This window comes from Sporanaerobacter sp. PP17-6a (genome assembly GCF_900095615.1).
GTDB classification, from domain to species: domain Bacteria; phylum Bacillota; class Clostridia; order Tissierellales; family Acidilutibacteraceae; genus Acidilutibacter; species Acidilutibacter cellobiosedens.
Window position 1 is genome coordinate 1 of record NZ_FMIF01000010.1, and the last position, 97,123, is coordinate 97,123.

Consider the following 97,123-nt stretch of genomic DNA (forward strand, 5'->3'; position numbering starts at 1 on the left):
GGTGCCGGCAATATTATTTTCATCTGCAGATACATCACCGTTATTTTGAGAAACATCCGAATTTGTACCGTTCGTAGTTGTATCGTCGTCAGTAGTTGTATCATCAGCAGTTATATCAATTGTATCATCAGATTTACTATTTGTATTATCCTTATAATCGGAGCCATAATTTATTCCGTTCACTCCGTTTCCTTTAATGACCGAAGAACTTAAAACTGCCGTTTTAGGAGGTATAACAAATGACAGAAAAAGCGGAATTAAAAAAAGAATATATTTTTTTAGGTTCATACCGGGGCCCTTTGTTCTAAAAATTTCTCCTATTGTAAATAATGAAATGGCTATAAATCCGGCTACAGCAAATTTCATATAAGGTATAATTCTGGGATGAACGTATTTTTTCACATTACCGGTCTTGATTAAAATTATAAAAAATACAGAAAACCCCAAAAAAACTATTAATTTAAATATAATTTCTATATTAATCCTATGTTTTCTCATTGTCTTCATGGAAACTCCCTCCTTCTAAAAAAATACCACCTTAGTAAAACACAAAATGGAAAATATCAAATTAAACACAATAAAAAATAACTTTATTATAAATCTCTTCTTAAAACTTCCCGAAAGCATAAGCATATTTTTTATATCAGCCATAGGCCCTAATACCAAGAATCCCAATACAGAAACAATTGGAATCTGCCTTGCAAAACTTCTGGCAATAAAAGCATCCGAAGATGAACATAAAGACAGAACAAATCCTGCGGCCATCATAATTAATATGAATAATATTTCCTTATTTGTACTTTTAAAAAATATATCCTGGGGAATAAAAGTTTGGGAAATACTTGCAATCAATGCCCCTATAACCAAAAATCTTCCTGAATTTAAAAACTCTTCCCCTGCATGTCTGAATACTATAACAATTTTATCCCATATCCCGATTTTTGATACATCATAACCACTGCAGTATATACAGTTACAAGTGTAATTATCGAAACCGGTAAAAATTGTTTTTTCATCTTCTGGAAAAATCATAAATATAATTCCTGTAAGAATAGCAACTATTATACCTATTCCTATTCTTAAAGCAACTATTAATTTTTGACCTTGGAAAGCATAAATTGTGGAAGCTATAACTATTGGATTAACTATGGGAGCCGCCAATAAAAATGTTACTGCAGCATACATGGGAACTCCCTTTTTGATAAGACGGGTAGCTACCGGAACTATAGCACAATCACATACCGGAAACAATAACCCACCCAGCGAAGCTACAATAAAAGATAATATCTTACTTTTAGGAAAATATTTAATTATCATTTCTCTTGTGATAACAACCTGTATAATTGAAGATATGAACACTCCAATAAGCAAAAATGGAAAGGCCTCTATTAATATACTTGTAAATATTGTACTGATTATTTGAAGTTTGGAGATATCAAAAACTACTCCTTCAGATTTTATAAACCTCATAATAGTAAAACTTAAATATATCATTGCAAAAATCAGGAGTATAATTGATAATTTATCTCCCGGATTTTTCTTTTTATTTTTCTGTTTAAACCTACTATTTTTTATCCCTTCATATTCCGTAAAATCTTTAGGAGTACTGATATTTAATATCTTTCCATACTTATTTATTGCTCTGATCTCTTTCTTTAAATCCTTAAATTTGTGCAGCAATATTTTATCGGAATAATTCAATACTATTAAATCACTATATAAAATATTCGTTATCATATTCTGTCCTACAATACTCATAAGGGAATCAAAATTTCTGCAATCTATCACATTAACAATCGAATTAATGACACAATGCTTTCGTACTTGAAATTTGTCCAGTACATTTAATAAATCTCTTAAATCAGATATGCCGTTTTCTTCGATAATCATTCGATTAGGTAAAAATTCATTTAAAATTACCATTATATCTTTAATTCTTATCGATTCATCTTTTTTAAATTTTTTCAAAAGTACATTCTCATTATTTATGAACTCTTTATCTACTTCCTTTTCACCGGTCTCTCTCTGTATAACCGCCACCCGCTCATTAAGTTCCATAGAATTTTTCAAAACTTCATTAATTAAAGAAGTTTTACCCGAACCTAAAAATCCGGTAAAGATATCTATATAAGTAACCATAGGCCTCACCTGTTTATTTTAAACAGAAAATAATTCAAATAATTTATTTTCGTTAATATTTTTCCCGGTTATCGAAAGTTTGCCTATATAATTGGCAGAAGTAGTTCTTATCTGAATTTCCCCAGGAACATAATCAAATTGTAACCATTTGCCTCTTTCGCTTTGAAGTATTCCTTTACCTCTTACAATCATACCAAAACTATCAGCGTCATTTAACCGTTTCAACATATTTTTTAATTCTATTTTGCCAAAGATTTTAGCAGTTTCCATACTCCATGTTTTAAATATTTCATCGGCGTCATGGTCGTGATCATGATCGTGGTCATGGTCATGACCATGTTTTTCTTCATGATTACAATTTTCTCCATGTATATGTTCTATATGGCCTTCTCCCAATCCGATAATTTGCTTTCCAGTAAGCTGAGCCCAAGGAGTAGTCACAATATCGTATTTGAAATTTAAATTTCGTATGGATCTTATAACGGAGCTAATTTTCTCCTCATCAACCACATCTGTTCTGCTCAAAAGTATTGCCCTGGCATTTTTTATTTGATCTTCGAAAAATTCACCAAAATTATTTAAATACAAATCAAATTTTAAGACATCCACTATTGTTACAATCATATTAACTTCAACTAAATCCCTCAAGTTATTTTCCCTGCAAGCCCTAATCAATTCCGAAAGCTTTGCTACTCCCGAAGGTTCTACTATTATCCTTTGAGGACTAAACTTGTCTATTATTTCTCTTACGGATTCTCCAAAATCTCCGGCAAGGCTACAACAAATGCATCCGGAATTTATTTCTTTAATCTCTAATCCGGCTCTTTTAAGTAATGTTCCGTCTATACCAATTTCTCCAAATTCATTTTCTATAATCGCTATTTTTTCACTGTCTAATTTTTCCTTAAGAAGTTTTTTAATTAATGTAGTTTTTCCGGCTCCTAAAAAACCAGAAACAATATCAATTTTTACCTTCATTAACTCCATCCCCCTTTTTATCTCCCTTACATTCAGAACAGTATCCAAATATTTCAAGATGATGACCCATAATATCAAAATCAGTAGTATTCTCAATAAACTTTTCATAGTCACCCAAAGGGCAACCTTCAATAGGAATCATTTTTTTACATTTTAAGCATATAAGATAATGTTTATGCCCTACGGTTTTCAGTTCAAAAACCGCTTCATCACTATTCATAATATTTAATTTAACAACTATCCCCTTTGATTCAAAAACATTGAGTATTCTATATATAGTCGAAAAATTAATAGAATCGTCCATATTTTTGGCCCTAAAAAAAATTTCTTTTGAAGTAAGAGGATATTCCGTCTTTTTCAGTATATCCAATACGACATTTCTCTGTTTAGTATTTTTTATCTTAAAATAACTAAAAATTTCTTTATTTTCAAATTGCTTCAATCCGATCATCATCCTTTATAACTATAATATACAATATCATGATATCATAGAATAACTTCTTTGAAAAGTCAATTGATATGCAATCTCATATATTACTTTTTTAAAATAGCTAATTATTCGATTTTGTATGTTTTTTTAAAAAGATATATTTTAGAACGTCCTTATAAAAAATAACAATTATTAAAATTGCAATTCCAATTAACACTATTGTACCACCAGGTTTAAAATTTGCATAATAAGATATATATAATCCTGAAATAGTAGAAAAAACAGCAAAAATTATGGAAAGAATTACAGTCTGTTTATAGCTTTTAGTAATCTGCATAGCAGATGCCACCGGGAGTACTATAAGGGAAGATATAACTAATGTACCAACTGCTCTTGAGGATATAGAAATAGTAATGGCAGTAAGAAGAGTAAATACAAAATTTATTGACTTAACAGGAACTCCTGAAAATTTTGCAGATTCTTCATCAAAAGTCGTATAAAATAATTCCTTATATAATAATATAAAAACAAAAATAACCAAAAAACTTAACCCAATAACCATAAAAAGTTCAAAATCAGTAATAGCTACAATACTTCCAAAAAGAAAACTGTTAAGGCTGGCGGCATTCTTTACAAACCCCGATAAAATACCGGCAATTCCAACTCCCATAGATGTAATTACAGCTATTGATATTTCTGAATATCTGGGAAAAGACTTTCTTATTCTTTCCATTCCAAAAGCCGACATTATTGAAAAAATTACAGCCGATGCAATAGGATTAATTCCAAAAGCCAAGCCGGCAGTTACACCGGCCAAAGAAGAATGAGAAAGAGCATCGCCAATCATGGACATCCTTTTTAGAACCACTATTACTCCAATACAAGGTGTAATTACTGAAATCAAAATTCCGACAATAAAAGCTCTTTGCATAAAAGAATATTGAAAAATACTAATCAACTCAATCCCACCTTTTATCTTTAAAATCAATTAAACTCTGTCCGTATATTTCCTTTAAAATATCTTCCGTCATACCGTTTTTTAAATCCTGTTCGAGTAACCCATTTTTCCCTAAACAGATAATTCTATTTGCAATATGTGATATTTGAAAAATATCATGAGTGATCAGTATTATCGTCAACCCATGATTTTGATTTAAATCAGTAAGAAGAGAATACACCGTTTCTTCAGATTTAGCATCAATGCCTACAGTGGATTCATCCAAAAATAAAATTTCAGGATTGTTGATTAATGCTTTTGCAATAAATACCCTTTGAAGTTCTCCGCCGGATAAATTCCCTATAAGGGTTTTTCTATAACCCTCCATGCCTACTTTCTTCAATATCTGATATACCATTTCTTTATGGCATTTCTTGGGCCTTTTAAAAAGACCAATTTGAGAAAAAAGGTTAGCTTCAACAACTTCTTCAACAGTAGTCGGAAAACTACTGTTGAAGAAATTCAATTTCTGAGAAATATAGCTTATTTTGTTCCAGCTCTTTATATCCTCTATATTCTGTCCAAACATCCTTATGTTACCGCTCAAAGGAGCTAATATTTTTAGCATCAATTTCATAAGGGTACTTTTACCGGAACCATTAGCTCCGATTATTCCCAAAAAATCTCCTCTTTTTACCGAAAAACTTACGTCCTTTAATATAAACTTCTCCCCATACCCAAAGTTTAAGTTGTTTACTTCGATTATATTATCCATTACCATAATTTTCCTTTCACTGTAACGCCTTTTTAAGTACCTCCAAATTTTCTTTCATTACGGAAATATATTCTTTCCCCGCCTTTATATCATCATCTTCCAAACCTTCCAATGGGTTCAGGACTTCTGTCTGTGCCCCTACTTCCTGAGCTATGGTTTCAGCGACTTTAGGGCTTACCAGTTCTTCAAAAAATATATATTTTACATCATGTTCCTTTGCAAATTTTACTATCTCCGCCATTTTAGCCGGTGAAGGTTCGGCATCAGCAGTCAACCCCTCAATGGGAGTTTGCTTTAATCCGTAGGCATCGCACAAATATCCGAATGCCTGATGAGATACAATAATCTCTTTCTTCGTAAATGTAGCCACAGCGTCTTTATATTCTTGGTCCAACTCATCCAATTGTTTTACATATTCTTCATAATTTTTTTCATAATAATCCTTATTCGTTTCATCAGCTTTAACAAGTGCATCCTTTATAATTTCCATTTGTTTTTTGGCATTCATCGGATTGAGCCATACATGAGGATCATACTTTAAATTTTCATCCTCTTCATGTCCCTCTAATAGCTTTATATCTTTAGAAGTATCAACAATAACCAATTTATCATTATCCAAAGATCCGGATATTTTATCCAGCCATCCTTCCATTCCCGCACCGTTGCAAATAAGTAGATCCGCTTTTTCAAGGTTTGCAATATCTTTAGGAGTCGGTTCCCAGTCATGGGGTTCTACCCCTGAAGGGACTAAATTCACCAAATTTATTTTATCTCCTCCTACTTTCTTTGTTAAATCATACATTGCATAAAAGCTTGCATAGACCGAAAGTTTTTTGTTCCCATTATTATCATTTGTATTTTGTGTAACTTCACCTGTCTTTCCTTTGTCATCTTGTTTGCCGCAACCTGAAAACAACATCAAACCCATCACTATTGCCATTATTAAGCACAAAATTTTAATATTAAACTTTTTCATTGCACATCAGACCTCCTTAATTTTAAATACAAATGCGTCCCATTTGCATTTAGATTACTTATATAATATACATCAGAAGCCAAAAATATGCAATACAGTTTATAAATAAAATTTTAGAATACAAACTCCCCTTCTATTGTTTTCTTCAATTTATCTAATTCTTCTTTATTTTTTATTCTGTCTTCTAAAGAAAGACGATTTTTTATAATCCTTTGCACTTTAGTAGGTTTTTGGGTAAATATAGTAATATTATCTCCAAGGATTGCTGCTTCTTCAATATCATGAGTTACAATGATACATGTTTTATCTCTCGATTTTTTTAAATTCAAAAAAAATTTTGTAACAACTTCTTTAGTATTGATATCTAAAGATTTAAAAGGTTCATCCATTATAAGTATCTCCGAAGGATATATGAAAGCCCTTAATATACTGATTCTTTGTTTCATTCCTCCGCTTAAACTATTCGGATAATAGTCTTTATAATATTCCAATCCTACTAAATTTAAATATTTATTTATAATCTCCCTCCTGTTTTTTTTATCAATTTTTCCTCTTATAACAAAATCTATATTATCATAAACACTTTTCCATGGAATAAGCCTATCTTCCTGAAAAACAAATCCAATATTTTCATTTTCAAATCCAATCACTTCACCTTTATCAGCAGGAAGCATGCCGGATATGATATTAAGCAAAGTGGTTTTGCCACAACCGGACGGACCTAATATACATGTAGTCATATTCTTTTCAAACTTAATGCTTACATCATCTAATACTTTTAAATCTCCATAACTTTTATGTATATTGCTAACCTCATATCCCACATTATCACTTCCATTTATTATTTCCGATTAATTTTCCCAAAAAGCTTAATACATAATCAAAAACATTTATAATCACTAATATAATTATAATCCACGCAAACACTCCCGGCGTATTGAGGTACATTTTTTGAAGCTGCAAGCTACTGCCTATGCCGTATTTAGGTTGGCCTAATACTTCTCCTCCTATTACCATCTTTAAACTGAGCCCCAATGTAGAAGTTAATACAGAATTAATATTAAAAAAAATGCTTGGAACATATATCTCTCTGACCATTGTAATTGTATCCACCTTATACAGCTTTGACATCTCAACTATTTTAAAATCTATATTTGATATGCCCTTTAGAACACTTTCATACAATATTGGAAATACCATAATAAATCCTACAAATACAGGTGCCGCTTCATTGGTAAGCCATATAAGTGCCAATATAATAATAGCCATAGTTGGTACTGATTTTAAAAATTTTAATACAGGACTCATTATATAATATACAGCTTTAAATATATAAGATAAAATACCCAATATTATTGCCGATATTAAAGAAATTAAGAAGCTTGCAAGGCTTCTTAATAATGTAGATTTTACGGTATTGATGAAATATTCCTCTTTCACTATATCTGTTAAACTAATAAAAGTATTTTTAATAGAAGGAATTATCACTTCATTATTTACATATTTTGACGCGATTATCCAAACAAGCAGAATAGATAATCCCGAAATAATAAAATATTTCCTATCTTTCAAAATACAACCCTTCATCAGGTAATTTTCCTCCTATAGTTTTAGGTTCAAAATTCATTAATACTTCATAATATTTTTCATATGCATCTTTACAATCTTTTGTTTCAGTAAACCTAATATTAAGTTTTTCTTTTGCATTAACTATTGCATTTTTTTCAACACTTATTCCCAATTCTTTTGCATAATCTCCCAATTGTCCTAAGTTTCCCATTGCCCAATCCGAACTCTCTTTATATTTTTCTAAAAATTTACTCACAAATTCCGGATCGTCTTTTATTAAATCTTCTTTAATTATTAAACTTGATTGAGGATATCCTTCATCAATCCCTGTTAAGTTTGCCCATTCCTTGTTTAAATCAAAAATTACTTTTGCATTCTCTTTCTTTGTAAGTATTGTAGTAGCTAAAGGTTCCGGCAAAACCGCTAAATTTGTTTTCCCGCTAAGAAAGGCCGGTCCTAATTCCGTAGCCGCATTTAAGTAAGTGATAGTTACATCTTTATCCGGATCTATACCATTTTCAGATAAAACATATCTTAAAACTATATCCGGAGTTAAGCCTTTTCCAATAGAATATATCTCTTTTCCCTTTAAATCTTCAAAAGAATTTATTTCTTCAGTACTTATCATATACAAGGAACCCCATGTAGACGTTCCGGCTAATCTATAAGCCATACCCTTATTAAAAGCCTGAGCCGCTAAGTTGGAAGGAACTATGGCTATATCTGGTTCCCCTTTTAAAATACTTGATACAAGTACATCGGGAGCTTTCAAAAGCTCATAATTTATAGTTACATTTTTATCTACAGCTGGATTCTCTTTATCAAGCTTTGCAGCCGTTAAAGCCGGAAGACCATCAGGAAAACTGAATTTCAGGGTTTTAGGCTGCTCCTGCTCTTCTTTAGGGGCTGTTGAAACTTCATCCCCTGCATTTTTATTGCTGCATCCGGAAACTATTGATAATATTAAAACTAAACTTAAAATTAACAAAAAGAATTTCTTTTTCATTACCAAAATCACCTCTTAGAAATTTTTGATATAAAATACCCTATAACAAATTACTCATAAATATTATACCATCTATTTTTATATATAAATCATTTTTTATGTTATTATTGAAAATAATTCTCATTTTCATAACACAAGGGTAACACAAGGGGACGGTTCTTCTGTGCTATTTCCATCCCGCAGTTATGTGTATATATACAACAAGGGGATAAGTCAGAACCACTGAAGATGGTATTTTCTGCTTTTCCCCTTGTTCCTTATTTTCTTCTCGGATTTGCAACTTCTATATTTATTTTATTTCCTCTTATTTTCTTTTTTTGTAATCTGGTGAGTATTTCATCTTTTAATTCTTCAGGTACTTCGACAAAGGTGAATTTATCGTACACGTCAATTTTACCTATCAATCTTCCCGAAATACCCGTTTCTTCAGTTATTGCTCCGATAATATGTCTTGGGCTTACATTTTTCTTCTTCCCAACATTTATATATAACCTTACCATCTTTGAAGAGTCTACTTTAAATTTCTTTTCATTTATCTCATCATCTTTTTGTTGCTTATCTTCCCCTATATAAAGCTTCAGTATTGCAGAAGCAATATCTACGGAATCATATTCATCTTGTAACAGAGAGTCAACTATCTTTTTATAGTAGGATAATTCATCCTTCTCCATTATCTTCTTGATTTTTTCTATAAGGATATTTGTTCTTACTTCCTTAACATCAGTTAAAGTGGGAATTTCTTGACGAGTAATTTTAGTTTTAGTATACTTTTGAATATCTTTTAACCTGTATATATCCCTTCCCACTGCAAAACTAAATGCTTTTCCGGATTTTCCGGCCCTTGCTGTTCTTCCTATTCTATGAACATAATATTCTTCATCATGGGGAATATCATAATTAAATACAATATCTATATCATCTACATCTATACCCCTCGCCGCTACATCTGTTGCCACGAGGATATCAATATTTCCGCTCCTAAACTTACCCATAACCTTGTCTCTTTGAGTCTGCTTTAAATCCCCGTGAAGTCCGTCTACAAAATATCCTCTACCTTGAAGTTCCATAACTAAATCGTCTACACCTTTTTTTGTATTGCAAAAAACCAAAGAAAGCTTTGGATTATATATATCTATAAGCCTTGATAATACTTCTGTTTTCATATTCTGCTTTAATTCAAAATAATATTGTTCAACTTCAGGAACAGTGAGTTCCTTGTGCACTACCTTTATGAATTTAGGATCTTTCTGAAATTGCTTAGCAAATTTCATTATTTCATTGGACATAGTTGCGGAAAAAAATACGGTTTGCCTCTCTTTCGGCATCTTACCTAATATAAGTTCAATATCATCTCTAAACCCCATATCGAACATCTCGTCTGCTTCATCTAAAACCACCATTTTTATATTTTCAACTTTCAATGTATGTCTATTTAAGTGGTCTATAACTCTCCCGGGTGTACCAACTACTACTTGAACTCCTTTTTTCAAACTTTTAATTTGTCTTTCTATAGGTTGCCCACCATATACAGGGAGAACATAAAAATCTTTTTTATATTTAGCAAGTTTTTTAATCTCTTCTGCTACTTGTATGGAAAGCTCTCTTGTAGGACACAAGACAATTGCTTGAAGTATTTTATTCTTTCCGTTGTACATTTCAATAATAGGTATTCCAAAAGCTGATGTCTTCCCGGTTCCCGTTTGAGCCTGACCTATCACATCTTTCCCCTCTAAAATATATGGTATTGCTTGGGATTGAATAAGAGATGCCTCCTCAAATCCCATATCAGATACTGACTTTATTATTTCTTCTGACAAATTTAAATCTTCGAATTTCATTTTCCTCATGTATAATTACAACTTCCTTCCTTGTTTATTCACTTAGTATAGTATAACTTTATTATTTCAGTAACACAAGAAAAATATTATAAATTCGTCTTACCCCTAAAATAATTAACTTATAGTTAACATAATTTTAAACGGGACTTAACATAAACAGATTAATATTATAATTGATAAAAATAAAAAAACACTTTCTAACATAACACAGGTAAACAAATAACCTACCTCCACTAAAAATATTATTAAAATAGATAGGGACAAATCATCCCTATCTATTTTAATAAGTTTTCTACCTACGGTTTTCCCTGTAAAATCAATGGCTCTTTCTTGTATTAATCTGCATTAACTTTTTCACTGCCATCGGCAATTCTTTTGAGTTCCGATAAGTATACAAATTCTATCCCTCTATTTTTCATTTCCTTAGACATTTTATTTATGATATTTACCGTTACTTTTCCTCCCTGACCGCCTATATGTCCTATGCCAACAGCATAGCCTTTACTTTTAGCAATATCTTCTAATTTATCCATTGCCTTTGTTATCTCTTTTTCGGATTTTGAATTATCCAAAAATATATCCCTTTCAAAGTACATTACGTTTAATTTCTCCGATATATTTTTTGCAACGGTAATAGTTCCTGTTTTACTATCTAAAAAAAACAAATTATTTTCCTGGGCTACCTTCAATACTTCAGCCATGATTCTTTCGTCTTTAATAGATTTGGAACCCATATGGTTATTTATTCCTTTTGCCCATTTGATTTCATCAAGACCTTCATTAACCACATTTCTTATCTCTTCGTTTGTCATAGAAGAAGTAATAGGTTTAGGTCCAAGCCATTTTTTGTTTCCGGTTTCCGATTCCATTGGAAGATGAAGAATTACTTCGAATCCGGCATTGTGAAAAAGTTCCGCATCCTCCTTGGAACATTCCAAAAACGGCATTACTGCTACAGTAACAGGAATATCCAACTTTAAAAGTTCATCTGTTCCGTCTCCGTGTTCTCCCAAGTCATCTATTACTAAGGCTATGTACGACTTTTTATTTGCATAAGTCGAAACTGCCTTATATTTAAAAATAAATTTTGGAATAAGAACTGACATTATAATTGCTATCACCATTATATATAGGACCTTCTTTTTAATATATAACATTAAAATAACCTCCTTATTATTATCAATAGTAAATTATATTAATGATAATTGAGATTATATGAAAATTTTTACAAACTATAAGAAAACCAAATATATAATGTAAACAATTAATATTTATTTAATAGGCAAGAATAGTAATTATCAAATCCTGAAAAAGTTGACATTACAAGACTTTTCCCATTATAATAAATATATAATATTGTATAAATGAGAGGAATCAAAAAAATGAGTGAACAAATTACCATGATCGCAAAGAAGTCTAAAATGTTAATTTCTGTTTTACTTATCGCTATTTTTATCATTGCCATTACAGCAGGGTGTAAAAAACAGCCTCTTACCGCTAAAGAAGCTGTTGGCCAACTGATTCAGAGCATTACTTATAAAGATAATAAGATTACCTTTACTGTTCCGGCAAATTATCCCGACACTACACAGTGGAATATCCTTGTTGCCGGCAGATTGGAGGAAGACGGCTTCGGTATGAGCGTTCATCTGTTCAGTGAGGAAAATGAAAACAAGTCTTGGGTTGGCGGACAGACTTATTCCATTGAAATAAAAAGTGGCTATACCGAGCTTCTCATGTCTGTTTCTCTACCTGATGAGGACGGTAACACCATTGAACGCAGCATCGATCTCTTAAATGTTGACGACATAGCTTGTTCAAAATAAAAAAGGACACTTCATTTAAGGTTACTTTCCATAAGGATGTATTATGTTTTTAAGATTTGCCGTAGGGTACGTTTGTTGTATCCTGCGGCTTTTCTCTTGTCCTAAGCTCCGCCCATAAAGTTAAAAGTCTCTCCTGCCGGTTCGATTTTATCAAATCTTTATTTTTTTTCGCTTGAATATTTTTCTTACAAGAAATATAATAAATAAAAAGATTATCCATTTTAGATGAAACTATGATGGAGTATATAAGCATAAAAAGGTGACGGCCAAATGAGGCCTTACCGTACGGATAGCGATTTATCATTGTGCACCGCGTCAAGGAATCTGGAAGAAGGAGGAGGAGTATGGCACGAACCAAACGGATTAAACCGGAAACGCTGTTTTTCCCTAAAAAGCTCATGGAAAAGCTGGACTCCGTCAGGCATTACCCGCTGACGCTTGTGGAGGCTCCCTCCGGCTTTGGAAAAACCACGGCTCTACGTCATTTTTTTGATGCCCAGGTATCGGACGCTGCGCAAGTCCTCTGGTACACATTTCCTGCAGAACACCCTAACACTTCATGGAAAGCTTTCTGCGGGCTGGTAAACACGTTTGACCCGGGCACCGCAGAACGGCTGACAGCGACAGGACCGCCAGATGAAGATACTATACCAGAACTTCATGGAATTTTCCGAGAGCTAAACTGCCCGGAAGAAACCTATCTTGTACTGGACGACTTCGCTACATGGAAATTGCCAAACCACGGCGAATTCCTGGCAGCGCTCTCAGTCCATGGCGGCAAAGGTTTGCACGTGGTCGTCGCCTCACAGCCTCTACCGGAAGAAGCGCAAAATGTCCTTCTTCCAAACAACCGTTTCCTCCTGTTGCAGGAATCCGTCCTTACCTTTTCCCGCAGGGACATCGACGCCTACTACCGTGAAGCTGGCATTTCCCTCACCGGCATGCAGCTTGAGGAAGTGGAGAAAGTCACAGAGGGTTGGATCATGGCGCTGTACCTGCAACTGCTATCCTTTATCGAAAGCGGACGGTTTGAGGAAGGCGGTATGCGAAACCTAATCCATAAAGCACTATGGAACCAACTGCCGAAACAGGAGCGGAAGCTCCTGCTGGCCATATCCATTTTTCCATGCTTCTCTCTAGTACAGGCCACAGTCATGTCTGGCATGAGTGCAGTCCAAACAGAGCGGTTCTTGCGGGAAAAGCGAGTGTTCATCCACTTTGACAGAGAAGCTCGCCGGTTTTATCTGCATCCTTTGTTTCAGAGCTTCCTTTCGGAACAATTCACGCTGCTGCCGGAAGCAAAGCAAAAAGCAATCTATCTTGCTGGGGGATATCTGGCGGAGCAAGCCGGCGATCGGGTGAACACCATCCGCTTCTACTATCTCTCCGGCGCATGGGAACACCTGCTCTCCCTGCCACTGACCAGCTATGAGATTGCAGATGTGGCGGATGAAAACACAAAGCCCATGATTCTGGACATCATGGAACATACTCCTTTTGAAATGAAACGGAAATATCCGGCTGCCATGGTACCGCTGGCCTTTACTTTGTTCTTACTGCATGAAAACCAAAGGCTCCTTGCTTTCAAAGAGGAAATCCAGCAGGTTATCGTTCAAAGTGACCTTCCTCAAACTCAAAAGGACGCGTTGGCCGGTGAAATGGAGCTTCTGCTATCCTTCCTTGAATACAACCGTATCGACGCTATGAACAAGCGGCACCGCAAAGCGCTGGAGCTTCTGAACGGCTCCGCCACTTTGATTAACATCAAAAGCACATGGACTTTCGGTTCACCGTCGGTGTTGTATATGCTTTACCGGGAAAGCGGCAAACTTAGCGAAGAACTTACACAGATGGACGAGTGCATGCCGATTTACTACACCCTGACCGGTGGACACGGCAGCGGTGCTGAAATCATCATGCGGGCGGAAGCACATTTGATGCAGGGCAATCCGGATGAAGCGGAAATATTATGCCACAAGGCCATGTTCACCGCTGACAGCAAGCGCCAAAATAGCATTTACCAATGTGGCCTGTTCCTATTGGCTCGCATTGCCATCCTACGGGGGGGACGAAGTTATGTTGCAAAACGCCATGTTGTCGTTGGAGGAACGTTCCCGCCAAAACACAGAGGATTTATGCCACTATACGCTGGACCTGGCTCGAGGCTATCTGGCCTTGCTACTGGGACGGAAAGACAAGCTTCCCTTTTGGATTTCAGAAGGTGATATTAACGACAAGCGTCTGGTCATCATGACTCAGCCTTTTGCCCACATAATTTATGGTCGTATCCTGCTGGAACGCGGGGAGTATCAAAAACTGCTGGGCGTGAGTGAATTTGGGATGGAACTATCATCCATCTTCCCCAATTTGCTGCCGCAGATCTACATAAATCTGTATATGGCGCAAGCCCTCGATGCGCTTGAAAAACGTCATCAGGCTCTTGCTCGCTTAAGCGATGCATTGGCTACGGCTCTTCCCGACGGTGTCTATCTGCCCTTTGCAGAAAATTACGGAGGAATCAGAAAATTGTTACCCTATGCCGGCTGCAATGACGAGATGCGAAAAAAAATCACAGTTCTGGCCCGGACTTTGGAGGACGGATTGATCGAATTAGGTCGAAAATCATCCCCTCTATCTCCCCGCGAGCAGGAGGTTCTCTTGTTATTGCGGGAAGGACTGACAAATCCAATGATTGCCGAAAGGTTGAGGGTATCCCTTTCCACGGTAAAAGCGGCGGTCAGTAGTATTCTTTCCAAAAAAGGCGTATCTTCCCGCGAGATGCTCAAGGGCAGGAAAACAAAAAAATAAATGGCCACCGGCCAATATAAAAAATTTATTCCGCACCCTACAATAAAACTGTAGGGTGAATTTTTATGCCCAAACAAAGCAAGGCACAGAAAAACAATAGAAAGGAGGTTTTTATTGTAAAAAACTAACGGCAAGCAAAATTATATCCCTGTTGCTGGCAATACACTTGATATTAGCCTAAACCGCACAATTACTCTTTTTCATTGCCATGTTGCCTGTTAAAATGCTGTTATTTTCGGATTTGAATTTGTTCTCTTCTACCATTATCGCATTAGTAATAAATGGTATAGTACACAACAACCTGGGAGATGCTTACGGGAACAAAAAAATAGGTAAAGAAAGGGAAAAAGCAGATTCAGAATACAACTGTATAATGGCTGCATATGCCGCCGTTCAAAATGACATTTGCTTGATAAATTTTCACTCTAAGGTGGCGAGAAATAATAACTAATTCGGGAAAAAATATCCCAAAATAAAAGGAGGATTTGAATCATGAAAGAAAATAACGATGGAAGAATTGAGCTTATCAATGAGACAATTATTTAAAATATCGAGTCCAGCAACAGCGTTCTTTACTTGGCAGAAAACCAGAAGCCATTCAGGAGTTTATGCAAAAAGAGCAAGAAAATATGAATTTATCACTTAAAAAAATGCAGGAGAATCTTAGAGGAGATGTTACTTACTTTGGATCAGTCTCAGTCAACTTTATTGTATGTCGAGGACATGTTACTGCCACAGTCACATTTGGAGATAATAATGAATGGGAATTTTCATCTGATTTCTGGGGCGGAGGTGCAGGCAGCTCAACCGGGGCAGGAATTAGTGTTTGGGGAGATGGGTTCATCGCTCCACAACAAAATGAAAAAATGTCTTTTGAACTATCAACGGCAGGATTTACCGCTGGCGAAATACAAATGTTTTGGTGGCGTCCAAACGGACCTATTATAGGCAGTATTTTAGCCGTTGGTGCAAGTATTGGCATAGCAGGAGGTGGAGGCGAAGGTTATTGGAAAAAGAAATAGTATCTCTGTTAAGAAAGTCAAGCCACATATAAAGGGTTGGGATCTTGTGCCAAAAAACAGCAAAATTCTGTCGGTATGCCTTCTGCCTGTCGAAGTCAGTTCATACTGTACCGGTATATCAAGCTAATCATTGAGCCTGACACGACATGGGCCTATGTGCTGAACAACGCCGACTAGTATATATACTAAGAAAACAAAGTAATATAGACACACAGTGCAGAACGTCCACAGGTTTTGACCTGTGGACGCTCCTTTGCCAGACGCTACAACAAATCATCAATCTTACTCATAAAAAGCAAATCCTCCAGTAAAGATTATTTACAATTCTTTCATAATCATTTTACTGTAATGCAAAATAATTTTGATTCTCGTAAACATCTTTACTGGAGGACTGCCAAAATCAGTATCCTTTTTTGCTTAAAGTTCTACTCCTTGATATCAATAGGTTGCTAATAAGATGGTAACCTATCTTCCGAATCCTCTGCCATTATTTCTTTGTTGTTTTCTTTTTCTTCTACATTCGGGACATCTTTGGGGTTCATTCTCAAAACCTTTTTCCTTATAAAATGTTTGCTCTCCTTCTGTAAATATAAATTCTTTTCCACAATCTTTACATACTAAAGTTTTATCTGCCATTTCACCATTCCTCCTTTTACCTGGATTTAAGATTTAAAACCTAATCTACAAACAAATTCCTAATATGAGGAATGATGTGTAATGGTTTTAATCTTATATATAATAACACTTTAATCATATCATTTTTATTATTCATATACAATATATAGAATATAAATTTTTTATATCTTTTTCTCAATATACAATATACTGTTTTAATTTACTTTTGACTTATATAAATGTAAAATTAAGTTGAATTGGATAGTTTGGAGGAAAACGTTAAAATTATGTTTTCATTGAAATATAGATTAATATAATTGTATAAGGAGGAAAATATAAATGAAACCTGTAATTGACCACATTCATATAACCGTTTCTGATTTTGAACGGGCAGAAAAATTTTATGATCTTTTAATGCCTTTATTGGGATTTGATTTAAAAAATAAAGAAAAAGATGATATCCCTGATCATGAATACAAAATTATAGAATATCATCATAATAATTTTTCCTTTGGCATTGTAAATCCACGATCCCCATATGTTAATGAGAAAATAAGCAGAAGAAAACCTGGTTCTCTCCACCATGTCGCATTTTATGTGGACACTCCTTCTGATGTTAATATACTATATGAACAAATAAAGGAAATTGGAGCCACCATTGTACACAAACCTCAATTTTATCCCGAATATTGTAAGGATTATTATAGTTTCTTTTTTAAAGATTCGGAAGGAATAGAACTTGAGATTGTAAATTTTGGAAGAACAAATTATTTCGTTTAATTTTATATTTCTATACGTGACATCAATTCATAGGTATATCTATAATTTTGTTATACATTTTATTATATTTTATTGAGTTGATATTTAACGTTAATTCCTCCCCTGTTCCATTAAATCTTAATGTTCTTGTATATGTTATCATACTTTCCTTATCATTTAAAATCTTCTTCTCATGTTTCCCCGAAATAGTTCCCTGAAGTTTCAAATCCTTATCATCAGCAGTCAAGTTCACCTTTGAAAGAGCCACATTTTCTTCTGTAGTAATATTGATATATGTTTCTCCGTCCTTTTCATATACTTTATTAATTTCAACTTTCTGGCCATTTATTTCAACAGATTGTGACTTTTCATTTCTTTCAAGTTTTACTGATTCAGAAGCATCATAATCTGCTTCAAAGCTAACAAGTTTTATCTGTAATTCTTTCAAATTCTTAGGAAGAGCATCGTATTCAAAGCTGAATTTCATTCCTTTTATATCAGTAGTCATTTCTGATCCTTGAATAGATACTTCTTTCCCATTAGCATATATTTTAATATCCAAATTATATGGTCTGATTCTTTCCCCTGTTATTTGATCTGCAGCCAATTCTATAATATTTTGAATCTTACCTTTTACAACTGTAGTAGTAGGAGATGCCGTAATAGACTGAAATCTTATAGTGGCATTATCTACTTTGACCTTTTCATTTAAATGCTTTTTTAATGTATAACCCATAGCCTTATTTCTATCCAAGACAAATGAGATTTCTCCCTTTTCATTTTCTCCCGATTTTTCTATTTCAAATTCCCATTTTAATCTCTTTTCAAAAAAATGAGGGGTACTAAAGGATGCTATCCACTTAACTTCGTTATTCTCCTTATCTATTTCTCCTTGAGCCGATTCCGTCATATATTCTCCTGCAATTCCGCTTATGTTGCTATTATCAACATTCAGGAATTCTAAAACATTGCCGCCCCTTATAGTGTAAAAAATCAAAAGCTGGTTTTCATCTAACATTACACCATCTAATGTGACTGCCGTTCCGTCCTCAAATGTATAACTCTTGCCTATTATCTGTCCTTTTCCCAGCTCATTTAGTTGACTTAATGTTCCGTTCATAATTCCTTCATATCCCACCAATTTTTTCCCATAGAATGCTAAAGTGTCAATGTTACTTCCTAAAATAATTGCTGCAACAATTATCGCCGCCCATTTTATTTTAAATTTTTTAGAATACTTCAAATGAGGAGGAGTATTATTTAAGGCAGATCTAAGTTTTAATTCCAATTCTTCCGGCACATTTATCATTTCCATCTCTATTCTTTTTTTTTCAAAGAATCTATCTAAATCATTCATTCATCTCCACCTCCACCATTCTTTTTAAATTTTTAATCCCGGCATTTATTCTTGATTTCACAGTTCCTATAGGAATTTTCAATATCTTGGCTATGGCCTTATAGTCCATGTCTAAAAAATATCTCATTTTTATGACTTCTTGATGTTTTCGACTAAGATGAGACATGCATTTTTCAATAATCATTTCTTCTTCCACATCTTTATCTTCAAAAACACTTTCCTTCTCAAATTCACTTTCTCTATTTATTAATATTGTTTTTCCTTTTATTTTTAAATATCTTTTACAGCAATTTACCAAAATAGTTTTACTCCAACTATAAAAGGAATCTTCTTTTTTTAATCTATGTATATTTTGATATAAAATCAAAATCATATCCTGCATAATGTCTAAAGCATCTTCTTCATTTTTTACATATATATACGCAAGTCTATAATATTCTGCTTTTCTGTCCATAATCAATTGAACTAATGCGTCTTTATCTCCATGCTGTGCTTTTTTTACCAATTCTGCCAAGTCCATATTTTCACTTCCTCTCAATATATAAGAGTACAAAAATAATGAAAAAGTTCATTTAAATTTAATTTCTCCATTATATTTTTTAATATCTTTTAAAATTTTACTGCTCTTAAAATATATAAATGTAATGACAATATTTTCAGCTATTTAATCTTGCTCAAAACATATAAAACATGATATAAATAGAATAACTTATTATAAATGGAGGCAATTAGATGGATATTATAAGTAAATTCAACAATCAGGAATTAATATTTATATGGTATCTTTTAATAATAAACATAATCTCATTTTTTACATTCGGAATTGATAAATCAAAATCAGAAAAAGACAAATGGAGAATAAAAGAATCTACCATGATAATTTTATCCGTTTTTGGGGGTTCCTCCGGAGGCATTATAGGAATGATAATATTTAAGCATAAGACAAACAAAAAGAAATTTTATATAGGTATCCCTATTATATTTTTAATCAACAAAATCGTGGAATTATTTATATTCGGATGTATAAAATAAATGAAGGGGTTTTTCAACCTCTTCATTCAATTACATCATCCAATGCTGCTTTCGTAACTTTTTTCAAGTCTTCCACTTTCAGCTCGATTTGAACCCCTATTTTTCCTCCGCTGACTAAAATATTTTCTAAACTTTCTGCGGTGGAATTTATAAAGGTAGGATAAAGTTTTTTCATTCCAATAGGAGAACAACCGCCTCTAATATATCCTGTATACTTTTTAATGTCTTTAACGTGAATCATATCTATCTTTTTTTCACCACATACTTTCGCTGCTTTTTTTAGATCCAATTCTTTTTCTACGGGAATTACAAATATAAATATATTGTTATCCCTTCCCTTGGTGACTAAAGTTTTATAAACCAATGAAGGATCTTTATTTGACTTCTTGGCAACTGACAGTCCGTCAATCTTTCCATCTTTCGTTTCATAAGTAATAACATTATACAAAATATCGTTGGAATCAAGAATTCGCATGGCATTTGTTTTTATGTTGGACATATTTTCACCTACTCCTGAAATGTCTCTATTTTAGTTTTAACCCCTTTAGAGCATCTGCCAGTTCAGTATTAATAGGTTCTTTCTTACTATTTTTCTGTTCTCTTAAATAATTGGCTACTTCTTTTTTGGAAACTGTATTCTTCTCATTTTTTCTTCTATTATCAAAAGCAGAAAGTTTCTCTCTGTATCCACAGCCGCATACAAATATTTGATTGTCTCCTTCTTCCTGTAGTTCCATTTTCTTATGACAGTTAGGACATCTCGCATTTGTTATTCTTGAAACATTTTTTCTGTATCCGCAATCTCTGTCCTGGCAAATAAGCATCCTTCCCTTTTTCCCCTTTACTTCCAACATGAATTTTCCGCACTGGGGACATTTAATGCGAGTCATATTATCATGTTTAAATGTTTCGCTGCTGTTTTTTATATCACTAACGATTGATTTGGAATAATCTTTCATTTCTTTTACAAAACCATTGTCATCTATTTTCCCTTTAGAGATTGCCTCCAATTTTTGTTCCCACTGGGCTGTTAGCGCAGGGGATTTTAAATCATCCGGAACTAATCCTAAAAGTTGTTTTCCCTTTGAAGTAATGAAAATTTCTTTACCCTTTTTTTCTATAAGAAAGGTATTAAATAATTTTTCAATAATATCCGCTCTTGTAGCTACTGTCCCGATACCTCCCGTTTCTCCTATTATTTTAATTAAATCCTTACTTTCCCCTGCCATATATTTGGCCGGATTTTCCATAGCAGAAAGTAAAGTCCCTTCATTAAAAGGTGACGGAGGTTTAGTCTGCCCTTTAGTTTGTACGATAGAAGATATTTTTAATACATCTCCTTTATTAATCCGAGGAAGGATCTGCTGAGGAATATCTTCATTGGAATCATCTTCTTCATAATTATTAGAATAGACTTCTTTCCATCCTTGAGCTATAACCCTTTTACCCTTAGCTATAAAATTCTCTTCCCCTATTTTTGCTCTAATTGTAGTTTGCTCATATTCAAAGGGAGGATACAGTACCGATAAAAATCTTTTGACTACCAAATCATATATTTTCTTTTCTTTTTCATTTAACTCACTTAAGATTACCTTCTGTTCTGTGGGGATTATAGCATGATGATCTGAAACTTTACTGTTATCCACAAAGTTCTTATTGGGGTTAATGGGATTTTTTAAGGCTTTCGCTGCCGATTGTTTATATATTCCTACCCCGCAAGCCTCTATTCTCTCCTTTAAAGTATCAACTATGTCCGTAGTAATATACTTAGAATCCGTTCTGGGATAGGTAAGTATTTTATGATTTTCATAAAGCCTCTGCATTATCCCCAAGGTCTCTTTTGCAGAATATCCGAAAATCCTGTTTGCATCTCTTTGTAATTCCGTCAAATCATATAATTTAGGAGAAAAAGACTTTTTATTTGCCTTTTCTACATCTGCAACTATTCCATCTTTTCCTCTAATATTTGATATTATTTCATCACATCTCTTTTTATCAAATATCCTCATATCCTTCGTTTTACTATCCTGCCATATTAATTTTATATTCTTTGCTAAAGCTGCAATCCCATAAAAATCTTGTGATTTAAATTTTTTTATTTCTTCCTCTCTCTTTGCTACCATAGCCAAAGTAGGAGTCTGAACTCTCCCGCAAGAAAGTTGGGCGTTGTATTTACATGTTAAGGCACGAGTTGCGTTGATGCCTACAATCCAGTCAGATTCAGCTCTTGCAACAGCCGCTCTATAAAGATTTTCATATTCCCTTCCGTCTCTGAGTTTATCAAACCCTTCTTTTATTGCTTTGTCCGTAACGGAAGAAATCCAAAGTCTTTTTAGGGGTTTATGACTATGAACCTTTTCTATAATCCATCTTGCCACAAGTTCTCCTTCCCTTCCCGCATCTGTGGCAATTATAATTTGAGAAACATCTTTTCTGTTCATCTGTTCCTTTACAATATGAAATTGCTTACTGCTCTGTTTGATAACTACTAATTTCATCTGAGAAGGGAGTATCGGAAGGTCATCGATTCTCCACGTCTTATATCTTTCTTCATATTGTTCCGGATCGGCCAAAGTAACTAAATGTCCCAAAGCCCAAGTTACAATATATTTATTTCCTTCCAAATATCCGTTCCCTTTCCTGTTACATTTTAAGACTCTTCCAATATCTCTCCCCACCGACGGTTTTTCAGCTAAAACCAAAATTTTATCCATAAAAACATTCCTCTCATATTAAATAAAAACATCCTGATATCACTATAGGATGTTTTCTTATTATCTTTTATTTTAAATAAATTATATCTCTATAATAAAGAAAAATCAAATTACAGAGTTTTCTTTATTATTTCCGGTGTAAAAGTAATTTTATTCGAAATATATTCCTTGAAATTTATTGTCTTCTGCATTATAATTAATGTAAAGTAGTAAAAATGGGGAATTAGCTCAGCTGGTCAGAGTGCTACGCTCACATCGTAGAGGTCGTTGGTTCGAGCCCAATATTCCCCACTCTTTTATTTTGGGGGTATAGCGCAGTTGGGAGCGCGTCTGCTTCGCATGTAGAAGGCCAGGGGTTCGAATCCCCTTATCTCCACTAATCCATCAGACTGAAAGGGACAAACAGTTTGTCTTTGTCGGTCTGATTTTTTATGTTATACTAATTTAGAAACGAGTAATAATAACAAACAAATAAATAAACAAGAATTTGAAGTACATATTATCTATATAACAGGAGGCGAATAAATATTGCTTGTATTAGTAAAACTCAGCAACGAATATCGTACTCATTTAAATGAAATGATGGATGAATGGTTCTTGGCAAAGGAAAAGATTGTACCTTATTCAATTAGACGAATAGACTATAAAGATTTTGAAAAATATCTTCAAGGCTTTGAAGAGGAAGAACATGGTGTTCCCGGCTTTGTTCCCGCTACAACTTTTTTTGGGTTAGATACGGAGCGAAATATATTTATAGGTGCCGTGAATATTCGTCATCATCTTAATGAGTCGCTTCTTCTAAATGGAGGTCACATTGGAGATGGCGTCAGACCATCCGAAAGACGAAAAGGATATGCTACAAAGATGATTGCATTAGCATTGGATGAATGTAGAAAATTAGGAATTGATAGAGTACTAATGGTTTGTGATAAAAGCAATATTGGCTCTGCTAAAAGCATCATAAACAACGGCGGTGTTTTGGAGAATGAAATTGAAATTGATGGCAATGTTGAACAGCGATACTGGATATCTCTTATATAAATGCATGGGTTCTCAGTGTATGGATGTAGTAGAATAACACCACTTTTCAATCCTTGTATTATTTGTATATGTATAGATAAAAATATTTATTTATAGGGAAGGATGAATACTTATGGGCGATATGTTAAAGTTTGCAAATGAGCAAGAATATAATTTATACAATTATGCAACAGAATTCCTGTTTTTATCTGAATTTTTAATCTGGTTGTTTACATCAAGCAGATGGGCAAGAAAGAGTAAAAAGCATCCCCCTTTTGACTTAACAATGTGGATCTTGATTGCTGGCTGGTGCGGCAGTATTCTGATTTCTTATTATTTCCGAAGCAAGGATGTCAGTGAAGAAATTCGAAATAAGCTTATGCCTCACTGTTTCTATTATATTGGAATTGTATTTTTAATTGGAGGAACATTATTTAGAGATTTATCAGTGTGGACACTAAAAAGAGCATTTACTTTGAATGTACAGACAGACAAAGAACAGCAGCTTATTCAAATCGGTCCCTATCGTATTATCAGAAACCCTGCATATACCGGAAGTATCATAAGCTTGTTAGGTATATCTTTTTGTTTAAGGAGTGTTTATTCACCTTTGATAGTTTTAGCTTTATGTCTGTTGTGTTATGGGATACGAATAAGAAAAGAAGAAACTGAGTTAGCAAATCATTTTGGAAAAGAATTTCAGGAGTATGCAGAAAGAACGTGGAGGCTGTTTCCTCTTATTTATTAGTCGTAACTATTTCAATTTAATTTTTTATAATAAAAAGTTAAATTGAACAAACGATACATATGTTTCACCAAAATAAGTCAATTACAATTGTAATTGACTTATTTTGTATGCCCGACATTGGACGATAAAAGTCCGTTATAGGGCCTGGCAGTCGCAATCAAAAGAAGGTGTAAAAGTAATTTTCTTTTTACTTACATAAATTTTACACATTCTTTATAATAATGTGATATTAGATCTTAGATTTCATTGATATTATTTACTTGATTACCAGTAAGATTCAATATAAAAAAGGAAGGGATGAAAAATAAGAATGAAAAATCAAAAATCAAAAACTACATCCATTTTAGCGAAAGTACTAATTTGTGTTATGGTGCTCGGCATTGCACAAACTGTCTTGGCAGCTACCGTTCATTACAATGACGGCAGTACCGTAGGTAGCAGCGCCGAATGGCAGGCATGGACTGAGGAATGGAAGAGCGTAGCCGTGGACTTCACGAAAGTCTCCCTCACCCCAGGCACTAATGAAACCGAGCTCAACTTTGCTTGGTACAGCAAGGACGATGGCAAACCAGCCACTCCTGTGGTTCATTTTGGAACCAGTAAAACCGATCTGCAGTCTTTCACCGGGACTTCATCTACCGTAGATACCAGCCTTACCAACAAAGTGGCATATGTCTATAACCACGTGGTCATTACCGGACTTAAGGAAAACACCACTTACTATTACACTGTTGAAAAAAATGGCGTTCAGACTGATCCTGCGACCTATAAGACCGGCAGCTTCTCCACCGTACGTATGCTGTACGTAGGTGATCCCCAGATCGGCGCTTCTAAAGGCCAGCCTCAGGGCAGCGACAAACTGGTGGCCGACAGCGGCGTAGCCAACACCGCTGCTCGAAACGACAGCTTTGGCTGGAACAGAACACTAGAAATTGCCACCGTTCAGAACCCGGACCTTAACTTTATGATTTCCGCCGGTGATCAGGTCAACAAGACAGGAAACCCAAAGGAAGAGGAATACGCAGGCTATCTGTATCCTGAGGTACTTTCTGGTTTACCTGTGGCCACTACCATTGGCAACCACGATTCCTTGAATCCCGACTATACTTATCACTTCAATAACCCCAACGCCACGAACTACGGCGTCACCCAAGCCGGCGGCGATTACTATTATTCTTATGGCGACGGCCTGTTCATCGTTTTAAATACCAACAACTATAACGGTGCCGAACATGAAAAAGCCATTGCCGAGGCTGTGTCCTCAGATCCCGACGCTACTTGGAGAGTGGTAACTATCCATCAGGATATATATGGCTCCGGCTATGACCATTCTGACACCGACGGCATGATTCTCCGTACCCAACTTACTCCCATCTTCGACAAATATGACATCGATGTGGTGCTCCAAGGTCACGACCATACCTACAGCAGGTCCAAGCTACTCTACAGTGACGGCCTCACCCACGACAATTACTCTATGCCTTTGAATGCAGAAGGCACCGACTACGACTGGGATCATGCTCAGAACACGGCCACTGGCGAACTCTACACCTTATGGCCTGAAAAGGACAACGCTGAGCAGGCTGCTTCCAAGAAAAAATTTGTGGACGGCAGCAAGTGCTACACAATCGAGACCACCGCAGGCAACACGGTCATCGATCCCAAGGGAACCTTGTATATGACTGCCAACTCCGCCTCCGGTTCCAAGTTTTATGAACTGATTTCCTCCCAGCAAGACTTCATCGCTGCCAGGAGCCAAAACTGGCTGCCCAGTTACTCCGTTATCACCATGACCGGCGACAGTTTTTCTATCGACACATATCAGATTCTTGATACCGACAAGACGGAAAAGATTGACAGTACCTTCACCATTCAGAAAACCGGCACTACCACATCTTCTGACACCGCTCTTACCCGTGCTGAAGCCGTCACCCGCCTTTACAACACAGCCGGCGCTCCTGACGTATCTGCAGCGGCTTCCTTCACCGATGTATCATCAGACACTTCATATACCAAAGCTGTGACCTGGGCCAAATCCAATAACATCTTGAAAGGCGTGGCTTCTGGCGTCTTTGCACCCGACCAGAAACTCACCCGTGCGCAACTTGCTACTATATTATACCGCTATGCGCAGGCAAAGGGCATCTCTACATCTGTATCTGGCACGAAGTTTTCTTCCAGTTCCGATGCAGCCTCCGTTCCCGCTTGGGCTAAAACAGCTCTCCAGTTCTCTATGGATGCCAGGCTATTAAATGGCTCTACTATAAACGCAAATGGAGACGTTACCGCCACTGCCATGGACTTTGCCCTAACCAAGTTGGGCGAGCAATAATTTTCTTTTGTACCAATAAGGAAAAAAAGTTTCTCTAAAGGTGGACTCGTCTGCGGAGAAACATCTTATTTTCAGACGGCTGGGCAGCCTTTGCCACCCAGCCGTCTAGTATTCTTTCACAGAAAGCGAGGAGATGCACATGGAACGCAAAAATATCAAACGTTTTGGACTGCGATGGGGACTGCCTGTTCTGCTGGCACTGGTTCTGATTCTGCTGGTGGTCCGACTTAATCAGGTAGAAAAAACGGAGATAATTTCCCGGGCTGGCCAGACATTTGAAACCGGTGTGGTCACGGAAATTCTTGAGGACAATATGCAGGAGGATGGCACCCGGGTTGGTCAGCAGACGGTGGTAGTTCGGATGACCAGCGGCGTGAAAAAAGGTCAGCTGCTTAAAACTACCAGTTCCGCCGGCTATCTTTTCGGCACCGCCTGTAAAGTCGGTATGAAAGTGGTGGTAATGCAGAGTGTGGCGGGAAACGCTTCCGTTACCAGTATCTATTCCCAGGACCGTAGCGTCGTTCTCTATGCCTTCGCGGCATTGTATCTGCTGGCCCTGTGTTTGGTGGGCGGAAAGCAGGGAATTCGGGGGGCGCTGGCGCTTGTGTTTACCTTTGTCAGCATCGCTTTTATATATCTGCCGTTGGTTTACCAGGGAGTTTCTCCATTCTGGACCGCTGTGCTCATTTGCGCGTTGGCCGCGACAGTGACGCTGTACCTCATCAGCGGGCCTACTAGGAAAACTCTGGTCGCCACTCTGGGCACACTAGCGGGTATCATCGCGGCTGGAGTTTTCGCCACGCTGTTCTCAGCTGCCTCCGGCGTTACCGGCTGGAACGTATCGGATATTGAGAATCTGCTTACACTCTGGGAAACCAATGAGATTCAGGTTGGCGGGCTACTGTTCTCCGGTCTGCTCATTTCTTCCTTGGGTGCGGTGATAGACATCGCGGTGTCCATTGGCAGCGCTATGTACGAGCTGTGCGTCCAAAACCCGAATATCGGACGGCAAGAGCTGTTCCACGCTGGTATGCGGATCGGCCGGGACATGATGGGTACCGACAGCAACACTCTGATTCTGGCTTTCGCCGGCAGCAGCATCTCCATGTTGGTGCTGGATTACGCTTACGATCTACCCTGGTTGCAGATTATAAACTCCAATAATATCGGCATTGCCGTGATGCAGGGTTTATCCGGCAGTTTCGGCATCATTTTAAGCGTACCTGCCACCGTGCTGCTGGCGTCATACATCTATACGGGAAAAAGAAAGGCAGGAAATGCCAAGGGAGATTAGAGACACGGTATCTTTTTTACCCAGTTAGCCCAAAGACAGGGCGAAAGAACTTACCCCTGGTGATTCGAACTCAACAAAATATTTTGTTTAAAGAAGCCGATTCTGAAGAGTTGGCTTCTTTTGATTTATATAGTAAAATAGTAAACATAAGGTGATTGGTTTGTAAAGGGGTAAGCATACTGCTTTTATAATAAGTGGAGATGCTAATTACATTCATGTTTTAGATATTTTGAATACCATAGCAAATCAGTTGTTATAGCTGGTGTAATATAATCAAATTGTTTTAAATGATACTTTTTTAAGAAATGTTTGCGATAATGATACAATAACAATCCCACGTAAATTAAGAGTTTAGGCGGGTTTTCTTCTGCCTTTTTGTGATGCCCGTTTTTACTGATTTTCTTTTTTGCTGCCCTTTCTATCTTCCTGCACAGGAATTTTGTGGATAATACTTTGTGATATATTTCAAGGACAGCTTTCTTTCCTTCAATCCAAATGTCAACATACTTAACCCCTTTAAGATTTGCTGAGATACAAAGCGACATACATTAAGCCGTACAAAAGAAGCAAGGGGCTTACGTCTCTGGAAACAATAAAAGACCGTTTTTATTACAGCCTGAACCCGAAAAAATGCGTGGTGGTTTTCTACGACGTATTGCAAGCGGAATCGAAAAAACTGGCATCTGAAAAAAAGTTCTTTATACACTGTACCGAGCCATACAAAGGAAAAATATGGGGGCGTGAATGGGGTCATGCAAAAAAATTTTTTATATTTGTATTGATCATTATGACAAGATTAACCGTTAATCTATATGAAAGGAGTCAAAGCAGTGCGAGATGAAGAATTAATTAAGCAAATAAAGCGTGGACATACCGAATATGCAAATGAACTGATTAAACGCCATTATTCATCCATTCTGCGATATTGTGCATGGCATTGTTCTGACCCTCAACGAGCCGAAGATTTGACCCAAGAAACTTTTTTGCGCGTGTTCCGTGATTTCAGTCAATATGATGACAGAGGTAAATTCCGAGCCTACCTATATATGATTGCCTATCATCTTTGTATTGATGAATCGCGAAAGCCAAAATTTTACTCACTGGATGATGATATAGGCGATTCCAGAGATTATTTTTCTGAAATTGAGAATGTTGAGGAAATAAACAGTTTATTAAAGCGACTATCTCCTCCACAACGTGAGGCCATTATTCTTAGGTTTGCAGAACAACTGAGCTTTCGAGAAATATCTCAGATAACAGGAATACCTATACGGACAATTCAAAGCAGGGTGAGATTAGCTTTGGCAATTATGAGAAAGGAGAAACCATGAATAAAAAAGAAATTAGAAATGCTCTTGGGAAAGGGCCTGCTCCTAAACGATTATTGGAAACACAGCAATTGTGCATGGCAATTCTTAATGAGCAACAAATAGATGCCCCAGAGGAACGAACAGGCTTTTGGATTTTTTTAAGTGATATTTTTCGCCATGTCGGTTTACGGCTTTGTGGGATGCAGATATTGGTTCTAATCGCTGTATGCACCAGTGTTCTATCTGTTCCCAACGTACCCAGTGCTATTCCTCTTTTTACGCCTTTGTTTATTTTAGCCTGTATTCCATCATTATTTCAAAATCAGACTTATGGCATGTGTGAAATAGAAGCCGCAACAAGAGCCTCCGGTGCACAAATTGTTCTGGCAAAACTTGTTTTAGCCGGGGCTACGGATTTGGTATGTTTGTCCATTATCTTAGCACTGGCAGATGTGGAAATGAATTTTTCTGCAAATATATTGCAATTGGTACTGTATGCTGTCGTTCCACTTTTAGGATGTATGGTAACTACACTTTGGTCTATCCGAAAGTGTAAACGGAATGCACTGCAAATCAGTATTATAGTGTGTTTAGGTACAAGCATATTTGCCGGTTGCTTAGCTCATTGGACACCTAGATTGTACGAATTATCCGCGCTTGGACTGTGGATGGTCACTTTTATTGTATTTACTTGTTTTTTTGTCAGAGAAGTTTATCTTCTGATTAAAATTAGAAAGGATGGAAAAATGTATGGAACTATCGCTTGACCGATTGACAAAACAATTTGGCCCTAAAATTGCTGTTGACTGTATCACCGCCAGCTTATCTCCGGGAGTTTATGGGTTGTTGGGAGCGAATGGAGCGGGTAAAACCACTCTGATGCGTATGCTATGCGGGATACTGGAGCCTTCATCCGGTGAAACCCTATTTAATGGGCAGAACATTATAGATATGGGACCTCGGTATCGAAATATTCTCGGCTATTTGCCGCAGGATTTTGGTTATTATCCAGATTATACGGCACATGAATTTCTGATGTATATTGCAGCACTGAAAGGTATACAACGTCGAACAGCCAGTAAGCGCTCAGAAGAATTGTTAAACATTGCAGATTTGAACAACGTATCTGGAAAGAAAGTTAAAACATTTTCAGGTGGAATGCGCCAGCGTCTTGGGATTGCACAGGCTCTCTTAAATAATCCTAAAGTATTGGTTCTGGATGAACCAACTGCTGGACTTGACCCCAAAGAACGTGTTCGTTTTCGTAATTTGATTGCCGACTTTGCCAGCGATAGAATTGTTCTGCTGTCCACGCATATCGTATCGGACATTGAAGCAATTGCAGATAAGGTGTTTCTCATGAAAAAGGGAATTTTTTTGCTCCAAGGCACTATCTCGGAGTTGGTTCAAAAAGCTGATGGAAAGGTTTGGGAATTGACGGTTTCTGCACAGGAAGCAAGAAAATGGGAAAAAACTGTTACTGTTGCAAATCTGCGACATAACAAAGAACAGGTCGTTCTTCGAATTATATCCGCAACACAGCCAGCGCCGGATGCTGTGCCTTGTGAAGCTACTTTAGAGGACTTGTACCTGTACTATTTTCCAACCGAGGAAGGAGCGAAATAAAGATGGAATTATTTCTATTAGAGCATAAAAAGCTGTGGCGGAAAAAAAGCGTGAAAATTTGTGTTTTGCTCTGCTTTTTATACATTGTTGTTTTTGGAAGTGTGTTATCTTATCAGTGGTTTAATTTTGGAAGTTCTAATGATTATACAAGTTCATTTGGCAACAATTTTGACGGTTATTCAAATATCCGCAGCAAGCAGACATATGCAGATCAGTGGCGCCACCCTCTTACAGATGAAACATTGCAGCAGATGGTAAGAGATTATCAGAAAAGATCCAAGCCAGACCAGGAAAATAATGAAACGACTGACTGGAAGACACTGAATACCTGGATTGATACCTTGTGGCCTGAATTAGAAAAGACGGATAACCCTCATCTGATGATTGACTATGTTGACCCAGATAAACTCACTGACTTCTATAAACGCAGGCAACAGGCAGTCGATGGGTTTTTAGAGCTAAATGGACAGACGGGCGAAGAAAAAAATTATTTTTTGAATATGGATTCCAAAACGCCAGCACCTTTTAATTATGATTGGGTGGAAGGCTGGTCAACGGTAGTTGCCAATTCTGTGAGTGATATCGGTATGGTAATGGCTTTGTTTATAGCGATTGCCTTATCACCTATGTTTTCCGGCGAATGGCATAATAACACAAAATCACTTATTGCTACAACCAGAAACGGATGGCAACAAACAGCTTTGGCAAAAATCGGCACAGGCGTTTCATTTACATTGGAGTTGTTTACATTAATTGCCGTGGGAACAATCGGTGCGCAGCTTTTGTTTTTGGGTACTCGAGGTTGGAATATGCCAATACAGTTTATTAAATTATGGGCTACTGCTCCTATGAATATGTTACAGGCAGAAATCTATGAGTATGCATATGTTTTGCTGGCATCTCTTGGATTTACCGGAATCACACTACTTCTCTCGACGCTGTTGAAAAGCAATTTTTCCTCGTTACTGGCAAGTTTAGCAGTGGTATATGTTCCAATGGCAATCGCTCAGTTTATCCCGTTGTGGGCGCAAAAGTTGCTCGATTTACTTCCTTTTGTAGGAAGTTCTACCGATATATTCCGCACAAACGCATATCACCTGTTTGGAAAAATAGTATGGTCGCCCTACTTGCTGATAATCGTCCCTGTATGTATAGGTCTGCTGTGTATTCCCATTACTATCAATCGTTGGTCACAGAGAATGAAGGTATGACGAAAGACAAAGTCCTTGGCATAATAAAAAAGTAACATTTACTTAAATAACTAAGACGGAAATGGTATAATAAGAAAATGAAGAACAATATAGTTTTTAATATTTTGTAAAAACAAATCTCTATTTAATTTATGATGATTTCTGTCTTTCAAATTAATTGATGATATTGAACAGGCGGACAAAGAATGTGGTAGTTTCGGATGTAATTTAGATTAGGAGGTGTATCTTATGACACGAAAAATTACGGTATTTTTAGTGAGTTTAGTGCTGTTAGTGAGTTTTACCGTCCCCGCGTTTTCAAGTACGGATTTCGGTGATATTTTATATCATTGGGGGATACCTTTCATTGTAGAAATGAAAAATCTTGGCATTGTGAGAGGCTATGAGGGCGGCAATTTTTATCCGGATAATACTATAACTCGGGCAGAATTTTCGGTGTTGCTGTCAAGACTAATTAAAATTCCGGCGTCATATGAGCCTGCAAGCAAATTCTATGATGTTGGCGGTAGAGATTGGTTTAATCGTGAAGTGGTATTTTTAGCAGACAATGACATATTAAATGACGAACCAGAAGGTTTTGGAATGAAACCGATGTTTAGACCGAATGACAACATAACTCGTGAAGATATGGCGATTATTCTTAATAGATTTGGCAATAAGTATATTCTCCAATGGGGCAATGCCGTTGGAACCGATGTTAATGTATATAACGATGTTGGGGATATTTCTCCTTACGCATTGGAAAGTGTGCAAAAGGTTATTGATAATGAGTTGATGACAGGTTATGGTTGTGTTGCTGATGGCGATTTTATGTGGAAACCTAAAAAAGAAGTAACTCGTGCAGAAGCAACGAAAGTTATTGCAGAACTATACCATAAATTGAATGCTATTTCTAATTATACAATCGAAATTCCCGATGAAATAAGGGACATTGTAACTACAAAAACTTATGTTGACAGCTGGAATGGCAGTGGCGAAGCCATAATATCTGTTTATCATAAAGGGACCAATGAGAAAAACCACGAAATGGGATTTGTTTTCGATATTGTAAGACATAAGCATAACGAGCTTGATAAAATTACTGATATAGCAGAAAATATCGGTGGTATAACGCCTTTCTCTTACGATGATAATTATTACTATTCCTTGGAAATTCCAACTGACGTGCAATTTGATATAAATGTGCTCTTCGGCAAGTAAAATACCTACATCCATTTCGTCAGTATCAGACAGTGAAAAAGTCCTCCATGAAGAGGACTCTTTTTTATTGACCTGAATGGCCAAGTCCCCGGTACCGCTAAACATGTGTCGCGAGTCGAACCGACACTTATTTTTTCTTTTTCTATTCAGCTTTTTAGACTATAATATTTATTTTGGAAGGTACGAAACCATCTGATGTCACATGCAAACACAAAGACAACCTGTTTTGTATGCCCATTCTAAAGTCTGCATTTAAAACGAATTAAGTATAAATTACAGTATACTATCAATAATTCAAATAAAAATCAATAATATTGTCTACGAGACTTTCACGCTGCTGTTGGTTATGAAAATCAATTCCAATTTCTTTCTTAAGTAATGTACTGCGTAAAAACAATGACTGAAGCGTCAAAAGCATAAAATATGTCCTTTGTTTTACCTCCTGATCATCTATATCATCGGAGATGGCTTGCCGTACCAACGGCAGATAGGCCGCTAATGTTTGAGAAGTATTATCATTTTGATTAATAGTGGTTAAATCGGTAATGATGGAAATTCGCGATATGTTTTCATGAGTCTCAAGAAATGAGCAGGTATATTTCACCATTATACGCAACTTTTCTTCCGGAGTCATTTTCGGAAGATTCTTATAAACATCTCCAGTTTTCTTGATTATATCACTGATTATTTTCTGAACACACTGTGCAATAAGATTTTCTTTTGTTTGGAAGTGATAATTTACCAACCCAGCTCCTATCCCAACCCGATTGCATATATCACGAACAGTAATTTCATCAATATTACTTCCTTTTTCATTGATCAACTCTATAGTGGCTTTAATAATATCTTCCTTCACGTTTTTTCTCATAACTATCATCCTCTATCATCTTATTATTAAGTGGCCAAATCGAGCTATAACTGACTTTACAAGCATCGCTATGGCCAAAGTAATCAAAGCCGTTTGAGGATTATCCAATTTAGGAACATTCCACCTGAATAGCTGTACCATAAAGGCTAATATGGCAATTATTCCAAAGATATATCCCAAAACTGACAATGGATGAGCTGGAGCTGATGCAATGAACTTGCCTACACTCAACGTACATAATAGCATCCCGATAATTCCAAGTACAATTGTCGCCGACCTTGCTCCCTGTATAAATAGAATCCTTTTCCCGGATAGTCCAATAAAAACTAAAATTGTTATTATTGCTATTTCAAAAACAAGAATAGAAGAATTTTTCATAAATCAAAACCTCTCTTTCAATAATTGAATTTTGTTTTGAACGCTATTCAATTATATCTTGTTTACATTATATTGTCAATATCGTTCCGTAACAATCAGCTAACTTTTTACATCTAACTTAAATAAATGATATAAACATTTTATCAAAAGGAACAATTGATTTGTATTAATTAACTCCCTTTTATATTTATATGATATTATAAATATAAAAGGGAGTTAATTAAATGGAGGTAATAATATATGTCGGAGAGAGAAATATGGGATGCGTATGGTTCAAATGGAAACAAATTAGGTTATGATTTATACAGGGATGAAAGCTCCTTAATTCCAGAAGGAGTGTATCATATTGTTGCCGAAGTATATACGATTACGCGGGATAAGGAGGTTTTAGTAACGCAGAGACATCCTGACAAACCGTGGCCTTTAAAGTGGGAAATAACAGGCGGTTCAGTCTTGAAAGGCGAAACCCCTATAAAGGGAGCTTTGCGTGAATTAAAAGAGGAAACCGGCATTCTTACTCAGGAATCCGATTTGCGGTTCGTTTATTCTTACCTTATGAAAGGGATTCCGGCAATTTATTACTGTTACATGATTGTTATAAACAAAAATAATACGGAAATCAAACTACAACGTGGTGAAACGATTGATTACCGTTATATTGCATATGATAAGTTCAAAGAGTTTATTCAAACAGAAAAATTTGTGGATACGATAAGAGATCGCTTTAACATTCATGCGGGATTGTTTGACAATATCGTTTCTTCAATCTGAAAGAGACTGTTAGCTTATATATTTAAGCATAATTCAAAATTGATTAATTAATCTTTTTTGTCTAACTCTTCAAGCTCAAGATAATAAAAAAATTTAAACCCCTGTAATTTAAGTTTTTCCTCTAATTATGATATACTTAACACTGACTATTTATAAACTGTTTACAAGATCAAATTTCAAGGGAGGAATACTATGATTGTAATGGTAACAAAAGATAATTTAGTACAGGCAGCTACGATACACTCTGTGTCTTGGCAAGACTCCCATAAGGCATTTTGTTCCGAAGAATTTATTGCATTACATAATGTTGAGCATCAAATTAAATATATCCAAAATGAAATGAATCAGGGAAAAATTTTTTATATGTTTATTACTTCAAAACCTGTTGGAATTGTTTCCGTATGCGATAATTTGATTGAAAATCTATATATTTTGCCTGAAGAACAACATAAAGGGTATGGTACAAAACTTCTAATTTTTGTAATTGCAAAATGCGATGTCCCTACTTTATGGATTTTAAGTAATAATGAAAAAGCATATAATTTATATTCAAAACATGGGTTTATATTGACTGGAAATGAAAATAAACTCTCGGATACAGTCAAAGAAGTTGAAATGAAAAAAATAAGATGAATATGTGATATATCTATCTTAATCAAACATTGGAACTGAATATCACTAAGTAATTAGGAGAACATAAATAAATGGATGAAAAAATCAAAAATGTAATATATAATTTACAGCGAAACAACATGGCCGGATACTTTGTAAGGAATAAAAATGAATTGATTGACTTGCTTACCACATTGATCAATCCTGGCAATACAGTTGGCTGCGGCGACTCCGTTACATTAGAATCAACCGGCGCATTCGATTTCTTAAGAAATGGAAATTATGTCTTTTATGATAAGCATCGTCCTAACTTAACAGCAGAAGAAAAACGGAAAATCTATTTAAGTAACTTTTCTGCGGATATCTTTATAACTGGTACAAATGCTGTTACCGCTGACGGCAAATTATTTAACATTGATGGAAACGGAAGCCGAGTTGCACCTATATTATACGGGCCGAAACAGGTTATAGTTGTAGTAGGAATTAACAAACTGGTAAATACAGTGGAAGATGCAATTTTACGAACAAGACAGATTGCAGCCCCATTGGATGCTAAACGCCTTGGGAAAAAAACACCCTGTACTTCTCTTGGCAGATGTATAGATTGTAGACATAAGCAAAGAATTTGTAACGATTTTGTTTTGATTACCGGACAATTTGTCAAAAATAGAATTAAAGTAATTATAATAAATGAACCCTTTGGTTTTTAATTGCGGGAATATTTTTTAATTCTGACTTGGCAAAAAAATAAATCAAGTAATTAATCTATAATAGTAGATAGCCCTATTTTTTAGCATTGGTTAAAAAAATAGGGTTATCTTTTTGGATTACATCATATCTGCGGTATAAAACAGACTAAAAACTGAGCAAAATATTTATAGCAACCTTTTTCAGTCACTTACGTGTAATAATATGAAAGGCACAAAGGCGGTGAGGTTTTGGATGAGTATTCTTTAATTCTATCAGCACAGAATGGTGAAAAAGAGGCATTTCAAAGTCTCATCACCTTCTACTATCCATATGTTTCAAAATTTCTTTTAAAAATGTGTAATAACACAGTGCTGAGTGAGGACTTGACACAAGACACATTTTTAAAATTAGTACAGGGAATAGATAAATTCGATATTTACGGAAAGGCATCCTTCTCAACTTGGGTGATAACAATTGCCAAAAACTGTTATCTTGACCATTTGAGGCGAAACAAACAAGAGATGATAAGCATAGAAGAACAGGATATGGCATCTCAATTCAATCTACAAGACGTTGTGCTTAACCATTTACAGGCAGATGAAATACTAAAAGCTCTGGAAAGTTTACCCCCTGAACAGGCCACTGCCATCAGGTTGAAATATATAGAACAACAAACGCTTGAAGAAATTGCCCAGAGGTTTTCCTGTAAACCGAAAACAGTGAAAAGCCGCATCCACAATGGCATGGTTAAACTTAGAAAAATGCTGAAAGGAGATTTCTATCATGGATAAAAACATAAATAAGCTGCTTTGCGTGCTTGACAATGAAATCGACAGAAAATGCTTTGAAATCAAACAAAGGAAGAGGAACAAAATATTACAATCAGTATTTATTATCACTTGTGTTTTATTCATTATCGTACCTATGATGTTTGTTTTTTTCGGAATCAGCCTTTGGACGTTTTGCGTCCCGGCAATACTTTTCTTTACTATTTGTTTTTGCCTTCTATCACCTATTGTATTTAGCAATAAATCGGGAGGGTCAGAATTATGAATCGTTTTGATATTTTTGCTGAAAAATTCAATTTTAAAAGGGCAGTTATCATCTATCTGATTGCTGCGATTCTTACCGGAATCTTATCGGCCGGTTTTTTAGCCTATACATTTCGTGATAAGATCACTTTTGTATATAAGTATCACCGCATCAATGAGAAAGCAAATGATAATAAAATCGGGTTTGAAAACTTGGAACCTGAATTAATCAATCTGGCTAATTCGTCATCGGATATTGTAGATATTCTTATTTTAAATAGGCAAAATCAAATACTGTTCAGTGCAAAGAATTCGAATTTATCAAAAAATGGAATCTTAGACTTAGCAGAAATTTCAGGTAAAAAAAGTCATTTTCTTGCTGATCAGAAAAATTCCAATGTGTATTTCCGATTGATGAAAGGCGATAAACTTAAATTTTCGATGGCTATGCTTGGAATTGAAAACGAAGTAGAACAGGAATATGAGGACTACTATTTCTACGAAAAGAATTATAATGTCAAAAAAGTATATTTGCTTTCTTATATTACTGATAAATTGAGCGGAGACAAAGTTTATTTTATCAGCGATATTCGACCCATTGTAAATGGTGAATTCTATGTAAAAATCGTAGCTGTTCTTGCAATATTGTTTTTCATGCTCTATTGGGTCTTGTTAGCTTTTTGGGTTTACGCTCAGGCACTCAAATCGAAGCTTAACTCAGCTATGTGGGGAATCATTACTCTGTTTACTAATTTGGCCGGATTGTTCGTTTTTCTCATATACAGGCAAGGACACCAAACCTGTTATAAATGCGGTGCCCTGCAAAATAAATCAAACTTATATTGTACCTTCTGCGGTACAAGACTTGGTTTTGTTTGTAAGAAATGCAATACGATCGTAAGTGAAAAAGATAACTATTGCAAAAATTGCGGCAGTGTACTAAAGGGAGAGCGGAAACAGAATGAATAGACGAAAAATATGGTTCGTAATAGTACCAATCATTTTGTTTGTAATGCTGGCAATATGCCTTAAGGCAGAAATTGTTACTCGTTTTGAAGGGTGGGCTTATGAAGAAGCATCGGAAAATATGTCATCTGCTTTAACTCTGGTGATGAAAGGCATTACACACTTAGGCGATCCGGCCGTTATCATTATATTTTGCCTTACATTATTTATCAGATCGAAAACAAGAAAAAACATAGCCCTACCTGTTTCAATAGCAGTAATGTCTTCTGCTGTGCTCAATATTACACTAAAACATATTTTTGCAAGAAGCCGTCCAAATATTTTACAATTAATAAGCGAAACAGGTTACAGTTTTCCCAGCGGTCATGCAATGAACAATGCTTCCCTTTATGTCATGTTGATTTTGCTGATTTGGAAGTATGACGAAAGTACTTCCCTGAAGATAATCCTCTCCTCAATTTGTATTATTCTTACAGTCCTGATTGGATGGAGTCGAATTTATTTAGGTGTACATTATGCAAGTGATATTTTGGGTGGTTGGCTGTTTGGATTTGCATTATCAACGTTTGTTTATTTCCTATGGAATAATAAGTTATCCAGATAAGAGCATAAAATACAGCTTATCTAAGAAGGAAGGAAATTAGAATATGCAGAAATGGATTATTAACTTTATGAATCAGTTCGGATACTTTGGCGTTGCACTACTCATTGCAATTGAAAATATATTTCCTCCAATCCCTTCCGAACTGATTTTGATTTTCGGTGGTTTTATGACCACATACACCAGTATGAATATCTGGATGGTATCATTGTTTGCTACCTTTGGTTCTGTGGCCGGTGCAATTATTCTCTATGCTATTGGGCAGCTGCTGTCCATAGAAAAAATGGAGTATATCATTGGAAAATGGGGATATATTTTTGGACTTAAAAAGGAAGATGTGAAACGAGCAGAAAACTGGTTTGTTCGACGTGGTGCTTCTGCCATTTTTTTCTGTAGATTCATTCCTATTGTCCGAAGTCTTATCTCCGTTCCTGCAGGAATGTCACGTATGCATAAAGGTACATTTCTTCTATACACTGCTATCGGTACCGCTATTTGGAATGTGGTCTTAGTATGCCTCGGTGCTTTTGCCGGAGCTGAATGGGAACGCATTAATAAATACATGAATGTCTATTCCTATATAGCGTTTGCTGCTATGGTAATCATCGGAATTATTTTTACTGTTTGGCTTTTAAAGAAAAGAAATTTTAACAGTAAATCAAACAATCAAGGAAAGTAGAACAACTTAAGGTAAACAATAAAAATAAGAATTAAATTTTCTACCAAAATATCAAACAGATTTCTTAAGTGGTAAAAAATAACCCGCTATGCACAACATGAGCCTGGCTGGCAGACATTTATTCTTAATTCATTTTTCTTGATGCAGTTCCTCGACCATTCTATACCCCACTCCTACTTCCGTTAGAATATATTTAGGCTCCGCGGGGTTTTCCTCCAACTTTCTACGAATATTTGCCATGTTGACGCGAAGCGTATGACTATCATTGGTATATAAGCCCCATACCTCTCTCATGATATAATCATGAGTAAGCACTTTCCCTGCGTTTTTTGACAGCAATGACAGTATTTTATACTCAACGGGTGTCAAATGAACCCTTCTCCCGGAAAGAGAAACCCTTCGCTTGCTGTAATCAATTTCAAGCTCTCCAATAGTTATCTTTTCCATGCCATTAGATTCTCCTCCAGTACTTTTAGGGCTGTGCCGTATTGCTGTCCGTATTCGGGCAAGCAGTTCTGAAGTCCCGAAAGGTTTGACAATATAATCGTCTGCGCCCAAATCAAGAGCTTCCACTTTTTCACGTTCGTATCCGCGGGCCGAAACCACCACAATAGGTGTTTTGGACCATTGACGTATATTCCTCAACACCTCAATACCATCTATATCAGGCAGTCCCAGATCCAGCAGTATGACGTCTGGAGAGTAAGAAGCAGCCATAGATATTCCTTCTTTTCCCGTACTCACTTTTGTAACTTGATAACCATTAGCATTTAAAATTGCTGAGATAAAATTGCATATAGTGTCCTCGTCTTCAATGATAAGAATCAGAGGCTTTATATCCATGTTTATTCACTTCCTTTCAGCGGGAGGCTGAATCGAAATACTGAACCGCCTTCTTTTCTATTTTCAGCTTCCATTCTGCCGTTATGGGCTTTTATAATAGTCATGCATATAGACAGTCCGATCCCCATTCCCCTGGAAGAGTCGGGACTTTTATTTCCATTGGGAATATAATTCGTAAAGAGATAAGGAAAATCCTCCTCCGCTATCCCCTTTCCATGGTCCAGCACTTCAAACTGAGCCCATTCGCCGTCTTTTTTTAGATAAACTTCAACAGGAGAAGTGTTAGGGGAATATTTGATGGCATTCTCAAGCAAATTAATCAGCACCTGAACGATCAAAGTTCCATCCATGGGAACCTCCAGCAGTTCATCAGGTACGCTAACCGTAATGGTACGTTGAGGAAATCTTTTTTTGATACGACCAACTGCCTCTGCAACAACTTCTTCTGCCGCTTCCAGACTTTTCGTAACCTTTGACGCACTTTCATTGATTCGGGTTATGGAAAGAAGATTCTCTACCATACGTATGAGCCACTGAGCTTCTTCCTGAATGTTGGCATTCAGCTCATCACGTGTATTTTCATCAAGTTTTTTTCCATTTTCACGAATAGCCGAACTAGCTCCCAAAATGCCGGCAAGAGGCGTACGCAAGTCATGAGCAATGGACCTTAAAAGGTTGCTTCGCATTTTTTCCTTCTCAGCCTCTACTATAATATTTCGTTGTTTATCTGAAAGGTGTTGGCGTTCCAATGCCATTGCCACCTGCGATCCGATCATGCGTAAAAACAGACGGGTATCATGGTCTAATATACCTTTTTCACAGGAAATACCTAAAACAGCAAGCACTTTCCCCTGAGAAATAATAGGCATATAAAACGCTGCTGCGCCCATCAGTGTATCTGTTCCTGCCCCGGCACATTTTTGATTAAAAAATACCCAATGAGCAACCGCCTTTTCGTCTGCGGAATTCAAGACAGAAACACCGACATCCCCCGCTGCCTGCATAACACTACCATCCTCTCCTTGCTCAGGATCAGTGGTAAAAAAGATGACGGAACAGTTAAACAACTTTACAATACAATCGTTTGTAAGATTTATGATATTCTCAAGTCCCCTTGTGGCAAGCAGCTTTTTATTGATTTCATACAAAACTTCGGTTCGACGTTCCTTTTGCACTGCAAGCCTTGCCTGTGTTTTGATGCGTACCGTCAGCGTACTTGTGATCAAAGCAACCAATAACATGATAATAAACGTAATAGGATAACCAGCCTGTATGGCATTGAAAGTAAAATAAGGCTCCGTAAAAAAGAAATTGAAAGTCAATACACTAATTATGGAAGCAATAATGCCATATACATACCCTCTGGTGATTCGTGAAATAACCAGAACGGAGAGAATATAAGTCATGATGATATTCTGATCCCCAATTTTAAACCTACGCAGGCTTAAGGAAAGCAGTGTGGTAGCAACAAGCACACCAAATGTTTTGGTGATATCTTTCCAAGAAAAACTGAATTTTAGATTTTCACCTGGTTTGCGGTTTTTTTTATAGCTGCGCTGTGGCCTATTGCCAGGTATGATGTGTACTTCTACATTGGGTAAAAGGGATATCAGTTTATCTTCAAAGTCCATTTCAAACATATTTTTGAGTGTTTTTTTATTTCTGCTTTTACCCACCACTATATTCGTTATGCCGGATAATTTTGCATATTCGACGACTGATATAGCAACATCGTAACCGGTAAGGGTAACGACTTCCGCACCAAGTTTTTCTGCCAGATCCATGTTTGCACGGATTGTTTTCTGCTGGTCCTTGGTAAGATGTTCGCTTTCAATGCTTTCAATGTATAACGCAACCCAAGGGGCACGGAAAGCTTCCGCTGCACGAGCCGTCCATCGGATACATTTTGCAGATGAAGGAGAAAAGCCAATACAGACGAGCAGCTTAGTGTTTGCCATTTTTTTTAGCAGGCAGCGCTCGTTTTGATTTTCATTGCTAACCCTATTTGTCACTTTTCGAAGAGCAATTTCTCGGAGCAGCCTTAGATTCTCCCGTGTAAAAAAATTGCGCATAGCCATCTCGGCACGCTCAGGACGATATATCTTTCCTTCTTCAAAGCGTCGGAGTAGTTCATCCGGTTCAATATCGATCAATTTGATTTTATCTGCTCGATCAAAGATATAATCTGGAACTGTCTCCTGAACCTTTATTTTTGTAATTTTCTCAATCACGTCGTTCAATCTTTCCATATGTTGAACGTTAACAGTGGTATAAACATCAATCCCCGCATTCAACAATTCTTCAATATCCTGAAACCGTTTTTTGTTGCGTACACCTTCAGCATTTGTATGAGCCAACTCATCTACAAGGATTAACTGAGGCCTGCGCTTAAGCGCTTCGTCCAAGTCAAATTCTTTCAGCTCAATATTCCTGTATAGAATCGTTTTGGGCGGTAATACCGGCAGACCATGCAAAAGCTGCATGGTTTCAGGACGAGTATGGGGTTCGATATAACCTACTAAGACATCTACACCGCATTTATACTGCTCTTGCGCTTCATCCAACATAGCATAAGTCTTGCCGACACCTGCAGCGTATCCAAAAAATATTTTTAATCTCCCCACCTTGCTTTCCCGATGTGTTTGAATATCTTCTAAAATAGTATCCGGATCAGGTCGATGGTCAAAATTATCCATTTAAGTTTCACCACCTTTATAGTCTACATTGTAACATTATAATTAATTATAATAAACCATCCAAGGACAAATTAACTTTTAAAACGTTGACAGCGGGCTCTCCCCAGAATCCGAGGAAACGCCCTGTAGTATACTTTTTTATAATCGCTCTTATATCTTCCTGACTCACATTTCTTTCCCTTGCGATACGAGTTACCTGATACTCCGCTGCTTCGGGTGAAATATTACGGTCCACACCGCTGCCGGAGGCTGTAACCAGATCCATCGGGATATCTGCCTTGTTATCCGGATTGATGGAATGCCACCAATCAATCCTTTCCTTTATAAGTTTTTCTTGTTCTTTCCCAACGGGCGATAAATTTGTCGTACCAGCCGGTCTTCCAATCAGGTATTCAGGCTTCGTAAATTTTTGTGCAATCAATGAGGAACCGAAATCCTTTTTTGTTCCATCTTTTAATGTCACAGTGATTATGCTTCCGTTTGCTTTATTTGGAAACGCTGCCTGAGCGATACCGGTTACAATACCGGGATAAATAATACCGCAGAGTACTGTCATAACAACAAAGCATAAAAACGCAGGTCTTAACACTTTTATAATTCTATTCATATTTATCCTCCTCATACAATGCCGCATACGGTCAGCAGCATATCAATAAGCTTAATCGCAATGAAAGGTGCTGCAATTCCTCCCAAACCATAAATCAGCATGTTCCTTTTCAACAACTCTCCTGCAGGCACTTCACGGTATTTTACACCTCTCAGAGCCAGCGGAATTAGTGCTATAATAATCAGCGCATTGTAAATGATAGCAGACAAAATAGCACTGGTGGAACTTGTAAGTCCCATGAAGTTTAAATCCGTCAACTGGGGATAAGTTCCAAAGAACAATACCGGAATAATCGCAAAATACTTAGCCACATCATTTGCTACGCTGAAAGTGGTAAGGGAACCTCTCGTCATCAGTAGCTGCTTACCAATCCGTACGATATCAATTAGTTTGGTAGGGCTGGAATCTAAATCCACCATGTTTCCTGCCTCCTTGGCTGCCTGGGTTCCGGTATTCATAGCTACAGCTACATCTGCCTGAGCCAGTGCCGGAGCGTCATTGGTGCCGTCACCGGTCATTGCAACCAAATGTCCTTTAGTCTGATAGTCCCGGATTAGTGTCAGTTTAGTTTCCGGCGTTGCCTCTGCCAGAAAATCGTCTACACCAGCTTCTGCAGCAATGGCTGCTGCTGTCATAGGATTGTCTCCTGTGATCATGATAGTCTTTATACCCATCTTTCTCAGATCTTCAAAGCGCTCCTTTACACCATTTTTGACGATATCCTTCAGATAGACCACACCCAATACCCGATTGTTTTTTTCCACTACAAGGGGGGTTCCGCCAACTCCGGCAACACGCCTTACAATTTGCTCACATTCGTCGGGGTATTGGCCATCTTTCTCTGATACTGCAGCTTTTATAGCATCAGCAGCTCCTTTACGTATTTGAATACCCTGGTAATCAATGCCGCTCATTCTCGTTTTTGCCGTGAATGGAACAAAGGTTGCGTTAAGCTTTGACAGTTCTCTACCCCGTATTTCAAATTTCTCTTTTGCCAAAACCACTATGCTCCTTCCCTCAGCCGTTTCATCGGCAAGGGATGAAAGCTGTGCAGCATCCGCCAGTTCTTGTTCCGTCACACCGCTGACCGGCAAAAACTCACTTGCCTGTCGGTTTCCTAAAGTAATGGTACCGGTCTTATCCAGCAAGAGTACATCCACATCCCCCGCAGCTTCGATAGCACGCCCACTCATTGCCAATACATTAGCCTGATTCAAACGGCTCATGCCTGCAATACCTATAGATGAAAGAAGTGCGCCGATAGTGGTAGGAGCAAGGCAAACCAGAAGGGCAATAACATTAGTAATAGAAATAGAAGAACCCGTTCCTGCCTGAGTGCTTGCAAATCCCGAGAAGGGCAATAGCGTCGCTGTTACAACAAGGAATATGATGGTAAGAGTCACCAACAGAATTTGCAGGGCAATTTCATTGGGCGTCTTCTTTCTGGATGCGCCTTCCACCATAGAAATCATTTTATCGAGAAAGCTTTCCCCAGCCTCTGCCGTCACTTTGATAACCAGCCAGTCAGATACCAATGTCGTTCCTCCGGTAACTGCACTTCTATCGCCTCCGGATTCTCGTATTACAGGAGCAGACTCACCGGTAATTGCACTTTCATCCACCGAAGCGGCTCCATCAATTACCTCCCCATCCATGGGAATTTGCTCTCCAGTTTTTACGTAGACAATATCGCCTTTCTTTAAATCTGCGGATAAAACTTCCGTATATTCCTCCACATTATCCTCCGACTTTAATTTTTTTGCCTTTACATCCTTTCGTGCCTTACGCAAGGTGTCAGCTTGAGCACGCCCTCGCCCTTCCGCAATTGCTTCTGCAAAGTTGGCAAATAGCACCGTAAATAACAAAATAAGAGAAATAGCCAAAATATAACTACTATTTTCATCTTTGATTCCGGCAAAAGACAGAAAATAAAGGGCTGTCGTGAGTATTGCGCCTATATATACAACCAGCATGACAGGATTCTTCACCTGTACACGGGGGGAAAGTTTTACAAATGACTGTTTCAACGAATCCATAAATATATTTTTTTTATTGAAACTTTTCTTTTCCATTTCAATCACCTCTTTTTATCGCATCGTAAAGTAGTCTGCAATCGGGCCAAGAGCCACCGCCGGTAAAAAACTCAGTGCACCTATGATAAAAATAACTCCGATTAAGAGCCCAACAAACATGGTATTACTAGTAGACAATGTTCCTTCACTAACAGCTACCATTTTCTTTTTTGCCATATTGCCGGCAAGGAAAATGGTAGCCACCATCGGAATAAAACGAGCCAGTAGCATAATCAATCCACCAATAACATTGGTAAATACGGTGTTTGCATTAAAACCCGCAAACGCACTGCCGTTATTATTTGCCATTGAAGAAAAAGCATATAGAATTTCCGAAAATCCATGAGCACCTGAATTTGTTAACCATGACTCAATATTAGGCATAACAACAGCAATAGCTGTACCGACCAATGTTAACAACGGCGGAGTAAGAATAATCAAACATACCATTTTCATGTCATAAGATTCTACCTTTTTTTCTATATATTCTGGCGTCCTGCCTACCATCAGTCCCGCTATAAACACAGTCAACAATACGAAAGCAAGCATCCCATATAACCCGCTTCCAACTCCTCCAAATACTATTTCACTAAGCTGCATCAGAAACATGGCAACCATTCCGCCTAAGGGAGTAAAACTGTCGTGCATGGAATTTACCGCACCGTTGGATGCCGCTGTGGTAACTGTTGCCCACAAGGATGACGTTCCAACACCGTGAATGACTTCCTTGCCTTCCATATTTCCAGAAGCTACCACCCCGTTAAAATTCGGAGCTGCAAACTGTTCACTGGTTGTTGTGGCTATGAGAGCAACTATAAACAACATTATCATAGCGGTATAAACCGCTCTGCCTTGTCTGCTGTCTTTTACCGCCTTCCCAAAGGAGACGCAAAGCGCTGCCGGAATCAGCAGGATGGATAATACTTCTATCAGATTGGAAAACGGTGTAGGATTTTCAAAGGGGAAAGCCGAATTCGCTCCAAAAAAACCACCACCATTTGTGCCGATTTGTTTGATTGCAATTTGACTTGCCGCGGGACCTAACGGCAAGGTTTGAACAACTCCGCTTTCCAGCATGGTAATATCTTTATATGGACTAATGGTCTGAACTACACCTTGTGAAACAAGCAAAAGGGCAACCACAAAAGAAATGGGCAGTAATATATATAACGTGGCCTTAGTCAAATCAACCCAGAAACTTCCGATGGTCTTTTTCTGTTTCAGGACAAATCCTTTGGTCAAGGCAAACAGAACAGCAATCCCCGTTGCCGCCGACACAAAATTTTGGACTGTAAGCCCCAAAAGCTGAGTTAAGTAAGACAGAGTAGATTCGCCCGAATATGCCTGCCAGTTCGTATTGGAAACAAAACTTGCGGCCGTATTAAAAGCCAGATGCCAGCTTGTGCCTTTCATTCCTTCCGGATTAAAGGGCAGAAAACCCTGCAGCATTTGCAGAATACAAAGGAATACAAAGCCAATTGCACTGAATAAAAGAACCGAAAGGGCATATTCCCTTGCTCCCATCTCCTCATCGTTTTGAACCCCAATTAATTTATAGATTCCTTTTTCCACTGGAGCAAGCACCCGTGTTAAAAATACCTTTTGCCCAGTCATTGCTTTATAAATATATATGCCCAATGGAATGGACAATACAATCAATAGTACAATATAAAATATATCCTGCAATATAATATAACTCATAATTTTTCACCTCGAAATAATACATAAAATAAATAGATCAGTAAAGCAAGACCGATTAACCCCACAATTATTAATACAATCCTCATACTCTCATCCACCTCCTAACTTTTCTAACCGTACCATTTACTATAAGTCGATTCTACACAATAAAAATTTTGCCTATGACTTCTCCCCATAGCTTACCATTTTTCTACTTAATTATTATGTCCAAACTGCAATCCGCAATATATTTTGTTGCATTTAAAATGATATCAGAAAAGAAGTCAAGGGTGTGTCAATTTGACAGAATAAGATGTCAAGAAAACGGCAAGGTTTTATGTCTGATACTTTTCGAAACGTTTTTCTCATGAATCAGAATATTGCGAATAACCGGCATAACCATTCGTAACATTCTGAGAGCACACGCACAAATAAAAGAAAGAATATGGTATACTGAAGAAAAAGCATATAGGTATGCCAAATTTTTTGTGACACCGGCAAATACAGACGAATGGAAAAAAATATCTGAAAAGTGTACAAAGTATGTTATACTATTTAAAATTATTTTTTATTACGGAGGTGTATTAATTTTGATATATCAGGATTTAATTTCCGGCATGGAGAGATTGGGTTCAACAAAGCGAGATATTTGTATGCACGGGATAGGAATATCACCGGAAAAGGTACATGAAAATGTAATTATTGCACCTTGGTGGGAACCTTCGTATATTCCGGATATCGGAACAGCAGAATATTTAAGTGAATCGGATTTTCCAAGTGTAAAAGTTTGGAATATCACTTCCGATACAGCCGAAATGACTTACATCAAAGCCGGAATCGGAGCTCCTGTGTTGATGGAGGCAATTTTAACATTAGGAGTTACATCATGCCAACAAATCGTTTTCATTGGTTCCGTCGGAGCCTTGGACGATAATATCGGCATAGGAGATATCGTTATCCCCGAATACTCTGTTTGTGGTGACGGAGCCAGCCGTTATATATCTTCAGATTCACTTAACAATGGTGATATCTTCGGAGAAAAAGCGTATCCCAATACAGATTTGTTCAACAAATCAAAAAAAGTAACCGAGCGCATTTGCAAAGAAAAAAACGTGAAGTGGCACTTAGGAAGAACATTCAGTATAGATACAGTGTTTGCTCAATTTATACATCTTGATGAAATATTGAATATGGGATGCAATACCATAGAAATGGAAACAGCCGCATCTTTTAGAGCTGCCCGCCTCGCAGATATTCCAATCACGGCTCTCTTTAGTGTATCGGATAACACAGTGATTAATAAATCTCTGATAAACAGCCGAACTCAAGAAGAAATGGAATATAGAAGATATGTACGCCGTGAACTCTTTCCGAAAATTATATTGGATATTTTCGGAAATAAAAATGTGGTATCTCTTTCGATCTAAAAACCCACAGAGAGGAACGCACAAAATGAATTTATATAATGGGAGGGAAGTCAAAAATGAAAAAAGCAGCCGTTATGATATATCCGCAATTCTGTATGCAGGAAATCAGCTGTCTGACAGAAATATTCAAATGGTATGATAAAGAAACAACAGTATTTTCTTCATCATTAAAACCTGTTAACAGTGAAGATGGATTCACATTTCTACCGCATAAAACATTTGACGAATTTCAAAGAGAAAAATTTGATTGTGTTATTCTCCCTGGAATTTGGGATTTCAGAGAAGCGTTAAATGATGAAAGAAACATTGCGTTTCTTAAACAATTTAAAAATGATGGAAACATAATTATAGCAAGTATTTCCAGTTCTCCTATACTACTTGCAAAAGCAGGTATCTTAGATGACAAAAAGTTCTGTTGTGGGTTATTTGAAGAAGTTATAGACGAATATGCCTTTATTCCAAGAAACAATTTACAGCGTAAACCTCTCTGCACAGACGGTAATCTTGTTACGGCAATTGGATTCGCATTCAAGGAATTTGCTATTGAAACAGCTAAAAAAGTGGGAATTAAATGTAATGATAACATATTCGAAGGAATAACAAAAGAATATACTGAAGAGGAATTAACTTTTCATATCACGGAGGAATTTATCGATTAAATATGCGGAATAATCAGCTTACTATATAGAATTATACTAATCTAAAAAATAAAGTGCATGGAATGCTTCGGTTTCCCTGCACTTATTATTCATAATCTTATTTTCAATTATACAGTTTCATCTTTTAAAATATCTACGATGTCTCCCTTTCGAAGCATCCTTCCTCCCATTGCATAGGCAAGTATAACCGATAGCAAAATTACCCCACCGAAAATCAAAATCGGTAAAGCCGGTAAAAAAGGCAGAAATTCCTTCAGATATATCATATTGATTTTAAGAAACACACAAATCACAATTACGTTTAATGGGATACTCAGCACAATTGGTATAATCCCGAAAAGTATCCCTTCCAGCAGTAACATCCGTTTTATTCCTTTAGACGAAATTCCCACTGACCTCAGCATGGCAAATTCTTTTTTGCGTTGTCTTAGATTACCCGATACGGTAGCGAACACATTGGAAATACCGATTAATGCAAGAAAAACCGCTACGCACAACATTACAGTTTTCAGCAGATTTCTGGAGTTTGTATCTGTTTCACGTGTTTCAAGAATGTTCCATATAGAATAATCTCCCGAACCATACCACTTATCACAAATTTCTATTATTTCATCCGTTACCGGTTGAATCAAATTTTCCGATTGAACAACTATTGGAGCAAAAATTCTCTTTCCACGCAAAGCACGTACTTCCTGAAAATTTTCGATAATTTTCAGATACGTACTTCTGGGCATAACCTGTATAAGCTGATACCCACCGTATCGGTCACCAACAGCCGGCATTTTATCCGTCAAAAATCCTATTTCAGTCTGGAAAGAAAAGTCGCTGGTATCCTCCAGATATGTTTTTTCCTCTTCATTCAACTTATCGCCGACGTTAATTTTTAAAAACGGAATACGGACTTCATTACGAAGGTCACTGTGCATATCGTCCTGTACTTCATTGACAACGATGGTAAGAGGCCTTTTGGTATCATAAAACATAGATGAATCCGCACCGATTTGTTTACAGTATTCGGCAAAACTTTGATCATCCAAGGCGATCAGATTAGTTTGAATGCGGAACTTCCCATTTTCTTCATACACAGAAAATTTCCCGCTGTCGGCAATCCGTTTAAGCCCTCCTATCCCTCTAAGCTCATCTGACTCCATATCCGTTGACAACCATAAACCGGCAGGAACATTACTGGCAAATAAAGCCCTTTTTAATCCGTGAACAGAACGTATCTGATTTTCAAATTCAGATTCCGTCATATTACCGTCTTCTATATAAAGTGAAATGTCCAGCTGTTGTTCTTTTAATTTATCAAAATAAAATATTTTATTCTTTGCGTCGTTTACAGCCATAAAATTCAGGAATCCACTGAATAACAAGAATGATAAGGTAAGAGAAATAGATGCTGTGCGGTACGATTTTTTTCGGATATACAAAGCATTTTGAGCAAGTTCTCCTTCGATTCCAAAAATTTTTGAAGCAATATTATGTTTCTTCACCTTTTTTATCTTTATATTCTCACCTTGTCGAATAGCATCAATAGGCATAAGTCGGCTGATTTTTCGTGCCGGAATCAGTGCAGACAGCCAAACAGTGAGAAGAGCCAATGCAACAGATGGCAATGCAGCCGGAAGTCCAAAGGTAAAAACAATGTTATAGTCCCGCAGGTTTTTTACAGAATTGATATAGGAAAATAAACCATAATCCAGGGCCCAACCGATAAATAATCCTACCGGAATGGGTATAACCGATAAAATAAATCCTTCAAATATAACCGAGTGCTGTATCTGCTTAGGTGAAGCACCTATACTCTTCAACATTCCAAGCTGCCTAAGACGTACATTTGCGGACATTGCAAAAGCATTATTAATAATGAACACAAATACTCCCGCTACTAGCAAAGCAATAACCGAAATCGTAACAGGTTGGGATAACATCCAAAGTTTAAAATTTCCCCTCTCCTCCGGTGGGAAAATAAGATATTTGGCCAATAGGCTATCATTTGTTCTCACCGTGTATTTACCGTATTCATCAGACTTAAGGCCTACCGACTTAGCAATATTATTGATATCTTTATAAGTACTTCTCGGATTCTTAAAACGCATATAAACGGTAAGCTGATCATCCGGCAATATATTTGCCTCATTCAAGTATCCATAAGCCATATAATAAGGTGTCATGGAATTTGTGGTAATATCCAGCTTTGCAACAACGGTATAAGTACGTTTAACGGTAGGAAGAAAAAGTTCTTCATCTTTAAAAGGAGCATTAAAATCCATTTCCTTACCGTTCAACCTTCGGCTGCCTAAATCGAGTGTGAGACTGTCTCCTACTTTCAAGTCAGGGTGATTTTCAAAATATTGTTTTGAAAGAGCAATCTCATTTTCCGAGTTAGGGATTTTTCCTTCCAGAATAGCCGTATTCTCCGGCATATCCTCCCAGTAACTTTGGCTCAAACCCCGCATTGCAATATAAGGACGCCTTGAGTCATCAATTTCGGCGATTTTCCACGGGCCCTTTATCATCACTTTTTCCACATTAGGGTGAGCAGTAACATATTTCAATTTGTCACTGGGAGTATTGTCAAACAACTCGGCATGCCAATTACCCTTTTCCAAAATAATCAGACGAACTTCATCGGTATAAAAAGTGTATAAGGCACCGCTCAAGGCGGAAAGAAGGATAGTTGCAATCAAAATCGCAATCATGATAGCAATACTGCTTTTCTTGTTTCGCTTTATATAGTCAAGAGTATATTCTTTCAGAATATTCATTTCCTCACCGCCTCATCAGAAATAATTCTTCCGTCTTCAACGGTAATGATACGGTTAGCCTCCAGGGCAAGTTTTTCATCATGAGTAATGAGCAGTACGGTTTGTTGGAAATACTTATTGGAAAGCTTAAGTAGCTCCAAAGTTTCCTCGGAGTTCTTCCGATCAAGATTTCCGGTAGGTTCATCCGCCAATAAAATAGCAGGGCGGTATATAAGAGCCCGCCCTATAGCCACGCGCTGCTGTTGACCGCCGGAAAGCTGCCACGGGAAAATGATTTAATCTATCAGATAAACCAAGGGTGTCCACGATTTCCGTAAACCGTTTTTCATCCGGTTTTCTGCTGTCCAAAAGTATGGGAAGTAAAATATTTTTTCGTACATTTAACGTAGGAATAAGATTATAAAACTGATAGATCAGCCCCACCTTTCGGCGGCGAAAAACAGCAAGCTGCTCTTCATTTAACGTAGAAATATCAATATCCTCAATAAAGATATTCCCTTCCGTAGGACGGTCTACACCTCCTAACAGGTGCAGCAATGTAGATTTTCCGGAGCCGGACGGACCGACAATTGCTACGAATTCGCCTTTTTGTACTGAAAGGTTTACATGGTCAAGGGCCGTTACCATGAGTATGCCGGATCCATATTTTTTTGTTATATTTTCACATCTCAACAATTCCATAAAACTACCTCCTTTATGCCATCATGGTATCAGCCCTAAATGACATTCCGGTGACAGAAGACAAAAAACATCAAACATAAAACTTTATAATAAACCTCCCGCCGCCTTTTGGAGAATTTTCTGCTCGGAGAGTTCCTTTTTGTCTTTCAATGATGGATTTAGAAAGCGCCAATCCAATACCTATTCCGTCCTTTGAAGAATTTTTCCCTTTATAGAAACGCTCAAACAAATGGGGTAAATCATTTTTGTCAAAACCTTTGCCACTGTCCTCTATAATGATTTCCATATAGAGTGGATTCTGTGAATAATTAATAGAAATATTTCCCCCATCCGGCGTATATTCACTGCAATTCTTGATAAGATTCAAAAGGGCTTCTGCAGTCCAGCTCATATCCCCCATAAAATTTACATCAGATTCATGAGGAATAATAAGCTGCTGGCCTTTTTTCAAAATCATATCCTCTACCGGCTCAGCAGCAAGAGCCAGTACGGCAAAAATATTCACAGGTTCCTGTTTGAATTCCAATGTACCTGCATCCAACTTAGATAAAGTCAATAGTGAAGAAACCAATGTTTCCAGGCGATTAAGCTGGTGATTAAGCTTTTCAATATAAATTCTGTCTTCATCTGTAGGATTTTCCGACAAAAGTTGAGTCATTAATGACATAGATGTAATAGGCGTTTTCAGCTGATGGGAAATATCGGTTAGATTATCGGCAAGAGATCGACGTTCCCGCACAGCATTTTCCTTTGTTTGACGCAGTTCGGTCACCGTCTTATACAACTCATCTTCCAGGAGGGAAAAGTCATCTTCCTGACGTAATAGTAATGCTTCCTGTCCGAGATTGACGGCTTTCAGATAATCGGTCAATCCTTCAATACGTTCTTTTTTTTTCTTTAAGGAGAGGTAGCCTATCACTATCACCAATATGGCTGGGACGGTTGCCAGCAAGATACCATATACCGTCATTCTGAAAGTATTTTGGTTTCGAAATACATTCAATGAATAATTATATTCCTTAAGAATTGCATCACCGTCACTAAAATCCAAAAAATCCGCTTCTTTAAGTGCCCGAATCATCATGATTTCCATCTGGGGATCAATTCTTACAGCAAAACCAAGTATCTGAGCCATATTTTTATATTTCTGCCTTGCAACAATCTGTGAGGATATCAACCCCATCGCAATTCCCATGATTATAAAAGCAACGATAATTGCCACTGTCTTATTTAAAAATTGGCTCCGTTTCATAACGAATCCTCCATTCTATACCCAATGCCTCTTATTGTTTTAATACAAGTAGGATTATTCAATTTTTCACGCAGGCGTTTCATGGTGACAGTAAGAGTATTGTCATTAACAAAGTTTCCTTCTGTATCCCACAATTTATTTAATAGCTGTGAGCGGGTCAGAGTTTGGTTTTTATTTTCCAGCAAGACGGTGAGAAGACGGTATTCGCCGGCAGTGAGTCCGATTTCCTTTCCGTTGCAGAAAACTGCGGTTTTGTCCTTATACAGCGTAATGTCCCCACAGCTCAGCACAGATTGATCGATGACTTTTGTTCTTCGCAAGACCGCCTTGATTCGAGACAGAAGTATGGAAAGCTGAAAAGGCTTGACAATGTAATCGTCTGCACCCATATCAAGACCTTGTACAACGTCTTTCTCTTCGTCACGAACAGTCAGAAAAATAATCGGCACATCTCTCTGTGCTTTTGCATAGTGACAAAATTCACTGCCGGTTCCGTCTGGTAAATTCCAATCTAACAGAACTAATGAAATGGAATCCGATAATTTCTTCTTACCTTCATCAAGGTTCAAAGCGCATACAGGTTTGAATCCGTTTTTATACAGTGCCGTTTGTAATGCAAACTGAATGGTTTCATCATCTTCTATAATTAATATTTTTTTCAATCTTATAACACCCCCAGTCACCATAAATTTCTATTGGAAGTTCAGTTTTCAGACACTTGAATATCTTCTGTTGACTGAATGTTATACTCCCTGATTAAATCTGCAACGATATTCTTTTTCCCATAATACTTTTATTTTATCATAGAAATCTCTTATATATTTCAATTTACAGCCTTATTTCACAGGCTCAAAATAATTCACTCCGCTTATTCCCAATATCCTATTTCATCAACCTTATGAATACCCTATAATAATTTCTTTCTTAATAAAATTGCATTTGGTTCTTCCCAGCCTAATTTTTTATAGAAAGGAACAGCTGATTCTAAAGCATCTGCAATAATCAATTCACAATTATTACTCCGTAAAATATCTTCAACATGCTTAATGAGTTTCTTTCCAATTCCTTTAAAACGAGCTGATTCATAAACAGCAATTTTCGCTATATACCCCCTAAATCCAAAGTCATACGCAAATATGCAACCTAATATGCAGCCGTCTTCTTCATATACAAACGAAAGAGAACCTGAAGATTTCAAAGCCTTATTTAATGTACCATCATCCCAACATTCGTGCCAAAAATAAGGTATAGATTGTATAATATGTTTTACTACCGGCAAATCCTCTTCATTCATTACCCTAATCATATTCTCACCCTCCATACAATTTTTTAATATTGCTTAAATATCCGAAGGAATACTGTAAACTCCTCTTTTCAGATCCGATATCGCAAATAGTACTATTATTATATCAGTATACCAGATTCCTCCCATCAAAAACTTTTATTTCTTTTTCGACAACATTTTTAAGTATTATTTAAAAATTATGTTACTATAAAAATAATAAAGATTATTTATATTTAAGAAATATAATAAGGAGGGTGTCCCCTATGAATGAATTTGATGCTGCTTGTGAACTGATACAAAAACAACTTGGTCATGACGTACAGATATCTTTAGCAACATGTAATAAAAATAATGTAAGTGTACGTATCGTAGATGGATATTATAAAGATGGATGTATATATGTCGTAACTCACACATCATCCCATAAGATGAAGCAAATATCGCTCAATTCAAATGTAGCTGTCTGCAAAGATTTATTCCAAGGTATTGGAAAGGCTGAAAATTTAGGAAATCCAAAAGAAATAAAAAATCAGGAATTGGCAAAAGAACTTAGAGAAGTCTTTATCATTTTTTATGATCGTCATGTAGATGAAGACGATCCGGGGACTTGCATATTAAAAATTAATTTGACTGAAGCCGTTGTATTTGACGATAATAATAAATATTCCATTGATTATCTTAATAAGACCGCAAAAAGATATGACTTCCATAATGATATTATTACAATATAATACATAACACAATTATCATGCCAAAAAAACACGAGCACCTTAAAGGTACTCGTGTTTTTTGTATTAACTCCGTTTACGTTATATGTCAGATTAATTTTCCCATTTAAACTTCAGTAAAATTTACCATTCTATGACTTCTAAAAGAGGATTTCCTTCTTCTTTAGAAGAATCCGACTTTTTAAGTTCCTCGCTCTTTTCTTTCGTTTGCTCGAGAAGTTTTTCCTGCAATTCCAGACCATATTTATATTGCGAACTATAACCAATACCAAGCAGTGCTTTATCATATCGAGAGAAGGTCATCAAAGCAATCTCCCCATTTTCACCTATGATATCGATTGAAATAGTCGGGTCGTTGCCGCTGTAACCTTGCCCATTATATTCAGCCGACTCGACTGCACCGTGGACGACATTATATTTCTTTGCCAGATCTTTTGCCAATGTAACATATTCCTGGGGATTTTTATCGAGGACCGCATCAAATGATACTGAAACATTTTCTTTCAGTGTTCTGCCGTAACCTATATCAAACAGTTCTCCAGTCACGGAGTCCACGCAAAAATAATAACTGCGCTCACCGTTAATCAGTACATCAGCATACCAATTTGAACGAGGAAGATTCTCTGTAGGCAAGTGATAACCCATTTCAATTACCTGCCCTTTCAAATCCAAGCCAAATATTTCCCAAAGGGCTTGTGCTCCTACCTCTGCGGCATCTTCTTTTGTCATGTCCTTATCGGTTGGTTTTTGATTACGGTAATACTCAAGATCAATTGGTTTTATTGTATAATTTGCTTTTTTGTAACCTTCCGGCAGGTTATTTTGTACCGTATTAGGCAAACTATCGGCATGAACCGTATAACTTGTAGGGATTATATCGGTCTTCCCCATTTCATCCTTCACAGCCATCTGTGTAAATCCTTGAAACAAAAATGTACTGACTCCGATAGTTACTATAGCTGACAATATAATCTTTTTGGATTTTCTCCCCTCTGGCCTATCTTCTTTCATATTAATCGCTCCTTTATAGTTTTATTTGTGATCACAATAAGTAGTATAAATGAACATAATTATAGAATAATTATCAAGTTATTTCGAAGTTGTAAAAGTTATTTTTACTGTAGTTCCTTCTCCGGGGTGGCTGATGAATTTAAGCTCAGCATTGTGACATAAGGCAATCTGTTTGCAAATGGCGAGACCTAACCCTGCCCCGCTATCATTGTGATTTCGCGACTTCTCTGCCCGATAAAAAGGCTCTGTAATATGGTTGAGTACTTCGGCCGTCATGCCTTTTCCGTCATCCCGGATACAAATCATTTTCTTCCCATTTTCTACGGCAGCACGTATTATTATATGTCCTCCTTTACTGCACGCCTTTATCGCATTATCAACTAAATTTACAAGTAAACTTTCCAGTAAACAAGCATCCCCCCAAACAATATCCATTTCATAAATAAACTCTATTTTAATTTCTTTTTCTATAATCTTATTATGTAGGGTTGTCTTGATATATTGAAAAAGTCTTGATATTTCTTGTTCTTTCCACACTATCTGATCATTTTTGAGATTTGCCAGTTCAAGTAATTGATAAGCCATTGTTTGCATACGACGGCTTTCCGACATAATATAATTTATTGCGAACAACCTATCAGATTCGGTCATAACGGCCTTTTGCATATATTCTGCATATCCATAGATTGCGGTCAAAGGTGTACGGAGTTCATGAGCAAAATTATCAATAAACTGCTGCTTCTTTTCTGCCTCAGTGATAAGTTCCGTCATTTGATTTTGAATTTTCTCTGCCATGCTATTAAAATTTTGTGCCATTTCCGAAATTTCATCATGTCCGGATACCGGAAGTCTTGTTTCATATGCACCATCCGCTATGCTACGAGAAATTTGAGATATCTGCGCAAGAGGCTTAAATATTCGATTAAACAGGAAAAGAAGACTTAAAGAAAGAAAACAGGAAAGAATGAATCCTATAATAAACAACATATTTTTCATTTGTTCCCATGAAGTAATTTCATCTGTCATATCGTAAAGATAACTCATCGTATAAGAATCATAGGGATCGGGAAGTTTCCCCGAAACAATTACATATGTACCGTCCTCTGATTTTTGTATCGAAACAATACGGTTTCCGTTCTTCGGAGGTTCCAATAAATTGTCCTGTAATTCTATTCTCAACCGATTTGAATATACAAGACGGCTATCCTTATAAAGTGCTAATTTGACTTTTTTATCCTCAGACAGATAACTATAAGGCTGGAGCAGAGAATCCAAATATCCTTCAATATCATTTCCCCGACTTTCCACAGCGTGAAAATCCTTTATAAGGGCAGATGTTATAAAATAATGTTCTCCCAAGCTTCTTTCTTTGGCACTATTGGCAGTATCTTTAAACGTAATGGCAGAAATCACTAATATTCCGAAATTAAAAGAAAACAGAAAAAGCATAAGCGTTGCTAAAAATGTACGGTATTTCATTGATTTACCTCCAAACGATAACCCAATTTGTAGACGGTTTTTATTACATCATCCCACCCTAATTTTTTTCGCAGTTTCTGTATATGAACATCAACCGTTCTGGTATCGCCTTCATAGTCATAGCCCCATACAAGCTCCAATAATTTTTCTCTCGATAATGCAATATTACGGTTATTTACAAGTACCTCCAATAATTCATATTCTCTAGGGGTACATTCTACAGGTTGTCCCATATAAAATACTTGATGGCTGTCAAAATCAATCCTCACATTCCCTAGTTCAAAGCAACTTCTGTTTTTTTGAGTTCGACGTAATACCGCTTCTACACGAGCTAACAGTTCCAACATTTCAAAAGGTTTTACCAGATAATCGTCAGCTCCCATTGAAAAACCTTTTATGCGGTCCGATAAACTGCTCCGTGCCGTTAAGAAAATCGTGGGAATTTTATCTACTTTTTTAAAAACTTCGAATCCATCAAGTTCAGGTAACATAATATCCAAAATTATCAGGTCATAGGTATGATCCTGTATTTCAGAGACAGCAGCTTTCCCATCAAAAACAGAAGTACAGCGATGTCCTACGAGCTGCAAATTCCTTTTAATTAACTCATTGATTGATATTTCATCCTCAACAATTAAAATTGATGCCATAATGATTCACCCCTTTTTTAATATAACATCATTTTATTATAGAGTTGTAAAGTGAAAAGATAATTTCATCATACCGAATATATGATATAATACATACACAGATCGTTTATACAAATAGATACGATGTTGATACATATTAGAGACTCAAATAAAATTTTGAGAAAAGTTATTTTTTGGTTTATAATATTTATAATATAAGTTAATTCAATTTGATAAGAATGTAGGTGTATTGTTATGTTTATTGCTGATTTTCATATTCATTCAAAGTATTCAAGAGCAACAAGTAAAGAATGTATACCTGAAATTCTTGAAATGTGGTCACGACGTAAAGGTATCAATCTCCTTGGAACAGCGGATTTCACACATCCAGTTTGGCGTGAAGAATTAAAGGAAAAACTCACTCCTTCAGAAGAAGGTCTATATGTTCTTAAAGATGATTATCGCAAAGAAGATAATATTGGAGGAACAGATTTTAAGCCTCGATTCATTATATCTGGAGAAATCAGCTCAATATACAAAAAAAACGGAAAAGTGAGAAAAATCCACAATCTAATACTTCTCCCCGGATTGGAGGAAGCTGAATTAATATCTCATCGTCTCGAGGCCATAGGTAATCTACACTCTGATGGAAGACCCATATTAGGTCTTGATAGTAAGGATTTGCTTGAAATTGTACTTGATATATGCCCGGAAGCCATATTTATTCCTGCCCATATATGGACTCCTCATTTTTCTTTATACGGTGAGTATTCAGGGTTTGATGATATAAGAGAATGTTTCAAAGATCTAACGGACAATATCTATGCTGTAGAAACGGGCCTTTCTTCAGATCCCCCCATGAACTGGCGTCTCTCTGCACTTGATAAATTTACTTTAGTTTCTAATTCAGATGCTCATTCTCCTGCTAATTTGGCCAGAGAAGCTAATATCTTTGATACGGACCTTTCTTATTCAAATATATCACAGGCTTTAAAGAACCGAAATACAAAGGAATTTTATGGTACAATAGAATTTTTCCCAGAGGAAGGAAAATATCATTACGATGGACACAGAAATTGTAAAGTATGCTTAAAACCTGCAGAAACCGAAGCTTTATCGGGTATATGCCCAGTGTGTGGAGGTAGACTTACAGTAGGGGTACTTCATCGAGTTGAAGCCTTGGCAGACAGAGCTGAAGGGTTCGTCCCTCAGACAGCCAAACACTTTGAAAGCCTCGTTCCCCTTCGGGAAATAATTGCATCTTCATTAGGCTTTACTACTGCCAGCATTAAGGTAAAAAGAAGGTATGAAAATCTGATACAAACTTTAGGTACTGAATTATTCATCCTTCGGGAAGCATCCTTAAGCGATATAGAATTAGCTGCTGGACCTCATATTGCAGAAGGTATTCGCAGGTTGCGAGCTGGGCAAGTGGAAATACATCCCGGTTACGATGGAAAATATGGACAAATTAATGTAATGAACAAGAATGAAATAAATCTAATTTCCGGCCAAATAAGCCTTTTTAAAAATGAAGATAATAATGACAGGAATAATGATAAAAATAACGATATTCAAAAACAATCTTTAATTAAAAAAGAAAGGGTTTCGGAACCTTACTCAGCAAGCTCTATTGAACCTCTTCCTTCCAGCAACCCTTACAGATTAAATCAAGAACAATGGGAAGATGTTTCATCGCCGGAACCTGTAATCGTAGTAATGGCTGGCCCCGGAACGGGAAAGACAAGAACATTGGTATACCGTATAGTATATCTAATTGAAAACTGCGGTATTTCTCCTTCAGAAATAACCGCCGTTACTTTTACCAATAAAGCTGCTAATGAGATGCGCAGTCGTTTAGAAAAACATTTTAAGAACAAAAACACAGTAAAAGCCATGAATATAGGAACATTTCATTCCATATGTCTAAAAATTTTATCTGAAGAAAAAGGGAATGGAAAAACTACAATTATTGATGAATATAATTCAATTTCTATAGTTGAAGATATACTGAAAAATCTTCAACTGAAGATCTCCCCACGGGATGCTATGAAGGAAATTTCTCTGATGAAAAGCGGAACAATTTCAGGAGAAGAAAATAAGAAAGAGCTTAAAATTCCATTGGAAGTATATGATTTATACTGTTCGCAGCTTAAACAGTATGATGTTATGGATTATGATGATATCCTTCTTGAAGCACTCAAAAAGTTTAAAAATACAAATTTAAGCAATTCTTTCTCCTATCTTTTAGTAGATGAGTTTCAAGATATTAATGAAATTCAGTACCGTTTAATTAAAGAATGGGCAAGTAATAATATCTTCGTCATAGGGGACCCCGAGCAATCAATTTATGGCTTTAGAGGTTCAGATTTTCGATATTTTGATATATTTAAAGAGAATTTTCCTCATGCCAAAAATATCAGGCTTATCCAAAATTATCGTTCGACTCCTGAGATCATACATTGTGCCAAATCGGTAATTTCCAAAAAAATAAAGGGGGAACCTTTTAGTTTTCTGGAATCCAAAAGAGAAAAAGGTACAAAAGTACGACTTCTAAAAACCAATAATGAATTTTCCGAAGCATTGTTTGTCGCTAAGGAGATTAACCGCATAGTGGGCGGTATTGATATGATAGATACACAGAAGATATCGGAAACTGACAGGAAGAATTCCAAAGTAAAAAATCCAAGAAGCTTTGCTGACATTGCCATATTATATCGTACTAATCACCAGGCGAATATTATAGAGCAGTGCCTTATAAAAGAGGGCATACCCTACGTAGTTGCAGGAAAAGATGAGTTTCTTTCAGAAAAGGAAGTTCGTGCCGTAATTGCTTTCTTCCAGTTTTTACTCAATCCAAAGGATATTTTTTCCTTAAAGACATACCTAAAAATATCAGGCATATATTCAACGGAATTAATTCAAGAAATACTAAAAAATTATGTTTCAGCTAAAAAGAATATACCGTCTCTTATTAAAATAATAGAAAAAGTTCAGCCGTCTGATGATTTAGTAAAATCTTGGAATTTTATTGAATTACTAAAGAAATATGAACCTTTACTCCATAAAGAAAAACCCGTGAAGCTAATAGATTCTTGGATTAATGATAATAACCTATCCGGCATAGATTGTCTAAAACTGCTCTTAAATACATCCGTCTTTCACAATAATATGCCCTCCTTTATTCAAACCCTTATATTAGGGCATGAAAGTGATGTAGTCCGTAGCAGCAGCAAGATTTATTCTTCTGATGCGGTTTCATTAATGACGATACATGGATCAAAGGGCCTTGAGTTTCCAGTTATATTCATATGTGGAGTAAACGATGGTCTGATTCCTCTGAAAAATTCCGGCCGTGACTTCAATTTAGATGAAGAAAGGCGACTTTTCTATGTAGGTATGACAAGGGCGCAGGATGAACTTATCCTTATAACTTCCCATGATAGGCCGTCTCCCTTTATTTCCGATATACCTGAAGACTCCATTATAAAGGAAAATACTTCCACAAACAAACATAGACCTCAATCTAAACAGCTCAGTATTTTTGATATATAAATGGACTTACAATAAATAATTAAAAGCTATTACATTAAGATAATGTTAATAGCTTTTAATTATTATATTTTATGTTTCTCAGATAGCTTCATTATTTCGTTCATCATAAATTTACTAAAAGATACTTTAATATCATCCTTTACATTAACTTGACCCATTGCCCGATAATCGCTCAAAGCTTCTTTTATCAATAAATGATATTTATCATCAATATTTTTTAAGGCCCACTTCCCGCCCTGTTCCTTTGATAAAATTTTATTATCTTTTAAATAAGCCAGTACTCTGCATAAATTTAATGTAATGTAGGTGGTATTTTTTAATATTTCTTCATCAGCATTTAAAATATCGCCTTTGATGCTGTCAATATAAAAGTCTCTTGGGACTTCTCCAAAAACTTCTTGAATTGGTTCGCCCCACAGCACAATTCCGCAATTGCGTATTACCGTAAAATGGGCTGCTAAATCTTTATCCTTTTTCAGCTCATCCCCACACATCACCATCGGACTTAACAAATATGTTTTTAACCAATCCTTTGAAAAATGCAATTCATAAGGAGTAGGATATTCAAAATTCAAACAGTACTTCTTCAATACTATACTCATTTCTATTCCCTTTGGAGGACAAAAAGGCCAAATCTCCTTCAAACAATTAAGTATTTTTAATTTTGTCGGACTATCAATTTTAGATTGTATTACCGCTATAAAATCAATGTCGCTTTTTTCTTCATGAAAGCATCCAAATGCTATAGAGCCATGTACATAAATCCCAACCAAATTGTCACCCAAAATAGTTTGATATTCCTGCTTTATAATTTTAAGAATATTATTATAATGCAATGTTTTATTACCTTTCCATAGCATTTCTGGCCCAATTGGAATCTCTATATATCGCTCTACCTACTCCGATCAAATCTGCCTTTTTTTCTCGAAGAATGGCTTCTGCTTCATCTGCTGTCTTAATCCCACCGGTCAAGATTACGGGAATAGAAACAACCTCTTTGATTGCTTCGGATTGTGGTGAAAAATAGCCCGGTTCATTTACACCGGGTATAGTATATCTACACATTCCTCCTGAAATATCCAGCATATCAACTCCGGCTCTTTCAAATATCTCAGCAGCGGTTTTAATATCCTCTGTTGTAATTCCGCCTTCCATATGATCTGTCGCACCGAAACGCAAAAGAATAGGAAAGTCTTCTCCGACCGCTTTGCGAACTGCCCTTATGATCTCTGAATGAATTTTCACCCTGCCTTCAATGCCCCCTCCATATTCATCAGTCCTCTTATTTGTAATAGGAGATAAAAACTGGTTTAATAAATATCCATGAGCAGAATGAAGCTCTACACCATCAAATCCGGCATTTTTTACTCTAACCGCAGCGTGCTTAAAATCATCTATAATTCTTTCAATATCATTTTTTGATAACTCTTGAGGTATTGCCGTATCTTTTCTCGACGGATTTTTCACTGGTGAAGGCCCCACCGGCTCCATTCCTATAACTTCTCTTAAAGTTTCACTTCCGGCATGATTAATCTGCATAACTGTCTTGGAACCATTCCCATGAATAATGTCGGCCAACTTCTTTAAATCTTCCACTAAATAATCCTCGGCAACGGAAATCTGGTTATGGTTTGCCTTCCCCTGCTGAGAAACATAACTGTGTTCAATAATAACAAGAGATATATATCCTCCCCTCGACTTTTCGTCATAATAATCTAAAATATCTTGGCTGATCCTTCCGTCTTCATCAGATTTTGCTGTCGCCATAGGCGGCATAACTAGTCTGTTTTTTAATTGAAATTTACTATACGTAAGTGGTTCACCCAAATAAAACATCTTCATTTTCTCCTTTCCCATAAATGGTATTTTAAAGATTCATATAAAATAGTAATTTAGGCCAAATTTCAAAACGGCCTACTGTTTCAATACATTTTAATATTTATCCCTTAATTGTAGAACAATTTTTTCTAAAGCATGAGTCTATGTGATCATTGACAATACCTGTAGCTTGCAGGTGAGCGTAGACCGTAATAGAACCTAAAAATTTAAAACCCCTTTTCTTCAAATCTTTGCTTATTAAATCTGATAAATCCGAAGTCGCCGGTATTTCCAATATGTCTTGGTAGCTATTGATAACAGGTCTCCAGTTTACAAAATTCCAAATATACTTATCAAAACTGCCAAATTCTCTTTGTATCTCTATAAATCTCCTTGCATTAGTGATAGAAGATTGGATTTTCTTTTTATTTCTGATAATTCCCGGATTTGTAAGCAATTCTTCAATCTTTTCCTCATCATAACAAGCTACCTTCTCTGGGTCAAAATTATCATAGGCCTTTCTGTAATTTTCTCTTTTCCTTAAGATAGTTATCCAGCTTAAACCAGATTGAGCTGATTCCAGCAACAAAAATTCAAAATGTTTTTTATCATCATGAACAGGTACTCCCCATTCCTCGTCATGATATTTTATATAAAGTTCATCTGATTTGCACCAATCACATCTATTCATCTTATATTTCCCCCTCATCTTTTCAGAAATGAAAAGAATACAATTTAACTTTAAAATCCGAGAATAAAGAAGAGCTCTTTATGAAATGAAAATATTCTTAAATTAATTATAACGGTATTTTTTTCAAAAAACAATGGAATCATTATCATCATAATGTGGATATAAAAAAGCAGATAATCTTATCTCTAATAAGGCTATCTGCTTTTTTATCTATCAATTTCTAATCCTGCTTTGTGGAGATTTATATATCATTTGGTCTCTCTTTGGATTCTTTGGAAACCATCCTTTTTTTACCCTTCTCTCTTGTTCAAAAAGCTCTCGAATGCTCCACAGTAACGAAAATCCTAATATAGATAAAAGTGACGATAAAATCAACATATCAGAAAAAAACGATAAACAAACACATAATAAACCTGTTATCAAGAACAACGGCCATACTCTTGAGCCTATGTAATATTCTGCCTTTATAACAACCGGATGTAAGATTCCAATAATTAAAAACGTCCCGATTCCTATAATCACTCCATAGTAATTCATTTATTATCCCCTCTCCTTTTCACTACTCTCACTTATTATTCAGAGTTTTTCGTTTAAATTCTCTATCTGTTTTTGAAGCTAAATTTATTTTCACCATTTTTATTAGTATATATGCTTAAATTAGATATATTTCCTTTAAAATAAGTATATTTTCCATTTTTTATTTCTATCATAAAAGGTACAAATAACCAACATTTAAAACTATTTGTTATTATATCATATAATTCAATAAAAAATGGGATTTCCCGTTATCTAATCTTAGAACATCAGGAAACCCCATAAAAATATATTTAAGAAATCTTATTCTCAATTAACCAAGAATATTTTTTAAATCTTCTTCCGGCGTAGATACAGGTGTCAAACTATAATTATTTACTAAAACATCAAGAACTCCTGGAGATATAAATGCCGGAAGTGACGGCCCAATATAAATATTTTTGATGCCAAGAGATAAAAGTGATAATAGGATACAAACTGCTTTCTGTTCATACCAGGATAAAACTAAAGTCAACGGTAAGTCATTTACATTACATTTAAATACTCCCGCTAAAGCAACGGCTACACGAATAGCACTATAAGCGTCATTGCACTGCCCCATATCCATTAGTCGAGGTAATCCGTTGATGCTGCCCAAATCCAAATCATTAAAACGGTATTTACCACAAGCAAGAGTTAAAATAATGCTATCTTTAGGTGCCTTCTTAACAAATTCGGTATAATAATTACGTCCGGGTTTTGCACCATCACATCCTCCGACTAAAAAAATATGCTTAATATCACCGTTTTTTATTGAATCAACCACTTTATCGGCAACGGATAACACTGTACCATGCCCAAAACCTGTAGTCACTTGAGTACCGCCGTTAATGCCTAACATAATCTTATCTTCCTTGTATCCTCCTAACTCCAGCGCTTTCTCTATAACCGGAGTAAAATCTTTATCTTCTCCTATATGAACCATATTTGGATAAGCTACTACTTCAGTAGTAAAAATACGGTCTCGATAACTATCCTTTACAGGCATTAAACAGTTCGTAGTAAATAGTACAGGAGCAGGGATGTTTGCGAATTCCTTCTGCTGATTCTGCCATGCAGTACCAAAATTCCCTTTTAAATGAGAATATGCTTTTAATTTTGGATAAGCATGAGCCGGAAGCATCTCTCCATGAGTATAAATATTAATACCTTTCCCCTTAGTCTGTTCCAGTAATAAATACAGATCACGGAGATCATGTCCGGAAATTACAATAAAGGGCCCTTTTTCAATCTTCAATGGAACAGTAGTAGGAATCGGATTCCCGTATGTTTCAGTATTGGCTTTATCCAACAGTTCCATACATTTAAGATTTACCTTCCCGGTCTCCATCACAATAGGAAACAATTCATCCATTCCTAAATCATCTCCAACAGCCCGTAATCCTTTGTAAAAGAACTGATTAACCTCATTGTCCGTATATCCTAATACCAATGCATGAAAAGCATAGGCTGCCATTCCTCGAAGCCCAAAGAGAATAAGGGATTTAAGAGAGCGGATATCTTCACTTTCATTCCACAATTCTTTCATATCATACTCAACACTACTACACTGTGAAGTCAGCTTTTTCCTTTCTCGGCGGACCGCATCAATCTGACGCTGTACTGCATTATTATCAAAATTTACATTGGTAACAGTAGTAAAAAGTCCTTCAATCATAGCACGATGAGTGGATGAAGTAGGTTCACTAACATCTGCCACACGAGCAAGACCTATAAGAGCTCCGGTTAATTCATCCTGTAAAATAGCGGTATCCTCTTTTTTGCCGCATACACCTTGTGTTCCGGTACAACCTTTGCAACCTGCAGTTTGCTCACATTGAAAACAAAACATATTTGACATATTTACCCCTCCATTTTTATTTGATTTTTTTGATTACTTTTTTCAAACGGAAATATAACAGTCAACATCATCTTAAACATTTCCTTAGCAAAAACTCTGTGAGGTTTATTGGCAGGCATAACCAATGTCTCCCCTTTTTTTACCAGATGCTCTTTACCATCTACTACAAATAGGCCGTTACCTTCTAAAACAGTCACCATAGCATCACCATCTGAATCATGAGTACTAATTTCCTCGTTTTTATCAAAGGCAAATAATGTAATACTTACGTACTCATTCTGTGCCAATGTTTTACTGACAATTTGTCCTGGTTGAACCTGCACTTGATCTGCCAATGATAACACTGTTTCATGCAAAATATTTTTAATAAAAACTTCTTCCATAATAACCTTCCTCCTATTCTTCTAAAATTTGACCATCTATAGATATAATTACAACCTGCCACGGAATCATTTTTTTACTGTTAATAAGTGCTTTCTTTACCGCATTTTCGATACCGCCACAACATGGTACCTGCATACGAACTACCTTAACACTTTTTATATTGTTATTCTTAAATATTTCTGTTAACTTTTCAGCATAATCGCCTTCGTCTAACTTGGGACATCCAATTAAAGTAATGTGATTCTTAATAAACTTACGGTGAAAATCACCATAGGCAAATGCAGTACAGTCCGCAGCTATAAGCAAGTTCGCATTATTAAAATAAGGTGCATTTACCGGAACCAATTTAATTTGTACAGGCCACTGCATAAGTTTGCTTTGTACGGCTTCAAAATTATCGACAGATTCAGGCTTTGGCTGGATTGCCTTTGCCATACTGCCGGGACAGCCTCCAATGCGGTGATTAACCGCTTCTTCGTTATATGCCAAAGCTTCCCGCTCTTCAAAGGATATAGCCCCAGTCGGACAAACGGGTAGACAATTTCCCAATCCGTCGCAGTAATCATCACGGATAAGTTTCGCTTTACCATTTATAATTGCAATAGCTCCTTCATTACAAGCATCAGCACACATTCCACAGCCATTACATTTCGTTTCATCAATTTTTATAATTTTACGAATCATAACCGTTTCATCCTTTCTCTTTCCTTGATTTTTCGATTTCATTATATTATAATAAAATCATTAAATCTGTTGTTTTTACAACGTAAAAGGAGAAAATATGAAAGAATATTTAAAAGTTTTAAAAATCGTTCCTCTTTTTAAGGATATAAATGAAGTGGAAATAAACACAATGCTCAAATGCTTAAATGCCCATAAGAAAAGCTACAAAAAAAATGAAATCATACTGATGGCAGGTCAATCGGTTACCGAGGTCGGAATTGTACTGTCAGGATGTGTACAAATAATGCGGGAAGACATATCAGGAAATCGTACAATTTTAGCTCGATTTGAGAAGGGCAATCTTTTTGCGGAGGCCTTTGTCTGTTCCAATATAAAAACACTCCCGATTACTGTATCTTCCATATCAGAAAGTGTCATCCTGTTTGTCGATTACCATCGGATTATCACTACATGTTCTTCTGCTTGTGTTTTCCATGCTAAATTGATTAAAAATATGATGGCAATTTTAGCAGATAAGAATATTATGCTGAGCGGAAAAATCGAGCACCTGTCCAAGCGAACTACAAAAGAAAAGCTGTTGTCCTATCTCTCAGAACAAGCAGCTATAAAGGGCAATAATGAATTTACAATTCCATTTAACCGACAGGAACTTGCCGATTATCTTTGTGTTGACAGGAGTGCTATGTCAAATGAACTGTGTAAACTGCGCGATGAAGGTATTCTCAGTTTCCACCGCAATAACTTTATGCTCTATAAATTCAGGTAAATAATAGTTAAAAAAGACTTCTATCTAAGCATTAATCCATTAAAGAAACCATTTTTAAAACCTGCCTTATGAAAATTTTACATTAGGCAATCATAATTTCCCTATGGGTTATAAAAAACCTCTATATGCTTTACTGCATGCAAATAGAGGTAAATAGTCAAAATGTTTCATAACGTACTGTTTCTGTAAGGGGTTTGCGTTCTGTATTGTGTCTGTCAGGAGATTTTCTCTCTTCATCGGAATATCCAATGCCCAATATGTTTATAGGCTCAACTCCTTCAGGAAGTGCAAACTCTGCCTTAATTACATCCGGTTTGAAATAACCTACCCATATAGAATTAAGCCCAAGATCAGTGGCTTCCAGAATCATATGAGTTGCGACAATTGAAGCATCAATTTCTGCTGTATCCTTTCCATCAAAAGCTCTCTTCCAGCTAAAAGAATGATCGGCACAAACCACAAAAGCAAGCTGTGCTCCGTATACATTTCCGGCTTTTTTAAGCTTTTCTAATCCTGCTTCCGTTTTAATGACCAATATCCTTTGAGGCTGCAGATTGGCAGCAGTGGGAGCTACCCTGCCGGCTTCCAAAATCTTTTCAAGTTTTACCTGTTCCACTTTTTTGTTATTAAAATTTCGCGTGGAATAACGCTTTTTTGCAAGTTCAATGAAATCCATATAAATCATCCTCTCCACAAATGTTAAATTTTATAGATCAAATTCAATATAATCTTCATCTTTTTCACGAAATCTGGTTTTCTTCGGAACAAACCTGTTACTGTCAGGCGCATAGTATACAAACTTTATACAAAATCTGTATATTATATTTATTGAAAAAATTATCATCTAAGTAATATCACATATGCAGAACCGCTAAAATTAGGTATTAAGTTATCTTTAAAATTTTCTTCTTCAACAGGATCTTCAATATATTCTGTTTCAGAAGATGGTTCAGTATAAGGATTGATTGGCTCATAAACGGTTTTTGTTTTTGGTATAATTATCAATACATATAATCCGATTATTAAAGAAATCAATAAAATTACATTTTTAACTTTTTTCATAATTTATGATTTCTCCTTTTAGATTTATTTAAAAAGCATTTATAATTAATAACATTATATACATATCTCATTAATAAATGCAATAAAAGAAAAAGCTTTCCGGCTTAAAATAAACAATAATTTAATGAAAACACAATAAATTTATGGTATAATAACTAAATGGTTTTTAAATATCGAAAGGAAAGGTAAGTATTATGATAACTGTTAATAATGTAAGTTTAAGATATAAAGATCAAAAACTTTTTGAAGATGTAAATTTAAAGTTTACTCCCGGCAATTGCTATGGTGTAATCGGAGCCAACGGTGCCGGAAAGAGTACTTTCTTAAAAATATTATCCGGAGAAATAGAACCCAATACAGGAGAAGTAAGTATTTCTCCGAATACCCGTATGTCTGTCTTGAGGCAGGATCATTTTCAATACGAAAATTTCAATGTATTGGATACGGTAATAATGGGAAACGCAAGGCTTTATGAGATAATGAAGGAAAAAGACATAATATACGCAAAACCGAATTTTAACGATGAAGATGGCATAAAAGCGGCTGAATTGGAAGCGGAATTTACAGAACTGGACGGGTGGACGGCTGAATCGGAAGCTTCATCTCTCCTTCAAGGATTAGGAATAGATATAGAATTGCATAGTAAAAAGATATCCGAGCTATCAGGTAATGAAAAAATGAGAGTGCTTTTAGCCCAAGCTTTGTTTGGAAAACCCGGAATACTTATTTTGGATGAACCGACAAATTATCTCGACATTAAATCTATTACATGGCTGCAAAATTTTATTATCGATTTTAAAGGTACCGTAATCGTTGTATCTCATGATAGACATTTCTTAAACGAAGTCTGTACCTATATGGCGGATATTGATTATGGAAAAATTAAATTATATGCCGGTAATTATGATTTCTGGTACGAATCCAGCCAGTTGGCCCTTCAAATGATGAAGGATCAAAATAAGAAAAAAGAGGAAAAAGCTAAGGAACTTCAAGAATTTATCGCAAGATTCAGTGCTAATGCTTCTAAATCAAGGCAGGCTACTTCCCGTAAAAAATTGTTGGAAAAACTAACTATAGACGAAATACAACCTTCAAACAGAAGATATCCTTTTATTTCGTTTCAAATAGATAGGGAAGTAGGAAATGAAATACTCTCCGTAGAAGGATTATCTAAAAGTATAAATGGTGTTGAAATTTTAAAAAATATCAGCTTCAGAGTTGTCAAGGGAGATAAGATTGCCCTTGTAGGGGAAAATGATGTTGCAAATTCCACATTACTTAAAATATTGGCAGGTAAAATGGAGCCGGACAGTGGAAGCTATAAGTGGGGAATTACTATTAGCAGGTCCTATTTCCCAAATGATAATTCCAAATTTTTTAATGATGTGGATTTGAATCTTATAGATTGGATGAGACAGTTCTCGGAAGAAAAGTCCGAAAACTATTTGAGAGGTTTTCTGGGAAGGATGTTGTTTTCCGGCGATGAAGCTTTGAAAAAGGCAAAAGTTCTGTCAGGCGGAGAAAGAGTAAGATGTATGCTTTCGAGAATGATGCTTAAAAACGCCAATTTTCTCATACTGGATCAACCCACCAATCACCTCGATTTGGAATCAATTACCGCATTAAACAATGGATTAAAGGATTATAAAAGTAATATGATATTTACTTCTCATGATCATCAATTTATACAAACTATAGCAAACAGGATAATGGAAATTACTCCTGAAAGATTTGTCGATAAAAATATGACATATGACGAATATTTAGAAAAGATGAACATTTAATTTCCTGGGAAATATTTTGTTTATTATGGCAAATAAATTTTAATACTCTAAACTTCAAACCACCGGCACAATATTTTTGTTTCCCTGTGGCAGCAAGAATAATTGCAAACAGGTATAACAGCGTTGAGTAATTTAACACTTTTAACTCCGTTATTAACCAATTTTTTTATTATAACAGTAAAAAAATAACAGTACTAATTTATACTGTTATTTTTTAGTTATAATAAAAAATGAGCTTGAGTTTCTTTAAAATTTGTATTTGCAGTCTATTATTTAAATAAAAAGTAAATTTCATTTCGTCTCGATGATAAAGTCCACACGCCTGTTTAAAGCCCTCCCCATTGCAGTATTGTTATCGGCAATTGGGTGAAATTCACTATAACCAACTGCAGAAAATTTATCCGCTCCAAGCGAAGATACCTCTAAAAGTCGTTTAAGAATATTAACAGCCCGACTCGTAGATAACTCCCAGTTGCTGTTGAACTGTTCATTGTGTATGGGACGGTTATCCGTATGTCCTTCTATCCGGACCATATTAATAGAATCTTTATAATTTTCCAGTATATTGGAAATATTGTTAAGTATTTTCTCAGCCTTCGGGTCAATAGTAGCCTGTCCGGAATCAAAAAGAGCAGAATCCCTCATACGTATCAAAACCACACCTTCCCCTTCGTCAATAACACTTATTTGTGTAGAAAACTCAGACTCCTTAATATAAGAATTTATATCTTCAACAAAACTATCAAACTTCTGCTGTGTCGCCACAGTCTGCTCTTGAGCTGAAGCAGTCGCAGGCCTGTTTGCTGCTGCCTTGGAGGTTACTACTCTATCTGCTATGGCAAATGAAAATAAAATTACGAATATTGCAAGTAAATCAGTCATCATATCACTATAGGAAGTTAACCAACCTGGTGACTCGTCATCAGAATCATCATCAGAATCATCATATCTTCCACTCATTTTCATAATTGGCTAAGCCACCTCCTTTATCTTAAACTTATCTTCTTGTTGACTTCTCAAATCCTTTCCACCCTTTGACATCATATAGAAAGTAAGCCTTTCTCTGATTACCTTCGGGTTCTGACTTTCTTCAATAGCCATAAGGCCTTCAATAAACAACTCTTTCCTTGTTACCTCGTTTGCATTCATAACCTTTAACCTTTTAGACATAGGCAAAAAAATAACATAAGCAAGAAAAGCTCCATAAAAAGATGTGACCAATTCAATAGCCATTAAAGGCCCTAATTTAGTTGGGTCCTCTAAATTTATGAGCATAGGAATAAGGCCGACATACGTCCCTACAAGGCCAAGAGATGTTACTTCACTTCCTATCATGTCCAGCATTTCCCACCCTTTCTTATGTCTCTGCTTCATAAAATAAATCTCCGTTTGTAAGGATTCCATGAGCTGATCCTTATCGGCACCATCTATTATGAGCATTATACCTTCCTTTAAAAATTTATCATCGGTAATTTCATCAACCGTATCTTCAAGGGCAAGAAATCCTTCCTTCCTTGTAATTTCAGCAAGGCTTACTATGGTGTCAATGTCTTTTTCTACATCAAATTTTTCATTGATAAATGCTTTCTTCATAACCGGCCTAAGGGTTTTTAGCCTGTCCACTGGAAATGATAAAACAACAGCTCCCACCGTACCACCTATTGTAATACAAAACGAAGGCAAGTTTAAAAATGTTCTAATATCACCTGATGCCATAATTGAAATAGCTATACATCCTACACCAATTATTAATCCGATCCATGTCGATTTTGATCTTGACAATATAAAACCTCCTTCTCAATTGGCTTACCCTACTCTTATGTATCCATGACTGTTCTTCAGTATCCTGCTATAGAAAAACGTATCATACATATTATTGCTGTAGTATGCCTCATTAAAATTTCACTTTCACAAAATCCAAAATTGGATTTTATCCTTTAATTAAGTTTCTATTTATATATCGGATATCTCACAATTAACTTAACCCGTTTTACTAAATTTTTAATGAAAAGCGCCAAAAGTTTATATTTAAAAATCCTTTACATCTTTTGAGCGATATTGTATAATAATATAAATAATTGATTTTAAAGGAGATGAGAGTTTAGTGTATCAGTGTGGAATTCTTTTAAATTGTTTAGCTTAAACCAAGGGAGAAGTCTGCCCTTTTTTAAGCAAACAAATTTAATAAGAATTCACGAGATATATTAAAACTCTTTTTTATAACTTAAAGGGAAGTCTTAATTTGCCCTAATGTCTGACATTACTTGGGTTTCAAAAAAAGCTTTCTTAATATGATGTTTCAATTTATGACAATATAAAACTATGACTTTAAGGAAAGAGAATATTAATATTCTCTTTCCTTTTTTATTTAGGAGGGAATTTATATGAGTGTTTTAAATGTTGAAAATTTAAGTTTTTCTTTTGGAGATAAACCGGTATTAAAAAACATATCTTTCGCTCTTCAAAAGGGAGAACACGCAGGGTTAGTCGGAATTAACGGTGCAGGAAAGACCACATTCTTTAATATTTTAATGGGAAATTTGGTTCCGGACGAAGGGTCCGTTTATAAATCGTCATCTATAAATATCGGATATCTTGATCAACATTCTGAATTCAACAAGGAATATAGTATCAAAGATTGGCTGAAATCTGCTTTTGATAAATTATATCTTATTGAAAGAAAAATGATAAAAATTTCAGATAGTATGTCTTGTACAAATTCAGATTCAGAGAAAATGAAAAAACTACTTAATGAATATGGAAAGTTCCAAGACAGGCTTGACAGAAGCGATTTTTATAAAATAGACAGCTTAATAGAAAATGTGGCAAGAGGCCTGGGACTGTATCAATTAGGGATGGATACTTCCGTGGATAAATTGAGCGGAGGCCAGAGAACAAAACTAAAGCTCGCAAAGCTTCTTTTAATGAATCCTGACCTTCTTCTGTTGGATGAACCTACTAACTATCTCGATAAAGAACATATAGATTGGCTTGCAGATCATCTCAACAATTATCCTAACAGCTTCATAGTCATATCTCACGATACGATTTTTCTCAACAATATAACAAATGTAATATTTAATATTGAATTTGGATATTTAAAAAGATACCCTGGAAATTATAAAAAATTTCTAATGCTGAAAGATGAAGAAACCAAAAGATATACAGACATGTATAACAGACAACAAAAAGAAATAAATAAGATGGAGGAATTCATAAACAAAAATATTGTCAGAGCATCCACTACTAAAAGAGCCCAAAGCAGAAGAAAACAGTTGGAAAAGATGGAGAAGATAGAAAAACCTTTGAAAATTTCAAAACCCCATTTCAACTTTCAGGAAGCAAGAAATTCCGGAGAATTGGTCTTTAGATGTACTAACATGAACATAGGATATTACTATCCTATTATTAAAAATCTAAATCTCAAGATAATGAGAGGAAACAAAATTGCTGTTGTAGGATGTAACGGTATCGGAAAATCAACTTTACTAAAAACAATCATGGGAATAATCCCTCCCCTAACAGGAAAAATAGATATGGGAAACTATCTTTACCCCGTATACTTTGAACAGGAAACAAAGTCCACGAACTATACTCCTTTAGAAGAAATATGGAAGGACTTCCCTCAAAAAAAACAGCAAGAAATAAGAGGAGTCTTGGCTCAATGCGGTTTAAGACAGGAACATATTCTGCAAAAAATTTCATCTTTAAGCGGTGGAGAACAATCAAAGGTAAGACTGTGCAGATCAATGATGATTCCCAGTAATTGGCTCTTATTAGATGAACCTACCAATCATCTTGATGCAGATGCCAAAAATGCTCTGAAGGAAGCTTTAATCAATTATGGAGGAACTATACTTTTAGTTTGCCATGAAAAAGAATTCTTTGAAGACTGGGTAACGGATATATGGAATATGGAAAAATATATCTAAAAATTTGGCTAACTTATAAAGTTTATAGGTTAGCCAAATAAATATAATTATAAATATTCATCAAATTCCTTTAAACTTCTCCTTATATTACCTTTATATCCTCTTACACTATGGGCAGTAATCATGGAATTCAATACCGCTTCTTCACATGCTTCCGCTGCCGCTCTAAAGGCCAAATCAATTTTACCTTCTTTTATCATCTTTATATTAAATATATCATCTCTTTCATCACTATTTATAATATTTGCCGTTGAGAATCCAATGACAATTTCTCCGCTGCCATTTCCCATATAAGATCCCAATTTTGCTAATCCTATACTTGTCCTTTTGCATATCCTTTTTAATTGCCGGCTGGATACAGGCAAGTCGGTAGCTACAATCATTATTATCGAACCTTTATCTTTTTTCTCCTCCACTTTCATTTTGTGCAATATTTTCTTTCCAACATTATTACCATTTATAGTAAAATCATTAAGAAGTCCGTAATTTGACTGTACCAATACTCCCACAGTATATTTTCCCCCGCTTAAATCTATGATTCTGGATGCAGAACCTATTCCTCCCTTCAACTGGTGACAGCTCGTCCCTTTTCCCGCTCCCACATCTCCTTCTTCAAAATCTTCACAGGCAGATTCTATTGCCTTAAGTACATGTTCTTTCCTTACAGCCCTATTTTTGATATTACTTAATCCGGAGTCATTACATTCACATATTATAGGATTTATTGACTCTGCTTTTATATTATCCTTTTCACATTCATTTATCACATATTCCACAATACTGTCATAAACAATTCCTACATTTAATGTGTTTGTCAATGCTATAGGCGTTTCCAATGTCCCCAGTTCATCAATCTGAATAAGGCCTGTAGTCTTTCCGAAACCGTTAAAAACATGAGCTGCAGCAATCAACTTATTTTTAAATATATTTTCTCCATGAGGCAATATAACCGTAACTCCCGTTTTGTCTTCCTGAGTATCTATTGTACAATGCCCTACTTTTACACCTTCCACATCCGTTATTTTATTCAATCTTCCTTTAACCATTTTCCCTATTTTAATATCATAATCTTCTATTCTCGTTTTATTTGACATTCATACTTCCTCCCTCTATTATCTTTAAATACTTTTTGTATTCCCACTCAATCACAGGATTTCAATTCCCTCAAAAATGTAATACTACAGATATAACCCATTTAATGCCTTTTGACTGAGTGATTAGACGAAATTTTGTAACTTTTAATCGTATTGTTATTCGCTACAATTTTATTTTACAATAATGTCAAATATATATTAAGGAAATTTTAATTTTCTCAATACCTTCACCCTTATTCATATAATTTGAATATCTGTGTTATAATATTAAAGGGTGATAAATTATGAAAATACTTATTGACAGCGACGGATGTCCCGTTGTTCATTTGGCAATTGAAATAGGTAAATCTTATAACTTGGATGTAATTGTAGTTAAAAACTATTGCCATGAAATATATGATGAGTATGCTTCTATAGTTACTGTAGACAAATCTCCGGATAGTGCTGATTTTTATATCGCCAATAAGGCCAAAAGCGGGGATATCATTGTTACTCAGGATTATGGCCTTGCTGCCTTAGCCCTTGCCAAAAACGCTTTTTGTATAAATCAAAACGGTCTTATTATAAATTCAAAGAATATTGAACAATTATTAGAGCAAAGATATATAAATAAAGAACTCCGAAAAAATCACAGGTATTATACTAAATTCAAAAAAAGAACTTCTCAATGGGATATTCAGTTTGAAAAAAATTTAAAAAGATTAATAGAAATAAACCTTCCTTCCCAAATTAATTGCAATAATCAGTAAAACATTATTGTATTTCCAACTGGTTTTTTGCCATTATGATTTTAATATCCTCGTAGGTAATGTCTTTCGGTAAAGATTCTTTAATCGGCTTTAATCTTTTTAATCCCAATTTTCTTATAGCGTCTAATACTCTTTTTTCCTTAAGGGAATCGTCAATAAATCTTGACCAATCTACTTCTAAACCATTCCCTTCACATTTTTTAAGATGTTCGATTATAGTATTAACCGTAAAATTTCTTATTTTTGCAATTTCTTCTAAAGAAAGACCTTTCAGATAACAATCGTATGTAATTTTATATCTGTTGTATTTTTCATCTTCCACAGAAGCCGCAGCCTTTGACGGTTTTAATTCAATCTCATTTTCCTCACAATATTTTTTAATTACTGATATAAAGTCTTCTCCGTAACTTTCATATTTTTTAATTCCGACCCCGCTTATTGTCAAAAGTTCTTCTCTATTTTTAGGAAGATAGGAAGCCATTTCTCGCAAAGTGGAATCGTGAAATATCATAAATGGAGGAAGACTTTTCTTTTGAGATATTTTGTATCTTAATTCCTTTAATTTTATAAATAAATTCTCGTCAAATTTTTCTATGCCTATTTTTTTCACAGGCTTTTCTATTTCCATCTTTTTCTCTATTAAATATCTTTTATGATAAACTTTAACCTTACCTGTCAAGATTTCCTTTGATCTTGTTGTAAATTTCAATATGGGAAATTTATCTGCGGTAATTTCTATATATCCTTTTGACGTTAATGTCATGGCAATTTCTCTTACTGCCCATTCACTATAGTCTGCCATTATTCCATAGGTGGATACTTTATCAAGGCCAAGCTCCAATATTTTCTTATTTTTTGAACCTCTTAATACTTGTATTATAGTACCCAGCCCGAATCTTCCATGGGTTCTATATATACATGATAAAATCTTTTGAGCTTCTATGGTTACGTCAATCATCTCGGACTTGTCCAAACAATTACCGCAATTGTTACAATTTTTCTTTTCCGGAGTTTCTCCGAAATAAGATAATATAAAATTTCTCAAACACTCATCAGTATTGCAATAATCTACGAGATATTGAAGATTTTCATACATCACAGTTTCTCTCTCCAAAGAAAAATTACTATTTTGAATAATAAATTTTTGTTTAACAATATCCCCAGGAGAATAAAGAAGTATGCAATCACTTTTTTGTCCGTCTCTTCCCGCTCTGCCTGCTTCCTGATAATATGCCTCCATATTTTTAGGCATATTATAATGAATTACAAATCTTACATCCGGTTTATCTATCCCCATCCCAAAAGCATTTGTTGCAATTATTATCCGAGATCTGTTAAATATAAAACTGTCCTGATTTTCCTGCCTCTCTTCCGAATTCATTCCGCCATGATACTGGACAGCGGAGATTCCTCTTTCCGTAAGTTTTTTAAACAGGGATTCCACGGTTTTTCTGGTAGCACAATATATTATTCCTGAATCTTCTTCATAGTTGTTCTTTAAATAATTTAAAACATAGGAAAACTTATCATTAACTTTAACTACCTGATAAAACAAATTAGGTCTGTCAAATCCCGTTATGGATTCTATAGGATCACTTAATCCTATTAATTCTTTTATCTCTCCTACTATTTCTTTTGTGGCCGTAGCTGTAAAAGCTCCAACAGGAGGTCGATATTTCAACGATTTTATAAATTGTGGAATTTGGAGATAGCTCGGCCTGAAATCATGTCCCCACTGACTTATACAATGAGCTTCATCTACTGCAATAAAAGAAATATTTATGCTTTCGGTCAAATTGATAAAAATTTTTGTATTTAAACGCTCCGGAGCAATATATAATATTTTATATTTTCCTGCTTTCACATCGTATAATCTCTCAATAAATTCTTTATGGTCAAGGGAACTATTAATAAATGTAGCTTTTATTCCCATCTCATTTAGAGAATCCACCTGATCTTTCATCAACGATATCAGAGGAGAAATCACTATAGTAACACCTTGAAGAATAACCGCCGGCAACTGATAGCACAGAGATTTTCCTCCTCCCGTAGGCATTATTCCCAGCACATCTTCTCCTTTAAGTATTCCTCTAATTAATCTTTCTTGTCCCTTTTTAAATTTATCATATCCAAAATAAGTTTTCAGAACATCATAAATATCCATTTTTCTTCTCCCTTACTTAATTATCCAATTAACATTATACAATATTTTATAATTAAATGCGAAAGCAATAAAATAATTTTTATCTAAAAAGTTAATATATAATTATGACTTTATTAAGTAGGTGCAATCTTTATTATTAACGGAATTTAATAGCAGTTATTTCCCTGATGATAGCTGTAGCTATGGGATATGGCCCATTTTATAACCTATAGAAAATCCTATTGCCTTCCATCTCTCAAAGTATTTATCACTTCTATTTCATAATTTTCTCTTGCAATTTTAAGATATTTCATTCCTTCTTCACAATAATAGTTTGCATTTCTGTCTAAATATTGAATGAATACATTATATAATTTTTCGTTATGTTCCATTGCTATTCTTACTTCTGCCTTTACCCGGTATACAATTCCCATTTCATGAGGATTTTTCATCCTTTGAGAATAAATATCGGCATTCCTTAAACATTCCAATGCTTTATAATAATCATTTTCTTTTATATTTATTAAAGCCATAAAAGCCCCTAATATAGCTTTTCTCCATACAGAATCAAATTGATTATACAGTTCATAAGCTTTTTCAAAATATTTCTTTGATTTTTTATAATCGCCCATCTCAAATGCCGCTTGACCTGCATTTATATTGAATATGGCTAAACTCGTCAGCGAATTTTTGTTCTCACACATAGCTATAGCTTTGTCATAGTAGTTTAGCGCCTCATCAAATTTCATATTAAGTCTTCTTATTTCTCCTATATAATTATAGGATGCTGCAATGCTTAATGAATATTTACTTGCTATCTGCTCAGTTATATTAAATGTATTTATAGATTTATTTAGTAATTCTTCCGCCTCCTTATATTCTCCGCACATTATCCTATACAGCCCTTTAAGCCTTAACAATATTCCTATTTCCTTATGGTAATTACACTCCATTGCTATATCCAACCCCTGTTCCACATACTTCACCATAGCTTCCGTCTCATTAGTCTGTATACAAAAATATATCATTTGTTTATAACCTTCAAGTGCATGATCTCTGTCTTCAATGTCTAAGGATTCTTTAATCATTCTTTTTATATACTCTGTACCTTGTTCATAATTTCCGTCCCTAATCAAATACCTGCCTTTTATATGAAAAAAAGCTATCTCCAATTTTAATATTTCATTATTAGGTTTTCCTTTCCCTTTTATTTCTTTTAGCAATTCTTCTATATTCTTTAGATATTTAATTGTCTGTTCCCTGCTAAAATATGCATGTTTATATATATCATTATTTGAATCAATAATTATAGGAAACAATTCATGGCTGAAATTTAAATAATAGTTTAGACTTTTTATCTTATAATTCAGATATTTTATTTTATTGCTGCCATTGAAATAATGGTACATGAGTTTATGGTATTCATTTATATCCGCTTTGTCGCTTGATAAATTTTTTTCCAGTAAATCTCCTATCTTATTATGTAAAATTCTTTTTCTTCCCTCAGATTGATTCATATAAACAAATTCTCTCAACTTCTGATGAGTAAATTTAAAATTGATTTCACCGTCAATTTTAAGTTCTTTTAGTATAAATTTATTTTCTAATTCTTCAATTATATCTATAAGTTCCAAATCCTCTTTTCCCGTCAAATTTTTCAGTATTTCCAAAGGAACGCCATCGAAAAAAATGGATGCAATATTCAATATCTTTTTTCCTTCTTCCGATATATACAAGAATCTGCTTTTGAGTATATCCTTCATTTTTATAGACATTATATTGGTGTCTCCATTGGATTTTATTATATTTAAATATTCCGTCAAAAAAAATGTATTTCCTTCTGTTTCAGAATATATCTTCCGAAGCGTTTTATCCGATATATGAATATCCGGGAAGAGAGTTTTTACAAACATTTTTACTTCTTCTTCTGTAAATCTCGGTAAATTTATAGTTATTAATTTATTATAACTATCCATAATAGTCACAAATTTATCTACATCACTATCATATTCATTTCTGCAAGTGACAATAAATATAACATCATTTTTTTGCTGGTGAAGAATCACGCTTGTTAAAAGAGACAAGCTTTCATTATCCATCCACTGAATATCTTCAAATATAAAAACAACCTTTTTTTTCTCAATAATCCTTTTTAATATATATATCAAAATATCCGATATTATTTCATATTTAACATTTCCAATGCTCTCTATATATTTGATATCATTATCATTATCTTTCTCTTTTTTATGAAATTGAGGAAATACTCTTGAAATAATATCTTCCCATATTTGTGGGATATTTATTTTCTCATCCTCAAGTACATCAGATATTTCCGAAAGAATGATGTCCCATGGTTTTAAAAGATATTCTTTTTCTACCTGATAGCAATCAGCTTCAAATATATAAACTTCCTTCTCATTGATACCTTTAATAAATTTATCTTTAAGTCCAGTCTTGCCTATTCCAGCTTCTCCAACAATAATTACTGATTTTCCATTGTTTCCGAGTGTAAAATTCTCATAGTTATTTTTCAGTATCTTGAGTTCATTATTCCTTCCATAGAAAAACTCTTTCGAAGTCATACTTTCCGGTTTTTTACGTTTATTTATTATCTTCATTATCTCCTTGAAAATTTCTTCGGTATGCCAGTCAGGCGTTATTCCCAATTCCTTTTTCAACAATTGAGAAAGGTTATTGTATACATTTACGGCTTTCCCATAATTTTCTGTATTTTTATAGTAATTCATCAATATTCCATAAGCTTTTTCATCAAATTCGTCTGCAGCTATTATAAGCTTAGCATATTTTCCAATGTCCTTAAAATATGATTTCTTTTCATCTTCTTCTATTCTTTCATATATTTTTGTTATATACTGTTCTCTAAAATCCTCTTTAAGTTTGTCTAACCATTTTTCAAATCCCTCGGCATCTTTAATAAAAAATCCTTGAAGAAATTCTCCCGTATATACTTCAATACTTTTCTCATGATCCTTTAAAAAAATGTCTACGTCTGATTTTATGTTTATTTCGGGATTTAGCATTACTATAGAATTTATCGGAGATATAAACACTTCTTCATTGAAAGATTTTTTAACCTCATATATGGCATTTCTCAAATTTTTTTTTGCAATACTTTCATCTTTATCTGCCCAAAAAAGACCTGCCAGTTCATCTCTGCTTACCTGTTTCTTTAAAACCATATAATAAAATAAGGCCTCAGCTTTTTTATACGGAAAAAAAATTTTTTTGTTATTATTCATAATAACAGGGGTGCCAAACATCTTACAATATATCAAATTCATGTTTATCTTCTCTCCTTAGGAATATAAATTCATAAATCGTTTTCTTCCTTTATCTTTAATTATATTTACAATTAGCTATAAATTTCAATATAAAATTAGAATATTAATCTTTTATATAATTTTTTAAATTCTAATGAAATTTTAATGTTTCACTAATATTCCTCTAACTTTACTATATTATCCTATATATAAAGGAAAAAATAATTGATTGGAGGGATTAGCGTGAATATTACTCTTGAACAAATTGACATATTAAGAAAGAGAGCCAATGTAAGTTATAAGGAAGCTAAAGATGCATTAGAAAGGAATAACGGCAATATAGTTGAAGCTTTAACATATCTCGAAGAGCAGAACAGAATCAAAGCTGATGGCATAAAAATTGGAGATTCTTCTTTTATAAACGGCATTAAAGAAGTCATACAAAAACTGAACAAAATAAAATTCGTTGTACTAAAGGATGAAAAAACAGTATTAAACATTTCTTCTCTTTTAGCAATATTAATAGGAATTTTTACCTTCCCCGTATCCTTAATAGTATTAATATTAATTGTTATCACACACCATAAGATACGCCTTGAAAGAAGTGACAATAAAGAATGGGGAATAAACAACAAGATTGATAAATTCAGTAATACTGTTAGCTCCACTACAGATAAAGTTATAAAAGAATTTAAAGAAATATAATGAAAAAATAAACCTGCTGAATAAATATTCAGCAGGTTTATTTGTATGGTTTTAATATTATAAAAAAGTTATAATATTAAAAAGAGCTGTTTTTAAGGAGAGGAATAACATGGCAAAAAAAAGGATATTTATTATAGAAGATGAAATAAAAATCAGCAGGTTTATTCAGTTGGAATTAGAGCATGAAGGATATATAACTTATATGGAGCAGGATGGAAGAATAGGACTGGAAAAAGCCATAAATGGAGATTACGATTTGATTATACTTGATGTTATGCTTCCTTCATTAAATGGGATGGAGATATTAAGAAGGCTAAGACAAACTTCTGAAACTCCTGTAATTATCCTAACTGCCAAAGATGATATAACGGATAAGGTGATGGGTTTGGATATCGGAGCTGATGATTATATCACAAAACCTTTTGCAATAGAAGAACTCTTAGCAAGGATCAGAGTAATATTCAAACGAAAAAATGCTGCTCTACCATCAAATTCAAACATCATTCAAGTTGATAATTTAATTTTGGATACGGAAAAGTATCTTGTCACTTACAGCAATAATCCTATTGATTTAACTAAGAAGGAATTTGATTTGTTAAAATATCTCATGATAAACAAAGGATTGGTACTCACCAGAGACAATATACTTGAAAAAGTTTGGGGATACAGCTATGTTGGAAATACTAATATAGTTGATGTATATGTACGTTATCTGAGAAGCAAAATTGATGACAAATATAACAAAAAATTTATTTATACTATACGTGGAGTGGGGTATCAGTTAAAAGATGAATAATCAAAAATCTTCTTTTGAAAAGATACACGGTATAATTTTAAAAATTATATCAACAATAAAATTTATATTTAATTTTGTTAAACTAATTATAATCGTATTGTTGTTAATATTAAAGTTTATATCCAATTTAATATTTAAATTTACAGATAAGATCACCAATAAGCTTAGATTTTCCATTAAATTTAAACTTGCCTTTACTTATGTATTTATATTCATACTAATATCAATTATAACGGACGTGATAACTTTAGGAGTTTTTAACTACTATATTAATAATGAAAAAATACTTAATTACAGTAATTTTCTCTTTACAATTTTGATCTTTTCCAATATAACAGGGATTATAATGGTTATCATGATAAGCGTAAAAAATAGTGAAAAACTTATTTCTCCTATAAATAATTTAACTGATATGGCTAAAAAAATATCAATAGATGACTTAGATAAAAGAATTGATGTAAAAGGTTCTAAGGATGAATTAAAAGAGCTTGCTATAACTTTCAATAGCATGCTGGACAGAATCCAGGAATCTGTTGAAAGGCAAAATCAGTTTGTATCCGATGCATCTCACGAACTCAGAACTCCCATTGCCGTAATACAGGGATATATAAATCTTCTTGATAGATGGGGAAAGGATGATAAGGCCATTTTAAATGAATCCATCCAGGCCATTAAGGACGAATCCGAAAATATGAAACACTTAATAGAAAATTTATTGTTTTTAGCAAGAAGTGATAAACACACTCAAAAAATACACAAAGAAAAATTTATGTTTAATGAAATCATTGATGAAACTGTAATTGAAACCAAAATGATTGATAATTCTCACATAATATCAATGGAAAAGAATGAAGAATTTATTATAAATGCTGATAGGAATCTCATCAAGGAATCCTTAAGGATATTTATAGATAACAGTATAAAATACACTCCTCCTAAAGGAACCATTAAAATAAACTCTTGGAAAAAGAATTATACTGCAATTATAACAATTGAAGATACGGGGATAGGAATTTCGAAAAAGGATCTTCCTCATATATTCAACAGATTCTATCGGGCCGATAAGGCAAGAAATAGGGAGAAAGGCGGTACAGGTCTTGGACTTCCCATCGCAAAGTGGATAATAGAAAGCCATGAAGGAATTATAAATGTAACAAGCGAACAAGATAAAGGCACAAAAATTAAAATTGAACTTCCCTTATAAAAAGGGTATATATTTAAAAAAATATGACGGACAAGCTTAATTTATAAAAAATTTATGAACTTAATGATCATATCAATATTGCAAAGGGAGGAATAAATATGTTAAAAGAATTTAAGGAGTTTGCTTTAAAAGGAAATGTAGTGGATTTAGCTGTAGCTGTAGTTATAGGCGGAGCCTTCGGCAAAATAGTATCATCTCTGGTCGACAGCATTATTATGCCTTTAGTCGGAATACTAATCGGAGGAATAGATTTTTCTTCTTTATCATTAACAATAGGCAATGCAAGTATAAAATATGGAGAATTCATACAATCAGTAATAGATTTCTTGATTATTTCGTTTGCTATATTTTTATTCATTAAATTAACAGGTTCTTTTTTTAAAAAGAAGAAAGAGGAGGAGCATGATAAAGAACCTAAGTTAACTCCTTCAGAAAAGTATCTTGAAGAGATCAGAGATTTGCTGAAAAACAACACCAATTAATACATTCTTTAATAAAAAAGGCTTTCTTAATATTAATATTTCAATAGAAGCCTTTTTTATTAAGAACAACTGCTATTCATTTAAATCCGTATGTTCTCCCGATACCATATATATAATGCTTTCACAAATATTTGTGACATGGTCCGCAACCCTTTCTATATACTGGCTTATAAGAAGAAAATAAGTTGATTGTTTAATCTTTTTCGTATCTTCCATCATTAATACCAACAGTTCTCTAAAAATCTGAGAATATAATGCATCTACTATGTCATCTCTTTTTGATATTTCTCTTGCTCTATCCATATCTTCATCCATATATGCAGATATACTATCTTTCAACATTCCTGTTACAATTTCTCCCATTCTGGGTATATCTATTAATTCTTTAATATATTTTTCTTTATAAATTCTCTTTGTAATTTTAGCTATATCAACACCATGGTCGGCAACTCTTTCTAAATCGGTAATTATTTTAAATGTTGCGGTAATTAATCTTAGATCCTTAGCTGCCGGCTGTTGAAGAGCAATAAGTCTCGTACAAGCTGTCTCTATTTCTACTTCCATTCTATCAATTTCATCATCTAAATTTATCACTTCTTCAGCCAACTTTGTATCCTGGTTTCTTAATGACTTAATAGAATCGTTTAAAGATTTTACTACCAATTCACACATTTTTAGAATCAAATCATGTAAATTTGCCAAATCCTTATCTAAATAATTTCTCGTCATGAATTTTCACCTCCATCTCAATTTTATCCGAACCTTCCTGTTATATAATCTTCGGTTCTTTTATCTTTAGGATTAAAAAATATATTTTCCGTAGAATCGAATTCAACTATTTCTCCCAGCATGAAAAAGGCCGTATCATCAGAAATCCTTCCTGCTTGTTGCATATTATGGGTAACTATTACGACAGTATAATCATTTTTCAATTGTCCAATTAAATCTTCTATCTTAAAAGTGGATGCAGGGTCAAGAGCTGATGTAGGTTCATCCATCAATAGAACATCCGGCTCTACCGCTAATGCTCTTGCTATACAAAGCCTCTGCTGTTGTCCTCCGGAAAGAGCTAAAGCTGATTTATTAAGTCTGTCCTTTACCTCATCCCAAAGAACCGCTTTGTTTAAACTTTTTTCTACGATTTCATTTAATTTTTTCTTATTCTTTATCCCGTGTATTTTAGGTCCATAAACTATATTTTCATATACGGACATAGGAAAGGGATTAGGATTTTGAAAAACCATTCCCACCTTTTTTCTTAAATCAATTACGTCATACTGGTTTATATCTATCCCGTCTAATTTTAAGGAACCTTCTATTCTAACGCTGTCTATTAAATCATTCATCCTATTTAAAGTTCTTAAAAATGTGGACTTTCCACAGCCTGAAGGTCCTATAAGGGCTGTCACACTCTTTTCTTTTATATTTATATTTATATCCTTAAGAGCATGAAAATCTCCGTAATATAAATTCAAGTTTTTAATTTCTATTTTATTCTTCGTTTCATTCTCTATCATTTTTATCCTCCTATGCTTTGGAAAGTTTTTTCATTAATTTATTGGCTATAAGATTAATTATCAAAACGGTAATTATTAATACTGTGGCAGTCGCATAAGTATTCCCTTGCGATAATCCTTCCGATGCTAATATATAAAGATGAACGGCCATGGTCCTTCCCGGCCTCCATATGGATTCCGGAAGCCCAAGAGAACTTCCTGCTGTAAATATAACCGCTGCCGTTTCTCCTATTACTCTGCCGATTCCCAATATTATTCCCGTCATTATCCCGGGCATAGCCGCAGGAATTACAACTTTATATATTGTCTGCCACTTAGTAGCTCCTAAAGCCAAACTTCCTTCCCTGTATGATACGGGAACTGCTTTGATAGCTTCTTCGGAAGTTCTGATTATAGTAGGAATTATCATTAAAGTAAGAGTAAGTCCTCCGGATACTATGGAATATTTTAAATTAAGAGCCACTACAAAGAATACATATCCAAACAAGCCAAATATTATTGAAGGAACCCCTGCTAACGATTCTGTTCCAAATCTGATGGTTTTTAATATAATTCCCTCCTTTGCATATTCGGTTAAAAATATAGCCGCACAGACTCCTATAGGTCCGGCTATTATGATAGAAAACAACGTGAGATATATTGTAGTTATAATAACGGAAAAAATTCCTCCTTCTCTCCCCATATTTTCAGGCTCTTTTGTTAGAAAATCCCACGATAAATGAGGTATACCATTAATAAGAATTTTACCTATTATTGCAACTAAAATTATGATAGTTATTATACCACAAAATTTTATTATACCAAATGCAAATTTTTCCGCTCTTTTCGTAGATGCAATAGAATTTTTATGTTCCATATCATCTTTCATTTGTTTTCACCTGCCCTATTATATATCATATTCGCTATAATATTTAATATCATTATAAATATAAACAATACAACACCTGTGGCAAATAAAGCTTTTTGATGTTCTGCAGATGCATATCCCATTTCGATTCCTATATTTCCTGTAAGAGTTCTTGCAGGAGATAATATACTTTGAGGAATAATAGCGGTATTTCCAAGTACCATAATAATCGCCATAGTTTCCCCAATAGCCCTACTCATTCCCAATACAACGGAAGCGGTAATTCCTGATTTCGCAGATGGAACTATTACGCGATATATGGCTTGCCAATGAGAAGAACCCAAACCAAGGGAACCTTCCTTATATGTAGAAGGCACAGCTTTTATGGCGGATTCAGAAATATTTACTATTGTAGGCAATATCATTATGGCAAGTATTATACTTCCCGCTAAAATACTAAATCCTTGATTATTAAATACCTTTTTAATAAAAGGAACGATTACAGTAAGTCCATATAGTCCATATATTACTGATGGTATTCCGGCCAATAATTCAATTGCGGGCTTTACTATCTTCGCAAATTTTTCATTAGCGATCTCAGCTAAATATACAGCACATCCTACTCCTATAGGAACCCCTAATATTAACGCCCCTAAAGTAGTAAGAATTGTTCCTATTATCATAGGAAATATCCCATATTCATATCTTAAAGGTGCCCATGTCGTTCCCAATAAAAACTTCTTTATGCCATATTTAAACATTATGGGAACTCCCTCTCTGAAAATAAAATAGGTAATCAATACTAAACCAAATATGGCAGTCAGAGCACATAAAAACAGTATAATTTCAATTAATCTCTCGTGAAATTTCACATTTCCACCTCCACATTCATCCTCATTCATAAATCATCATAATATTCTCATGTTATTTCTATGTTAACATGATGTTAAAATTATGTTAAATCCATGTTAAGTATGATGCCCAAATACCCATAAAAATTTTCAAAATAAAAGAGGCCTTTGTTGAACTTAGAAAGCCTCTTTTAAAACCCATTCAGGGACAAATATAATTAATAAAAAAGGCAGTGAACACTGCTTTTCCCAATGTTCCTGCCTTTTTAAACAAAGCCTACTATTTTACTTTTAAATAATGATTTTCCTCTATTAAATTCTGGCCTTCATCACTTAATACAAAATCAATAAAATCTTTTGCAAGTCCTGTAGGCTCTTCTTTCGTTACCAATAAAAACGGTCTGGCTAATTTATAAGTGCTGCTGTATATATTATCTTCCGTACATTCATTTCCGTCAACTTTTAAAACCTTTAAATCCTTAGAACCTTCTACGCTGCCAAAGGAAGCAAATCCTATGGAACTTTCATCTCCCGCAACTGTGGTCATAACTGCTCCCGTTGATCCTTGAGTTATTGCTCCGGCCATAGTTTTATCAACTTTATTGCCATTCTCTTCAACTTCCAATCCCGTTAATTCTATAAAGGCTCCTCTTGTTCCTGAACCTTCCTCTCTGGTTACAACAGTTATCTTTCCTGATTTTCCGCCTATTTCACTCCAGTCTTTAATTTCACCTGTATAAATCTTTCTGATTTGCTCTGTAGTAAGATCTTCTACACTATTTGCCGGATTAACTATGACGGCTATTCCATCAATAGCTATTTTATACTCTTTTAACGACTTTTCTTCATCTTTAAGTTCTCTTGAAGACATTCCTATATCAGATGTTCCGTCCATTGCTGCCTTTATTCCTACTCCTGAACCTCCGCCCTGAATATCTATTACATCATTTGGATGAGCTTCTTTATATTTTTTAACCAATTCATCAGCTAAGGGCTGTACTGACGTGGACCCATTGACTAATATTTTTCTGGATTCTCCATTTGTCTGATCTCCTGCCGGTGCAGTATCATCTTTCTTCCCACAACCTGTAAAAATTCCCATTACCAAAATAATCACACACAGGAATGCAAATATACTCTTTGATTTCATTAATATTCCTCCTCAAAATTATTATTTCCATACTTCTCACTTTTTATTTACAAGTAAATTATAATCTCCCTCTGTTAAGAAATTGTAAAGCCGGAGTTAAAGATAGGTAAAATTATGAAATACTTATATTAAACTGTTTATCAGCCATTCCGCATCCCGTGCTATATAATCAATTCTATCTTTATATCTGTCGGAGTACTCAAGGATTAAATCCTTATTGGGAGTAAATGTCTTATATAACTTTATAAATTTTTCAAAATCAAAGCTGCCTTCTCTAATCCCGTTATGAGAATCATGAATCCCATCATTATTGTGTAAATGATAAGCTATGATTTTTTCTGTATTCCAACTATTCGCATTTACATGTCCAACATCTATTAATAAAGGAATTTAATGTTTGACCATCAAAAACATGGATTTTTTCTGGGCTGAAAATAACATTTATCTGTGAGCCATATTCATATTCCATATTATCTACCAGAGCTATTATCTCCGTTTTTCCAACATCTATATAAATCCCCTTTTTATTCCCGTAATTTTCCATATATTTTATTGTCCCTTTAACAGAAAACCTGTCTTTTGCTTTTGTTAGTATGATATCTTCTGGCCTTATCCCTATATATACTACATCTGAGCTATTTTTTTCAGATATAAGTTTACACCAGTCATCATGTAAATCATAATTTATTTCATTAAACCATATATCTCCGTGTTCATATCTTCCCTTAATTATATTCATAGGAGGTGAGCCTACAAAATTAGCTGTAAATACATTTTTAGGCCTCCTATATACTTCCTCCGGGGTTGACAGCATCTGCAATTCTCCTTTATTAAATAATGCTATTCTGTTACCTATAGTCATAGCTTCTGTTTGGTCATGAGTTACATATACATATGTTTGCTGAAAAATATCATGAAGTTCAACCAAGCCTTTTCTTGCACTGACTCTTAGCTGAACATCCAAGTTAGATAAAGGCTCATCTAAAAGAAAATAGTCCGCTCTCTTTACTATGGCTCTGGCAAGAGCAACTCTCTGCCTTTGACCACCCGATAATTCTTTTGGTTTTCTGTTTTTCAACCCATCGAGTTTCAGTAATTCTATAGCCTTTTTGTACCTTTTATCTATTTCTGCGGGACTTATCTTATGAACCTTCATTCCATATTTTATATTGTCTTCAACACTCATGTGAGGATACAGAGCATAATTCTGAAATACCATGGCAACATTTCTTTGCCCGCTTGGTACTTCGTTAACCTTTTTTCCTGCCATTATCAAATATAATGTCTTTCATTTAAACCCTCCTATTACTTTATACCGGAAAAAGAAAATGTATCTATTATATATTTTTGAAATACTATATATAAAATTAAAGGAATTATCATGGTAAGTACGGAGACCGCCATTGCTATCGTAAATTCCGTTCCTCCTTCGGAACTGATGAACATCTGAAGTGCCAAAGATAATGTATAATTTTCTTTCGATTTTAAAATTAAAACCGGCCATACATATTCATTCCAAGAATTAATAAAGAAAATTATTCCGGTAGATGTAATAGCCGGTTTTGTCAATGGTATAACAATATCCTTTATCGTCCTCATATTACCAATATCCTCTAAATGGGCATATTCAATTAAGGATTTCGGTATGGTCCTCATGGCTTGGCGTATTAAAAATATCCCTAATGCATCAGCCATCTGAGGTAAAATTACACCAATTATATTATCTCTGAAACCCACAGCCGATATCGTCATATAATTTGGTATCATGGTAACTGTAAAAGGTATAAACATGGTGCTCAACAACAAATAATAGATAAAATTCTTATACTTTAGATTAAAAAAAACCAATGAATATGCTGTCAGAATACTGGTCAGTAATTTAAACAAAGTAACTGTAAAAGCTACCGTAAAAGTATTCATTACTATTTGAAAGAAAGGTAATCTTTTAAATACATATTTATAGTTTTTCAAAGTAAACTCTTCCGGTATTAAATTAAATACATTATTCATCGCATCTGAAATCGTCTTAAATGAATTTGAAATAGCAAATACAATGGGTATCAACAAAAATATCACTACAATCCACATTAAAACATGCCATTTTATTTCTTTCCTTTCAATTTTCATAATATGCACCTACTTCTACATACTTATATTCTAAATAGAGCAACAATCCAAATATTATCAGTGTCAATACAGAAAATTTATACTAATGTAAACGAAATTTTCTTATAGACTGTAAAAAAACCTTCTGTAAAGTTTAATTTCCATTACAGAAGGTCCTAATGATTATACTCTAAATATTACTGATTCATTCTCAAACATCTTCCTCGCAAAGATTGTAGCAAGGATAATATATATTATTGCCCAACTAAATGATAAAGCTATGTGGACAGGATTGTATATCCCCACTATCAACTCCTTCATTATACTTATCTGACTGACGATAGGTATATTAAAATAGGTAGTGGAAATACTTTTCGGGTCAATCATATAAGTTGCAAAAGCCGGAATCATAACCACTATGCTCAAAGGGCTTAAATAAGTCTGAGCTTCTTTAAAGGATCTGGCATAAATACTTATTGCAAGCTCTAATGCTGAAAAAATAAGAGTTAAACATATAGCCGAAAGAGAAATCATGATTATTGACAAAAATGTAAAATTGACTCCCTCCCCTAAAAGCTCGGTATTAAATCTCTGAGCTATAAATAATCCTAAGATAGATGAAAAAGTTCCTATTATCCCGGATATGGTTATAGCAAGATATTTTCCTATAAATAATGATGTTCTGTTAACCTGGGTCGTAAGTAAAGGTTCCAATGTCCCTCTCTCCTTTTCTCCGGCTCCGTTATCCGTTGCTGAAGGAAGAGATGAAGTAACGGAATATATGGAAAGCATTAAAGGAAATAACATTGAAAAAATCATAGCTCCCGTTCCTCCTTCTTGCGCAATTCCCTCTTCTTTTATATTTATAGGATTTAAAATAGATGGATCTATTCCTCTATCCTTTAACTTGTTTGAAACAATGGAGGCCGAATATTTGGATATTGTTTCTCTTATTATGCTCATTGCCATAATAGAGGTTTGATTTGAATCATCATAATTTACCGTAATAGATGCAACTTTGTCCTTAGAAATATTATCATCAAAATTTTCGGATATATTGATCAATGCTTTAATATCTCCTTCTTCAAGGGATTTTTGGGGATTTTTTGTTTCAATAATATTAAATTCAGAATCGTTTTTAAAAAAATCCACAATTGAAGAATCTTTCGATTCCGATACTAAAGCTATATCTACTCCATGTTCTTCAATACCCTTGCTGATATTTTTCTGGCTTAATCCCATAAAGCCATATATCAAGGGAAATATAATTATAGGTATGAGTATACTGGATATAATTGTTTTTTTATCCCTAAACATGTCTACAAGCTCTTTTTTCAATATAATAGATATATGATTAAAGTTCATTCTTATCACCTACCAATTCCATAAATACATCTTCCAGATTTTCATTATTAAAATGAGATTTCAACTCGGCAGTCGTTCCCATTGCTGCTACTTTTCCCTTATGAATTATTAATATTCTGTCGCAAAGTTCTTCTACTTCGCTCATAGTATGACTTGAGAATATTATTATCTTTCCCTCGTCCCTACAGGATCTTATAAAGTTATGAATAATCCTTGAGGAAGTAACATCCAACCCTGAGGTAGGTTCATCAAAAAGCATGATATTTGGATTATGAACTATAGATCTTGCTATGGAAACTTTTTGCTTCATTCCTCTGGAAAATTTTCCTACTCTTTTATCTATATATTCTGACATTCCCAGCATAACTGATATTTCATCAATTCTCTTATCTACTTTTTCCTTTTTCATATTATTCAATTCCGCAAAATATCTTATATTTTCTCTGGCAGTTAGTCTGTCATATACTCCCACTTCTCCTCCAAATAATATTCCTGTTTCTCCTCTTACCTTATCAGGCTGTTTCAAAAGATCATAGCCGTTTATTTCCGCCGTGCCTGAAGTAGGCCTAAGCATTGTTGCTAACATTCTAAGAATAGTTGTCTTTCCGGCTCCATTTTCTCCAAGAAGCCCTAACACATCCCCTTCATTCACCTGAAAGCTGACATTATCAACAGCCATAAAATCTTTAAACTTTTTTGTAATTCCCTGAACTTTAATCATATTGCCACCTCCATCATGTTAATTTATCCCCATAGTAAAATTTATAAAATCCGATAGTTTCAGTTTCTCCACATTCCATTCTCTAAATGGACAGTCTATTATTTTCAAAGGCAAACCTGGTTCTTCTATAAATTTAAAGAACTTTTTATCCAACCAAGGAGCAGTCCAAGGCCCTGATCTGCATATATAAATTGATTTTATATCTACCCCTTGAGAAATAGAAGTTCAAGTAGGATATTTAATATTAAATCTTTCATTTATCTCTTTAAAGTCTTCGGCCCTTTCAGCGCTATAAGGACTGTAAATAATATTAGCCTCATTAATTAAACCATCCCTAAAAAGCTTTCCAAGCCAATTGGCACAATTAACTTCAAAATTCAAGGATTCAATTCCTCCATAACCCAGATCCGAATGAGCATCAAAGGAATAAATCTCTCTAAGGTCACCCTCCTTAGCTATTTCATAGGCCATTTCATGGGATTCGGAAACTACTATCTTATGAACATTCTCTAATTGAAACTTTTCAACAATATTATCCCAGAAATCTTTTTCTTCACCTCCTATATCCATAGATTTCGTTATATCTATACCTTTAATATAACTCTCGATATATATTCTATACCAATGCTTTAAGATATTAGATTTGTTTTCCGCATAAGAACCCTTCCATTCCTTCATATAAGGCATAAAATAATCCCAATCTACAGTTAATAAAACACCCCCCATTCTTACAACCTCCTTTTAATAATTTATCTATATAATAATATAAGGAAAAAAGAAAGACAATATAATTTAAAAAATATTACTAATAACACTTTTTTTAGAAAATATTTTTAGCTACAGAAAAAATTAATTAAAAAGGTTTCTGTTGAAACACTAATAAATTAAGCAAATTAGGATTTCCTCATGGATTATAAAAAAGCAATTGATAAATATTGTTGAATACGAATTATCAATTGCTTTTATGAATATATATAAAAACTTGAAAAATGAATACAATTTTATATCGAACCTATTACATATTTAAAAATCATCCAAAAATGACATGCACTCCCTGCCATTACAAAGAGATGAAATAATTCATG

General features: G+C 35.1%; 92 protein-coding genes, 2 tRNA genes and 1 pseudogene. 38 read left to right on the top strand and 57 right to left on the bottom strand.

What is annotated here, in order from left to right:
* The 12 genes from PP176A_RS05045 to PP176A_RS05100 form a co-directional block, all read right to left on the bottom strand.
* On the bottom strand, positions 1 to 507 hold a 507-nt coding region (locus tag PP176A_RS05045; RefSeq protein WP_143037641.1), incomplete at its 3' end, for a DUF1980 domain-containing protein.
* Between the two features lie 15 nt (positions 508 to 522).
* Entirely contained in the window at positions 523 to 2,139 is a 1,617-nt protein-coding gene (locus PP176A_RS05050; protein ID WP_071139378.1) for a permease, read from the bottom strand.
* 18 nt (positions 2,140 to 2,157) lie between these two features.
* Positions 2,158 to 3,117, bottom strand: a complete 960-nt coding sequence (locus PP176A_RS05055) for a CobW family GTP-binding protein (protein ID WP_071139379.1) — start codon at positions 3,115 to 3,117, stop codon at positions 2,158 to 2,160.
* Entirely contained in the window at positions 3,101 to 3,559 is a 459-nt protein-coding gene (locus PP176A_RS05060) for a Fur family transcriptional regulator (protein ID WP_159429036.1), read from the bottom strand. The genes PP176A_RS05055 and PP176A_RS05060 overlap by 17 nt, the downstream gene beginning before the upstream one ends.
* Before the next feature lie 109 nt (positions 3,560 to 3,668).
* Positions 3,669 to 4,502 carry a metal ABC transporter permease gene (locus PP176A_RS05065; protein WP_234958826.1) on the bottom strand — a complete coding sequence of 278 codons (834 nt, stop codon included), beginning with the start codon at positions 4,500 to 4,502 and terminating at the stop codon, positions 3,669 to 3,671.
* Between the two features lie 4 nt (positions 4,503 to 4,506).
* Entirely contained in the window at positions 4,507 to 5,259 is a 753-nt protein-coding gene (locus PP176A_RS05070; RefSeq protein WP_071139460.1) for a metal ABC transporter ATP-binding protein, read from the bottom strand.
* Positions 5,260 to 5,275: 16 nt separating this feature from the next.
* A complete protein-coding gene (locus PP176A_RS05075; protein ID WP_071139381.1) occupies positions 5,276 to 6,235 on the bottom strand; it encodes a metal ABC transporter substrate-binding protein in 960 nt (319 codons plus the stop codon).
* Between the two features lie 113 nt (positions 6,236 to 6,348).
* A complete protein-coding gene (locus PP176A_RS05080) occupies positions 6,349 to 7,059 on the bottom strand; it encodes an ABC transporter ATP-binding protein (protein ID WP_071139382.1) in 711 nt (236 codons plus the stop codon).
* Between the two features lie 4 nt (positions 7,060 to 7,063).
* A complete protein-coding gene (locus PP176A_RS05085) occupies positions 7,064 to 7,822 on the bottom strand; it encodes an ABC transporter permease (protein ID WP_071139383.1) in 759 nt (252 codons plus the stop codon).
* Positions 7,797 to 8,810: an ABC transporter substrate-binding protein gene (locus tag PP176A_RS05090; protein WP_071139384.1), complete on the bottom strand. Its 1,014-nt coding sequence runs from the start codon at positions 8,808 to 8,810 to the stop codon at positions 7,797 to 7,799. Before PP176A_RS05090 ends, PP176A_RS05085 begins: the two co-directional genes overlap by 26 nt.
* 257 nt (positions 8,811 to 9,067) lie before the next feature.
* Complete coding sequence (locus PP176A_RS05095; protein WP_200796031.1) at positions 9,068 to 10,648, bottom strand: DEAD/DEAH box helicase; 1,581 nt, start codon at positions 10,646 to 10,648, stop codon at positions 9,068 to 9,070.
* 335 nt (positions 10,649 to 10,983) lie between these two features.
* Positions 10,984 to 11,805, bottom strand: a complete 822-nt coding sequence (locus PP176A_RS05100) for a divergent polysaccharide deacetylase family protein (protein WP_071139386.1) — start codon at positions 11,803 to 11,805, stop codon at positions 10,984 to 10,986.
* 225 nt (positions 11,806 to 12,030) lie between these two features.
* Here PP176A_RS05100 and PP176A_RS05105 point away from each other — a divergent pair, with 225 nt between their 5' ends.
* The 5 genes from PP176A_RS05105 to PP176A_RS05120 all read left to right on the top strand — a co-directional run bounded on the left by PP176A_RS05105 (position 12,031) and on the right by PP176A_RS05120 (position 16,304).
* The gene (locus PP176A_RS05105) at positions 12,031 to 12,474 is read left to right on the top strand and encodes a hypothetical protein (RefSeq protein ID WP_071139387.1); all 444 of its coding nucleotides are present in this window, start codon (positions 12,031 to 12,033) and stop codon (positions 12,472 to 12,474) included.
* Between the two features lie 344 nt (positions 12,475 to 12,818).
* Complete coding sequence (locus PP176A_RS05110; RefSeq protein ID WP_200796034.1) at positions 12,819 to 14,699, top strand: hypothetical protein; 1,881 nt, start codon at positions 12,819 to 12,821, stop codon at positions 14,697 to 14,699.
* Positions 14,650 to 15,282: a helix-turn-helix transcriptional regulator gene (locus PP176A_RS16365; protein ID WP_200796035.1), complete on the top strand. Its 633-nt coding sequence runs from the start codon at positions 14,650 to 14,652 to the stop codon at positions 15,280 to 15,282. The genes PP176A_RS05110 and PP176A_RS16365 overlap by 50 nt, the downstream gene beginning before the upstream one ends.
* Before the next feature lie 223 nt (positions 15,283 to 15,505).
* Entirely contained in the window at positions 15,506 to 15,733 is a 228-nt protein-coding gene (locus tag PP176A_RS05115; RefSeq protein WP_071139388.1) for a hypothetical protein, read from the top strand.
* A 157-nt stretch (positions 15,734 to 15,890) separates the two neighbouring features.
* Positions 15,891 to 16,304 (top strand): hypothetical protein, encoded by a 414-nt coding sequence (locus tag PP176A_RS05120; protein WP_159429037.1) that lies wholly within the window; start codon positions 15,891 to 15,893, stop codon positions 16,302 to 16,304.
* A 465-nt stretch (positions 16,305 to 16,769) separates the two neighbouring features.
* On the opposite strand, the gene PP176A_RS05125 is transcribed toward PP176A_RS05120, so the two are convergent.
* Complete coding sequence (locus PP176A_RS05125; protein ID WP_071139390.1) at positions 16,770 to 16,940, bottom strand: zinc-ribbon domain-containing protein; 171 nt, start codon at positions 16,938 to 16,940, stop codon at positions 16,770 to 16,772.
* Between the two features lie 318 nt (positions 16,941 to 17,258).
* On the opposite strand from PP176A_RS05125, the gene PP176A_RS05130 reads away from it, so the two are divergent.
* Positions 17,259 to 17,699 (top strand): VOC family protein, encoded by a 441-nt coding sequence (locus PP176A_RS05130; protein WP_071139391.1) that lies wholly within the window; start codon positions 17,259 to 17,261, stop codon positions 17,697 to 17,699.
* A 22-nt stretch (positions 17,700 to 17,721) separates the two neighbouring features.
* Here PP176A_RS05130 and PP176A_RS05135 read toward each other — a convergent pair whose 3' ends face one another.
* Positions 17,722 to 19,035 (bottom strand): DUF4179 domain-containing protein, encoded by a 1,314-nt coding sequence (locus tag PP176A_RS05135; protein ID WP_071139392.1) that lies wholly within the window; start codon positions 19,033 to 19,035, stop codon positions 17,722 to 17,724.
* Entirely contained in the window at positions 19,028 to 19,555 is a 528-nt protein-coding gene (locus PP176A_RS05140) for an RNA polymerase sigma factor (protein WP_071139393.1), read from the bottom strand. Before PP176A_RS05140 ends, PP176A_RS05135 begins: the two co-directional genes overlap by 8 nt.
* Positions 19,556 to 19,767: 212 nt before the next feature.
* On the opposite strand from PP176A_RS05140, the gene PP176A_RS05145 reads away from it, so the two are divergent.
* On the top strand, positions 19,768 to 20,067 hold the full coding sequence (locus PP176A_RS05145) for a DUF1294 domain-containing protein (protein WP_071139394.1): 300 nt from the start codon (positions 19,768 to 19,770) through the stop codon (positions 20,065 to 20,067).
* A 22-nt stretch (positions 20,068 to 20,089) separates the two neighbouring features.
* On the opposite strand, the gene ybaK is transcribed toward PP176A_RS05145, so the two are convergent.
* Positions 20,090 to 20,566 (bottom strand): Cys-tRNA(Pro) deacylase, encoded by a 477-nt coding sequence (gene ybaK, locus PP176A_RS05150; protein WP_071139395.1) that lies wholly within the window; start codon positions 20,564 to 20,566, stop codon positions 20,090 to 20,092.
* A gap of 25 nt (positions 20,567 to 20,591) precedes the next feature.
* Positions 20,592 to 22,781: a DNA topoisomerase III gene (locus PP176A_RS05155; protein ID WP_071139396.1), complete on the bottom strand. Its 2,190-nt coding sequence runs from the start codon at positions 22,779 to 22,781 to the stop codon at positions 20,592 to 20,594.
* A gap of 217 nt (positions 22,782 to 22,998) precedes the next feature.
* On the opposite strand from PP176A_RS05155, the gene PP176A_RS05160 reads away from it, so the two are divergent.
* The 11 genes from PP176A_RS05160 (at position 22,999) to PP176A_RS05215 (ending at position 33,522) form a co-directional block, all read left to right on the top strand.
* Positions 22,999 to 23,072, top strand: a tRNA-Val gene (locus PP176A_RS05160).
* Between the two features lie 12 nt (positions 23,073 to 23,084).
* A tRNA-Ala gene (locus tag PP176A_RS05165) sits at positions 23,085 to 23,157 on the top strand.
* 152 nt (positions 23,158 to 23,309) lie between these two features.
* Positions 23,310 to 23,822 (top strand): GNAT family N-acetyltransferase, encoded by a 513-nt coding sequence (locus PP176A_RS05170; protein WP_234958821.1) that lies wholly within the window; start codon positions 23,310 to 23,312, stop codon positions 23,820 to 23,822.
* 112 nt (positions 23,823 to 23,934) lie between these two features.
* Complete coding sequence (locus PP176A_RS05175) at positions 23,935 to 24,549, top strand: methyltransferase family protein (RefSeq protein WP_071139398.1); 615 nt, start codon at positions 23,935 to 23,937, stop codon at positions 24,547 to 24,549.
* A 310-nt stretch (positions 24,550 to 24,859) separates the two neighbouring features.
* On the top strand, positions 24,860 to 26,881 hold the full coding sequence (locus PP176A_RS05180) for a fibronectin type III domain-containing protein (protein WP_071139399.1): 2,022 nt from the start codon (positions 24,860 to 24,862) through the stop codon (positions 26,879 to 26,881).
* Positions 26,882 to 27,020: 139 nt separating this feature from the next.
* Positions 27,021 to 28,175: a YibE/F family protein gene (locus tag PP176A_RS05185; RefSeq protein WP_083381800.1), complete on the top strand. Its 1,155-nt coding sequence runs from the start codon at positions 27,021 to 27,023 to the stop codon at positions 28,173 to 28,175.
* An 830-nt stretch (positions 28,176 to 29,005) separates the two neighbouring features.
* Complete coding sequence (locus tag PP176A_RS05195) at positions 29,006 to 29,506, top strand: RNA polymerase sigma factor (protein WP_200796036.1); 501 nt, start codon at positions 29,006 to 29,008, stop codon at positions 29,504 to 29,506.
* A 188-nt stretch (positions 29,507 to 29,694) separates the two neighbouring features.
* The gene (locus PP176A_RS05200; protein ID WP_200796038.1) at positions 29,695 to 30,252 is read left to right on the top strand and encodes a hypothetical protein; all 558 of its coding nucleotides are present in this window, start codon (positions 29,695 to 29,697) and stop codon (positions 30,250 to 30,252) included.
* The gene (locus tag PP176A_RS05205) at positions 30,236 to 31,111 is read left to right on the top strand and encodes an ABC transporter ATP-binding protein (RefSeq protein ID WP_071139404.1); all 876 of its coding nucleotides are present in this window, start codon (positions 30,236 to 30,238) and stop codon (positions 31,109 to 31,111) included. The genes PP176A_RS05200 and PP176A_RS05205 overlap by 17 nt, the downstream gene beginning before the upstream one ends.
* Before the next feature lie 2 nt (positions 31,112 to 31,113).
* A complete protein-coding gene (locus tag PP176A_RS05210) occupies positions 31,114 to 32,322 on the top strand; it encodes an ABC transporter permease (RefSeq protein WP_071139405.1) in 1,209 nt (402 codons plus the stop codon).
* A 228-nt stretch (positions 32,323 to 32,550) separates the two neighbouring features.
* Positions 32,551 to 33,522 carry an S-layer homology domain-containing protein gene (locus PP176A_RS05215; RefSeq protein WP_071139406.1) on the top strand — a complete coding sequence of 324 codons (972 nt, stop codon included), beginning with the start codon at positions 32,551 to 32,553 and terminating at the stop codon, positions 33,520 to 33,522.
* A 286-nt stretch (positions 33,523 to 33,808) separates the two neighbouring features.
* Here PP176A_RS05215 and PP176A_RS05220 read toward each other — a convergent pair whose 3' ends face one another.
* Together PP176A_RS05220 and PP176A_RS05225 are read right to left on the bottom strand one after the other, a co-directional pair.
* Complete coding sequence (locus PP176A_RS05220; protein WP_071139407.1) at positions 33,809 to 34,390, bottom strand: TetR/AcrR family transcriptional regulator; 582 nt, start codon at positions 34,388 to 34,390, stop codon at positions 33,809 to 33,811.
* 15 nt (positions 34,391 to 34,405) lie between these two features.
* The gene (locus tag PP176A_RS05225) at positions 34,406 to 34,768 is read right to left on the bottom strand and encodes a hypothetical protein (RefSeq protein ID WP_071139408.1); all 363 of its coding nucleotides are present in this window, start codon (positions 34,766 to 34,768) and stop codon (positions 34,406 to 34,408) included.
* A 240-nt stretch (positions 34,769 to 35,008) separates the two neighbouring features.
* Between PP176A_RS05225 and PP176A_RS05230 the strand changes: the two genes are divergently transcribed.
* From PP176A_RS05230 to PP176A_RS05265, 8 genes are all read left to right on the top strand, one after another.
* Positions 35,009 to 35,539, top strand: coding sequence for an NUDIX hydrolase (locus PP176A_RS05230; protein WP_071139409.1), 531 nt, complete (start codon positions 35,009 to 35,011; stop codon positions 35,537 to 35,539).
* Between the two features lie 192 nt (positions 35,540 to 35,731).
* Positions 35,732 to 36,172 (top strand): GNAT family N-acetyltransferase, encoded by a 441-nt coding sequence (locus PP176A_RS05235; protein ID WP_071139410.1) that lies wholly within the window; start codon positions 35,732 to 35,734, stop codon positions 36,170 to 36,172.
* A 71-nt stretch (positions 36,173 to 36,243) separates the two neighbouring features.
* Entirely contained in the window at positions 36,244 to 36,861 is a 618-nt protein-coding gene (locus PP176A_RS05240; RefSeq protein ID WP_071139411.1) for a lactate utilization protein, read from the top strand.
* 228 nt (positions 36,862 to 37,089) lie between these two features.
* A complete protein-coding gene (locus PP176A_RS05245) occupies positions 37,090 to 37,632 on the top strand; it encodes an RNA polymerase sigma factor (RefSeq protein WP_071139412.1) in 543 nt (180 codons plus the stop codon).
* A complete protein-coding gene (locus tag PP176A_RS05250; RefSeq protein ID WP_071139413.1) occupies positions 37,625 to 37,894 on the top strand; it encodes a hypothetical protein in 270 nt (89 codons plus the stop codon). Before PP176A_RS05245 ends, PP176A_RS05250 begins: the two co-directional genes overlap by 8 nt.
* The gene (locus tag PP176A_RS05255) at positions 37,891 to 38,841 is read left to right on the top strand and encodes a zinc ribbon domain-containing protein (protein WP_071139414.1); all 951 of its coding nucleotides are present in this window, start codon (positions 37,891 to 37,893) and stop codon (positions 38,839 to 38,841) included. Before PP176A_RS05250 ends, PP176A_RS05255 begins: the two co-directional genes overlap by 4 nt.
* On the top strand, positions 38,834 to 39,442 hold the full coding sequence (locus PP176A_RS05260) for a phosphatase PAP2 family protein (RefSeq protein WP_083381802.1): 609 nt from the start codon (positions 38,834 to 38,836) through the stop codon (positions 39,440 to 39,442). The genes PP176A_RS05255 and PP176A_RS05260 overlap by 8 nt, the downstream gene beginning before the upstream one ends.
* A gap of 43 nt (positions 39,443 to 39,485) precedes the next feature.
* Entirely contained in the window at positions 39,486 to 40,118 is a 633-nt protein-coding gene (locus tag PP176A_RS05265) for a DedA family protein (RefSeq protein WP_071139415.1), read from the top strand.
* A gap of 129 nt (positions 40,119 to 40,247) precedes the next feature.
* Here PP176A_RS05265 and PP176A_RS05270 read toward each other — a convergent pair whose 3' ends face one another.
* The 6 genes from PP176A_RS05270 to PP176A_RS16730 are packed head-to-tail and all read right to left on the bottom strand — an operon-like array spanning position 40,248 to position 48,123.
* On the bottom strand, positions 40,248 to 40,961 hold the full coding sequence (locus PP176A_RS05270; RefSeq protein WP_071139416.1) for a response regulator transcription factor: 714 nt from the start codon (positions 40,959 to 40,961) through the stop codon (positions 40,248 to 40,250).
* Between the two features lie 2 nt (positions 40,962 to 40,963).
* Positions 40,964 to 43,657, bottom strand: a complete 2,694-nt coding sequence (locus tag PP176A_RS05275) for a sensor histidine kinase (RefSeq protein WP_071139417.1) — start codon at positions 43,655 to 43,657, stop codon at positions 40,964 to 40,966.
* A 46-nt stretch (positions 43,658 to 43,703) separates the two neighbouring features.
* Positions 43,704 to 44,264 (bottom strand): K(+)-transporting ATPase subunit C, encoded by a 561-nt coding sequence (gene kdpC / locus PP176A_RS05280; RefSeq protein WP_071139418.1) that lies wholly within the window; start codon positions 44,262 to 44,264, stop codon positions 43,704 to 43,706.
* 11 nt (positions 44,265 to 44,275) lie between these two features.
* Positions 44,276 to 46,336 carry a potassium-transporting ATPase subunit KdpB gene (gene kdpB / locus PP176A_RS05285; protein WP_071139419.1) on the bottom strand — a complete coding sequence of 687 codons (2,061 nt, stop codon included), beginning with the start codon at positions 46,334 to 46,336 and terminating at the stop codon, positions 44,276 to 44,278.
* A gap of 15 nt (positions 46,337 to 46,351) precedes the next feature.
* Positions 46,352 to 48,037 carry a potassium-transporting ATPase subunit KdpA gene (gene kdpA / locus PP176A_RS05290; RefSeq protein ID WP_071139420.1) on the bottom strand — a complete coding sequence of 562 codons (1,686 nt, stop codon included), beginning with the start codon at positions 48,035 to 48,037 and terminating at the stop codon, positions 46,352 to 46,354.
* Positions 48,034 to 48,123 carry a potassium-transporting ATPase subunit F gene (locus PP176A_RS16730; RefSeq protein WP_071139421.1) on the bottom strand — a complete coding sequence of 30 codons (90 nt, stop codon included), beginning with the start codon at positions 48,121 to 48,123 and terminating at the stop codon, positions 48,034 to 48,036. Before PP176A_RS16730 ends, kdpA begins: the two co-directional genes overlap by 4 nt.
* A gap of 483 nt (positions 48,124 to 48,606) precedes the next feature.
* On the opposite strand from PP176A_RS16730, the gene PP176A_RS05300 reads away from it, so the two are divergent.
* On the top strand, positions 48,607 to 49,443 hold the full coding sequence (locus PP176A_RS05300; RefSeq protein WP_200796040.1) for a phosphorylase family protein: 837 nt from the start codon (positions 48,607 to 48,609) through the stop codon (positions 49,441 to 49,443).
* A 56-nt stretch (positions 49,444 to 49,499) separates the two neighbouring features.
* Positions 49,500 to 50,102 carry a DJ-1/PfpI family protein gene (locus PP176A_RS05305; protein ID WP_071139422.1) on the top strand — a complete coding sequence of 201 codons (603 nt, stop codon included), beginning with the start codon at positions 49,500 to 49,502 and terminating at the stop codon, positions 50,100 to 50,102.
* A gap of 107 nt (positions 50,103 to 50,209) precedes the next feature.
* Here the strand turns inward: PP176A_RS05305 and PP176A_RS05310 are convergent, their stop codons facing one another.
* From PP176A_RS05310 to PP176A_RS05330, 5 genes and pseudogenes are all read right to left on the bottom strand, one after another.
* Positions 50,210 to 52,870 (bottom strand): ABC transporter permease, encoded by a 2,661-nt coding sequence (locus tag PP176A_RS05310; RefSeq protein ID WP_071139423.1) that lies wholly within the window; start codon positions 52,868 to 52,870, stop codon positions 50,210 to 50,212.
* A pseudogene (locus PP176A_RS05315) lies at positions 52,867 to 53,551 on the bottom strand (ABC transporter ATP-binding protein). Before PP176A_RS05315 ends, PP176A_RS05310 begins: the two are co-directional and overlap by 4 nt.
* 70 nt (positions 53,552 to 53,621) lie before the next feature.
* Positions 53,622 to 54,803 carry a sensor histidine kinase gene (locus PP176A_RS05320; RefSeq protein ID WP_071139424.1) on the bottom strand — a complete coding sequence of 394 codons (1,182 nt, stop codon included), beginning with the start codon at positions 54,801 to 54,803 and terminating at the stop codon, positions 53,622 to 53,624.
* Entirely contained in the window at positions 54,800 to 55,489 is a 690-nt protein-coding gene (locus PP176A_RS05325) for a response regulator transcription factor (protein WP_200796042.1), read from the bottom strand. The genes PP176A_RS05320 and PP176A_RS05325 overlap by 4 nt, the downstream gene beginning before the upstream one ends.
* A 221-nt stretch (positions 55,490 to 55,710) precedes the next feature.
* Positions 55,711 to 56,109, bottom strand: a complete 399-nt coding sequence (locus PP176A_RS05330) for a GNAT family N-acetyltransferase (RefSeq protein ID WP_071139426.1) — start codon at positions 56,107 to 56,109, stop codon at positions 55,711 to 55,713.
* Between the two features lie 242 nt (positions 56,110 to 56,351).
* On the opposite strand from PP176A_RS05330, the gene PP176A_RS05335 reads away from it, so the two are divergent.
* Positions 56,352 to 56,819, top strand: a complete 468-nt coding sequence (locus PP176A_RS05335; RefSeq protein WP_071139427.1) for a pyridoxamine 5'-phosphate oxidase family protein — start codon at positions 56,352 to 56,354, stop codon at positions 56,817 to 56,819.
* A 120-nt stretch (positions 56,820 to 56,939) separates the two neighbouring features.
* On the opposite strand, the gene PP176A_RS05340 is transcribed toward PP176A_RS05335, so the two are convergent.
* The 3 genes from PP176A_RS05340 to PP176A_RS05350 form a co-directional block, all read right to left on the bottom strand.
* On the bottom strand, positions 56,940 to 57,827 hold the full coding sequence (locus PP176A_RS05340) for a hypothetical protein (protein WP_071139428.1): 888 nt from the start codon (positions 57,825 to 57,827) through the stop codon (positions 56,940 to 56,942).
* A gap of 78 nt (positions 57,828 to 57,905) precedes the next feature.
* The gene (locus PP176A_RS05345; RefSeq protein WP_071139429.1) at positions 57,906 to 59,306 is read right to left on the bottom strand and encodes a sensor histidine kinase; all 1,401 of its coding nucleotides are present in this window, start codon (positions 59,304 to 59,306) and stop codon (positions 57,906 to 57,908) included.
* A complete protein-coding gene (locus tag PP176A_RS05350) occupies positions 59,303 to 59,956 on the bottom strand; it encodes a response regulator transcription factor (RefSeq protein WP_071139430.1) in 654 nt (217 codons plus the stop codon). The genes PP176A_RS05345 and PP176A_RS05350 overlap by 4 nt, the downstream gene beginning before the upstream one ends.
* 234 nt (positions 59,957 to 60,190) lie before the next feature.
* Here PP176A_RS05350 and PP176A_RS05355 point away from each other — a divergent pair, with 234 nt between their 5' ends.
* The gene (locus PP176A_RS05355; protein ID WP_071139431.1) at positions 60,191 to 63,490 is read left to right on the top strand and encodes a UvrD-helicase domain-containing protein; all 3,300 of its coding nucleotides are present in this window, start codon (positions 60,191 to 60,193) and stop codon (positions 63,488 to 63,490) included.
* Between the two features lie 62 nt (positions 63,491 to 63,552).
* Here the strand turns inward: PP176A_RS05355 and PP176A_RS05360 are convergent, their stop codons facing one another.
* From PP176A_RS05360 to PP176A_RS05390, 7 genes are all read right to left on the bottom strand, one after another.
* Positions 63,553 to 64,275: an aminoglycoside adenylyltransferase domain-containing protein gene (locus PP176A_RS05360; RefSeq protein ID WP_159429038.1), complete on the bottom strand. Its 723-nt coding sequence runs from the start codon at positions 64,273 to 64,275 to the stop codon at positions 63,553 to 63,555.
* A 58-nt stretch (positions 64,276 to 64,333) separates the two neighbouring features.
* Positions 64,334 to 65,326: an NADH:flavin oxidoreductase gene (locus PP176A_RS05365; protein ID WP_071139432.1), complete on the bottom strand. Its 993-nt coding sequence runs from the start codon at positions 65,324 to 65,326 to the stop codon at positions 64,334 to 64,336.
* A 103-nt stretch (positions 65,327 to 65,429) separates the two neighbouring features.
* On the bottom strand, positions 65,430 to 65,999 hold the full coding sequence (locus PP176A_RS05370) for a DNA-3-methyladenine glycosylase I (protein WP_071139433.1): 570 nt from the start codon (positions 65,997 to 65,999) through the stop codon (positions 65,430 to 65,432).
* 213 nt (positions 66,000 to 66,212) lie between these two features.
* Positions 66,213 to 66,536, bottom strand: a complete 324-nt coding sequence (locus PP176A_RS05375; RefSeq protein WP_071139434.1) for a DUF4491 family protein — start codon at positions 66,534 to 66,536, stop codon at positions 66,213 to 66,215.
* A 310-nt stretch (positions 66,537 to 66,846) separates the two neighbouring features.
* Entirely contained in the window at positions 66,847 to 68,412 is a 1,566-nt protein-coding gene (hcp, locus tag PP176A_RS05380) for a hydroxylamine reductase (protein ID WP_071139435.1), read from the bottom strand.
* Positions 68,413 to 68,414: 2 nt separating this feature from the next.
* Positions 68,415 to 68,795: a cupin domain-containing protein gene (locus PP176A_RS05385; RefSeq protein WP_071139436.1), complete on the bottom strand. Its 381-nt coding sequence runs from the start codon at positions 68,793 to 68,795 to the stop codon at positions 68,415 to 68,417.
* A gap of 13 nt (positions 68,796 to 68,808) precedes the next feature.
* Positions 68,809 to 69,480, bottom strand: coding sequence for an ATP-binding protein (locus tag PP176A_RS05390; RefSeq protein WP_071139437.1), 672 nt, complete (start codon positions 69,478 to 69,480; stop codon positions 68,809 to 68,811).
* Positions 69,481 to 69,577: 97 nt separating this feature from the next.
* Between PP176A_RS05390 and PP176A_RS05395 the strand changes: the two genes are divergently transcribed.
* Positions 69,578 to 70,246 (top strand): Crp/Fnr family transcriptional regulator, encoded by a 669-nt coding sequence (locus tag PP176A_RS05395; RefSeq protein WP_071139438.1) that lies wholly within the window; start codon positions 69,578 to 69,580, stop codon positions 70,244 to 70,246.
* Between the two features lie 157 nt (positions 70,247 to 70,403).
* On the opposite strand, the gene PP176A_RS05400 is transcribed toward PP176A_RS05395, so the two are convergent.
* Entirely contained in the window at positions 70,404 to 70,922 is a 519-nt protein-coding gene (locus PP176A_RS05400) for a nitroreductase family protein (protein WP_071139439.1), read from the bottom strand.
* Positions 70,923 to 71,086: 164 nt separating this feature from the next.
* Positions 71,087 to 71,308, bottom strand: a complete 222-nt coding sequence (locus tag PP176A_RS05405; protein WP_071139440.1) for a hypothetical protein — start codon at positions 71,306 to 71,308, stop codon at positions 71,087 to 71,089.
* A 194-nt stretch (positions 71,309 to 71,502) separates the two neighbouring features.
* Between PP176A_RS05405 and PP176A_RS05410 the strand changes: the two genes are divergently transcribed.
* Entirely contained in the window at positions 71,503 to 73,092 is a 1,590-nt protein-coding gene (locus PP176A_RS05410; RefSeq protein WP_071139441.1) for an ABC-F family ATP-binding cassette domain-containing protein, read from the top strand.
* Positions 73,093 to 73,383: 291 nt separating this feature from the next.
* Here the strand turns inward: PP176A_RS05410 and PP176A_RS05415 are convergent, their stop codons facing one another.
* Together PP176A_RS05415 and PP176A_RS05420 are read right to left on the bottom strand one after the other, a co-directional pair.
* Positions 73,384 to 74,058, bottom strand: a complete 675-nt coding sequence (locus PP176A_RS05415) for an OmpA/MotB family protein (RefSeq protein ID WP_071139442.1) — start codon at positions 74,056 to 74,058, stop codon at positions 73,384 to 73,386.
* A 6-nt stretch (positions 74,059 to 74,064) separates the two neighbouring features.
* A complete protein-coding gene (locus tag PP176A_RS05420) occupies positions 74,065 to 74,874 on the bottom strand; it encodes a motility protein A (RefSeq protein ID WP_083381805.1) in 810 nt (269 codons plus the stop codon).
* Positions 74,875 to 75,476: 602 nt separating this feature from the next.
* On the opposite strand from PP176A_RS05420, the gene PP176A_RS05425 reads away from it, so the two are divergent.
* Positions 75,477 to 77,024: an ABC-F family ATP-binding cassette domain-containing protein gene (locus PP176A_RS05425; RefSeq protein WP_071139443.1), complete on the top strand. Its 1,548-nt coding sequence runs from the start codon at positions 75,477 to 75,479 to the stop codon at positions 77,022 to 77,024.
* Positions 77,025 to 77,071: 47 nt separating this feature from the next.
* Here PP176A_RS05425 and PP176A_RS05430 read toward each other — a convergent pair whose 3' ends face one another.
* The gene (locus PP176A_RS05430) at positions 77,072 to 78,118 is read right to left on the bottom strand and encodes a P1 family peptidase (RefSeq protein WP_071139444.1); all 1,047 of its coding nucleotides are present in this window, start codon (positions 78,116 to 78,118) and stop codon (positions 77,072 to 77,074) included.
* A 284-nt stretch (positions 78,119 to 78,402) separates the two neighbouring features.
* On the opposite strand from PP176A_RS05430, the gene PP176A_RS05435 reads away from it, so the two are divergent.
* Complete coding sequence (locus PP176A_RS05435; RefSeq protein ID WP_071139445.1) at positions 78,403 to 78,867, top strand: YaiI/YqxD family protein; 465 nt, start codon at positions 78,403 to 78,405, stop codon at positions 78,865 to 78,867.
* Positions 78,868 to 78,871: 4 nt separating this feature from the next.
* On the opposite strand, the gene recQ is transcribed toward PP176A_RS05435, so the two are convergent.
* Together recQ and PP176A_RS05445 are read right to left on the bottom strand one after the other, a co-directional pair.
* On the bottom strand, positions 78,872 to 81,031 hold the full coding sequence (recQ, locus tag PP176A_RS05440; RefSeq protein ID WP_071139446.1) for a DNA helicase RecQ: 2,160 nt from the start codon (positions 81,029 to 81,031) through the stop codon (positions 78,872 to 78,874).
* Positions 81,032 to 81,249: 218 nt separating this feature from the next.
* The gene (locus PP176A_RS05445) at positions 81,250 to 84,315 is read right to left on the bottom strand and encodes an AAA family ATPase (RefSeq protein WP_071139447.1); all 3,066 of its coding nucleotides are present in this window, start codon (positions 84,313 to 84,315) and stop codon (positions 81,250 to 81,252) included.
* A gap of 222 nt (positions 84,316 to 84,537) precedes the next feature.
* Here PP176A_RS05445 and PP176A_RS05450 point away from each other — a divergent pair, with 222 nt between their 5' ends.
* The 4 genes from PP176A_RS05450 (at position 84,538) to mscL (ending at position 87,481) form a co-directional block, all read left to right on the top strand.
* Entirely contained in the window at positions 84,538 to 84,999 is a 462-nt protein-coding gene (locus PP176A_RS05450; RefSeq protein WP_071139448.1) for a DUF4342 domain-containing protein, read from the top strand.
* Between the two features lie 109 nt (positions 85,000 to 85,108).
* Positions 85,109 to 85,795 (top strand): response regulator transcription factor, encoded by a 687-nt coding sequence (locus PP176A_RS05455; RefSeq protein WP_071139449.1) that lies wholly within the window; start codon positions 85,109 to 85,111, stop codon positions 85,793 to 85,795.
* Entirely contained in the window at positions 85,788 to 86,999 is a 1,212-nt protein-coding gene (locus PP176A_RS05460; RefSeq protein WP_083381806.1) for a sensor histidine kinase, read from the top strand. The genes PP176A_RS05455 and PP176A_RS05460 overlap by 8 nt, the downstream gene beginning before the upstream one ends.
* A 98-nt stretch (positions 87,000 to 87,097) precedes the next feature.
* Complete coding sequence (gene mscL, locus PP176A_RS05465) at positions 87,098 to 87,481, top strand: large conductance mechanosensitive channel protein MscL (RefSeq protein WP_071139450.1); 384 nt, start codon at positions 87,098 to 87,100, stop codon at positions 87,479 to 87,481.
* A gap of 72 nt (positions 87,482 to 87,553) precedes the next feature.
* Here mscL and phoU read toward each other — a convergent pair whose 3' ends face one another.
* The 10 genes from phoU to PP176A_RS05515 all read right to left on the bottom strand — a co-directional run bounded on the left by phoU (position 87,554) and on the right by PP176A_RS05515 (position 96,764).
* Positions 87,554 to 88,210, bottom strand: a complete 657-nt coding sequence (gene phoU / locus PP176A_RS05470) for a phosphate signaling complex protein PhoU (protein WP_071139451.1) — start codon at positions 88,208 to 88,210, stop codon at positions 87,554 to 87,556.
* Positions 88,211 to 88,233: 23 nt separating this feature from the next.
* The gene (gene pstB / locus PP176A_RS05475) at positions 88,234 to 88,998 is read right to left on the bottom strand and encodes a phosphate ABC transporter ATP-binding protein PstB (protein ID WP_071139452.1); all 765 of its coding nucleotides are present in this window, start codon (positions 88,996 to 88,998) and stop codon (positions 88,234 to 88,236) included.
* 10 nt (positions 88,999 to 89,008) lie between these two features.
* Positions 89,009 to 89,866, bottom strand: coding sequence for a phosphate ABC transporter permease PstA (gene pstA, locus PP176A_RS05480; protein ID WP_234958824.1), 858 nt, complete (start codon positions 89,864 to 89,866; stop codon positions 89,009 to 89,011).
* Entirely contained in the window at positions 89,863 to 90,717 is an 855-nt protein-coding gene (gene pstC, locus PP176A_RS05485; protein WP_234958825.1) for a phosphate ABC transporter permease subunit PstC, read from the bottom strand. The genes pstA and pstC overlap by 4 nt, the downstream gene beginning before the upstream one ends.
* A gap of 259 nt (positions 90,718 to 90,976) precedes the next feature.
* The gene (locus PP176A_RS05490) at positions 90,977 to 91,846 is read right to left on the bottom strand and encodes a phosphate ABC transporter substrate-binding protein (RefSeq protein WP_071139454.1); all 870 of its coding nucleotides are present in this window, start codon (positions 91,844 to 91,846) and stop codon (positions 90,977 to 90,979) included.
* Positions 91,847 to 92,195: 349 nt separating this feature from the next.
* Positions 92,196 to 93,116 (bottom strand): ABC transporter ATP-binding protein, encoded by a 921-nt coding sequence (locus PP176A_RS05495; protein WP_071139455.1) that lies wholly within the window; start codon positions 93,114 to 93,116, stop codon positions 92,196 to 92,198.
* 35 nt (positions 93,117 to 93,151) lie between these two features.
* Positions 93,152 to 93,973 carry a carbohydrate ABC transporter permease gene (locus PP176A_RS05500; RefSeq protein WP_071139456.1) on the bottom strand — a complete coding sequence of 274 codons (822 nt, stop codon included), beginning with the start codon at positions 93,971 to 93,973 and terminating at the stop codon, positions 93,152 to 93,154.
* 162 nt (positions 93,974 to 94,135) lie between these two features.
* Positions 94,136 to 95,317, bottom strand: coding sequence for an ABC transporter permease (locus PP176A_RS05505; protein WP_071139457.1), 1,182 nt, complete (start codon positions 95,315 to 95,317; stop codon positions 94,136 to 94,138).
* Positions 95,307 to 96,038 carry an ABC transporter ATP-binding protein gene (locus PP176A_RS05510; protein ID WP_071139458.1) on the bottom strand — a complete coding sequence of 244 codons (732 nt, stop codon included), beginning with the start codon at positions 96,036 to 96,038 and terminating at the stop codon, positions 95,307 to 95,309. Before PP176A_RS05510 ends, PP176A_RS05505 begins: the two co-directional genes overlap by 11 nt.
* A gap of 225 nt (positions 96,039 to 96,263) precedes the next feature.
* The gene (locus PP176A_RS05515; RefSeq protein WP_200796045.1) at positions 96,264 to 96,764 is read right to left on the bottom strand and encodes a hypothetical protein; all 501 of its coding nucleotides are present in this window, start codon (positions 96,762 to 96,764) and stop codon (positions 96,264 to 96,266) included.
* Positions 96,765 to 97,123 lie beyond the last annotated feature (359 nt).

Bases quoted from the DNA above. Each gene is read 5' to 3' on its own strand.
- kdpB (WP_071139419.1), bottom strand. From the start codon at position 46,336: ATGGAAAAGAAAAGTTTCAATAAAAAAAATATATTTATGGATTCGTTG.
- PP176A_RS05225 (WP_071139408.1), bottom strand. From the start codon at position 34,768: ATGAAAAATTCTTCTATTCTTGTTTTTGAAATAGCAATAATAACAATT.
- PP176A_RS05140 (WP_071139393.1), bottom strand. From the start codon at position 19,555: ATGGACTTGGCAGAATTGGTAAAAAAAGCACAGCATGGAGATAAAGAC.
- PP176A_RS05135 (WP_071139392.1), bottom strand. From the start codon at position 19,035: ATGAATGATTTAGATAGATTCTTTGAAAAAAAAAGAATAGAGATGGAA.
- pstA (WP_234958824.1), bottom strand. From the start codon at position 89,866: ATGAAAGATGATATGGAACATAAAAATTCTATTGCATCTACGAAAAGA.
- PP176A_RS16730 (WP_071139421.1), bottom strand. From the start codon at position 48,123: ATGAGGATTGTATTAATAATTGTGGGGTTAATCGGTCTTGCTTTACTG.
- PP176A_RS05365 (WP_071139432.1), bottom strand. From the start codon at position 65,326: ATGTTTTATTTGGGTGAACCACTTACGTATAGTAAATTTCAATTAAAA.
- PP176A_RS05085 (WP_071139383.1), bottom strand. From the start codon at position 7,822: ATGAAGGGTTGTATTTTGAAAGATAGGAAATATTTTATTATTTCGGGA.
- PP176A_RS05205 (WP_071139404.1), top strand. From the start codon at position 30,236: ATGGAACTATCGCTTGACCGATTGACAAAACAATTTGGCCCTAAAATT.
- PP176A_RS05120 (WP_159429037.1), top strand. From the start codon at position 15,891: ATGCAAAAAGAGCAAGAAAATATGAATTTATCACTTAAAAAAATGCAG.
- PP176A_RS05070 (WP_071139460.1), bottom strand. From the start codon at position 5,259: ATGGATAATATAATCGAAGTAAACAACTTAAACTTTGGGTATGGGGAG.
- PP176A_RS05305 (WP_071139422.1), top strand. From the start codon at position 49,500: ATGAAAAAAGCAGCCGTTATGATATATCCGCAATTCTGTATGCAGGAA.
- PP176A_RS05325 (WP_200796042.1), bottom strand. From the start codon at position 55,489: ATGGTGACTGGGGGTGTTATAAGATTGAAAAAAATATTAATTATAGAA.
- PP176A_RS05435 (WP_071139445.1), top strand. From the start codon at position 78,403: ATGAAAATACTTATTGACAGCGACGGATGTCCCGTTGTTCATTTGGCA.
- PP176A_RS05415 (WP_071139442.1), bottom strand. From the start codon at position 74,058: ATGAAAATGAGTGGAAGATATGATGATTCTGATGATGATTCTGATGAC.
- ybaK (WP_071139395.1), bottom strand. From the start codon at position 20,566: ATGTCCAACATAAAAACAAATGCCATGCGAATTCTTGATTCCAACGAT.
- PP176A_RS05495 (WP_071139455.1), bottom strand. From the start codon at position 93,116: ATGGCAGGAAAAAAGGTTAACGAAGTACCAAGCGGGCAAAGAAATGTT.
- PP176A_RS05100 (WP_071139386.1), bottom strand. From the start codon at position 11,805: ATGTTATATATTAAAAAGAAGGTCCTATATATAATGGTGATAGCAATT.
- pstB (WP_071139452.1), bottom strand. From the start codon at position 88,998: ATGATAGAGAATGAAACGAAGAATAAAATAGAAATTAAAAACTTGAAT.
- PP176A_RS05340 (WP_071139428.1), bottom strand. From the start codon at position 57,827: ATGAAAGAAGATAGGCCAGAGGGGAGAAAATCCAAAAAGATTATATTG.
- PP176A_RS05220 (WP_071139407.1), bottom strand. From the start codon at position 34,390: ATGAGAAAAAACGTGAAGGAAGATATTATTAAAGCCACTATAGAGTTG.
- PP176A_RS05490 (WP_071139454.1), bottom strand. From the start codon at position 91,846: ATGAAATCAAAGAGTATATTTGCATTCCTGTGTGTGATTATTTTGGTA.
- PP176A_RS05335 (WP_071139427.1), top strand. From the start codon at position 56,352: ATGAATGAATTTGATGCTGCTTGTGAACTGATACAAAAACAACTTGGT.
- PP176A_RS05075 (WP_071139381.1), bottom strand. From the start codon at position 6,235: ATGAAAAAGTTTAATATTAAAATTTTGTGCTTAATAATGGCAATAGTG.
- PP176A_RS05395 (WP_071139438.1), top strand. From the start codon at position 69,578: ATGAAAGAATATTTAAAAGTTTTAAAAATCGTTCCTCTTTTTAAGGAT.
- PP176A_RS05425 (WP_071139443.1), top strand. From the start codon at position 75,477: ATGAGTGTTTTAAATGTTGAAAATTTAAGTTTTTCTTTTGGAGATAAA.
- PP176A_RS05095 (WP_200796031.1), bottom strand. From the start codon at position 10,648: ATGAAATTCGAAGATTTAAATTTGTCAGAAGAAATAATAAAGTCAGTA.
- PP176A_RS05310 (WP_071139423.1), bottom strand. From the start codon at position 52,870: ATGAATATTCTGAAAGAATATACTCTTGACTATATAAAGCGAAACAAG.
- PP176A_RS05505 (WP_071139457.1), bottom strand. From the start codon at position 95,317: ATGAACTTTAATCATATATCTATTATATTGAAAAAAGAGCTTGTAGAC.
- PP176A_RS05330 (WP_071139426.1), bottom strand. From the start codon at position 56,109: ATGATTAGGGTAATGAATGAAGAGGATTTGCCGGTAGTAAAACATATT.
- PP176A_RS05240 (WP_071139411.1), top strand. From the start codon at position 36,244: ATGGATGAAAAAATCAAAAATGTAATATATAATTTACAGCGAAACAAC.
- PP176A_RS05130 (WP_071139391.1), top strand. From the start codon at position 17,259: ATGAAACCTGTAATTGACCACATTCATATAACCGTTTCTGATTTTGAA.
- PP176A_RS05125 (WP_071139390.1), bottom strand. From the start codon at position 16,940: ATGGCAGATAAAACTTTAGTATGTAAAGATTGTGGAAAAGAATTTATA.
- PP176A_RS05430 (WP_071139444.1), bottom strand. From the start codon at position 78,118: ATGTCAAATAAAACGAGAATAGAAGATTATGATATTAAAATAGGGAAA.
- PP176A_RS05215 (WP_071139406.1), top strand. From the start codon at position 32,551: ATGACACGAAAAATTACGGTATTTTTAGTGAGTTTAGTGCTGTTAGTG.
- PP176A_RS05275 (WP_071139417.1), bottom strand. From the start codon at position 43,657: ATGGATAATTTTGACCATCGACCTGATCCGGATACTATTTTAGAAGAT.
- PP176A_RS05260 (WP_083381802.1), top strand. From the start codon at position 38,834: ATGAATAGACGAAAAATATGGTTCGTAATAGTACCAATCATTTTGTTT.
- PP176A_RS05090 (WP_071139384.1), bottom strand. From the start codon at position 8,810: ATGAAAAAGAAATTCTTTTTGTTAATTTTAAGTTTAGTTTTAATATTA.
- PP176A_RS05320 (WP_071139424.1), bottom strand. From the start codon at position 54,803: ATGAAACGGAGCCAATTTTTAAATAAGACAGTGGCAATTATCGTTGCT.
- PP176A_RS05385 (WP_071139436.1), bottom strand. From the start codon at position 68,795: ATGGAAGAAGTTTTTATTAAAAATATTTTGCATGAAACAGTGTTATCA.
- PP176A_RS05345 (WP_071139429.1), bottom strand. From the start codon at position 59,306: ATGAAATACCGTACATTTTTAGCAACGCTTATGCTTTTTCTGTTTTCT.
- PP176A_RS05350 (WP_071139430.1), bottom strand. From the start codon at position 59,956: ATGGCATCAATTTTAATTGTTGAGGATGAAATATCAATCAATGAGTTA.
- PP176A_RS05185 (WP_083381800.1), top strand. From the start codon at position 27,021: ATGGAACGCAAAAATATCAAACGTTTTGGACTGCGATGGGGACTGCCT.
- PP176A_RS05405 (WP_071139440.1), bottom strand. From the start codon at position 71,308: ATGAAAAAAGTTAAAAATGTAATTTTATTGATTTCTTTAATAATCGGA.
- phoU (WP_071139451.1), bottom strand. From the start codon at position 88,210: ATGACGAGAAATTATTTAGATAAGGATTTGGCAAATTTACATGATTTG.
- hcp (WP_071139435.1), bottom strand. From the start codon at position 68,412: ATGTCAAATATGTTTTGTTTTCAATGTGAGCAAACTGCAGGTTGCAAA.
- PP176A_RS05250 (WP_071139413.1), top strand. From the start codon at position 37,625: ATGGATAAAAACATAAATAAGCTGCTTTGCGTGCTTGACAATGAAATC.
- PP176A_RS05145 (WP_071139394.1), top strand. From the start codon at position 19,768: ATGGATATTATAAGTAAATTCAACAATCAGGAATTAATATTTATATGG.
- mscL (WP_071139450.1), top strand. From the start codon at position 87,098: ATGTTAAAAGAATTTAAGGAGTTTGCTTTAAAAGGAAATGTAGTGGAT.
- PP176A_RS05055 (WP_071139379.1), bottom strand. From the start codon at position 3,117: ATGAAGGTAAAAATTGATATTGTTTCTGGTTTTTTAGGAGCCGGAAAA.
- PP176A_RS05400 (WP_071139439.1), bottom strand. From the start codon at position 70,922: ATGGATTTCATTGAACTTGCAAAAAAGCGTTATTCCACGCGAAATTTT.
- PP176A_RS05265 (WP_071139415.1), top strand. From the start codon at position 39,486: ATGCAGAAATGGATTATTAACTTTATGAATCAGTTCGGATACTTTGGC.
- PP176A_RS05105 (WP_071139387.1), top strand. From the start codon at position 12,031: ATGAGTGAACAAATTACCATGATCGCAAAGAAGTCTAAAATGTTAATT.
- kdpC (WP_071139418.1), bottom strand. From the start codon at position 44,264: ATGAATAGAATTATAAAAGTGTTAAGACCTGCGTTTTTATGCTTTGTT.
- PP176A_RS05370 (WP_071139433.1), bottom strand. From the start codon at position 65,999: ATGAATAGATGTGATTGGTGCAAATCAGATGAACTTTATATAAAATAT.
- PP176A_RS05155 (WP_071139396.1), bottom strand. From the start codon at position 22,781: ATGGATAAAATTTTGGTTTTAGCTGAAAAACCGTCGGTGGGGAGAGAT.
- PP176A_RS05235 (WP_071139410.1), top strand. From the start codon at position 35,732: ATGATTGTAATGGTAACAAAAGATAATTTAGTACAGGCAGCTACGATA.
- PP176A_RS05255 (WP_071139414.1), top strand. From the start codon at position 37,891: ATGAATCGTTTTGATATTTTTGCTGAAAAATTCAATTTTAAAAGGGCA.
- PP176A_RS05050 (WP_071139378.1), bottom strand. From the start codon at position 2,139: ATGGTTACTTATATAGATATCTTTACCGGATTTTTAGGTTCGGGTAAA.
- PP176A_RS05270 (WP_071139416.1), bottom strand. From the start codon at position 40,961: ATGGATATAAAGCCTCTGATTCTTATCATTGAAGACGAGGACACTATA.
- PP176A_RS05175 (WP_071139398.1), top strand. From the start codon at position 23,935: ATGGGCGATATGTTAAAGTTTGCAAATGAGCAAGAATATAATTTATAC.
- kdpA (WP_071139420.1), bottom strand. From the start codon at position 48,037: ATGAGTTATATTATATTGCAGGATATATTTTATATTGTACTATTGATT.
- PP176A_RS05510 (WP_071139458.1), bottom strand. From the start codon at position 96,038: ATGATTAAAGTTCAGGGAATTACAAAAAAGTTTAAAGATTTTATGGCT.
- PP176A_RS05410 (WP_071139441.1), top strand. From the start codon at position 71,503: ATGATAACTGTTAATAATGTAAGTTTAAGATATAAAGATCAAAAACTT.
- PP176A_RS05115 (WP_071139388.1), top strand. From the start codon at position 15,506: ATGCTGTTATTTTCGGATTTGAATTTGTTCTCTTCTACCATTATCGCA.
- PP176A_RS05445 (WP_071139447.1), bottom strand. From the start codon at position 84,315: ATGAATTTGATATATTGTAAGATGTTTGGCACCCCTGTTATTATGAAT.
- PP176A_RS05500 (WP_071139456.1), bottom strand. From the start codon at position 93,973: ATGAAAATTGAAAGGAAAGAAATAAAATGGCATGTTTTAATGTGGATT.
- PP176A_RS05515 (WP_200796045.1), bottom strand. From the start codon at position 96,764: ATGGGGGGTGTTTTATTAACTGTAGATTGGGATTATTTTATGCCTTAT.
- PP176A_RS05390 (WP_071139437.1), bottom strand. From the start codon at position 69,480: ATGATTCGTAAAATTATAAAAATTGATGAAACGAAATGTAATGGCTGT.
- PP176A_RS05355 (WP_071139431.1), top strand. From the start codon at position 60,191: ATGTTTATTGCTGATTTTCATATTCATTCAAAGTATTCAAGAGCAACA.
- PP176A_RS05455 (WP_071139449.1), top strand. From the start codon at position 85,109: ATGGCAAAAAAAAGGATATTTATTATAGAAGATGAAATAAAAATCAGC.
- PP176A_RS05375 (WP_071139434.1), bottom strand. From the start codon at position 66,536: ATGAATTACTATGGAGTGATTATAGGAATCGGGACGTTTTTAATTATT.
- PP176A_RS05180 (WP_071139399.1), top strand. From the start codon at position 24,860: ATGAAAAATCAAAAATCAAAAACTACATCCATTTTAGCGAAAGTACTA.
- PP176A_RS05110 (WP_200796034.1), top strand. From the start codon at position 12,819: ATGGCACGAACCAAACGGATTAAACCGGAAACGCTGTTTTTCCCTAAA.
- PP176A_RS05230 (WP_071139409.1), top strand. From the start codon at position 35,009: ATGTCGGAGAGAGAAATATGGGATGCGTATGGTTCAAATGGAAACAAA.
- recQ (WP_071139446.1), bottom strand. From the start codon at position 81,031: ATGGATATTTATGATGTTCTGAAAACTTATTTTGGATATGATAAATTT.
- PP176A_RS05210 (WP_071139405.1), top strand. From the start codon at position 31,114: ATGGAATTATTTCTATTAGAGCATAAAAAGCTGTGGCGGAAAAAAAGC.
- PP176A_RS05460 (WP_083381806.1), top strand. From the start codon at position 85,788: ATGAATAATCAAAAATCTTCTTTTGAAAAGATACACGGTATAATTTTA.